We start from the raw sequence: 113,939 nt of genomic DNA, 5'->3' as shown, positions 1-113,939 counted from the left end.
TGCAGCGGGGCGTACCGCTGACGCCAGACCCCTACGGTGACCTGGCCCAGGAGCTTGGCATCACCTCTCGGCAACTGCTTGACAGCCTGCGCGACTTGCTCGAACGCGGCGTGCTCAGTCGTTTCGGGCCGATGTTTCAGGCTGAACGCATGGGCGGCGCGCTGAGCTTGGCCGCCATGGCGGTGCCCGAGCACGATGTCGAGCGGGTGGCAGCGATCGTCAATGCCTGCCCTGAGGTGGCGCACAACTACCAGCGCGAACACCGCTTCAACCTGTGGTTCGTGATCGCCAGTGACGAGCCTGGGCGTACCGCCGAGGTGATCACGGGAATCGAAGGTGCCAGCGGTTACGAGGTCATTCATCTGCCCAAGGAGGAGGAGTTCCATGTCCATCTCCATCTACCGGTCTGAGGATCGCACGGCGGCCAGCGCAGGCCGGCGTCTGGACGATGCTGACCTTGCCTTGATCGAGGCGACCCAGGACGGCTTGCCCCTGGTGGCCGACCCCTGGACCGCAGTCGGCGAGCGTATCGGCATGTGTGGCGAGGAAGTGCTGGCGCGCTTTCAGCGACTGCTGCTCACGGGAGTGCTGCGGCGCATGGCGGCGGTGCCCAACCACTACCGGCTGGGCTACCTGGCCAACGGCATGACGGTGTGGGACATCGATGACGCGCGGATAGCTGATATCGGTCGTCGTCTGGCGGAATGGCCCGGCGTCAGCCACTGCTACCGTCGACCCCGCCGCGGCCCCGACTGGCCCTACAACCTGTTCGTGATGCTGCATGGCCATCAGCGTGACGAGGTCGAGCGCCAGGCCGAGCAACTGCGCGAGCTGATGGGAGACGCCTGCCGTGACCATCAGATCCTGTTCAGCACCCGCATTCTCAAGAAGACGGGACTGAGGCTGACGCGTCGGCAACGGGAGGCATCATGTTCCGAGTAACCCGCTACATCGACAGCCTGCTGCATCCGGCACCGTTGCCTCCCGCGCACCAGCCGCCGGGGCCGGTGGTGATCTGGAATCTGATTCGCCGCTGCAACCTGACATGTCGTCACTGCTACACCGTATCGGCGGATATCGACTTCGCCGGCGAGCTGACCACCAACGAGGCGCTGGGGGTGCTCGATGACCTCAAGGCGTTCCATGTGCCCGCGCTGATTCTGTCCGGGGGCGAGCCGTTGATGCGGCCGGACATCTTCACCCTGTCCCGCCATGCCAAGGCGCTGGGGCTCTATATTGGGCTATCCACCAACGGCACCCTGATCACTGAAGACAATATCGACGCCATCCAGGACGCCGGCTACGACTACGTCGGCATCAGCATTGATGGGCTTGAGGCGACCCACGACCAGATTCGCCAGCGCAAGGGCGCCTTCCGCGATTCCCTGGCCGCGGTGCGGCTGTGCAAGGATCGCGGCATCAAGGTGGGGCTGCGCTTCACCCTGACCCGGGACAACCATGCCCAGTTCGATGACATTCTGGCGCTGACCGCCGATCACGATGTGGACAAGTTCTACCTGTCCCACCTCAACTACGGGGGCCGCGGGCATCGTCATCGCAAGCACGATGCCTGGCACGACATGACCCGGGATGCCATGACGCGGCTGCTCGAGCGCTGCCGGGATGAGCTGGTCGCCGGTATCACCCGCGAGTACGTCACTGGCAACAACGATGCCGATGGGCCCTTCCTGCTGCGCTGGGCCAGCCAGCACTACCCGGATCGAGTGGTCGATCTCGAGGCGCGCCTGCGCGCCTGGGGCGGCAACGCCAGCGGTGAACACATCGCCAATATCGACAACCTCGGCAACGTTCATCCTGACTCCTTCTGGTGGGATCACCACCTCGGCAATGTCCGCAGCCGTCCCTTCTCCGAGATATGGCGCCAGGCCGATGACCCCTTGATGCTGGGGTTCCGCACCCGACCACGCCCGCTCAAGGGGCGATGCGGCGCTTGCCGTTATCTGGCCATCTGCAATGGCAACACGCGGGTACGTGCCTTCAAGACTCAGGGGGATGCCTGGGCCGAGGATCCGGGCTGCTACCTCAGTAACGAAGAGATCGGCGTGGCTGACGCCTCTTCCTCGATGATTCTGACGTCCGCCTGAACGGGAGACCACCATGTTTATCCAAGCCCTCAAGGAGCAACTCGGTGAAGCGCCACTCTCCCCGGGAGAAGTCGCTATCGTGGGCGCAGGCCCCGGCGACCCTGGGCTTCTCACCCTGCGAGCTCTTTGCCTGCTCAACCAGGCCGACTGCCTGGTCTACGACCGCCTGGTGTCACCCGACATCATGACCTTGGCGCCGCAGGCGGCCCAGCGCTTCTATGTCGGCAAGGCGTCGCGCTGTCATGCCCTGACCCAGGACGAGACCAACCAGCTGCTGGTACGCCTGGCGGTGACCGGCAAGCGCGTGGTGCGTCTCAAGGGTGGCGACCCCTTCATCTTCGGTCGCGGCGGTGAAGAGGCCGAGATGCTGGTGGACAACGGTATTCCGTTTCGCGTCGTGCCGGGCATCACTTCGGCCCAGGGCTGCAGTGCCTACGCGGGCTTTCCATTGACCCATCGCGACTACGCGCAGGGTGTGACCTTTGTCACTGGGCATGCCCGTGCCGATGGCAGCCTGCACCTGGACTGGCCCGCGCTGGCCAGGCGTCGGCATACCCTGGTGTTCTATATGGGGCTGACCAATGCCGAGCTGATTCGCCAAGAGCTGCTGGCCAACGGCATGCCGTCACGGCTCCCGGTGGCGTTGATCGAACGCGGCACCACGCCCCAGCAGCGACGGATCATCACGACCCTGGACCGCCTGCCGGATACTATCCGCGACGAGTCGCTGACGCCGCCTACGCTGATCGTGGTGGGTGAAGTGGTGTCACTGGCTGCACGCCTCGACGCAGGCTGTCTGACGGAGGCGGTGGCATGAAGCTCGCAGGGTTGCTCGGTGTGGCGCTCATGGGTGTGATGCCTGGGCTGGCCATGGCGGCGACCACCGCCGGCAGTGTGGCACCGTCGCCGCTCTATCAGGAACACTGTGCCAGTTGCCATGGGGCCGACCGCCTGGGTGCCATGGGGCCGGCGCTATTGCCTCAGAACCTGGGGCGGATCAAGCCCGAGGAAGTGCGGCAGGTGATTGCCGAGGGACGCCCGGCCACCCAGATGCCGGGGTTTGCCGATGTTCTGGACGCCGCACAGGTCGATACCCTGAGCGACTGGGTACTCAGTGATCCGCCGGTAACGCCGGACTGGACGCTGGACGACATCCGTGCCAGTCAGGTGGTGACGCAGCCCTTGGGGAGCCTCGACGACAGCCCCGAGTTCGACGCTGATCCCCTGAATCTGTTTGTGGTGGTGGAGACCGGCGATCACCATGCCAGCGTGCTGGACGGTGACACCTTCGAGCGCTTGGCCCGCTTTCCTACCCGCTTTGCCCTGCACGGCGGTCCCAAGTACAGCCCCGATGGTCGCTATGTCTATTTCGGCTCCCGCGATGGCTGGATCACCAAGTTCGACCTCTACCACTTTGAGGTAGTGGCAGAAGTGCGCGCAGGCATCAATATGCGCAATATCGCGGTGTCTGCCGACGGCCTTTATGTGATGGCCGCCAACACCCTGCCGGGCAATCTGGTGCTGTTCGATGCCCACGAGCTTGACCCGTTGCGGGTCTATCCCGCCGTCGATAGCGAGGGTCATGGCTCCCGGGTCAGCGCCGTCTATGCCGCGCCTCCTCGTCATAGTTTCATCGCCGCGCTCAAGGATGTGAAGGAAGCCTGGGAAATCCCCTGGCCGGTCGCTCCGGAGCCGGTGGTGGCTACCGGCCATATGGCCGAACCGCTCAGTGATGCTGGCCTGCCCGAGACGGACAGCTTCGAGGTGCGCCGGATTCCCGTGCCGGACTACCTGGACGACTTCTTCTTTGACCCCGAGTACCGGCGCTTGATTGGTGCCTCCCGGGGCGGCAGCGGCGCCATGGTCATCGATCTGAACAGCGGTGCCAAGCTCGCCGACCTGCCGCTGTCAGGGATGCCGCACCTGGGCTCCGGGATTACCTGGGAGACCGGCGGTCGCCGGGTGATGGCGATTCCCCACCTGGCCAAGGCAGAAGTGTCGATCATCGATATGGACGACTACTCCCTGGTGAAGACGCTGCATACCGACGGCCCCGGCTTTTTCATGCGCAGTCACGCCAACTCCCGCTACGCCTGGACCGATGTCTTCTTTGGCCCGAACCGGGACCGCGTCCACGTGATCGACAAGGACCGCCTCGAGATCGTCGAGACGCTGATCCCTGAGCCCGGCAAGACCTCTGCCCACGTGGAATTCGACCGCAACGGCGAGACGCTGCTGCTGAGCCTGTGGGAGCGCGATGGCGCGGTGATCGCCTACGACGCCGACTCCCTGGAGGAAATCACCCGCATTCCCATGGACAAGCCATCGGGCAAGTACAACGTGTGGAACAAGACCCACTACGAAGAGGGCACCTCGCATTGACTGGCCAGGCCCTCCGCCGGCGCCAGGCGGCGCCGCTGGGCCGGCGATCGGATGGCTGACAGGCTTGGCCGAAAGGTGCCTGCTTCAATCCAACGTTTAAAACAATCGTCGCAGTCAGGATTGACCCGCCAGGGTCGGGCTCGGATAGTGGAAAGGTGCATTACGCCCACACGGAGACCCCGCGTGACCAGTGCATCGGCTCACGCCGGGCTTCCATACACCTCTGGAGCTGAATCCATGCGACACAATAACAAGACGTTGCTGAACCTCTCTCTTGCTGCAGCTGCTGCCATGGCGCTTGGCGCTGCCAGCAGTGCCTCTGCGGCCACCCTGGACGACGTGTCCTCTCGCGGTGAGCTGCACTGTGGCGTCAACGTGGGCCTGTCGGGCTTTTCCTCGCCGGATGAAAACGGCAAGTGGCAGGGTCTCGACGTAGAAACCTGCCGAGCGATTTCCGCTGCGGTATTCGGTGACGCCGACAAGGTGGTCTACACCCCGCTGACCGCCAAGGAGCGCTTTACCGCGCTGCAGTCCGGCGAAATCGATGTGCTCTCGCGCAATACCACCTGGACCGCGACCCGTGACAACTCGCTGGGACTCAATTTCACCACCACCACCTTCTATGACGGTCAGGGCTTCATGGTGGCCAAGGATCTGGGCATCGGCAGCCTCGAGGACCTGAACGGCGCCTCTATCTGCATCCAGTCCGGCACCACCCACGAGCTCAACCTGGCGGATTACTTCCCGGCCAAGGGCATCGACATCAACACCGTGACCTTCGATACCCCAGACCAGACCGCGTCGGGCTTCGCCAGCGGCCGCTGTGACGTGCTCACCTCGGACACCTCTCAGCTCAGCGCCCTGCGCCTGCAGCTGCCGGAGCCTGACAGCGTCGAAATCCTGACCGAGCTGATTTCCAAGGAACCGCTGGGCCCGGTTGTCGCCCAGGGTGACGACCAGTGGTTCGATATCGTCAAGTGGACGGTCTTCGCCATGGTCAATGCCGAGGAGCTGGGGATCACCCGCGACAACGTCGAGCAAATGAAAAATGATCCGCCCAACCCCCAGGTGGCGCGTCTGCTCGGCGTTGATGGCACCTACGGTGAGCAGCTTGGCCTGTCCAATGACTGGGCCTACAACATCGTGTCTCAGGTCGGGAACTACGGTGAAGTGTTTGCCGATACCGTCGGCGAGAACTCTCCGTTGGGCATCAGCCGTGGCATGAATGCGCTGTGGAACGAGGGTGGCATCCTCTACGCGCCGCCGATCCGCTGAGACCAGGGCGGGCCTGACCAGGCCCGTCTTGACCCTGCGGGGTTGCTAGCGCCCTGAGCGAGGGCGGTGAACGGCCTCGCTCAGCCCCCCGTACGACGCGGCCCTGGCGAGTGCCGGGGCCGTCCGAGTTCCTGCGGATCGAGTGATGCCACCATGTCCACCCCCCCTATTGAACGGACGCCGCTGTGGCGGCGCCCCGCCTTTCGTGCGCTGATCATTCAGGCGCTGCTGCTGGCAGGCCTTGTGGCACTGATCGCGATGATGATTGGCAACGCCCTGACCAACCTGGAGGCCAGGGGTATCACCACTGGCTTTGCGTTTCTTGGCGAGCGCTCCGGCTTCTCGATTCCCCAGACGCTGATCGACTATTCCGGCGACAGCAGCTATGCCCGTACCTTCGTGGTGGGGCTTTTGAATACGCTGCTGGTGTCGGCGCTCGGGATCATTGCGGCCACCCTTATCGGCTTTGCTGTGGGCATCGCCAGGCTGTCGCCCAATTGGCTTTTGGCCCGTCTGGCCGCTGCCTTTGTCGAGATCTTTCGTAACATCCCCCTGTTGGTACAGATCCTGTTCTGGTACTTCGCGGTACTTCAGGCCTTGCCCAGCCCACGTCAAAGCCTGTCGCTGTTCGAGGCCTTCTTTCTCAACGTGAGAGGGCTGATCGTACCGGCACCGGTGCCGGAGCCGGGCTTTGGACTGACTCAGCTGGCGGTGCTGGTGGCAGTGGTTGCGGTCGTGGTGCTGGGACGCTACGCCAAACGCCTGCAGCAGCGCACCGGCAAGGCCTTGCCCGTCTACTGGCTCGGTGCCGGGCTGATCATCGGCTTGCCACTGGTGGTATTTGTCGCCAGCGGTATGCCGCTCGGCTGGGAGACGCCTGCCCTCAAGGGTTTCAACTTCGCCGGTGGTGTCACCATCATTCCTGAGTTGATGGCGCTGTGGCTGGCACTATCGATCTACACCGCATCGTTCATCGCGGAAATCGTGCGTTCCGGCATCCAGTCGGTACCCAAGGGGCAGGTCGAGGCGTCCCGGGCCATCGGCCTGCCAGGCAATATCACCCTGCGCAAGGTGGTGATTCCCCAAGCCATGCGGGTGATCGTGCCGCAGTTGACCAGTCAGTACCTGAACCTGATCAAGAATTCGTCGCTGGCCACCGCCATCGGCTATCCCGACCTGGTGGCGGTGTTCGCCGGGACCAGCCTGAACCAGACCGGCCAGGCCATCGAGATCATTGCCATGACCATGGCGGTCTACCTGACCATCAGCCTGGTGGTGTCGGCGTTGATGAACGTCTACAACGCCCGCACCCTGTTGAAGGAGCGCTAAGATGACTGACCACCCCAAGCCTCCTTCCCAGTCGCCGATCCATCCGCCGAGCGACGATTCGCTCGTGCCGGGAGCGCTCTCCACCGAGCACACCATGATCGCGGCCCGGCCAGCTCCCGTGTCGCGGCACGGTGTCAGCGGTTGGCTGCGCAGCCGGCTGTTCTCCACCCCGCTGAATTCCGTCGTCTCGCTGATCACCCTGGTGGTGATGCTGTGGGCGCTGGCGCCGCTGGTGCAGTGGGCCATCATCGACGCCGACTGGATCGGCACTACCCGCGACGCCTGTACCGGTGAGGGCGCCTGCTGGGTCTTCATCAGCGCTCGCTTCGAGACCATCGTCTATGGGTTCTATCCCGTGGCGGAACGTTATCGGGTGGATATCACCCTGGCGCTGCTGGTGGCGACCATTGCTTGGCTGGTGATCCCGCGGATGCCGGCCAAGCGCTGGGTCGTGATCTTTGCCCTGGTCGGCTTTCCTTTGATCGCCTGGGTGCTGCTGCTGGGCGGCAGCTTCGGTTTGCCTGCCGTCCCTACCCGGCAGTGGGGCGGCCTGATGCTGACCCTGACGGTGGCCATCGTGGGGATTGTCGGCTCCTTGCCCCTGGGCGTGATCCTGGCGCTTGGGCGTCGCTCGCAGATGCCTCTGGTGCGCAGCCTGTCGGTGGTGTTCATCGAGTTCTGGCGAGGCGTGCCGTTGATCACCGTGCTGTTCATGGCCTCGGTGATGTTGCCGCTGTTCGTGCCCAGCGAGGTGGAGTTCGACAAGCTGCTGCGGGCGCTGATCGGCATCATGTTCTTCTGGAGCGCCTACATGGCCGAGGTGGTGCGAGGTGGTCTGCAGGCCATTCCACGCGGCCAGGAAGAGGCGGCCAAGGCGCTGGGGCTTGGCTACTGGCGGCGGATGGGGCTGATCATCCTGCCCCAGGCGCTGAAGCTGGTGATTCCCGGCATCGTCAACACCTTCATCGCCCTGTTCAAGGACACGTCCCTGGTGTTGATCATCGGTTTGTTCGACCTGCTCGCGATCATTCGCGCCGGGCTCACCGATACCAACTGGCTGGGTTTTGCCACCGAGGGCTATGTGTTCGCTGCGTTGATGTTCTGGATCTTCTGCTTCGGCATGTCCAGGTACAGCCAGTACATCGAACGTCGCCTGCATACCGGGCACTGACAACAGCGGGCCGGAGGCACCTATGGGGTGTCTCCTGGCCGATACCAAGACAAGTGACAGGGGGACGCCGCCATGACGGCCCAAGCGACCAGTGCAGCCACCAATGATGCGCCGATGATCGAGATCAGCGGACTCAACAAGTGGTATGGAGATTTTCACGTGCTCAGGGATATCGACCTGAGCGTCAAACCGGGTGAGCGCATCGTGATCTGCGGCCCTTCCGGGTCCGGCAAGTCAACGTTGATTCGCTGTATCAACCATCTGGAGGAGCACCAGCAGGGCAGCATCACGGTGGGTGGGGTTCACATGACCCAGGACGTCAAGCGTATCGAACAGATTCGCCGTCACGTGGGTATGGTGTTCCAGCACTTCAACCTGTTTCCCCATCTATCGGTGCTCGACAACTGCTGCATCGCTCAGACCTGGGTACAGAAGAAGCCCCGGCGCGAGGCCGAGGCGACCGCGATGGAGTTTCTCGAACGGGTGCAGATCGCCAACCAGGCCCACAAGTATCCCGGCCAGCTGTCCGGCGGTCAGCAGCAGCGCGTTGCCATCGCCCGTGCCCTGTGCCTGCGCCCGGAGGTGATGCTGTTTGATGAGCCCACTTCGGCGCTGGACCCGGAGATGATCAAGGAAGTGCTGGATGTGATGATCGAGCTGGCGCGGGAGGGCATGACCATGCTCTGCGTGACCCACGAGATGGGATTCGCCAAGACCGTGGCGGATCGGGTCATCTTCATGGATCAGGGGCAGATCATCGAACAGGCACCTCCCGAGGAGTTCTTCAACAACCCCCGGTCGGATCGCACCCAGCTGTTTCTCAGCCAGATTCTGGGTCACTGACGGGGTCGCCCACCGCGTGGTCCTGGCGGCCGCCGGCGGCGGTCGTCAGGTGCTCGATGAAGCACCGAACGCGGGCCAGTTCGCCCAGTGGTTCCGGCGTCACCAGGTAGTAGGCGTCGGCACTGCTCATGACCCGTGGCGAGGCGAGGGCGAGGCGTCCATCGGCGAGCTCCGGCTCGATCAGCAGGCGTGGAATCAGCGCCAGGCCAGCGCCCTCGATGGCCAACCGAATCAAGGTATGAAAGGTGTCGACCCGTACGCCGTGGTAGCTGCGCTGACGATGGATGCCCTGGTTGGCGAACCAGCGATGCCAGGCGTCAGGCCGCGTCGTCAGATGCAACAGCCGAACCTGATCCAGCTCCGGGGTACGTGGCAAGCGCGATGGTGCCCCAACCGCTACCACCTCCTCATCGCATAGCCAGTGGCAGTCCAGCCCCGGCCAGCGCCCGTGGCCGTGAAACACGGCCACATCGATACCGTCGCCGGTCAGGTCGAAGGCTTCGCTACGGTCGCTCAGATGCAGGGTGATGTCGGGATGAGCCTGCAGAAAGTCAGGTAATCTCGGCGCCAGCCAGCGACTTCCGAAGGTGGGCAGGGTTGCGACTTTCAGCACGTCACCGGCACCGTGGTAGGTCAGGATGGTGTTGGTCGACATTTCCATCTGCGCCAGGATCTTGCGCACCTCTGAGAGGTACAGCGAGCCCTCCGGTGTCAGCACCAGCTGACGGCGCAGACGGCGGAACAGGGCGTGCTGCAACAGGGTTTCCAGCTGGGCGACCTGTTTGCTCACGGCGCTCTGGGTCATCGCCAGTTCCTGGGCTGCCCGGGTAAAGCTCAGATGGCGGGCCGCCGCTTCAAAGCACAGCAGGGTCGTGGTAGAGGGAAGGTGTCTGGGTTTCATAAGTTTCTGGACTGACAAGGCCGAGCATGACGATTGCCGGGATCGATATGGCCCGCCAACCGCCCTATCGGGGGGTCGGTGCGGTGTTATGTATTCCTTTTTTTCATGCTAGCAGCGTTTTTTTTCGTTTGTGGCGGCTATTTGTCTCTGGTCTCATCGCAGGGTCCATCGCTCTAGTCAGGAGACTTGCCGGAATGTCAGCCGATATCGTGACCGCCAACGAGATTCGCCAGCGCTTTGCCAGCGCCATGTCGGACATGTATCAGGCAGAGGTACCACAGTATGGCGCCCTGCTGACCCTGGTGGCCGAGGTGAACCGGGACACCCTGGCCGCCGACCCGGCACTGGCCGCAAGACTTGAGGCCAGCGGTGAGCTGTCGCGTCTGGACGTGGAGCGGCATGGCGCCATTCGGGTGGGTACCGCCGAAGAACTGGCAACGTTGAGGCGGCTTTTCGCGGTAATGGGCATGTTCCCGGTGGGCTACTACGACCTGTCCGAGGCCGGGGTGCCGGTACATTCCACCGCTTTCCGGCCGATTGACGAGTCCGCCCTGAGCCACAACCCGTTTCGCTTGTTCACCTCGCTGCTGCGCCTGGATCTGATCGAAGACGCCGAACTGAGGGACTTGGCCAGCGATATCCTCAGCCAGCGAGATATCTTCACCCCTGGCGTGCGTGAGCTGATCGCCATCCACGAGGCCGAGGGCGGGCTGACCGATGCCCAGGCCGACCGCTTCGTGGCTGAGGCGTTGGAGACGTTTCGTTGGCATCATGACGCGACGGTGGATCGCGCTACCTATGATCGCCTGCACGCGGCACACCGTCTGATCGCAGACGTGGTGTGTTTCCGCGGCCCGCACATCAACCATCTGACGCCCCGCACCCTGGATATCGATGAGGCGCAGCGGCGGATGCCCGCCCATGGCATGACACCCAAGGCGGTGATCGAGGGACCGCCTCGGCGCCAGGTGCCGATCCTGCTGCGCCAGACCAGTTTCAAGGCGCTGGAGGAAACCACGCACTTTCTCGGCGCTGATCAAGGGGCGCATACGGCGCGGTTTGGCGAGATCGAGCAGCGAGGCATTGCCCTGACGCCAAAGGGCAGGGCACTCTACGACCGGCTGTTGGCCGAGTCTCGCGAGGCCACAAAGGGATTGGACAACGAGGCCCACCAGCGTCGCCTTGCCGAGGTGTTTGCGGACTTCCCCGACGATGACAGCGTGCTGCGCCGGGAGGGGCTGGCCTACTTTCACTACCGTGCCGTGGCGGAGCTTGACGACGGAGCCGGTCTCGAGCAGTGGATCGCTGCCGGCAAGGTCGTGGCCGACCCCTTGACCTACGAGGACTTCCTGCCGGTGTCGGCGGCCGGCATCTTCCAGTCCAACCTGGGCGGTGAAGCTAGCGCCGTGACCCAGGGCAATGCCAACCGCGAGGCGTTCGAGCTGGCGCTGGGGGCACCGGTCATCGATGAGCTTGACCACTATGCTTGCCGGGAGCGTGCGTCCTTGGCTGCCCTGGGTATTGATGCTTGAACGGTCGATCTCTGGCAGTTCCATGTCTGAGCATGCCGTGAGCTGACTCGCGAGGCTTACGCCACGACCCTGCGATCTAAGGTAGGCTAAGGGACCTCGCCTCATCTTGCTGGAGTCCCTTGCCATGGATTGGCTTGCCGTCCTGTCGCCCTTGCCGCCGCTCGTCAGCCTGGGGCTGATTCTGCTGTCAGGGTTCACTTCGCTGATCAGCGCCTCCCTCGGGGTAGGCGGAGGCACGCTGCTGATCGTGACCATGGCTCAGGTGATGCCGGCAGCTGCGCTGATTCCCGTCCACGGCATGGTCCAGCTCGGTTCCAATGGGGGGCGCCTGGTCATGAGCTGGCGTCACCTCCACTGGCCGCTGCTGCTGGCGTTTCTCCCGGGTGCGGTGGTGGGGGCCCTGGTCGCGAGCTGGCTGCTGATTCGCTTGCCGACAGGCCTGCTGGAACTGACCATCGCCGCCTTCGTCCTTTACACCCTGTGGGGTCCCGGCCTGCCCAAGCGGGCGCTAGGGCGCTGGGGTACCGGCATCGCTGGCGCTGTCACGACCTTGTTGTCCAGCTTTGTCGGCGCCAGCGGACCCATGGTGGCGGCCTTCATCAAGCAGCATGGCAATCCTCGCCAGACCACCGTGGCCACCTTTGCGGCCTGCATGACCTTCCAGCATCTCACCAAGGCATTCGTCTTCGGGGCGGCCGGCTTTCTGTTTGCCGATTGGCTGGCGTTGATCGTCGCGATGGTTGCCATGGGCGTGGTCGGCACCTGGCTGGGACTGCGCCTGCTCAACCGGCTCTCTGAGCATCGCTTCGATCATGGCTTTCGACTGGTGCTGACGGCGCTGTCTCTGCGCCTGGTGTGGTTAGGTCTGTCACGCCTGCTGGCGTGAGCCATGAAGGCGCCCCGGGGGCCCTTGGGGCGCTCTGTCCCAGTGCCTGCAAGGACAAAAGAAGCGAGCGATATACCGCCGAGTAGGTAGTCTCTCCAGGCCCCCAGGACGGCGAATTGGCATAGAGTGATAGATTCCTGTCACCCAGCCACAGCCTCTTTCGAGTCGTCTTGATGCGCCTGCCTTTCCATCGAGAACAGCCCATACAGCTACTGATCGCTGCCTCCATCGTCGGCATGATGCTGGTGCTGGCGGGGCTGTTGCTGTGGCAGTCGTGGTACCAGGCGAGAGCCTCGCTGGTGCAGTCGCTGGAGCGGACCAGTCAGCAGCTGTCGACGATGGTGGAAGTGCGAACCCAGGCTCTGCTGGAGCCCGCTCGCGCCATGCTCGGGGTGCTGGTCAGCGAAGCGGATGTGGACAAGTTCCACAGCACCAGCGGCGCCAATATGCTGCAGCTGCTGGCGGCCGCGGTAGGGGCCCAGGAGGTACTCGGCAGCGCCTACATCGGCAGCGACACCGGCGACTTCCTGATGGTACGGCTGATCGAGCGTATTTCTCCCACGGCCATTCCTGCCGAGGTTGACCTGACCGGCGGTATCTACCTGACACTGGTCCTGCACGGCGACTCCGCGACGCCGCAGGGCTTGGCCAGTCGCCGGCAGGAGGAAGGGTACTGGCAGGTGCTGGATGGCCAACTGCGCGAGATGCGTCGGTATCCGGTGGTCGACTACGGCTTCGACCCGAGGACGCGCCCCTGGTATCGCGACGCGGAAACCGATTTTCTGCCGCACCTGTCGGACCCTTATACCTTCTTCACCAATGGCGAGCAGGGAGTCACCCTGTCGCAACGTTCTCACAGCGGCCGGGCCGTGCTGGGTATCGACATGACCTCAGAGGACCTGGGCCGCGAGATTCAGCGATTCTCCACCGAGCCCGGGTCTCGTCTGGCCATCACCACGCCGGATGGGCTCTTGTTGGCGCATGACATCGACCAGGGCCAGGCGCCGCTGCCGGGTACCACGCTCAGCGATCTTGGCGATACCCCGCTGGTGACGCTGAGATCGCTGAATGTCATTGAGCGGCCAGTGCGCTTTGCTCACGGCGACCAGCAGTGGTGGGGGCTGGCGCTGTCATTCGACATGCTGGGCAGTCGCCTGGCCTGGCTGCTGGTGGCCACTCCAGAGGCCCAGCTGATGGCCAGCATGCGGGAATCACTGTGGCATCGCCTGTTGCTGTCTCTCGGTCTGGTCACGCTGATGGTACCGTTGGGCATCCTGTTGGCCCATCGCCTGGGACGACCGCTACGGGCCCTGGCCCAGCAGGTGCGCACTATCTCGGATTTCAACCTGGAGGCCTATCGTGGCGTGGAGTCATGGGTGAGTGAGGTATCGCACCTGTCCCGGGCTCTGGACACCCTGGTGCACCGAGCGGGCAAGTTTCAGCAGATCAACCGGATACTGGGGCGCGAGCAGGGCCTTGATGCCATGCTCGAGGCGATACTCGGGGAGCTGCTCAGCGTGACCGGTAGCCACCATGGCATGATCTATCTGGCCGACGAGGTTCGGGCTGATCGCTTCGTGGCCACCGCCGAAGCAGGATGCGCTGACGCATCGGAGCCGCTGCCCGAGACCCTCGAGATTGCCACTGCCAGTGGCCCACTGGCCGAGGTGCGCGAACAGCTGGAGGCGAGAGGGTATCTGGTGCAGTCGCTGCGTGATCGTGCCGACAAGCGCCTGGGCGTGCTGTTGCTGGCTCGCCCACGGCGCGATCACAACGATGGTCGCTGGCGCAACTTTGTCGCCGAAGTCTCCTCGGTAGCGGCGGTGGCGATCGATATGCGGCGCCTGCTGGAAGCCGAGGCTCGCCTGTTGGATGCGATGATCCAGCTGGTGGCCAAGGCCACGGATGCCAAGTCTCCCCATACGGGAGGCCACTGCTCACGAGTGCCGCAGCTGGCCGAGATGCTGATCGACGAGGTGGACAAGGCCACCCAGGGGCCTTTCGCCGCCATCAGCCTGAGCGATGACCAGCGGGCGACCTTTCATCTGGCCGCCTGGCTGCATGATTGTGGCAAGCTGACCACCCCTGACCACATCATGGAAAAAGCCACCAAGCTAGAGACCCGCTATAACCGGATTCATGAAGTGCGGACCCGCTTTGAAGTGCTGTGGCGGGACGCTGATGTGGACTATTGGCGGGGGCTGGCCGAGGGCCGTGATGCGACAACCCTGGCAGAGACGCGTCTACAGCGCCGCCAGGAGCTTAGCGATGCCTTCGCCTGTGTCGCCAGGGCCAACCAGGGCGGCGAGACGATGGGAGAAGCGTTGCAGCAGCGCCTGGTGGAGATCGGCAGCTGGTGCTGGCAGCGGCATTTCGATGATCGGCTGGGGCTGTCCAAGGCCGAGCTGGCCCAGCTGGTCGATGAGCCGGTGCACCCGCTGCCAGCCCAGGAGCAGCTGCTCGCTGATCAGCCCCGTCATCGCCTGGCCTGGCAGCGCGCCTGTCCGCCGGTGCACCCGGAAGATCCCCTCAACCGCTGGGGCTTTGCCATGCAGCCCCCAGCCCTGGCCGAGCACCAGGGCGAGCTGTACAACCTGAGCGTGCCTCGCGGCACCCTCAATGATGTCGAACGCTTTCGTATGCAGGAGCATGTGATCCAGACCATCATCATGCTCGAGTCGCTGCCGTGGCCGGCCCACCTGCGGCGGGTGCCGGAAATCGCCGGCAATCATCATGAGCGCATGGACGGCCGCGGCTACCCGCGCCAGGTCAAGCTCAGCGAGGCCAGCATTGAAGAGCGCGTCATGGCGCTGGCCGACGTGTTCGAGGCGCTGACCGCCTCTGATCGTCCCTACAAGGTCGGGCTTTCCCTGTCTCGTGCGCTGGAGATCCTGGCGGACATGGTCAGCGAGGGACACCTGGATGCCCAGCTCTTCCTGCTGCTGCTGGATAGCGGCGTATGGCGTCGCTACGCCGACAGCTTTGTCGCGAGCCGACAGCGCGATGATGTCGATCTGGCGGCGATCAAGGCGCGTGCCACACGGGCGGCGTCCTCCCACCTGGGGTGCTGACCCCCTAGCCTCCCCTTCATGGCGGTGTAAGCAGGCAAAAAGTATCGATGCTGCATATAGTTGTAGGAGCCCGTTGCGCCCTTGCGCGCGAGGATTCCCCCTAGGCAGCCGCCCCGGCGTACATACGAGGCTCGATCATGCACCGTCAGCGTTTCGTCGTCTCGATGCAGTGGCTGATCGGCGTCGTCATCGCGGCCGTCATGACGGTCATGGCGGTCGCGCTGCTGTGGTTTTCCTGGCATCAGTCCCAGCGCACCCTGGGCGCGACCCTGGAAGAAACGTCGCATCAGCTGGTCAGCACCCTGGAGGCACATACCCAGGCGCTGGTCAGGCCGTCCCAGGTCGCCATCGACATGCTGGCAAGTGGTACCACCGGTAGCGCCAGCGACTGGCTGGAGCAACGTCCGCTGATGGCGTCTGCGCTGGCCGCCCACCGCCTGATTGACGCCGTCTACATGGCCAATGGTGACGGCGATTTCGTGATGTTTCGGTCCGTGGAGCGGATGATGGAGAGCGTGCGGCCGGAGCTTGCCCATCACCCCGACGCCGCTTACCTGGCGTTGGTCGTGCCGGGGGATACCAGCGCCGCGGACGCCAGCGAATGGCGACTGTACGATCAGCGGCTGAGTCCGCTTGGGCGAGAGCCTCTGGCTCAGTACTTCTTTGATCCGCGTACACGTCCCTGGTTTCAGCGGGCCAGCAGGGAAGGAACGTCTTACCTGACGGCGCCCTACGCGTTCTACTACACAGGCGAGATCGGCATCAGCATGGCACGACGTCATGGCGAGGTGGTGGTGGGGCTCGATGTGGCCTCCCAGGACCTCGGCCTGGGAATGGACAGCCTGCGGCTGACTCCGGGCACCCGCATGGCGATCGTGACGGACACGGGGCAGGCGCTGGCGACCACCATCCACAGCGCTGAAGACGACACTCTCAGTGCCTCAGCCAGCACCCCTGTCAGCAACCCAGCCAACTCCTCCTCCAGCGCATCCACGACCTCCAGCTCGCCCTTGAACGCGACGCCTGGCATTGCCCCGCTCGATCAGCCAGGGTCGAGCAGGGCGGTCACGGATGGCCGCCTGGCATCGATCGACGAGCTGAATTTTCCCGTGCTACGAAAGTTGAGAGCGCTGGAACACACGCGAGAGCACCTACCCTCGGGCGAGCAAAGCCCTGTGCGACTAGAGCACGAAGGGCGTCATTGGTGGGGGCTGGTGCTGCCGTTTGCACGTCTGGGGGACCAGCCCACCCAGCTATTGGCGGTGGTGCCTGAGGAGGAGCTGTCCGCCGGTGCGGGGCAGATGATCATCGAAAGCTCGGTACTGGCCGGCATGGTGACGCTAGCGCTACTGCCGCTGGGGCTGGTCCTGGGACGGCGTCTTGGCCGGCCGCTGCAGCGGTTGTCCGAGCAGGTGGAAGCGCTGGGCCGCTACGACTTCGCCGGTTGTCACGGAGTGAGCTCGCGAGTGTCGGAGGTCAGGGGGCTGAGTCTGGCCCTGGGGCGCTTGTCCCGGGGAGTGGAAGGGTTTGGGCGCATCACCCGCGTACTCAACAGCGAGCCGCAGCTGGCACCGATGCTGACCAGTATCCTCGAAGACTTGCTGCAGGGTGCTGGCAGCCGCTCCGGCGCCATCTATCTGGCCGATGAACACAACGAGAGGCGCTTTGAGCGCGTGGCGCAGTCGGGTGAGGCCCGTGACCGGGACAGCGATCCCAGGGCACCGGAGCTGGTACTTGAAGGGTCCCCCGAAGGTGCCCTGGCGCGGCTTGCGGCTGACTTTGATCGGCACGGCTATCTGCTGCAGCCGCTGTGCAATCGAGAGGGGGCGATTCTGGGACTGCTGGCGGTGGCCTTGCGTTCGACCGACGACGATGACCTGCACTGGCGTGCCTTTGTGAAGGAGGTGTCGTCCGCGGCGGCGGTGGCCATTGACCTGCGCAGGTTGCTCCAGGGCGAGGCGCGTCTGCTGGACGGCATCGTCAAGCTGGTGGCCCGTGCCATCGATGCCAAGTCACCGCATACCGGCAGTCATTGCTCGCGGGTCCCCGCCTTGGCGGAGTTGATCGTCAATGCCATAGAGCGAGCGGATTCGGGGGCCTTTGCCGAGGTCCACTTTGATCAGCGCCAGCGCAGTGCCTTTCATCTGGCCGCATGGCTGCATGATTGCGGCAAGCTGGCCATTCCCGACGAGGTGATGGAAAAGGCCACCAAGCTGGAAGCCCGACATGATCGCATTCATGAAATCCGCACTCGCTTCGACGTGTTGTGGCGAGATGCCGACGTGGCCTATTGGCAGGGCCGGGCTCACGGTGGTGATCCAGTCATTCTCGAACGGCGGCGGCATGCCCGCCAGCAAGAGCTTACCGCCGCTTTCGAGTGCGTGGCAGAGGCCAATCGTGGCGGCGAAGCCATCAGTGACGCCTTGCTCGAGCGACTGGCCACGATCGCCGAGTGGCGCTGGTGGCGCCACTTTGACGATCGCCTGGGGCTGTCTCGGGATGAGCTGGCACGCATGGCGCGGGAGCCGGTACGTCGTCTGCCCGCTGAGGAGCGCCTGCTTGCTGATCTGCCGCGCCACGAGATTCCCTGGCATCGCTCGCGGCCCGCGGTGGAACGCGGCGATCCGGACAATCGTTGGCAGTTTGACATGTCACCCTGTCCGCTGGCGGGTCATCACGGCGAGCTTTACAACCTGTCGGTTCGCCGCGGTACGCTCAATGATGTCGAACGCTTTCGCATTCAGGAGCATGTGATCCAGACGATCATGATGCTCGAGGCGCTGCCGTGGCCGGCGCATCTGCGCCAGGTGCCCTCGATTGCCGGCAATCATCATGAGCGCATGGATGGTACGGGGTATCCTCGGCGCCTGAAGCTGAAGGAAGCGAGCCTCGAGGAAAAAGTGATGGTGATGGCCGATGTGTTCGAGGCGCTGACCGCAGCAGACCGTCCCTACAAGGCCGCCATGACGCTGTCGCGGGCGTTGGCGCTGCTGGCGGACATGGTGCGCGATGGCCATCTGGACCCCGACCTGTACCGGCTGCTGCTGGAGCAGCGAGTCTATCGGGATTTTGCCAAGCGTTTCCTCAAGCCGGGGCAGTGGGACAAGGTGGATCCACAGGCGCTGCTGGTGCGCGCGGGCCTCGAGGGAGACGCTGCGGATTGAGGGCTGGCGAAGGCGCCTGCACAAAATAGGCAATGTCATACCGCTATTGATGGCAAAGCCACGTTAATTGGGCCTGTACAGTCGGTGTAAGTGGGTCATAATGCCGTCAGTGCAGTCGGATAAATCGCAGGGGTTTTGGATAATGGTGACCACAAGGTATTCCGTGTGGCGGTCGCTGACCATGCTGATAGCGCTGGTGGTGACGTGCCTGATGGTACAGTCGGCTCACGCCGGCAATCCGCGCTACGCCGGTATCGTGGTAGACGCCGAGACGCATGAGATCCTCTATGCAGAACATGCCGACGAGTCGCGTTACCCCGCCTCGCTGACCAAGATGATGACGCTCTACATGCTGTTCGAGTCGCTCGAGGGGCGGTCCATGAGTCTGGGGCAACCGCTGCCCGTGTCGTCCCATGCGGCGTCGATGCCAGCGACCAAGCTATGGCTCAAGCCCGGGGATACCATTCCCGTGGAAAAGGCCATCCAGGCGCTGATCGTGCGCTCGGCCAATGACGTGGCCGTGGTGGTGGCGGAGTCGCTGGGCGGCACCGAGTCCCACTTTGCGGAAATGATGACGCGCAAGGCGCGTAGTCTCGGGATGAACAACACCACCTTCCGCAACGCCTCGGGCCTGCCGGATTCAGGGCAGGTGACTACCGCCCGGGACATGGTGATCCTGGCCCGGCGCTTGATGCTGGACTTCCCCCAGTACTACCCCTACTTCTCGCTGACGGAATTTACCTGGCGCGGCACACGGCATACCGGCCATAACCGGCTGTTGACCAAGTACCCCGGAACCGATGGCCTGAAGACCGGTTTCATCCGTGCGTCAGGCTTCAATGTGGCGACGTCGGCGACCCGCAACGGACGCCGCATGGTGGCCGTGGTCATGGGGGGGTATACCGCCGCGTCCCGGGATGAACAGATGATGAGCGTGCTGGATCGTGGCTTTCTGCGTGCTTCCCTGTCGGATGGCCGCGGCTTTCTTGCCAGCACCGATGTATCTGGCGGCGAGTTGATGGCACCACGTCAGCGCGGATTGATCTCAGCCCCTGTGCCAACGTCATCACGCCTGGCCCAGACCTCGTCCAATGCGGTGCAGCCGTCGCGGGTCGAAACCATCGTGCCGCCTGCCCAGGTTGCCAGTCGCCAGAGTGCAGGGACGCCCGTGCGCTTCGAGTCGTCGACGCCGGTGATCTCTGGCACCCGGCCCCAGACGGACCCACTGCGTCGACTGATGGATGATGCCCCTAGCTCGGCTCCTGCGGTGGCGTCCATTCCTGTCGCCGCCTCGGTGCCGACCGCGACTCGCCCAGAGCCCAGGGCAACGGCGTCGTCGGCACCCAGCGTTGCGCAGACCGGCGACTGGGGGGTTCAGGTGGGCGCGTTCAGCGACATGGACAGCGCCCGCAGCCAGGCCAGCCAGGCGGCCAATCGCCTGGCAAGCGAGATGTCTCATGCTCGCGTGGCTGTCGCCAGGGCGGATAACGCCAACATCTATCGTGCTCAGGTCCTGGACCTTCAGGAGGGGCAGGCGCGTTCGGCCTGCCGTCGCCTGATGGAGCAGGGCATGGACTGCATGGTGGTGCAGGCGAGTCTATAAGCACCTTGGTGCAAGCCCCGCCTGTCCAGTGAGGCCCGCTTCGGCGGGCCTTTTGCATGGCGCGTGACCCCGGTGTCTACGCACTTGCACAGTCATGGTGCAAGATGCTTGCCTCAAAAGCGTTATCCCCCTAACGTTATTGAGCACTGCCTGAACGGCGTTACGTAGTGTTGTCCGTTCTTCTACCCGTTCTTCCATAAGCACTCCGCCGGCCACCGGGTCGGGGGCCGCCGTAGTAACAAAACGTCAGCACCGGAAAGCTAGTACCGGAAAGCTAGTACCGGAAAGTCAGCACCGGAAAGCCAGTACCGGAAAGTGAGCACCGGACAGTTGGTGACGGACAGCGAGTGACTGGCGATGACTGACCGGCGGCTTGTGACGAGTGACGGGTGCTATCCAGGCGGGTATCCAAGCGTCGCATTTTCAGTCCAGCAGGGAGGTCGAATGGCATCGTCAGTGAAGGGAATCGGGTTTATGTGCCTGGGGGTATTGTGCCTGGCATTGGGGGATGCCATCTCGAAGTGGTTGGGAGAGGTGCATTCGCCGGTCCAGATCATCTTCTTCCGAACCCTGGTATCGCTGCCGATGATCATGCTGCTGGCGTGGAGGGGAAGCGGACTTCGCACGCTGGCCACCCGTCGCCCTGGTGTGCACCTGGTGCGAGGGCTGATCTATACCGGCACGATGGGTTGCTTTGTGCTGGGGCTGACCCTGATGCCGCTGGCGGAAGGTACCGCCATTGCCTTCGCGGCTCCGCTGTTCGTGAGTCTACTGTCGGTGCCGCTGCTGGGTGAGAAGGTCAGCATGCCCGTATTGTGTGCCTCTCTGGTGGGTTTTGTCGGCGTTCTGGTGGTGGTCCGGCCAGGTAGCGACGGCATCTCTCTGGGCGCGCTGGCCATGTTGGGGGCAGCGGTGTTCTACGCCCTGATGATGATCACCGCACGTCGCTACGGCGCTCGCGAGCATCTCTGGGCGATGGTGTTCTACATGACCCTGGTGCCTTTTGTGATCACCGGGCTCGCATTGCCGTTGGTTTGGCAGGCGCCGGAAGCGGCGCACTGGCCGGCCTTTCTGATGGCGGGTGTGCTTGGGGTGGGTGCCACGGCGTTCATCACGCTGGCATTTCGTCACGCCCCTGCGGCCATCGCCGCGCCCTTCGACTATACCGCCATGCTATGGGCGGTGCTGCTGGGCTGGCTGTTCTGGGGAGAGCTGCCGGATTGGGGCGTATGGGTCGGCGGCACCTTGATCATCGCCAGCGGCCTGGCGATTGCCTACCAGGAAGGGCGCACCAGCCTCAAGCGCCGCCCAACGGCATAAAACGATCGGTAGCGACTCGTCTGCTCCCACTCGCGCGAGGGCGTCTCGCGTAAGCGAGGCTTAAGGGTTGAATGCCAGCCTACTTCCGCGCGATGTCGCGTACCTTCGACGGGAGTAGCGAGATGACAACGGCAGCAAGGACCCCGACCCCACAGCGCATCATGGTGTGGGATCCGCTGGTGCGAGTCTTTCATTGGGCGCTGGTGCTCGGATTTGCGCTCAACTACGCAGAGATAGGCCCTCACCGCTATATCGGCTATACCCTGGTGGGGTTGATTGGCCTTCGTATCCTGTGGGGCCTGGTGGGCCCCTGGTCAGTGCGCTGGACGAGTTTCTGGCCGACGCCAGCGCGACTCAAGGCAGCGATTCGCGGTCACGCGGCAGAAGGCGGTCGCATCACCCACACGCCGCTGGGGGCGCTGATGATGATCAGCCTGCTCGCCTTGCTGCTGGGGCTAGGAACGACGGGCATGCTGATGGTGCACACCGAACGCTTCCACGACCTGCATTGGATGGAGGAGCTGCATGAAGGGCTGGCGACCGCCGTTCTCTGCCTGGTGCCCGTGCATGTGCTTGGTGCGGTGCTGGAAGGCCGCAAACAAGGCGATAACCTGGTCGCGGCGATGGTCCATGGGCGTCGGCGACCGCAACCTTAGTGGTTGCGGCGTGCCGGATCCCTGGGCGACTTACCCTTCCCAGGCCGCCAGCAGGTCCTGGGCGGCCTGGCTCGGGTCGGGTTGGCCGCAGATGGCGGAGACCACGGCCATGCCATCGGCACCGCTTGCCCGTATGGCGGCGGCATGTTCTCGCTTCAGCCCGCCAATCGCCACGCTGGGCAGCGGGCTGGCCGCCACCAGCGAGGACAGGCCAGCAACGCCTAGCGGGGTCGCGTGGTCGCGCTTTGTGGAGGTAGCGAATACCGGGCCCAGGCCGAGATAGTCCAGCGCCCGCACGTCCAGCTGTGTCAGCTGTTCGGGACGCTGAACCGACAGCCCAATGATCGCCTCGTCGCCCAGCAGGCGGCGAGCCTCGCTCACGTCGCCATCGTCCTGGCCAAGGTGTACGCCGTCGACCTTGGCGGCCACGGCGACCTGAACCCGATCATTGATGACCAGGGGGATGCGGTGCTCGGCAAGCAGCGGTTTCAAGCGCAGTGCCAGGGCTACCAGTTCCTCATTGCTGGCCCCCTTGTCGCGAAGCTGGACCAGGGTCACGCCGCCGTTGACAGCCTGGCTCACGGTGTCCTCGATTCCCCTCTCAGCGCACAGCTCGGGGTCTGTCACCAGATAGAGGCGCAGGGCCTGTCGGTCGAATCGGCGGGGAGATCGCGTCACGTGCAGCATCCTTGAAAAGAGTGAAGTGGCAGGCGGGAACAGCGGGTCATGGGGGAGTGCTGATCTCCAGGGGCGTGCGGTTGGCCAGTGCATTGGCAGACAGCTGGTGCAGCGCGTCAATGAAGGCTACCGCAAAACTACCAGGCCCCGGCGCCGTCTGCCCGGCCTGAGCTCCCGCCTCAGCGTAGCAGGTGAGGGCGCAGGCCGTAGCCAATAGTGGGTCCTCCTCACAGGCCGCGAAGGCCGCTACCACTCCGGAAAGAGCGCAGCCAAGGGCCGTGACTCGCGGCATCAGGGCATGACCTCCCGCAATGCGGACACATCGCTGGCCATCCGTGACCAGGTCGACCTCGCCGGTGACGGCGACCACTGCCTGCTGACGTCTGGCCAGGGCCACCGCCGCCGTGAGCGCCTCGTCACTGGCTGCGGTGGAATCGACGCCTCGCCCGCCCAGGGCGTCGCCGGCGAGGGCGATGATCTCTGAGGCGTTGCCGCGGATGATAGTCGGAGAAAACTCGAGCAGGCGGGCACAGGCGTCACGTCGAAAGCGTGTAGCGCCAATCGCCACAGGATCCAGCACCCAGGGGGTCTGTTGTTGTTGAGCGGACTCGGCAGCGCTCAACATGGCATCGACCCAGGGGGCAGAAAGGGTACCGATGTTGATGACCAGAGCATCGGCGAGCGCCGCGAACTCGGCCGCCTCTTCGGCGGCGTGCACCATGGCGGGCGATGCGCCCAGGGCCAGCAGCACATTGGCGGCGGGGTTCATGGCCACGTAGTTGTTAATGCTATGTACCAGTGGCGTGGACTGGCGCAGTCGCGTCAGCGTGGCGCCAATATCGGCGCCGGCAAGGGCGGATGTCATGTGAGGCCTTTGTTTCGGCTGCGCAGCGGATGCAGGGCACGCTGCGGCAATCAGATAACCAGGGCCTCATGATCCGGGCATGGCGCGCAGCTGTAAAGCCACGATGTTCTTACGCCGCTGGATGGAGTGTCATCAGGCCAGCAGTTGCAGGGCGACCAGTACACCCACCGCCGCGAGGGCCAGGTGCGTCAGCGAGAATGTCGTCTTGGCGTGGGCTGTCTCGGCAACGTGAGCCTCACGATCCAGGTCTGCCTCTGTGTGGGCGGCGCTGGAACGCGGCCACAGCGCCATGCTGCCCAGAATCAGACTGAGCGTGCCAAGCGACAGGCTGATCGGCGACCAGAATGCCATCAGGGCCATGCCGCCGAGTATGGCAACGCTGACCGACAGCCATCCGCGCAGAGAGAGGCGGGCGTGGGATCTGCTGACCTGTTGCAGGAAAGGCATAAAGACGGTTCCTTATCGTTGCTGGGTAAAGGATCGATGCCATCGTAGCGGCGCCACCTTAACGAGTGCTTAAGCTTTGTTGACGACTATGTGACATCTTCTGATGCTCGAAACAGCATAGCGTTCATTCGTCTTGATGCGACCTTGGTCGATAAAGTCGGACGGTGGCGCATGCAACAGAGCGGCGGACGGCGCAGAACGGGAGAACGCGAGAAGGAGAGGAAGAGAGAGGTCAGCGCAGCGCCCCGTTCAAGGCGCGGCGGCGGCGGCGCCGACGAAACGCTCTTGCCAGTAGTCGAGGGTCAGCGATGTCGTGGTGACCTGGCGGCCCCGGCCCGGCGCATGAATCATGACGTCGTTACCGGCGAAGATGCCGACATGGCTGACCTCGGAGCCCTTGCCGGTGGCGAAGAACAGCAGGTCGCCCGGGCGTGGCTGGTCAATCGCCGGCAATTGGTGATATTGCTCCCGTGAGGACCGGGGGACACTGATGCCGGCCCGGGAGTAAGCCATCTGCACCAGGCCGGAACAGTCGAGTCCGCGAGGGTCATTGCCGCCAAAGCGATAGGGAGTGCCCAGGGAGCCCCTGGCTTCCGACAGGATCAGGGCACGCTCCATGGACAGCCCCTTGCTGCCGCCGCTGGTATCCAGCTGGGGCGACGCACAGCCGGCCAGTATCAACAGCAGCGTACACATCAGGGACCATCTGGCCAGGTAAGGCGTCAATGCGCTCATTGCGGCGTGCTCTGCACAGACATGATGAGGCTTACGGTACTCTGTCATGACGTGCAGGCCAATAGCCCAGGGCTGGTCTGAACAGGGCCTGCGCCTGGTGATACGGCGTTTAACATCGGCTTAACGTGCTCGTTCACCTCGCGAAAGCTGCGATTTCTCACCGATCTTTTCCTTGCCCAACCGTCGCTCTTCGACGTTTCGGACAACGCCTCGCCTCAGCGGAAGGCAATACGAGTGCCGTTGGCCAGCATCTCATCCGGTGTCATGGCCTTGCCTTCCACCCCGATCATTTCATCGCCGCATTGATCCGACCAGGTCAGCACGCCGTGGGTAAGGCCGACGCCGCCCAGCAGCTCACGAATTTCTCCGGTGCCGAGGAAGGTGCGTGTGCGGCCCTTGTCGTCGGCCAGCTCCGATGCTCCGTTGGCATGGTGGAAGCGCACCGTGTAGATGCCATCCATGGACTCGACTTCGACGATCGGAGAAAAACCGTGGGCCAGCGCCCTGGCTAGCGCCTTGATGGTGATCTGGCGCTCGAGAGTGTAGTCGATATCAGCCATCTACTTGCCTCCTCCCACGGGGGGGTATAGGGGACCGGCGGGGCTCTTGGTGAGGGGCGTTTCACCAGTGTGCCGTTTCCTCTTAAGACTGGATCAGCCCGGCATTCTTGGCAAACTCCAGCAAAGGAGCCGTTGAAGGCGCCGCCTTGAGGCACAGCGCTGAGAGGGTATGGTAGAGACCTCTATCGCAATCTACAGGTGCTTCATGCCGTATTACACGATGTCTGCTGCTGTGCTGGCTGCCTTGATGGCCGCTACACCATTGGCCGCCCAGGCGGAAGCAGAGCGCTCGACTCAGGAAGATGCCCAGGTTCGTTTTTCCGTTCCCGCCTGGCCGGGAGTGACGGTCAAGACGGCCCTGGCATCCACCCTGCTGGAGACGCTCGGCTATCAACCCGTACAGGAAGAGCTTGGCTCCACCATTACCTACCAGGCCCTGCGCCAAGGCGAGCTGGATGCCTTTCTGGCGGCCTGGCTGCCTGCCCAGCAGGGGATGTACGACGCCAGCTTCGAGGGCGACGAGCCCACCCTTGAGGATCTCGGCAACAACGTTGATGGCGCCCGGCTGGGGTTCGCCGTTCCTGCGTATGTGTACGACGCGGGTCTGACATCGGCAGAAGACCTGGACAAGGAAGAGTTTGCCGAGCGTCTGGATCGCACGATCTACTCCATCGAGGTCGGCTCCGGCATGAGCGACTCGCTGAATGCCGCAGTGGACGACGACAGCTATGGTCTGGGCGACTGGGAGCTGTCGGAAACCTCCACCCCTGGCATGCTCAGTGCCGTGGATGCGGCCATCGATCGTGAAGAGTGGATTGTGTTCGCGGGCTGGACGCCGCACTGGATGAACATTGAGTTCGACGTTCGCTACCTCGATGATCCGAACGACATGTGGGGGCCGGAGGGCGGTCGCAGCGACGTGCGGACACTGGTCCGTCGCGAGTTCGCGCAGAGCCATCCCAATGCCACACGCCTGCTGGACCAACTGGTCTTCAGCGCCGATGACCAGAGCGCGATGATTCGTGGATTCAGCTACGAAGAGCGTGAGCCGGAGCAGGTGGCGCTGGAGTGGCTACAGCAACATCCCGAGCAGACCCGGTCGTTCGTCGAGGGAGTGACCACGCGAGATGGCGAAGAAGCCTGGCCGGTGATTCAGCAGGCGCTGGAGATTCCTGACGCCTGATAGCGCTGGCTGGACTGCGGGCGCCTGGCGTCTCGGCAAGCCCGGCTGATGTGTTCAGCGCTTCGCTGATGCGTTCAGTGCCTCGCTAAAGGACCGCCCCCGGGCGGTCCTTTGCATGCTGGCGGATGCGCAAGAGTGATCAGTGCTGGTGGTCGTCATGCGCTGCATGGTCATGATCATGATCGTGGTCATGGTCATGGTCTGATGATTCGGAGGCATCCTGGTGCAGCAGGCCTTGGTGCAGCACCTCGGCGTTGTGCAGGATCATCCCCACGTAGTGGGAGGTCATGCCGTCTTCCGACAGCGCTCCGTTATACAGCGTACCGGCGATGGGCACCCCTGTTTCCTCGGACAGCTGTTCCATCAGCGCCGGGCTGGACATGTTTTCAATGAACAGCGCGGGGATCTGGCGCTCGCGAATGATGTCCACCATCTGGGCGATATCGGCGGCTGATGGTTCCGCTTCGGTGGAAAGGCCCACCGGCGACAGGAAGTCGATCCCGTAGGCACGCGAAAAGTGACCGAAGGCGTCGTGGCCGACAATGACCTGAGCATGGTCTGGCAGGTCGTCCAGCAGCGTCAGCACCTGTTGGTGAGCCGCCTTGATGTCCGCCATGTAGCTATCGGCCCTGGCGGTGTAGTGGGCGCTGTTGTCGGGATCTACGGCGATCAGGCCATCGCGGATATTGGCGACGTAGATCAGCCCTGCCGACAAGTCGAGCCAGGCGTGGGGATCATACTGTCCATGGTCATGGCCAGCGTGGCCGTCATGATCCGCGTGGTCATGCTCGTCGTGGCTGTCATGGCCAGCGTGGTCGTCGTGATCCGCGTGGTCATGCTCGTCGTGGCCGTCATGGCCAGCGTGCTCTGCGTGCTCTGCGTGGTCATGCTCGTCATGGCCGTCATGGCCAGCGTGCTCTGCGTGGTCATGCTCGTCATGGCCTGCATGCTCAGCGTGGTCGTCATGACCCTGGTGTTCGCCGTGGTCGCTCTGTTGATGCAGCGACTGGCCGCCATAGGCCAGCACTGGTACGCCCTCAGTGGCGACAACGGTTGTGCCTTGGTAGCCACTGGCGTCCAGCAGGCGTGTCATCCAACCCTCGAACTGCAGGCCGTTGAGCACCACAAGGTCGGCCTCTGCCAGGGCTCTGGCATCGGTGGGGCGAGGAGAGTAGACGTGGGGGTCGCTATCTGTCCCGACCAGGGAGGTGACCTCAACCCTGTCACCACCGACGTTGCGAACCATATCGGCCAGTACACTGAAGCTGGTGACCACCTGCGTAGGTTCGGCCGCCAAGGCCTGGGGGCCGAGGGCGAGTCCCGCCAACGCCATCCAGGCGTGGCGTTTGATGAGAGCGTGAGGCAGTGACAGGGGCATGAGTGTCGTTCTCCGGTGGCGGTTGGATGGGCGTGGTCAGGTCAGGCGCGTTCGTCGGCACCCAGCGGCATGGCGCGGCGTCGCAGTCGCGCGGCAAGGCTGTGCTGGCGTCCAAACACCGCAGACAGCAGGTAGGCGACCCCCGCCAGCAGTATGATGGCAGGGCCTGAAGGTAGGCTGAGGTGGTACGACAGCAGCAATCCACCAAGGCTTGCAGCCAGTGCAATGATCACCGACAGGCCCATCAGGCCTTCCAGGCGAGTGCTCCAGAAGCGCGCCGTGGTGGCCGGCAGCATCATCAGGCCAACCGCCATCAGAGTGCCCAGGGTCTGGAACCCGGCGGTGAGATTGAGCACCACCAGGCCCAGGAAGATCCCGTGCACCAGGCCGCCCTTGACTCCCTGGCTGCGAAGAAACAGCGGGTCGAGGCATTCCACCACCAGCGCACGAAAGATGACGGCCAGGGTGATCACGATCAGGCTACTGATACTGGCGATCAGCACCAGAGCGGTGGTGTCCACCGCCAGGATGGAGCCGAACAGGACATGGGTGAGGTCGACGCTGCTGCCGCCCATGGCGACCAGCATGACCCCTGCTGCCAGGGAGATAAGGAAGAAGCTGGCCATGGCCGAGTCTTCGCGATGGCCGGTCAATTGAGACACGCTGCCCGCCAGCAGTGCTATCAACAATCCTGACAGCATGCCGCCAAGGCTCATGATCGGCAGCGAGAAACCCGCCATGAGAAAGCCCAGGGCAACGCCGGGAAGAATGGCGTGGGACATGGCGTCGCCGATCAGGCTCATGCCCCGCAGCATCAGGAAGACCCCCAGTGGCGGTGCGGCCAGCGACAGGGCCAGGCTGGCGACCAAGGCGCGGCCCATGAAGGCATAGTCAAACGGCGCAATCAGCCAGGTGTGTAGGGTCGATACAAGTGCGTCAAACATTCAGACAGATCCAGGAAACGTCAGGGGCAGGCGCGGTGGGCGCGTCAGCTGGCCGGTGTGGCGCTCGACCAGAGCGTCGGGGGTGGCCCAGCGGCCATGTCCCTCGGTCAGCACCAGCACGTCATCGGCCAGGCGCGATAGCTGCGTCATGTCGTGCAGGACGATGACTAGCGTGGCTCCCGCATCGGCCATTTCGCGAAGCACCGTCATCAGCATTTCCACGGTGTCGACGTCGACGTTGGCAAACGGCTCGTCGAGCAGCAGCAGCTCGGCTTCCTGCATCAGCGTGCGCCCGATCAAGGCGCGCTGGCGCTGACCGCCGGATAGCTCGCCGAGGGGACGGTGTGCGAGGTGAGAGATGCCCAGTCGCTCCATGATGTCCCGGCCCCTGCGGTAGTGCGCACCACAGTAGCCCTTGAAGGCCCCGTGGCTCGGCCAGGTGCCGGTCATGATCAGTTCTTCGACACTCATCGGGAAGCTGAGATCCAGTGCCAGCTGCTGGGGCAGCCAGGCGCGCCGGGCGGCGGGCACGTCACATTCCACTCGTCCGGCGACCGGCGTCAGTGTGCCCATGATGGCCTGAATCAGGGTGCTCTTGCCGGCACCGTTGGCGCCTATCAGCGCGGTGATGGCACCGTCTTGGAAGCGGCCTTCCAGGTGCTCGAGCACCGTTCGGCCGCCGCGTGCCAGCTGCAGGTCATGGAGGGTCAGGCGCGACATCAGTGCCACCACCCTGCTGACCAGCTAACGGCCAGCCACAGCGGCAGCAAGGGGATGGCGACTAGGCCGAGGCGACGCTTCATGGACAGCGACATCAATGAGAAATGGCAAGGCCCCTCGGGACGATGGCGATGGGACATGCGGAACTCCGGAGTGGTGACGGGCGTGCGGAATCGGCTGGAGGGTATAACATAACACTACCGCGGTTTCCATGACTTCACCGCGTTGGATCGCCGGATGCCGGCACCTCGGCGACACCCGCGCAGGGAACTTTCCCTGAATCGATACTGCAAAGAATGTCGTCTCACGATAAACTTGTACAAGGTGTCATGTGCGAGAGACCTCGCACAAAGGACGCACTGCAGACCTGGTCGAGCACGCACGCGCTGTGCTCCTGGGGTGGCGAGGGTTCCAGGGAGTGTATGACATGTCACGGATCATGCGGCGAATGACGCTGGCAGGGGTGGTCATGGGACTGGCACTGATGGCATCGACTCACTGTGTAGCGGGCGGCAGTACAGGCCTCTACGTGGGGATAGGTGCAGGCCAGATTCAGGGCGACGATGATTTTGACGATGAAGCGTCAGCGGCAAAGGTATTTGCGGGCTACAACTTTGGCTGGCTGCCTTTCCTGGACCTTGGTGCGGAGCTGTCGTACCTGAACGGCAGCGAGCTCGACGGCGATGTCGATGGCACCTCCGCCACGTTGGACATCGAAAGCCTGCAAGCCATGGGTATCGCAGGCTTCAGCTTTGGCCCCTTCGGCGTCTACGGCAAGGCAGGCATGGCCGACTGGGATGCCGACCGTAATGGCCGCGGGGTGAGCAAGGATTACTCCGGTACTGACCCTGTGTATGGGTTTGGCGCCAGGGTTCAACTGTTCGATGTGACCGGTCGACTCGAGGTGGAACGCATCGACGCGGATCGTATTGGGCATGTGGATACGCTGACCGGAAGCGTGGTCTACACGTTCTGACAGACACATCTTGTCTGCCTGGCGAGCGGTAAATTGACGAAGGGCCGGCGCGAAAGCGTCGGCCCTTCGCCGTAGTTGGTCGTCACTGCGGGCCTTGTACGGCGCAGCGAGAGCGTTGGGGAAGCAGCGAGCAGCAAAAAACCTTGATCTGGATCAAGCTGACGGCCGCGTAGGTGATCGCGCACAAATGTCTAAGTCAAAAGGGGTAGGTAGCGTTCAGTATACAGTGTGTATCTCGTCACACTTGGTGTTCTTATGGCTAGCCTGCTCCTTATCTCACCTTCCTCCTTTGTCGGGGCGCCTCGGTTGCGCGCCGTCTGTGTGCGGGTGGCTCTCGGCGCTCTCTTGCTGCTGGCGATCATCGGCCTGATCCCCCATGGAGAGATCGTCGATGTGGCGATCTGGGCAGGGATGTGCAATGCCATGCTGCTGTTCGGCATGGATGCGGTGCTGGGGCTGTTGCTGGAGAGCCTGGGTATCTCGTCGGCGGTGACAGAACGGTCATGGCCACGGACCTTGCTGGCGGTGATGGTAGCCGTGGTCATGTGGGTATTTGCCATCTTCCTGCTGCCACTGGCGCTGGCCTGCCGCCACTTGCGCGGTCAGTCCTGCCACAAGGGCTACTGAGATCGGCACATCGTCGTTACCATAGGGCAATGTCGTGACGTCACCCGAGGTAGCCCATGAGCCCTGCACCCTTTGACCTAGCCTGTTCCAGACTCGATGCCATGCATGCCGATGATCCTCGCCGCATCGAGGTCGACGGTCAGCAGCAGCCGCAGGAGCTGTGGCACGCCGGTCGCATGTCGGCGTGGCTCGAGCGCCTCGATCCCAAAGCCCCCGAGCTGGTCCGGCTAGCGGTTCGCAACCAGCACCTCAAACGCTGGGAAGTCCCGCGCAGCGACTACGAAGAAGGTCGTATCGGCTACCTGACCTGGCGCCGCGACCAGGGCAAGCGTGCAGGTCTGCTGGCGGCCGAGGTTATGCGCAGCAGCGGTTACAGCGACGCCGATGCCGACGAAGTGGCGCGGATGATCCGCAAGCAGGGGCTGGGACGTGATCCTGGTACCCAGGCAGTAGAGGACTGCGCCTGCCTGGTCTTTCTCGAGAATTACTTCGCAGACTTTTCCCGCCAGGTCGACCACGACCACCTGATCCGCATCGTCCAGATGACCTGGAAGAAGATGTCCCCCGCCGCCCATCAGCTGGCGCTGGGCCTGCCCATGAGCGACGAAGCCCGCGCCATCGTCGAGGAAGCGCTGGGCTAGGAGGCGGATGACTCGTGCCGACGTGCGGCAGCGGTGACAGGCCCCGGGAGCGCATCTACACGCCCAGGGCTGTTGCTTCGCGTCCCCCTCAAAACCCCTTGGCCTGGCCTCTGGGTCGCGCCGGGGTGGGAGTGTCGCAGCGCAGGAACTCGCCGCCATCCGGTGGGCCACAGGGTTTGCCATCGCGGGCCACGATCCGGCCTCGGCTCAATGTCATGACGACCTTGCCGGTGAGTTCGAGCCCCTCGTAAGGGGTGTAGTCCACGGCGTGGTGCAGGTCGGCGTTGCGAACGGTGACGCGGGCATCGGGATCCCACAGGGTCAGGTCGGCGTCACTGCCCACGGCGATGGTGCCCTTGCGCGGATACAGTCCATAGATCTTGGCCGGGTTGGTGGCGGTCAGCGCGACGAAGCGGGTGGCGTCGATGCGCTGCTTGATGACGCCCTCGGAAAACAGGATCGACAGGCGCGTCTCGAGCCCGGGAATACCGTTGGGAATGCAGGAAAAGCTGGCATCCTCGCCGTTCAGCTTCTTGCCCTTGTCGTCCTCGTAGCGGAAGGGCGCGTGGTCCGAGGAAAAAACCTGAAAGACCCCGCTTTCCAGCGCCTCCCATACCGCCTGCTGTGCGGCTGGGTCGCGCGGTGGTGGGCTGCACACGCACTTGGCGCCCTCGAAGCCATCCTGGTCCAGGTCGTCGGCGGTCAACATCAGATACTGGGGGCAGGTCTCGCCATAGACCCTGAGGCCTCGGCTCTGGGCCCAGCGGATCTGCTCGATGGCCTGGGGGCCGGAGACGTGCACGATCAGCACCGGGACGTCGATCAGCTCCGCCAGGGAAATCGCGCGGTGGGTGGCCTCACGCTCGGCAATGGAAGAGTGGGCCTCGGCATGATAGCGCGGGGCGGTATGGCCCTGGGCCTCCAGCAGCTCGGTCAAATAGGCGATGCAGTCGGCATTCTCGGCATGCACCATCACCATGGCGCCCTCGCGACGGGCCAGCGCCAGCACTTCCAGCACTTCGCGGTCGTTGAGCTTCAGATCATCGTAGGTCAGGTAGATCTTGAAGGAGCTGTAGCCTTCCTTGATCAGCGCCGGCAGCTCGTCGCGCAGTACCGTCTCGCTGGGGTCGGTGACGATCATGTGAAAGGCGTAGTCGATCATCGCCTGGCCATCGCTCTCTCGGTGATAGTCGTCCACCGCGGCACGCAGCGACTGGCCCTTGAACTGGGCGGCGAAGGGAATCACCGTGGTGGTCCCGCCCGCCGCGGCCGAGCGAGTTCCCGACGCGAAGCCATCGGCCATTACCGCGCCGTCGCCCAGGGGCTGGGCCAGGTGGCAGTGGGCGTCGATGCCGCCAGGCATGACCCACAGCCCGGCAGCATCGATGGTGTCACCGGTCACCTCAGCGGTGGCGGCGAGCCCTTCGCCCAGGGCGACGATGCGTCCGTCGCGAATGCCGATATCGGCGCTGAAACGGTCGGCGGCGGTGATCACGTTGGCATTGGTGATCAAGGTATCGAGGCGTTGCATCTTGCGTTCTCCCGAGGCCGACGGGGTCGGCAAAGGTCATTGTTGTTGGTGTAAAACGCTACCCCATCACCCCTGGCAACCACAGCACGATGGCCGGCCAGGCGGTGATCAGGGCAACAAAGCCGAGCATGACGGCCAGGAAGGGCAGGCTGCCCAGCATCACGTCGACGATGGAGCCGCGCCCGCGCACTCCCTGCACCACGTAGAGGTTCATGCCGATGGGCGGAGTGATCAGCGAGATTTCCATCATGATCACCAGAAAGACGCCAAACCACACCGGGTCGATCCCGAACTGCACCACCATGGGCACCACGATGGGCACGGTGGCGATCATCATCGATAGCGTCTCGAGGAAGCAGCCCAGTACCAGGTAGAACACCACCAGGGCCAGGATCAGCCCAAGCGAGGTCAGACCTAGCTCAGACACCCATTGGGTCAGGGCGAAGGGAATGCCCAGGATGCCGACGATGTAGTTGAGAAAGAAGGCCGCAGCGATGATCAGCATGATCATGGCGGTGGTACGGGCCATCGAGAGAAAGCACTCGTGCAGCATGGTGAGCGATAGCTTGCGATTGATCGCTGCCAGTACGAGGGCCGCGATGACCCCCAGGGCGGCCGCCTCGGTGGGGGTCGCCCAGCCGCTGTAGATGCTGCCGATGACGATGGCAAAGACGAAGGCCGGCGGCAGTAGATCGACCAGCGAGCGTAGCCGCTGGGCCAGCGGCACCCGTTCCTCGCGGCTGCCTGCCACGCCAGGACGCAGCAGGCTGATGCCCATGATCACCAGCATGAAGGCGGCGGCCAGGGCGAGTCCCGGCACGATACCGGCAATGAACAGGGCGCCGATGGAGGTATTGGTGATGGCCCCGTAGATGATCATGTTGATGCTGGGAGGAATCAGGATGCCCAGCGTTGCCCCGGCCGCCAGGGTGCCCAGCGCTAGTCGCTCGCTGTAGCCGCGCTCATTGAAGGCCGGTAGCGCCACGGTGCCGATGGTGGCTGCGGTCGCCACCGACGAGCCGGACATCGCGGCAAACACGGAAGAGGCGCCGATATTGGTGTGGAGCAGGCCTCCGGGCAGACGGTTGAGCCATACCGACAAGGCCGAGTACATGCGTTCGGTAATGCCCGCACGCAACAACAGTTCTCCCAGCAGGATGAACAGCGGAATCGCGGTAAGAATAAAGTCGTTGAGGGTGCCCCAGAGCAGATCGCCGAAGGAATAGAGGAGCGGGGTGCCCAGGTAGAGCAGGGCACCGAGGGCAGCGGTGACAAAGATGGCCACGGCGACATGGATACCTACTGCCATCATGGTGATCATCAGGGCAAAGCCCAGCAGCACTTCGGTGATGGATATCATGACGGTGTCCCCCGGTCATGGATCTGGGGGGAATGCCCTTTGTGCCGAGCCTGTCCTGCTGCGGCGACACTGCGTGCGGACCCAGCGTCCACGTAGTGGCGCTTCGCCTGGTCGAGCTCGTCATCGGCGCTGGGCGGGTCGCAGTCCGCATTCAGCTGAGAGAAGCGTCCGCGACACAGCTGGGACAGCGCCTTTCCGGCGGCGCGCAGCGTGACCAGGGCGAAGATCGAGAGCCCGATGAGCCACAGCGACTGCGGAATCCACAGCGGCGTCTGCAGCGGTGTACTGGCGAGGCTCGAGAACTCGATGGTTTCGCCCAGGGTAGCGGCCCCGCGCCACAGCATGAACAGCGAAAAGCCACATAACAGCAGCTGCGCGACGGCGTTGAGCAGCGCCCGCATGCCCTGGGGCAGCCGGGTCAACAGCACGTCGACCCGGGTGTGAGCACGCTGGGTCAGGGCAAAGGCGAAACTGGCGGCGACGCCGATGGCCAGCACATAGCCGCCTATCTCATCGACCCCTTGTAGCGAGAAGGCGAAGAACTTACGGGCCAGCACCTCGAAGGTGATCAGTCCGGATAACACCAAGGCACCGTATCCGGCCGCCAGGGCGGCACCACGAGACAGGCGGGCAAGGCGTGCATCGAGGCCCTGGGACCTGTCCGACGCTGGCGCATCAGCATGACGAAGGTGAGGCATGGGAGCTCCTTGGGGGCCGCCAGGCGGCCCCACCACCAGGAAAGGACAATGACGAGACGGCGTCAGGGGGCTTCAGCGGTCAGTCCGGTGACCTCGCCAACGCTTGCGTTCCAGAGCGCAGTACATTCGGGGTAGCGCGCATCACAGGTGTCCGCCCACACCGGCAGTACCGCCTCGGTGGTGATCTGCTCGATACGCGTGCGGGAGTCCTCGTCGATCTCCACCAGGGTCATGTCGTAGGCGGTGTGATTTTCGCAGCTCGGCTGGCCGGTGTTGCAGGCGATGGCATCGTCATTGACGCTATAGGCCAGCTCCCACATCTGGTCCTCCAGGCGGGCGAAGGCCTCGGTCAGGGAAGCCTGCTGCTCGGCGTCGAAGCCGTTCCAGGTATCCAGGTTCATGAAATGCCCCTGGACCGAGTAGGACAGCGGCAGCGGCACGAAGTGGTCGGTCACCTCTGGCCATTTGCCGTTGCTCCCGGCGGAGGGTGCGGTGACGCCACAGTCGGCCACGCCGCGCTGGAGGGCCAGGTAGACCTCGCTGAATTGCAGCGTCACCGGCACCGCGCCGAGCCCTTCCACCAGGCGTGACATCGACGGGGTGAATACCCGCACCTTCTTGCCAGCCAGGTCGTCGGCGCTGTCGATGTCGCCATTGCAGAACATCATTTGCGGGCCGAATGGCCACAATGTCATCAGCTTGGCGTTGAAGCGTTCCTGCAGGCGGGCGTCGAAGTCGGCACGGAAGGCGTCCACCGCCTCGCGTTGCTGGTCCAGATCGGCGGTGACGCCGGCCAGGTCGATACCTTCGAAGAACGGCTCGTCTCGTGAGGCCATGCCGATCTGCACCGACATCACGTCAAAGGCGCCTGAGCGGATGTTGCGCAGGGCGTCGGCGGCCTCCACTCCGATGGCATCCATCGGGTTGTAGCTGACCGTCAGGTCGTCACGCGCGTCCAGCTCGGCGAAGAAGGGGCGTTCCACGCTGTCGACGTGAAGCTTGTTGCCGGAAAAGTTGCCGGCGACACGCAGCAGGGTGTCGGCCTGAGCCTGACTGGTGGCGATCCATAGGGGGGCGGCGACGAGCGCACCAAGCGCCAACCGGCCGGTTCGTGTTGCCAGGGGAAACGTCATCATCGGAGCACCTCAATGTTGTTGTTGGATAGGGTGTTGGGTGGTTCGCAGGACGGGCGTCAGCGCAGTCGAGGGTCGTGGAACAGCTGGCCCCAGCCGCGGATGTCGGCGGGGTTGCGGCCAGCCAGCGCCAGGCATTTCCATACCGTGACGCTGACCGAGTCATAGATCGGAATGCCGATCTCGGCCTCCAGCGCTTCGACAATGCCGGCACCACGCAGATTGGTGCAGAGAATGGTGATGGCATCGGGCTTGGCCCTGGCGACGTCGCGCACCATGTCGGCAAGGGTGTCTTCGCTGTACTCGGAAAACGAGAAGTTGCCGCGATCGTTCAAGTGGCGTTCGGCGACCACCTCGATGCCTTCCTGCCGATAGTTGGCGACGATCGCCGCCTGGATATCGTCCAGGTAGGGGGTGACGAGGCCTAGCCGCGTGACGCCGGTGCGCTGGAGCACCTCGTTGAGTGCCAGCACGCTGCTCGTTGCCGCAACGCCGGTGGCATGGGTGATGGCCTCGCATAGCCGACGATCGGCGTCGAAGCCCAGCCAGCTTGATGACGTGCCGTTCCAGGCGATGACGTCCATGTGGGCGTCATGCAGAAGGCGGGCGGCGTCCAGCTGCGGCTGTGGGTCGAACTGAGCGAGAGCCGCTTCGCTCAGCGAGATTTCCTTGACCGTGAAGCGCTGAAAGTGCGCGCTGACATGGGGCATCAGGTCGTGAAGAATCGCGCTGGTATAGGGTTCCAGTACGGTATTCGACGACGGGGTCAGCATCCCCAGGAGTGTGCGGTGCATGGGCGGTGGTTCCTTGCCGGGAGTGGCGATTGCCAGGTGTTGTTATTGTCGTGCAGCAGCGGATGCGGTCTGGCATCTGGCGTTGCGCTCCCGTCAGGACGCGACATGCTACACTCAGAGTCATTAAGGAATTCGGAATTCCAAATTTCTACGACCTTTTCAGCATTGCACAACGCCAAGTTTTTGCAAGTACACTGCGATGTCCTGGCGTAAGTGATGTGTGACGTCGACCGCTGTCAATGCAAGGAGCAAGCATGAACGAGCCCGCGAAAAAGGAGGTGCTGTCGGCGCCAAGAGCCGCACCACTCAAGCGTTCCAGCCTGTACGAGGCCGTTGCAGAGCGCCTGCGTGACATGGTCATGGAAGGCGAGCTGGCGCCGGGCAGTCGCATTGCCGAGAAGTCCTTGTGCGAGGCGTTCGGGGTGTCACCAACCCCACTGCGACAGGCGCTCAAGGTGCTGGCAAGTGAAGGACTGGTCGAGATGCTGCCCCATCGAGGCGCCCGGGTGACCACGGTGGACAGGGAGGAAGTGAGGGACCTGTTCGAAGTGATGGCGGCGCTGGAATCCCTGGCGGGCAACCTGCTGGTGGTGCGCGCCAGCGATACGGACATCGCACAGGTGCGTGCGCTGCATGATGAGATGATGGAACACTTCAACGCCAACCGTCGTCCGCAGTACTTTGCCCTGAACCAGCAGATCCACGCTCGCCTGGCCGAGCTGTCGGGTAACCGCGTGCTGAAGGATCTTGAGCAGTCGCTGACGCTGCGCATCACCCGCGCACGCTACGTGGCCAATCTGGATTCGGCCCGCTGGGAAGAATCCGCCAGGGAGCACACCTACTTTGTCGAGGCCCTTGAAGCGCGGGACGCCCAGGCACTGTCGGAGGCGCTGAGCCTGCATATGCGCAAGACAGGCCAGGCCATCCTGCAAGGCCTGCCCGCCAGCCCCTGAGCGCGGTCGTCGCGCGTCCGCTGTTTTCTTGTCTCTTTCTGCTCCTATTTCCTGGTTCCTCTCCTGGTTCCTCACGGCCAGCTCCTCACGGCCAGCTCCGTTCGCCCCCTCCGTTCGCCCTGCCTCCTGCAGACGGTCTCTTCGGTCTGCGGGATGGCGGCCCTTTGGCGTCCGTGAACCGGGTCGTTCTGTGCGGTCGTTAATTTTTTAAAACAGTAATTAATTGAAAAATATAGAAATATAAAAAAATAGTATTCAAGATTTGGAATTTTCAAAAACATTCGACTAAGGTCAAAGCATGGTCGCTCGGGAGGCTCCATGGTGGGCCTGCCTGGTGGCTCTGCTTCGCTAGCGTGCTTGTGCATGACGCCAATAACGCCAATAAAAAGGATTGCCTGATGTCGATGATCTTCCGCTCCCCCCTGATGACCGCTGGCGCACTCGCGCTGGGACTGTGCACACCCTTGCTGGCCCAGGCCGACAACCTGCGTTTCGGCGGTAACTTTGCCACCGACCACTCCAGTAGCCGCGCCATGGAGCGCTTTGCCGAAAACCTGGCTGAGCAGAGCGATGGCGAATTGACGGCCCAGCTGTTTCCCAACATGCAGCTAGGGGGTGCCGGAGAGAACCTTGATCAGGTCAGCTCCGGCGCCATCATGGGCAGCTGGATCGGTATCTCGTATCTGTCGCGGACTGTGCCGGAACTTGAGGCCCTGAGCCTGCCCTTTGCCTTCGACAGCCGCGAGGATGCCTTTGCCCTGATCGACGGTGAGGTCGGAGACCTGCTCAACGAGAAGTTGGCTGAGGCGGGTTTCGTGGCGCTGGGTTACATGGAGCTTGGTTTTCGCCATGTCACCAACAACGCGCACCCACTGACCTCCATCGATGACTTTGCCGAGCTGAAGATTCGCCTGCAGCCCAATCAGACGCATCTGGATACCTTCCGTGCTATCGGGGCCAACCCGGTGTCGATGGACATCAAGGAAGTCTACGGTGCCCTGCAGCAGGGCGTGCTCGACGGTCAGGAAAACCCCTACAGCATTATCGAGACCAAGCGTCTGGACGAGGTCCAGTCCTACCTGTCCGACACCGGACACTTCTATGACTACATCGTGGTGGTCGCCAACCGTGACAAGGTCGAGGGCCTCAGCGACGACCAGCGCGAGATGCTGATGAGCGCCATGGACGAGGCGGTCGCCTGGCAGCGTGAAACCGCCGCGGCAGAAGACGACCAGGCCCGTGAGACCTTGATCGAGCGGGGCATGCAGTTCACTCCCATCAGCGACGAGACCCGTGAGCAATTGCGCGAAGCGAGCCAGGGCGTAGTCGACGAGTTGAGAGACAAGATCGGCGCCGAGCTGGTCGACAAGGTCATCGAGGAGCTGGGGGCATGACACGGGCCTGGCAACGTCCGGAGGCCCACGCCCATGCATCCGGCCGTCGCCACTTGCTGCAACTGCTGGCCTGGATGGATCGGGGCTCCTACTACGCCATCCTGTTGACCATGGGGCTGATGACGATCCTGGTGTGTGCCCAGGTGGTGGCACGCTACCTGCTGGGCACCAGTATCGACTCCGCCGATGAACTGTCGCGACTGTGTTTTGTCTGGGCGATCTTTCTGGCCATACCCCATGGAATCCCGCGCGGCGTGCATGTCGGCATCGACGCCCTGGTCAGCCACCTCCCCACCGGCGCACAGCGCCGGCTGGGCCGGCTGATGGCCGCCCTCGGCGTGCTGCTGATGGTGGTGCTAGGGGTGGTCAGTCTGGGAGCCGTGATCGACAAGTGGCCTCAGCTGATGCCCACCATGCCGGTCACGGCAGCCGTGTTCTACGTCGCGGTGCTGGTCTCGGCGATCCACTGTGCCTTGCACCTGCTGGCTCAGGTACTGGAACTGACGCCCCTGCAGGCGCTGCCAGGGGCGTCGCCGGAGCAGCCCTCGCAGGTGATCGATGGGCAGCGCTCATCGGCTGATCCGAATCAGGAGACGCGCCCATGACGACCGCGATTCTGGTGAGTTTTGCGCTGCTCGCGCTACTGCGGATGCCGCTGGCCTTTGCCCTGGGGCTGGCCTCGTTGGTGGGACTGCTGGTGGGCGGCATGGACCTGGCGGTGCTGCCCCAGCGCATGATGCATTCGGTGGACAGCTTTCCGCTGATGGCGATTCCGCTGTTCATGCTGGCAGGGGAGCTGATGGTTGCTGCAGGCATCCTCCAGCGCCTGGTCGATTTCGCCAACTCACTGATTGGCCGGGTGCACGGCGGTCTGGCCCATGTGGCCATCGTGGCCGGTATGGTACTGGCAGCGGTCAGTGGCGCCGCGGTCGCCAGTGCCAGCGCCCTGGGCAGCTCGCTGGTGCCGTCCATGCGCCAGCAGTACGACACGGGTTACAGCAGTGCGGTGGTCGCCTCGGCGGCCAATCTCGGCGCCATCATTCCCCCCAGCAACGCGATGATCGTCTACGCCTTGATGGCGGGCTCCAGCGTCTCGGTGGGCGGGCTGTTCATGGCCGGTATCGTGCCTGGCGTCGTGCTGGCGCTGGGATTCATGGGCCTGGCCAGCTGGCTGTCGATGCGTCGGGGCTATCCGCTGGCGGGGGGAGTCATCGGCCTGCGACATGTGCTGGTGCAGACCTGGCGGGCGCTGCCCATCCTGTTGATGCCGATCGTGGTGGTGGGCGGCATCGTGGCCGGCGCCTTCACTCCCACCGAAGGAGCCGGCATTGCGGTGCTCTACGCCCTGCTCATCGGCTTCTTCGTCACCCGACAGCTACGCCTGTCGCATCTGCCCAAGGCCATGTTCAACGCCGCGGTAACGGCAGCCATGGTGGGAGCGCTGATCGCCTTTGCCTCGACCATGACCTTCGCCTTCACCATTGATCTGGTGCCGATGCGCCTGACCAGCGCGCTGCAGGGGCTGACCAGCGACCCGCTGATGTTCCTGCTGCTGGTGATGGGGCTATTGATCCTGGTCGGCATGTTCGTCGAGTCCAACGCCGCCTACATCATGCTGGTACCGCTGCTGGCGCCCATCGCCCTGTCCTACGGTATCGACCCGCTGCTGTTCGGCTTTCTGTTCGTGATGAACCTGGTGGTAGGCATGATGACGCCACCGGTGGGCGTGCTGCTGTTCGTGATGTGCGGCATTTCCAAGATCAGTCTGCACGAGCTGATGAAGAGCGCCTGGCCTTTCATCGTCTTTCAATACGTCGTCCTGGTGGCCTGCATCGCCTTCCCCTCCCTGGTGACCTGGCTGCCGCGAACGCTGGGCTATTGACCGGCCTAGGGCCACGCTGGGTCACCCTTGCCGGTGATCGCTGTGGCCATGGCCATGCGTGACAACAACAAGAGACTGCTATGAAACTGCTGGTCATCAACCCCAACATCTCCGAGAGCGTCACGACGCTGATCGAGCGAGAAGCACGCCTCAGCCTGCGGGCTGGCGCCCAGCTCAGCATGGCCACCGCGCCCTTCGGCGTGGCCTATATCGAAACCCGTGCAGAGGCCTTGATTGGCGGCTATGCGACCCTGGGAGTTGCCGCCGAGCGCTACCCTGGCCACGACGCCGTGGTGGTGGCGGCCTTTGGTGATCCGGGGCTTGCCGCCTTGCGTGAAGCGCTGCCAGTGCCCGTGGTGGGATTGACCGAGGCGGCATTGATGAGCGCCTGCCAGCTGGGGGGGCGCTTCTCCATCATCGCCATTTCCCAGCGCATTCAGGCCTGGTATCGCGAGACCGTGGAGAGCCACGGCCTGTCTTCGCGGCTGGCCAGCATCCGCGCTCTGGACCAGCCGCTGCCGGATATCGGCAACGTGCAGCTGGATCAGGGCACGCGCCTGATCGAGCTGGCGGAACGGGCGGTCAGGGACGACGGTGCCGATGTCCTGATACTGGCGGGCGCCCCGCTGGCCGGACTGGCCCGCGACGTCGCCGACCGACTGCCTGTGCCGGCCCTGGATGGAGTGAGCTGTGCCATCGTCCAGGCCCAGGCGCTGGTCGAGCTTGGTCGGGGCAAGGGTGGTGTCGCCAAGGCAGGTAGCTATGCCCCGCCGCCGAGCAAGGCCAGCCTCGGGCTCGGTGACGCGATGACGGCTCTGATCGGACGGCAGCCGACGTGACAGCCTGACTGGGCGCGCAGCACTGCGGCTGCCTTCCAGCAGCCCCTCGGGCGCCCTGACGTCATTCGCCTTGGCGTCGGGTCGCTCGCTATACTCCTCGCTCGGCCAATCTCTCCACCTGCTTCGGACATCGGTCAATGGATGCGACCCAGGATGACAGCTCCACCGCGCCAGCACGCTCAAGCGCGCTTCACCGGCGCAGGATACAGGCGCCATCGTTGGCGGATGAAGCCTACGAACTGCTCAAGGGGCTGATTGTTCAGGGCGAGCTGGCGCCGGGTGAGCGCCTGCTGGAGCCTGCGCTGTGCCGTCGCCTGGGTATCTCGCGCACGCCGCTGCGCGATGCCTTGAACCAGCTGGCCGGTGAGGGACTGGTGACCTTGCGGCGTAATCGTAATGCGCTGGTGACCCGGCTGGACGGCGCCGAGTTACGTCATCTGTTCGAGGTCGAAGCCGGGCTTGAAGCCATGGCCGTCGAGCTGGCCGCCCTGCGCATGACGGCGACCGAGCTCAAGCGCCTGACCAACCTGCAGGAGCGTCTAGAGAAGCAGCATGCCAAGGGGGACCGGGACGGCTACTTCGCGACCAACACCCGCATCCATGCACTGCTGGTCGCGGCGGCGCGTAACCCGGTGCTGGTGGAGACCCATCAGCGCCTGCTCGGTCGCCTGGAGCGGGCGCGCTACCTCGCCCTGGATAAGCTTGGCCGCTGGCAGGAATCCACCGACGAGCACCGCGCGATCCTCGACGCGCTTCACGCACGTGATCCGGATCTTGCGCGACGGCGCATGCACGATCACGTGATGCATACCGGGGTGGCCATCAGCGGCCTGTTGGCTCCCTGAGTGCCCGGTGCAACGTCAGTGCTTGAGCGCCAGCCAGTGGCCCCCACTATGGTCCAGTTCATCCAGCTCGGCGCGGTAGAGCTCTGACAGGGCGTCTGCCCGCAACACCTCCGACGGTGTGCCACTGGCAATGCGAGTGCCCCTGTCCATCAGCCACACCCGGTCGGCGTAGGCATTGGCCAGGTTGAGGTCGTGCAGCACGCAGATCACCGCCAGGTCCTGCTGTTGCGTCAGCCGCTCCAGGCAGCGCATCAGCGCCTGGCTCTGGCCAATGTCCAATGCGCTGGTGGGTTCATCCAGCAGCAGGTAGCGAGTGCCCTGACTGGGGCCCGCCAACTGGCACAGGGCGCGGGCAATCATCACTCTCTGCCGCTCCCCGCCAGACAGCGTCTGCACATTGCGCTGTGCCAGGTCGCTCAGCTCGAGTCGTTCGAGCCATCGCGCGACCTCATCTTCGTCACATTGGGCGCCAAGGGCGGCCAGCTGATCCACCCGCCAGGCAAACACCGGGCTTTCCTGCTGGGCCACCAGGGCGCGACGCTGGGCCAAGTCGTGGGGGTGCCAGTCATCCAGCGGGCGCTGATCCAGTGTCACGCTGCCCTGGGCAGGCTTGCGAAAACCGCTTAACAGCCCCAGCAGGGTGCTCTTGCCCGCGCCATTGGGCCCAAGAATGGCCAGAAAGTCACCGCTGGCGACGCTGTCACTGATGCGTTCCACCAGTGGCGGTGTGGTCAGGCTGGCAGCATGCAGTGTCAGCATGAGGGGCGCTCCCGGATCAGTAGCCAGAGAAAGTAAGGGCCGCCGATCAGGCTGGTCAGCAGGCCTACCGGAATTTCGGCCGGATTGGCCAGTCCCCGCGCGAGTCCGTCGGACACGATAAGCAGCAGCGCGCCCCCCAGCATCGAGGCCGGAATCAACAGCCGGTGGCCTGGGCCCAGCCACAGCCGCAGGCAGTGGGGGATCAACAGGCCGATGAAGCCGATGATGCCGGCCAGCGCCACGCTGGCTCCGACGCCCAGCGCGGTGGCCACCACCACCCGCCGACGCAGGCGCGAACTGTCGAGTCCAGCGGCGTGAGCGGTGATATCCCCCAGCTGCAACAGGTCCAGATCACGGGCGCTTCTGAGAAGGATGATGATGACGACCGGCGCCACCAGCCACAGGCCAATGACCGCTGGCCACAAGGCATTGGCCAGACTGCCCATGCCCCACAGGCTCAACTGCCGAAGCTGTTCATCGTTGGCGATAAAGGCCAGCACGCCGCCTCCGGCGGCGGCCAGGGTGTTGATCGCCAGGCCCGCCAGCAGCAGGGTGAACAGGGCACTGCTGGAGGCCGCGCCCATCAACCCACGCTGACTGATGGCGAAGACCAGAAGGCCGACGGTGAAGGCACCGACAAAGCCCGCGATGCAATGGCCATAGAGGCCAAAGGGCGAGCCGTCAGCCTCCAGCAACACGATCCATAGCGACACCGCCAGCCCCGCGCCGCTGGCCATGCCGAGCAATGTCGGATCTGCCAAGGGGTTGCGAAACAGGCCCTGCATCGCCGCGCCGCTTCCCGCCAGCAGCATGCCCACCCCCAGCCCGAGCAGCAGCCGGGGTAGCCGTAGCTGCCACCAGATGGTCAGGGCCTGCTGATCGACGGCAGGTATCAGCTGGTCCAGTGACAGCCCCAGTGGGCCGGTACAGGAGAAGATCACCAAGGCCAGCAGCACGGCCAGGGCCAGGCCGGTGATGGCCCGGTGCGGGTTTCTATGGGGTCCTGGTTGAGGCGCGCTGGCGGCCGGGGCCGGGGTGACGGCAGCGGTGCTCCTGGCCGATGTCACCGCTGACTTGCGATGACCACCGGTGACGGTACGCCAGGGTATGGATCTCATGGCTGGTGGTCTGGCGTGAGTGACTCAAGCGCGCCGTGCAGTTGCACTAGCGCCGCAGGGGTGCGCGGCCCCATCGACAGCAGCGCACTGCTGTCGATGGCGACGAGGTGGTGCTGACGCCCGGCCGGTGTCTGTGCGAGCCCCGGCAGTTCCCATAGTCCTTCGTCGCCGCCCAGCGCATCGAGCCCCGCCTGGGGCACGATGACCACATCCGGCGCGGCAGGGATAATGCCTTCCGCCGAGACCGGCTTGTAGCCGGACATGGCGGCGAAGGCATTGGTGGCGCCGAGCGCCTCGATCAGTGTCTGGGCCAGGGTATCGTGGCCACCGACCATGGGTGTCATGCCGCCGTGATGCAGTAGAAACATCACCTTGAGACCACTTAATGGCGGCAGCGCCGCCAGTTGTTCAAGGTCCTTGTCGAGTTGCTGGGTCAGCTGTTGACCCTGCTCCTCCCGGGACAGCGCCGTGGCGATGGTGTCTACCTTGTGGGCGATACCGGCAAGTCCCTGCTCGCCGGGTACGCGGATCAGTTCGACACCGCTGGCGTCGAGCTGAGCCAGGGCCTGCTCGGGGCCGGCGGCATGTGCCGCGATGATGCGCTGGGCGCCAAGACCGAGCACGCTCTCCGCCGATAGCCTGCGCAGGTAGCCCACCGATGGCAGGTCGGCGAGGGCGGGTGGGTAGCTGACAGTGTCGTCCCGAGCGATGATCGACGCCCCGGCACCCAGCGCCGCCACGATTTCCGCCACATCACCTCCCAGCACCAAGGTGGCGGGGGCCTCCGCCTTGGCCTGGCTGAAGGCGCCAAGCCAACACACCAGGGCTGCGCTTAGCAGGGTGCAGAATCGCCGGGGCAGGACAAGCGTCAACATGATGCGCTCCTTCAGGCGGCCTGGTGATGGACAAGTCGATCGAGCAGGGTGCGCCACAGGCGAGATTCGGGCTCACCTTCACTGCGCTCGGCGTAGATCTGCAGGGCCAGTTCACCGTGCTGGTCAAAGGCTTCGAGACTCGTCACACCGCCGTCCCGGTTGGGCTTGTGCACCGTCCAGACCTGGTCGATGCAGGTGTCGTTCAGGTGCAGGGTGGCGTCATCCATGAACAGGTTCAGCCAGCCTCGCATGCGTTGGGGGGGCACAATATCCCCGGTGCGAATCTGCACACAGCCACGGCTACTGACGAACAGCATGAGCGGCAGCGCTTCAGCCGCTGCCAGGTCGAGCAGGCTAGCGACGCTGGATGTTGGCAGCGCCTGGGTAAATTCCCCTTCCATCAGGCGGTTGGCATCAAGGCGGCTGAGGTGGTGACGACGCAACAAGGCAAAGAACTGGTGCACATCGGTCATGCTGCCCCAGTCCTGCTTGAGGCCCTCGCGCGCGGCCGCCGGGATCTCGCTCGCGCTGGGTGTCGCTTCGTCGACGAAGCAGGGAGCGTCGCTGGTGCCTTCTTCCCATATCTCCTGCCAGCGCGAGAGATGACGTTCGCTGACCGAGAAGGCCTTGTGCACGGCGTGGCCGGATTGGTCGAATACCTGCAGGCTCCAGCGCTCACCCTCCGGCAGTTCATCACGAATCAGGCAGGCCCAGTGCCAGCGGGAGAAGATCAAGCGCAGGTCGAGGCCACGCGGCGCCAACAGCAGTCCCGCATGGGGGCCGCCCTGCAAGCGGGGGTACTCGCCGGTCTGTTCCAGTACCGCGAGACGGGAGCGGGTCAACGCCTTGACCGGGCCCAGGGTGTGCAGCATTCCGGCGACGGTGGTCGCAGCGTAGGGCAGGGTCATGACGTCCTCGCCCAGACGCGAGGCTTGCAGGGCGCCTTCGCTGACGCCGATACACTCCGCCATACTGATCGCCGGGGTGCGTGGGTTGGTCTCTCGCAGTGCGCGGAAGGCATCGAGAATGGCGTTGCGTTGATCATCACTCATGGCGCATCTCCTACCACTGATAGCTGATATTGGCGAGCAGGCTGCGGCCGTCGCCGAGACTGCCGTCGGGGCGATACCACTGCTGGTCGGCGACGTTGGCCAGACGCAGCGAGGTCGATATCGCGTGACTTGGCTGCCAGGCCAGCTGCAGGTCGTTGAGCCCATAGCCAGGCAGGCGACTGCCGTCTCCGGTGTCATCGAAGTCACGGGCAAAGCGGCCTCGCCAGCCGACCGTCAGGTCAGCATCGGAAAAGTGCCAGTCGGCGCCGAGGGTGGCCTCCAGCGGCGTCTGGCGCTCCAGGTCTTCGCCGCTATCACGGTCCTTGCCCGAAACGCGTGATACCGACACAAAGGTGTCCAGGGGCGGCAGGGCGCTGGGCTGATAGCCCAGTCTCAGGTCGTAGCCCCACAGGTGCGCGCGGGAGACGTTGACGGCCTGGGTAGTCCCGGCGAACAGGTCGACGCTGGTATCGATGAAGTCGTCGGCCTTGATATCGAAATAGCTACCGCGCACCGACCAGTCTCCCTGCTGCCAGCCAAAGCCGGTCTCCCAGGTATCGCTGGTCTCAGGGTCCAGGTCGGGATTGGGAATCCAGAAATTGTCGGGTACGCAGAAGAAAGGACCACCGCAAAAGCCCGCGAAGTGGCGATCGTTGGCATACAGCTCATTGAGTGTCGGGGCGCGGAAGGCCTCGGCATAGCCGGTATAGATCACCCAGGCGTCGGTCGGGCGCCAGGACAGACGAACCTTGGGGGAAAGCTCGTCTTCGTCGCTATCTCGGCCAGCATTATCCTCGGCGTCATAGCTGTCGTAGCGCAGGCCCAGGCCCAGATCGAACTGTCCTATGCCGCCGTCGTGCACATAGCGTCCGACCGTCAAGGTATCGTCGAGATAGACCGACGACGTATCGATATCGGCATCGGGGAAGCCCGTCGCACCGCCTGACGGGTCCTGTTCGGCGCGCTCGAACTCGATGCCAAAGGCCAGGGTTTGATCGAGCCATCCATGGCTCAGGTGGTGCACGCCATCGCTCTGGATGCCATAGCGCTCAAGGGTACGATCACTTTCGTCATCGATGTCCTGGCGGCTGAGGCTGAGGCGTGTTTCGAGGAAGCTTGTCTCGCTGGGTGTCCAGCGGTGGGCCAGCTGGGCGTTGTCACTGGTGACCTCACGGTCGATCAGTGGATTGCTGGGGTCAGGATCGATGACCTGCGGATTCGATGGCTGGCGGCTGTCCTCGTCGTAATGCTGCCAGCTGGCGGACAGCTCCTGGTGGTCGGCAAACTGCCAACTGCCCTTGGCCAACAGGCTGGTCAAGTCGGCATCTTCTTCTGCCTGCTGGCCGCCGGCACGGCGAATGTCGCCAGAGTCGGAATAGCCGATGGCTACCAGCCCCTGACGCGCTCCTGTACCACTACCCTGCCGTCCAAACAGGGTTAGCTGAGAGCCCAGCTCATGGGAGGCCGTGGCGCCGGAGACCGACAGCCGAGCGCCGCTGTCCTCCCCTGGTGCGAGCAGGTCCTCGGCGTCGACGGTGGTGACGCTGACCACACCCCCCATGGCGTTGCCCCCATACAGGCTGGACAGTGAGCCACGGGCAATCTGTACCTGCTGGATCAGCCCGGGATCGAGAAAGACGTTGCCAATATGGCCGGTATCGATGTCCTGGCGCACCCCATCCAGCCGGATCTGAACGCCGTTTTCATCGAAGCCTCGCATGGTCAGGAACTGGCCGTTGCGGCGGCCGCTCCCGGCAACATGAACGCCCGGCTGCTGTGCAATGACGTCTTCCCAGCGGGTTGCCGTCGACAGTGCCGGGTCATCGCGCTCGATCACGTCAATGATCATCGGCGCCCGGTGGACGTCGCCAGGCAGGCGCGTACCGGTGACTACCATGGGATCGAAGGCAGGGTGATCCTCCCCGTTGCCACTCGTTGGGGAAACGAGAGGCTGAGCCGATAGCGGTGATCGGGTCGGCGTGGGCGCGTCGGCGCTGTCGGCGAGGGCAAGCGTAGGTGCCAGCAAGAGCACGGGGAGCCAGCCAGCGCCCGTCGAGACAAGTTTCATGGGCTTTCCTGGTCAGTTTGCTGGCTTGGGCGATGGCCCTGGCTGGCAGATAGCGGATAGAGAAATGGGTGAGTCGATGTGTGAACGGTATTACGCCGCCTTGGCGGCTTCGGTCGTTACAAGGTCAGGATCAACTTGTTGTTACGTGTCCTGGTGAGCTGGTAGTGGCGCCCGTCCAGAACGATAAACAACCGACCATCAGCACCCAGCAGGCGCTCAGCCGAGACATAGTCGTCGGTCACGGTCACCTGACGTGACGTGGCGGCAGACTCCCGGGCGGGGCTGGGCGTGGTACTGGGTCTCAAGGGGTGTTTCATCATCTCATACGTTGTAAATGATAATTCTTCGCATAAGATATCAATGCTCATTCCCTTGCACAAGCCTATCTCCCTTGCCTGTTAGCTGGCAGTGGGTTCAGCACAGCTGGAGTGGGCGATGGCAGAGCCGGGGGAGAGACCCAGGATGGCGGCGTTAGATGACGTTGTCCTTGGATGGCGTTGACTTTGGATGGCGGGGCCATCAGCAGCGAGGGGGTTGTGATCGCTCACTGCTGGCGGTGGGCAGGACGGAGATCAGGGCTTTCTTGACAGTCTTTGAGAACACGACCATATTGCAAACAGTAATGATTCTCATTGTTTTGAGTTGTCCGTCTGCAGGAGGTCGTCATGTCCTATCGCATCAAGACTGCACTTCACGGCGCCAATCCGACGCTGGAAATCTTCGACGTCAGCTCCGGCTCCATGCGTATGGCCTGGGAGTACCCCAAGGAGATGGCGAACGCAGACACCGATCCAGAGCTCGCCGCCATGCGCCGCGAAGAGGCCATTCACGAGCTATTTCGGCGACTGTTTCTGCTGACCACCGAACAGTATCTGAAGGGTGAGCTTGGCAAGGGGGCTTCTGGTAAGTGAGGCATCTGTTTCGTGAAGTGTCTGCCCGGCGCAGTATCGCAGCGGCTCAGTGCGAACGGGGTGCCAACTGCATGGACGCCAGCGGCTGACATGGCTTGCCATGACGAAGCCACAGCACCTTGTCGGTCAGGTCCATGACCACGCTGAACAGGGTTTCCATTCGCTCGGCCTCGGGCACGCTGGGGTCGAAGTGGCGACACAGGCTTTCTTCCCCCGGGGAGTGGTCGCCCAGCAGGTCAAACAGACGATCGGGATCGAGCCCTGGCGCATCGTCATCGGCAGACGGCTGCGCTGCTACCAGGTGGTCGATCTGCTGATCAAGGCGGGTCAAGCGGGACCAGGAGTCGGGCTTGGGAAAGTCCTCGACCCAGTGGGTCGCGGCATCGCTGACCAGGTGATTGGTGTGGGTGATGACACCGCGGCGAGGAGACAGCTGCCCCGGCGGGCCCGGATGAACTTCAAGCCCCAGGGCGCGACCATCGCCGTCGGCCAGCAGCAGGTGAGCCGGGGCGCAGACGCCGTCCTGGGCCACGGCCAGGGCATTGTCGAAGTCTTCGCTCTCGAGCATCTTGCGCAGCGCCAGGTGGATGGGCAGTCCCTCGCCACAGGTGGCTGAGCGAATGGCATTGAGGCCGACGCCGATGCCCTGAGTGTTGAGACCGATCTTGGCGACCATGCCAGCTTCACCAATGCTGATGAAGGCAGGTACCCCCGGCGCCTGAACATCCAGCACGACCAGGTGGTCGAGTTGGTCAGCGCGCCAGTCCCAGTTCTGGGCCAGCCATTGATGTCCCCCCCGGGCCAGGCTGAAGGCCGAACAGCCGCCGCTGGCACGGGTCAGCGAAATCTCGCTGCGACAGTTGAGGGTCAGGACATCTGTCAGCTCTCCCCCGATCCCCTGGGCAATGCCATCCATTTCCTCGAGGATCGCGGGAAAGCGTGACTCGATCATCGGCATGAAGCGCTCGGCATCGCGCCGGGCTTCATGCCATCTCAGTCCTGCCAGATCGTGGAACAGGCGATCATACACATCGATACTGGCGAGGATCGCCTCGCGATGCTGACGGCCATGTTCTCGCCCGATCTCGAGCCGACTGCCGGATAGTCGAGTGAGCTGCATCGTCCCTGTCCTGACGCTGTGTGGTTACTGTCAGCGTAGCAGGTTATGGCGACGCTCAGGTCTTGTTGGCGGCGTTGTAGACGTCCTCGTCGAGCTCGCCTTCGCTCTTGCCGACCAGGGTGGTGACCATCAGGTCCCCCGCCACATTGACGCTGGTACGGGCCATGTCGAGGATTCGGTCGACGCCTGCCACCACTGCCAGAGCCTCTAGGGGCAGGCCGATCTGGGCCATGACGATGGACAGCATGACCAGGCCAGCGCCAGGCACGCCGGCGGTGCCAATGGAGGCCAGGGTGCCGGTGACGATGATCATGCCGTAGTCTGCCAGGCTCAAGTCCACGCCGATCAGCTGAGCGATGAACACCGCGACCACCCCTTGATAGATGGCGGTACCGTCCATGTTGATGGTCGCGCCCACCGGCAGTACGAAGCCGGCAACCCCCTCCGAGACCCCCAGGTTCTTGGTCGCACAGCGCAGCGACACCGGCAGCGTGCCGGAAGAAGACGCCGAGGAATAGGCCACCACCAGGGCGTCGAGTATGCCCTGCAGATAGCGCATCGGGTTGAGACGGCCCAGCAGCGACAGCAGTCCCGAGTAGACCACCAGCACATGGACCACGCTGGCAAGGTAAGCCACGCCGATCACCTTGACCAGCGGCAGCAGGACCTCAGCGCCGTAGCTGCCGGCGACATGGGCGATCAGGCCGAACACGCCGAAGGGCGCCAGCGCCATCACCAGGCTGGTCAGCTTGACCATGGCCTCGGCGAAGCTTTCGAACACCTTGACCACCGGCTCGCCTTTTTCCCCTATCAGGGTCAGCGACACACCGAGGCCGATGGCAAATACGATGATCTGCAGAATATTGCCGCTGGCCAGGGCGTCAACGGGATTCTGGGGCACCAGACCGACCAGAATCTGGATCAGGCTGGGCGCTTCCTTGGCCGCTTCAGGGTTCGCCTCGAAGGACATGTCCAGGCCGACCCCAGGATCGAACAGCCAGGAGGCAGCCAGGCCGATGGCGATGGCAAAGGCCGTCGTCAGCAGATACAGGCCAATGGTCCGGGCGCCAATGCGTCCCATCTTCTGGGGATCACGCATGGCGGTGATCCCGACCACCAGGGTGGAGAACACCAGCGGAACGATCAGCATCTTGATGGCGCTGATGAAGATATCGCCGATGGGCTTGAACACGCTGGCACTTTCGCCCATCAGGGTGCCGACGAGGACGCCCAGGGCGAGACCAACAAGGATCTTCTGCCACAGCGGAATGCGCCGCCAGAGGCCGGGGGAGCTGCTGGTGTGGGACATGAAACGTCTCCAGGGAAGGGGGAGGCGACACCCGCCTGCCTCCTCAAGGTGAATCGAGCATCGGCGCCCGGAACGGCCTAGCAAGATAGTCTCGTTGGGCCGTTCCTATCAGGCGATCGACATGATGGATGCGGATTCTATCGAAAAAACGTCTGCCGCGTTTTCATCCCTGGGACCCCAAGCGCTCGGCGACGTGAATTGGGCAGCCCCGTTTTTCGCTGCTGAACCTTACCGTGTGCGCCTTACCCTTCGCTGTTGCCTTGGCCATTGCTCAATGTCCGCGAGAGCAGGTCGTGGAAGGCGGCCCAGGATGCCTCGTCAGCCCGCTGCTGGTAACGCTCGCTGTCGAACACGGTGAAGGCATGGGGTGCACCAGAATACACCTGAATCTCGTAGGGGGCGCCGGCGGCTTCCAGTTCCTGCGATAGGGCGGCCACCTGATCCATGCTGATGGAGGCATCGGCGCCGCCATGGGCGATCAGCAGCGGCGGGGTGTCGGCGGAGTAGCCCTGGCCCTCGGGGGTGTCGAGACCGCCATGAAAGCTGGCAAAACCGTGAATGGCGTCATCGGGATTAGCGCGGGCCATCTCGAGCACCACGGCACCACCGAAGCAGTAGCCCATGACCACGGTATCGGTTGCCGCACCTTCGTCCCGCGCCTTGGCCAGCCCCGCCAGGGTCAGGCCCCGCATGCGCTCGCGGTCGTCATACAGCGCTGCCATCTCGGCCTTGCGGGCGTCGATCTCGGCGGGACGGTTGCCCTTGCCGTAAAGGTCGATGGCGAAGGCGTCATAGCCGTCCTCGGCCAGCATGTCGGCGCGGCGCTTCTCATAGTCGGTCAGGCCATCCCAGTCGTGGATGATCAGCACGCTGCCCTTGGCGCTGGACGAGTCAGGGCTGGCGGGGGCGAAGTACCCCTGAAAGGACTCTCCGTCGACCTGATAGTCAACGTTTTCCCCCGCGACAACTGACGTCGCCGCCAGGAGCATGGAAACGCTGATCAAGGGTGGGGTGAGACGGGAAATTCGAGGCATGACGGACTCCTTGTGGTCGGAATAGCGCGCCTGGCTGCGTGCTTGGTGCCTGTCGAGCCTAGGGCGCACGACTCATGAGTATAGAAGTGATCGCCAAGATGCCAGTGTGGTGACGCTGGCTGGGTCGTCATCCATCCACAGCGTTGGCAAGGCAGACTTGAGTTTTTAATGCCTTCCTTCCAGATTGGAGGTATGAAGACTCTGGGGCCAGGCGTGCAATCCATGTCGCTGCGCTTCCAGCTTCATCTCAGGACAACCAGAGCGAGACCAACAATCATGAAAAAGCGCGTACTGGCGACCGCGGTGGCCGCTACCACCCTGGCGGTCGGTTCCATGGCCCACGCAGAGGTCAAGATCGGATTTCTCGGTGGTTTCACCGGCGGTATCGAGAGTCTGACGCCCCCCATCTATGACGGCGCCCAGCTCGCCGTGGACCACATCAACAACCAGGGCGGCATCCTCGATGGCCAGGAAGTGGTCATGCCGACCGGTGATACCACCTGTGGTGATGCATCGGCCGCCTCCAACGCAGCGGACCGCATGGTCAACACCGAACAGGTGACCGCCATTGTCGGTGCTCTGTGCACCGGGGCGACGATTGCCGCGGCCAATAATGCCGGTATCCCCGGCGGGGTGACCATGGTATCGCCGGCCTCCACGGCGCCAGCAGTCACCGACCTGGACGACAACGACCTGGTGTTCCGCACCGTGCCGTCCGATGCCTTCCAGGGAGAAATGCTGGCCAAGCTGCTGCTCGACAAGGGAATCGAGGAAGTAGCGGTCACCTACGTCAACAACGACTACGGTCGTGGTCTTTCCGATGCGTTCAGCTCCGCATTTGAAGGTGGCGGCGGCAGCGTGCTGGAAAACCTGGCCCATGAAGACAACCGGGCAGACTATCGCAGCGAACTGGGCACGCTGTCGGCGACAGGTGCACAGACTCTGGTCGTGCTGGCCTACGCCGATACGTCGGGTCAGACCGTGGTGCGTCAGGCCTACGAGAGCGGCATGTTCACACAGTACGTCGGGGCCGACGGCATGGTGGGCGACAGCCTGGTCGAGGCCATCGGTGCCGATGTACTCGACGGCATGATCGCGACGCGGCCAGGAAGTCCTGACCTGCCTGGCACCGAGATCTTCACCGAATTGGCCAATAACGCCGGCATTGACCCCACCGCGGTATTTGCCGCCCAGGCCTACGACGCCGCCTTCCTGCTGGGGCTTGCGATTCAGCAGAATGGCAGCGCCGAGCGCGAGGGCGTATCGGCCGCGCTGCGCAGCGTGTCGTCGCCTCCGGGCGAAGTCATCCTGCCGGGTGAGTGGGAGAAAGCGGTGGAGCTGATCGCCGCCGGCACCGAGATCAACTATGAAGGTGCTTCTGGCACCCAGGACTTTGACGATAACGGTGACGTGCCTGGCGTGGTCCAGGAAATGACCGTGGAAAACGGGACTTTCACCGGCAAGGGCTTTGTTCAGTAGCCGCCTTGACGTAAAGTAAGGCGAGTCGTCGACGGACGACGCTGCATCCGGGCGGTCGCCTCCGCCCTATGACCGCGCCAATGCTCGCAACTGAGGCGCTTAAGGAAAGCCCCCGGCCATCTGGTTGGGGGCTTTATCATTATGGGGATGCTTGTCACGATAGCGCCGGCTGGCTGAGCTTGCGTGAATGTCACGCGGATCTACGAAGAATCACTTTCTAGCCTCCTAGACCATCAAAGCGGCGATATGCCGCTCGAAAGGCGATTGCTACGATGCAGGCCGTGATCGCTACACCAACGGCCTGCCAGCCAAGCCAAAGATAGTCCCCGCGCGCCAAGATGGCAGCAGGTGCTGAGGCAGAGAGCAAAAGCGGCACCAGCAAGAGTACGTGACCGCCCATGCGGCGTGAGAAGACGCTGGGAGGAATTAGTGCAAAACGATATAGCTCCGAATAGATGAAGTCAGCATCGACCGAGCGCTGAATGATGAAAGTGATGAGGTGCAAGAGTGTCAGTACCAATAGATTGCCAATAACCGATAGTGTTGCAGCACAAAGCGTGGCGAGAATCTGTAGATGAGACAAGGTAGGAGGGTTGTTGAGAGACCAGTAACACAACGGAGTAAGCAGTAGCATTAAGACGAAGCCCGCTGGTTGCATCCAGCGCAATGCCATAAGACAAGGAATAGAGAGGGGGCGCATCAAGAACGGTTCGATTTCACCTTTTGCAACGAGCAGGAAGAAGCGGTTGATAGAGGCATAGAACGGAGCGGTCAGCAGTGAGATATCAATCGTCATTATCACAAGCGTGGTCATTTCCAGCTCGCTCCAGCCGCCAATCTGATGTGAGTGCTCGAACAGTGAATCGATGAACAAAAAACGGAAACCAAAGATAAATAGCGAAATGAGCACGAAGCCTACGATATTGGCAGGATAGCGAAGCTGTGATAGTGCGCTTAGCTTGAGCATGTCCTTTAGCACGATGGCGCTTTCTCTGGCATCGTCATTCATCCGCCAACTCCCTCGTATCTCCTCATGGCCCGTTGCCATAGCCAGATCACCAGAAGCGCGAACAGTAGCGTATAGAAGAGTCCTCCGCAGAGCAGCCAGGCGAGGACGTCCGACCTGTCCCGTGCCAGCAGCTCTGCAGGTGCGGCGATCATAAACCGAAAGGGGTTGTAGCTCAGGATGGGCTCGGCCCAGTCCGGCCAGAACTCTGGCGGGAGCAATGTTCCTCCAAGAAATGCCTGCAAGGCCAGCAGTAGTGTCAGCAGCATGTCAGACTTTACGACCCAGAAGCATGCTATGGCGAGCGACATCGCTACCAGGAAGGCAAGTATCACGCTGTTTGAAAGCACGACGAAGCAGGCGATCGTGTAGCCGGATCCGACGGACAGCAGGGGAGCCCCCGCCGTGCCAGCCGTAAATATTTGGATGGATAGGACGATCCCTAGTGGGATGATGTAGAGGGTCGTGGCACCGATCCAGTCGTAAAGACGTTGCAATGGATAGGGCGTTGGTTTGACCAGTGCCGGGTCCAGGCTCGAAGAGGTGACTCGCTCCGAGAGATCGAAGATGATGTCGTAGCCGTTATTGAGCCTTGATATGGCGATGGCAAACGCATAGTAAAAGAGTAGTTCGGTAAGTGAGTAACCAGCAATGAGATGGTGATCCGAGCCTCGATAGATAGATAGCCAGATTATCGCCTGAACGAGATAAGGCGCTAGCGTTGCTAGGATCAGATCGCTGAATATGAGTCCCCGGTCCCGGTAGCAGCTAAGCAACGCCATTCTCGCATAACCTGCGAAGGCGCTTGGCTGTTCATGAAGCCGGAGGCTCATGGCCGAGATCTTCTTTCAGGGGTTTCCGAAGAGAGGAAGTGCTGGAGTATCGCATCTTCCAAGGGAGCATCACTGACCTGTATCGAAGAGTTTGGATAGAAGGCATATACATCAGCGAGGATTCTCTGCTGGCTGTCATGGTCTGGGGCGACGATATGGAGGGCGCCCGATGTGGTCAGGGTGATGCTCCTCATGCTCTGTGGAGCATGTAGCTGACGGAGGCGATCACCGTCCTGTGAGGTAAAAGGCCTGTCAGGTAAAATGATCGAGATGGAACTACCGGTTCCCAGCGCTTTTTTCAGCGATGTAATGCTGCCTTGATGAAGTACTCGACCCCCATCGATGAGAACAACCTCCTGACAGCAGGTTTCGATATCATTCATATCATGGCTGGTGATGATTGAGGTGAGATGGCCGCTTTGAGTACGTTGTTTGAGATACTCACGAAGTTCGTAACGCGCTGCTACGTCAAGTCCAATGGTCGGCTCATCGAGAAAAACCAACGTGGGGCGGTGAATTAATGAGGCTACCAGTTCAGACTTGACCCGTTCTCCTAACGACAAAACTCTCACGGGCTTGTCGATGACATGTCCGATGTTGAGACACTCCACCAGCTGGGCTCGCTCTGACCGGTAGGCTGCGCGATCGAGACGATAGATTCTAGCGTAAGCGTCCAAACTATCAGCGACGGGCAGGTCCCACCATAGCGAGCTTTTGTGGCCGAAAACGACGCCAAGTCGACGCAGAAATGAATGGCTGCGCCGATTGGGCCTTTCGCCCAGCACGCTCAACGTTCCCGAAGTAGGGGTTTGGATACCACACATGAGCTTTACTAGCGTTGATTTTCCCGCACCGTTGGCGCCCAACAGGCCAACGCAACGTCCATACTCGATTGTCATATGGATGCCACGAAGTGCTTGAATATCTGAATAGCGGGGCACTACCAAGTCGCTTAATGTTTGCCTTATCCCCTTGCTAGGCTTTCGTGGGTGGAACGTTTTGGAAAGATCCTTGGCCTCAATTGCCAGTGTGCGTGCCATCGCTGAATATCTCCTATGCTATTTCTCCGCAAACGAGTTGCTCTCTTTCTAAAGGGGCTAAGGAGAACGTACCCTTCTCTAGGGGAATTGACGGCCAGGGGTGTTGAACCTGCGGGTGCCTTTTTTGTGAAGAAATGCGGCATGAGTTTAGATGGAAAAGGGAGCTGTTGGCACTTGTGATATCTTGATTTCCGTAATGACGTCGGTGTACGTGCGGAGTTTCGATGACTGTAACGACAAATTGCGTAAATTGGCGTAATGATCGTCATGTCGCTTTGTTTGACTCGGCTTTGGGCACGGCGATTGGCCCCCATGGCCTATACGCTTTGATATGACGTGAAATCGATGATTTGGAGGATGGATGTACTATGGTTGTCTGGAAGATGGGCATATCAAGATATGAAAAATACAATAAAGGGCGGCCCGCAGGCCGCCCTTGTCAGATGCTGTAACGCGAAGCTGTCGTCGTGGTGCTATCAGTCGTGGTGCTTGACCTTCTCGGGCAGCAGGCCTTTCGGGGCCACCCGCAGCACGATGGTGATAAGCAGCCCGATGACGAACACTCGTGCCTGCAGGGCGCGACTTTCGAGGCTACTGGGGACCTCCCAGCCGAAGCTGGCCTGACCGAAATGCGCGGCAAGCTCCATCACGTAGAGCGCCAGCGGCTCCGACATGATCCAGATGATGTAGACCGCCACCGCCCCAAACAGCGTGCCCAGGTTGTTGCCCGGCCCACCAAGAATGACCATGACCAGCACCAGGAAGGTGTGGTTGAGCGGCAGGTAGCCGTTGGGGTCAAAGATGCTGTTGAAGCTGCCCAGCGCCGCCCCCCCGATACCCATCAGCACACAGCCGAGCACGAAGATCTCGAGGCGGCGGCGGTTGATGTCCTTGCCCATGGCCGCAGACGATACCTCGTTGTCCCGGATGGCGCGGATCATGCGGCCCCAGGGGGCGTTGTAGGCGCGGTTGAGCAGAAAGAAGATGGCCAGGATCATCACCGCGGTGACCGACAGGTACATCGCCCTGGCCAGGGTGAAGCCGACCTCGCCTGGGGCTGGCACCGGCCAGGGCAGCGGCGACACAGTGGCGGTGCCTCGGGTCAGCCAGTCGGAGTTCTTCAGGAATGCCTTGATGATCTCGGCGATCCCTAGCGTCGCGATAGCCAGGTAGTCACTGCGCAGGCCGAGGCAGACGTGGCCAATGAAATAGCCCACCCCACCGGCCAGCGCGCCGCCGACGATCCAGCCGACCCAGACCGGCAGGCCCAGTCCGCCGACAAAGCCCATCTGGCTCTCGATGGCGTCGGTGACCTCGCGGAATTCGCTGATGACCACCATGTAGACGACCACACCGACCACCAGGGTGATCACGGTCCTGAGCCAGGAGGGCAAGCCCAGTCGGGTCAGGCGCGACAGGCCGAACACCAGGGCAATGCCAGCGACCACATAGGCCAGTACTCGCGCCAGTTCTCCCGGCAGGGAGCTGTCCCAGAAGGCGGGATTGACCGGCACGCTGAAGGTCATTGCGCAGAAGCCGCCAAGAGCCACGAAACCCATCACGCCAGCGTTGAACTGGCCCGCGTAGCCCCACTGAATGGTTAGCCCCAGGGCCAGGATGGCATAGCAGCTGGCCTCGACCAGCATGCGTGTCGAGTAAGCGGAGCCCATGACCATGAACACCGCGCTCACGGCAATGGCCAGCACCACCAGCAGGCTGAGCTCGCGTACCGGAAAGCGGCTCTGGGGCGCGCTATTGGTGTCATCACGATGATGAAAGTCGTTGGTCGTCATCAGATCACCTTGCCCTTGAAGATGCCGGTAGGACGCCATACCAGGATGGCAACGAGGATGAAGAAGGGCACCACGATCTTGTATTCAGTGCCGACGAAGGCCAGGTTGTTCGGCAACTCCAGCCACTCGGGAAGGCTGTCGCGGAAGGGTCTGAGCAGCACGTTCCAGTTGAATACCGCCAGGGTTTCGGCGAACCCCACCACGAAACCGCCTGCGATCGCGCCGAAGGGGTGGCCCACGCCGCCGACGATGGCTGCGGCAAAGATGGGCAGCAGCAGATGGAAACTCAGATCAGGCTTGAAGGTGACGTCCATCGACAAAAGCGTGCCGGCGATGGCCGCCAGACCACCGGCGATGACCCAGGTCACGGCCACGATGGTGTTGGTATTGATGCCAGAGGCGCGGGCCAGGTCGGGGTTGTCTGACATCGCGCGCATGGCCTTGCCCAGGCGAGTACGCGACAGAAACAGCTGCAGGCCAATGACCGCGACCAGGGTCAGCACAAACAGGTAGATCTGGGGTTCGGTGATCACCACCGGCACTCGCACGCCTTCTATTGGCAGGGCCAGGCGGAAGATTTCCTTGCGGTCATCGACGTAGAGGCTCTGTCCGCCGGTGCCGGAAAACAGGCGAATCAGCCCCTGCAGCATCAGCGTCACGCCCAGGGAGCCAATGACCATGACGATGGGTTTGACGCCATGGGCGCGCAGCGGCTTGTAAAAGACCTTGTCGATGCCGACCGCCAGGGCCGCGGTCAAGACCATGGCAAGCGGCAGCATGACGATGGCCGTCGGCACCCCCAGTGCCGCGCCGGCATTGGGGAACAGCGTTGCCAGCAACAGCACCATGAAGGCACCGAAGGTCATCATGTCGGCGTGGGCGAAGTGGGCAAAGCGCATGATGCTGAAGACCAGCGTCACCCCCACCGCGCCAATGGCGTAGATCGACCCGGTGACGCTGCCGGCGATCAGCACGTTGTTGATGAAGAACACGAATTCGTTCAAGGCGATATCTCCGCACTGGTGTCTGGCGTCAGCCGCCGAGGAAGCTCTTGGCCACGTCGGGATCGGCCAGCAAGGCCTGTCCCGAGTCGGTGAAGCGATTCTGGCCGGCGGCCAGCACGAAGCCCTTGTCGGCGATGGCAAGTGCCTGTTTGGCGTTCTGTTCCACCATCAGGATGCCGACGCCTGCCGCGTTGACCTCCTTTACCCTGTCGAAGATTTCGTACATGTACTTGGGCGAGAGGCCTGCCGTGGGTTCGTCCAGCAGCAGCAGTTCGGGTTCCGCCATCAGCGCCCGGCCCATGGCGACCATCTGGCGCTGTCCTCCTGACAGCTCGCCGGCGGGCTGGTGTCGCTTGTCATAGAGCGGGGGGAAGAACTCATAGGCCTTGGCCAGCATGCGCTTGATATTGCCAGGCTTGAGAAACGCGCCCATTTCGAGGTTTTCCTTGACCGTCAGGCTCGGGAAGACGTTGTGTTCCTGAGGTACAAAGCCCATGCCCAGCTCCACCAGACGATTGGTCGGCAGGTTGTGGATAGGTTCTCCGCGCAGCAGAATATCGCCCTGAGTCACGTTGAGCTGGCCGAAAATGGCCTTGAGCATGGTGGATTTTCCGGCGCCGTTGGGGCCGACGATGACGCCGATTTCATCGGCTTCGATGGTCATGTCCACCCCGTTGAGGATGTTCATCCCGCCGTAGCCACCGTGCACCTGGCGTGCGTCGAGTAGAGGCATAGTCCTGTTCTCTGCATGGGGCGCTCAGTGCGCCTCGGTCGTTGTTATTGCCCCCCTTGCGCGCAAGGAGGAGGAGGTCAGGCCGCGCCTGCACCGAAGTAGGCCTCGATGACCTCCGGATTGTTCTGAATCTCTTCGATCGACCCTTCCACCATCACCGAGCCCTGGGCCAGTACGATGACCGGGTCGCAAAGTCGGGCAATCATGTCCATGTCGTGTTCGATGACCAGGAAGGTGTAGCCGAACTCACGGTTCATGCGTTCGATATTGCCGATCAGGTCGCCCAGCAACGTTCGGTTGACCCCGGCGGCGATCTCATCGAGCAGCACCACGCGGGCGTCGGTCATCATGGTGCGGCCCAGTTCCAGCAGTTTCTTCTGGCCGCCAGACAGGTTGCCCGCCAGCTCGTTGCGCACGTGATTGAGCCCGATGAACTCGATGACTTCCTGAGCCCGACGCTTGATCTCGGCCTCATGCTCGCGCACCGCGCGCGGCGCGAACCAGGCCTTGGCCAGAGATTCGCCGGGCTGTGCGGGCGGAACCATCATCAGGTTCTCCAGCGCTGTCAGCTGGGAAAACTCGTGAGCGATCTGGAAGGTGCGCAAGAGCCCCTTGTGGAACAGTTCGTTGGCAGGCCGATTGGTGATGTCTTCACCGCTTAACAGGATCTGCCCCGAGTCCAGCGGCAGCGCGCCGGCAATGATATTGAACAGCGTCGACTTGCCGGCGCCGTTGGGGCCGATCAGGCCCGTGACCGAGCCTTCTTCGACCTGAATGGAGCAGTCGTTGATGACCCGCAGGCCGCCGAAGGCCTTGTTGACGTGACGCACATCGATGATGGCTGACATCCTGATACCTGCTGTGTTCGTTGTCGTTATTGTCGTGATGGGCGCCGCCCAGGCGGCGATCAACCGCCGTGATGTCCCTCGTGCTCGCCCAGCGTGCGGTAGGCGGCAAAGGCGCCTACCGTGACGATCGCGACGATGGCCGGTAGCCAGTAGCCCTCGACGTAAGGCAGAGCACGGAGGAACACGAAGGCCACCCCGGTGGGCGCGATGAAGCGCACCAGAAAGCGCCACAGGCTGAGCCAGCCAGCGCGCGTGTGCATCTCTTTCATGGATTCGGTCTGGGTCAGTGACCAACCGGCAAAGAGCGCAATCAGCAGGCCGCAGAAGGGCAGCGTGATATGCGTTGTCAGTTCCAGCACCTCGAAGGCGCTGCGACCGAAAAGATCATGGAAGGGGCTCTGTTCGGCCCAAAGATTGAAGCTGGCGACGGTCGCCAGTCCCAGCGCCCAGGCAACCCCCACGACGTCCAGGACCGCCGTCACCCGGCTCAGCGAAAAGCGTTCTACCAGATATGCCGCTACCGGCTCGATCAGCGATATGGCAGAGCTGACGGCAGCCCCCAGCACCAGCACGAAGAAGATGGCGCCGATCAGCGCGCCGGAAGGCATGGCCGTGAAGGCTAGCGGCAGCGACACAAACATGAGTCCAGGGCCTTCATCGGGAGACAGGCCTGCTCCGAAGACCAGCGCGAAGATGGCCAGCCCAGCCAGAATGGCGACCAGGGTATCGATCAGGGCCACGGTAAAGGCCGTGAGGGTCAACGACGTCTCACTTGGCATATAGGCGCCGTAGGCCATGATCGCCCCCATGCCGAGGCTCAGGGTGAAGAAGGACTGGCCCAGGGCAACCAGCCAGCCTTCCAGGCTCAGGTCGGAGAGCGAGAACGATAGCAGGAAGTCGCTGGCAGCGAGCATGTCGCCTGCGGCCGCTGCATAGAACAGCACGACCAGCAGGATCACCAGCAAGGTAGGCATCAGCAGGCGCAGGCCGCTTTCGAGGCCGCGGTGGACGCCGCGCGCCACGATGTACGCGCAGATCACCAGGAATAGCGTGTGATAGAGCGTCAGCTTGACCGGTGAGCTGATCAGGCTGGCAAAGTCACTGGCGAGGGTGGCTGCGTCGGCACCTCGTAGCGAGCCCGTCAGCATCTCTCCCAGGTAGTGGATCGCCCAGCCACTGATGACGGAGTAGAAGCTGAGGATCAGCAGCGCCGAGAGTCCCCCCAGCCAACCGATGATTTCCCAGGCCCTCGAGGTCTTGTGACAGCGTGTCAGGAAGCGCATACCCATGATCGGGCAGCGCCGGCTGTTGCGGCCCAGCATGATCTCGGCAATCAGAATCGGCACGCCGATGGCGAACACACACAGCGCGTACACCAACAGGAAGGCACCACCGCCATGCTCGCCCACCAGATAAGGAAAGCGCCAGAGGTTGCCAAGCCCCACTGCTGAGCCAACCGCGGCCAGCAGGAAGGTGCCTTTGTGGGTCCAGATGTTGTCGCTGCTCATGGGGCATCCGTCGACATGTCAGACTTGTCAGTCGGACTGACCGGGCGATGGCCCGGTCTCACATGCCAACTTTGCGATACAAACGTATGCCTGACTAGAGGGGGTGCGTTTAGCAGGCGTTGGTGGGGCGTGATAGTGGCGGGCTTTTCATCTTGTCGACGATAGCCGTCGGGGCCTTAGCTGCCGACTCGCGGCGCCAGCGAGCGGTGGTCGTCGCCCAGGCGTACCGTATCACCGACCGACAGGTCACCGATGGACTGAGTGCGCTCCCCGGTTCTGACCGAGATAAGTGCCACCACGTCGCCAATGCTCGCGGTATCGTCATCGACCCGAGCTTCCACTTTTACCCTGACCGAGTATCCGTGATAGCGGCCGGCAATGATGCTGCCGATGTGGGCGGTGGGGTACTCGTCAGGCTTGTCGGCAAAATAGCGTTGTACGCTGTCGGCGCCGGGATCATCCCATTCGACATGCTTGTGCATTCGCGTGGCTCCTCGTTCGCGAAAGATGATGTTCTGTCCTTAGCATAGACCTGTCGGGGCAGGGTCGCCGACGGACCCCTTACTCCGAAGCCATACTCCTGTGGCAGCTTATGGGCGGAGAAGTTCCTTTATCAAGCCCAGGCTGATAAATGCTCCATGGGGGGCGAGTCGGCCAATATGGCGGATGTCCCGCTACAAACGACGATGCCCGCCAGAAGGCGGGCATCGAGGCAACGGAAAGCGGCGCGATTACTTCTTGCTGGCGCGCTTGCGTTCGTTTTCTGTCAGGAACTTCTTGCGCAGACGGATATGGTTCGGGGTGATCTCGACCAGCTCGTCGTCATCGAGGAATTCGATGGCCTGTTCCAGGGTGAAGCGCACCGGCGGAGTCAGCACGATGTTCTCGTCGTTACCGGAGGCGCGCATGTTATCAAGCTTCTTGCCCTTGGTCGGGTTTACCACCATGTCGTTGGCACGGTTGTTGATGCCGACCAGCATGCCCTCATAGACCTCCGTGCCGTGGTCGATGATCAGCTTGCCGCGCTCCTGCAGCGCATACAGGGCGTAGGCGAGGGCCTTGCCCGGTACCATGGACACCAGCACGCCGTTGCGACGCTCGATGGAGGCGTCGGGCTTGAGCGGGCCGTAATGATCGAAGCGGCTGGTCAGGATGCCGGTGCCTGACGTCAGGGTCAGGAATTGACCGCGGAAACCGATCAAGCCGCGCGCCGGAATGATGAAGTCAAGGCGCACGCGGCCCTTGCCATCCGGATTCATGTTCTTGAGCTCGCCCTTGCGGTAGCCGAGCTCTTCCATGATGGCGCCCTGATGCTGCTCTTCGCAGTCGATGATGACTTCTTCGTAGGGCTCCTGCTTTTCGCCATCGATCTCGCGGATGATGACTTCAGGACGACCGACGGCCAGCTCGAAGCCTTCGCGACGCATGCTCTCGATCAGCACCGACAGGTGCAGCTCGCCGCGACCGGAAACGATGAACTTCTCCGGTGATTCACCCTGCTCGACGCGCAGCGCGACGTTGTGGATCAGCTCCTGGTCCAGGCGATCCTTGATGTTGCGGCTGGTGACGAACTTGCCGTCCTTGCCGGCAAACGGTGAGTCGTTGACCTGGAAGGTCATGGAGACCGTCGGCTCGTCGACCGTCAGGGCCGGCAGTGCCTCGACCGCAGCCGCGTCACAGATGGTGTCGGAGATGGCCAGTTCGTCGATACCGGTGATGCAGACGATGTCGCCGGCGGTGGCCTGCTCGGTCTGGACACGCTCAAGGCCCAGGTGAGTCATGACCTGGCCAATCTTGCCCTTGCGGGTCTGGCCTTCCTTGTTGATCACCACGACCTGCTGGTTCGGTGACATGGCGCCGCGAGTGATGCGACCAAGGCCGATGACGCCGACGTAGCTGGAGTAGTCGAGGGCCGAAATCTGCATCTGCAGCGGGCCATCGAGTTCAACCTTGGGCGGCTCGACGATGTTGACGATGGACTGGAACATCGGCGTCATGTCCTCGGCCAGCTGGTCCGGTTCCGGACCGGCAATGCCGTTGAGCGCCGAGCAGTAGATGATCGGGAAGTCGAGCTGCTCGTCGCTGGCACCCAGGTTGTCGAACAGATCGAAGATCTGATCGATGACCCAGTCAGGACGTGCGCCGGGGCGGTCGATCTTGTTGACGACAACGATCGGCTTCAGGCCCTGGTCGAAGGCTTTCTGGGTGACGAAGCGAGTCTGCGGCATCGGGCCGTCAACGGCATCGACCAGCAGCAGGACCGAGTCCACCATGGACATGACGCGCTCGACTTCGCCGCCGAAGTCAGCGTGTCCAGGGGTGTCCACGATGTTGATGTGGTAGTCCTGTCCCTCGGGAGAGCTCCAGCGGATCGCCGTGTTCTTGGCCAGGATCGTGATGCCACGTTCCTTTTCCTGGTCATTGGAGTCCATGATGCGCTCCTGCCCCTCGGCCTTGCGGTCCAGAGTGCCGGACTGGCTGAGCAGCTTGTCGACCAGGGTGGTTTTGCCGTGGTCGACGTGAGCGATGATGGCGATGTTGCGAAGATTCTCGATCACGACGGGATCCTGCTGGAAAAAGTGGGGCCGCATTATAGGGCCTGGGTGATGACAACGACCAGCATTGTTGCGGTCAATCTATCCGTGAATTCTCAAGATACTGAACTTTCAAGCACCTGCGTGACGCTGACTTGACGCGTTAGGCCCCATTTTCAGGCGTTTTTGCGCGAGAAGGCGACAAGAAAGGAGTGGCTTGAGGTGCCATCTCTTGTGTGTCCGCCTGTTTGAGACGGCGTTTTTCGACGCCACGGCATAACAACGTCTACACGACAACGTCTATATGACTACGTCTTTGTGACGCCTTGATGAGAGGGCTCTCCACGACGGTGTTCTATCAACATGAGTACCAGCGTCATCCAGCGGGTCGCTGAGGGGCCTGCCCCTGGCTGGCGTTTGGCAGGAGTGTACGGGGCTGCTGCATGGGAGCCGCTGCATCAGGGCCGCTGCATCAGGGCCGCTGCATCAGGGGCACGGCATGAGGGCCGCAGTACAGGCATGCTCAGGATGGCATGGGCCAACTACGACATAATAGCCGTTGCTCGGCGGCTGCTGAGTAGGCTACCCCTCAGGCGCGCTGCACCAGCGCATTGGCCCGACAGGCCTTGAGCCGCGTGGCCAGGTCTTCTACGGCGCTCAGGTCCAGCGATGGATCAAAGCCTCCCAGGCGCTCGAACCAGTTGCGCTCTACGCCAAGTGCCCGTGTGGGCGTCTGTCGCAGAAGTTGGAACAGGGCCAGCGGACAAGGCCGAGATGGCCTGACCATGGGGCGTGATTCGTCGGCAGCCGCGGCCATCATGCGTTCTACCCAGGCTGAGTCCAGTGGGCCCAGGCAGAAGCCGAGCATTCGCCCATTGCAGTGAGAGGCTGCCAGGTTGAAGCGTCTCCCCATCGGCGCCGGACGGACGCGCACCAGCCGATAGTCTTTCGCGTGCTCGCCGAGCTGTTCAGAGGTGATGCCACCATCGTCGATGACTATGATCTCGCTGCGCCCCTGGAACAGGGCAATCTGCTGGCGTGCCTGCGTCAGCCGACAGGACAAATCCTTGCCGGTCAGGCGGGCATCGATGATCAGGCTGATATTCACGACGACACTCCGAGGCGGGTGACGCCGACCCTGACGGGAGGGCCGGCGACAAACGTAAGGAAGTGTATCCGCGCGTTGCAGAAGGTTCCAGCGACCCCTTACCCCTAGCGATCGCCTCGGCAGACTTCAGCGTCGAGATGGTTGAGGGTTATCTTGGTGCATAAAAGTTTCTGGCGCTTCATTTTGGTGCACAAGTGGGTCTTTGACGCGATGGCCGTGAGCCAATGCGCTATGCTGGAGCAGCAGTGGCGAGAACTTAAAATCGATGAAAAACATTGGGTTGAGATTTTTTTGATCAATGCTGGTGCAATGATGGCACGCAACCTGCATTGTTTCTGACAGTGTCATCGTGTCGAGCACGTCACCATGGGAACTGTCCCGGGAGCGTGCTACAAAGGATCCCGGTACCCCTTTTGCTCCCTGGATCATCCCCCAATTCGAAGTCGGTGACATGGGATTGGTGCCGTCGCCCCAATGCTCGAGTCACGAACAAGTTTCACTCTGGAGGACCACATGTCAGACAAGACTCTCGCCCTGATCAACGAACATGACGTCAAGTGGGTTGACCTGCGTTTCACCGACACCCGCGGCAAGGAACAGCACGTCACTATTCCGGCCTCCGAGGTCGACGAGGAATTCTTCGAGAACGGCCAGATGTTCGATGGCTCCTCCATCAACGGCTGGAAGGGCATCAACGAGTCCGACATGATTCTGCGTCCGGAAGACGGCACCGGCTTCCTCGACCCCTTCACCGAAGACGCGACCCTGATTCTGCGTTGCGACATCATCGAGCCGGCTACCATGCAGGGCTACGAGCGCGACCCGCGTTCCATCGCCAAGCGCGCTGAGGCCTACCTGCAGTCTTCCGGCCTGGGTGATACTGCATTCTTCGGCCCCGAGCCCGAGTTCTTCATCTTTGATGAAGTGCATTGGAAGGCCGACATCGAAGGTGCGATGTACAAGATTTCCTCCGAAGAGGGTGCCTGGTCAACGGACCGCGCCGTCGAAGGCGGCAACCTGGGCCACCGTCCTCGGGTCAAGGGCGGCTACTTCCCGGTTCCCCCGGTGGACAGCTTCCATGACATGCGCGGCGCCATGTGTAACACCCTGGAAGCCATCGGCCAGAAGGTCGAGGTGCACCACCATGAGGTGTCCAACGCCGGCCAGAACGAAATTGGCGTAGCCTTCAACACCCTGGTCAAGAAGGCCGACGAAGTTCAGGAAATGAAGTACGTGATCCACAATGTGGCCCACGCCTACGGCAAGACCGCCACCTTCATGCCGAAGCCCCTGGTCGGCGATAACGGCAGCGGCATGCACGTGCACCAGTCCTTCTGGAAGGACGGTCAGAACCAGTTTGCTGGCGACCAGTACGCTGGCCTGTCTGAAATGGCGCTGTTCTACATCGGCGGCATCATCAAGCACGCACGTGCGCTGAACGCCTTCACCAACGCTTCTACCAACTCGTACAAGCGTCTGGTGCCGGGCTTCGAAGCACCGGTCATGCTGGCCTACAGTGCCCGTAACCGCTCTGCGTCGATCCGTATTCCGTACACCGCCAGCCCCAAGGGCAAGCGTGTTGAGGCGCGTTTCCCTGACCCGACCGCCAACCCCTACCTGTGCTTCGCGGCCATGCTGATGGCGGGTATCGATGGCATCAAGAACAAGATCCATCCTGGCGATGCCATGGACAAGAACCTCTACGACCTGCCGCCGGAAGAAGGCAAGTCCATTCCGACCGTGGCGGAAAGCCTCGACCAGGCGCTGGCGGCTCTCGACGAAGACCGCAGCTTCCTGACCGAAGGTGGTGTCTTCACCGACGACATGATCGATGCCTACATCGAGCTCAAGAACGAAGACGTGGAGCGCCTGCGCATGACCACGCACCCGATCGAGTTCGACATGTACTACAGCTGCTGATCCAGCGACGACGACACCGCGTCGTATATCGGCCCCGCCTTGAGCGGGGCCGATTTTTTTTGGCCTGGCCTTGCCCTCGAGCAAGCGATGCCCTTGGCCTGGCAGGACAGGCATCGCATGCTTGCCAGGACACCCCCATCAAGGAGCCACCGTGAAGCTACCACCGCGCTGCCGGCAGGCCATGTCGCCACAGCCGTCGGGCCGCCTGCCGGCTCGGCGATGCCGGTTGGAGCTGATGTGGCTGGGGTGGATATGGCGGGAGCGGATATGGCTTTGGCGAGTATCGAGAGGCCTGCTGCTGACGATACTGCTGCTGTATGGCTCCCAGGGGAGTGCCGCCGATGCCCTCTATCGTCGCGTCGAACGTCATGGCGGCGTCACCTATAGCGATCGGCCGCTGGAAGGTGGAGAGCGCTTCGTGCCAGGGGCGCTCTCCCATGTGCCGAGTGCTCCTCTGCCCCCGGCACTGTCCCAGCTGCCGGGGGATATCAGCGCTGCTGCGCCGGGCTACCTGGCACGGGAGGTGCTGGCCATTGCCCGTCCGGCATCTGGCAGCGTGCTGCCCAGCGGCGCTGGCGGCAGCCTCGAGGTCGCGGCGGCCGTCAGCCCGCCTCTTGACGCCGGTTATGTGCTGGGGCTTGAGGTCGATGGCGTGCTGGTGACGACGGGGGATTCTCCACTGACCCTGACTCAGCTCGAGCGGGGAGAGCACCGCATCGTCCTGGTCGTGATCGACCCTGATCGCAAGGTTCGCCAGCGCAGCGACGCTGTCGTGCTGCACGTGCAGCGAGCCCGCGTTGCGGTGCCCGCGACTTCCCGCCATGGGCCGTCATCGTAGATAGCGAATGCTCGCTGTCTCCCTTGTTCCCGTTCCCCCCGGTCCCCCTGTCCCCCTGGCAGCTCAGACATCTGGCCAGAGTCACGTCGGTCCCGGGTGGCGCGCTGGCGTGGCCCCAATCCCATTCGGCATAAGCCCTAAACCAGTGCAGTGCACCAGCTTGGTGCAGTAGCATGTCCATGGGGAGGAGTGTCCAGGCTCCCCCGTGGGACGACAGCGGGTACACGGCGCACCACGGTGGTCATCGTCTGGGTGAAAGCGAGTCTGGCCCGCTTCTTGCTTGCATTAAGGAAGTGCACTCGCTGACGACGCCTGCTTCGGGATGGCGCCTTCAGCGCCTCGCAGGGGGGTGCACCTCACGCTCGGCTGAACGACTTCATCTGCTCAGGATACGCTCATGGCGTCAGGCATCATCGAACACCTCACCACGGCGGTTGTACTGCTTGATGAGGACTTGCGTCCAACGTGGATGAATCCCGCAGCGGAAGCCCTGCTGGCTGTCAGCGCTGCCCGAGTGATCGGCGTACCGCTGGGAGATTGGGTCGGCGGAGAAGACGATATCGCCGACGTGCTGGCGCGTGCCAGAGACGGTTTGCACCCCTATACCCAGCGTGAGGCGCGGCTGACCCTCGGCGGTGGCGAACCCTTGACGGTGGACTACACGGTGACGCCGTTGGCCCGGGATAGCCTGCTGCTCGAGCTGGAGCCGCGGGACCGGCTGTTGCGGATCTCGCGAGAAGAGGCCCTGCAGTCGCGCCAGGAGACCATGAAGGTGCTGGCGCGAGGGTTGGCTCACGAGGTCAAGAACCCGCTGGGCGGCATACGTGGCGCCGCACAGTTGCTGGAGCGTGACCTCGAGCAGACACCCGCGCTCAAGGAATACACCCGCATCATCATTGAGGAAGTGGATCGACTCAGGGACCTGGTCGATTCCATGCTCGGGCCGAACCGCGTGAGCCGCCGGGAGCCTCTGAACATCCACCGGGTGCTGGAGCGTGTCCGGGCACTGCTGCTGGTAGAGCAGCCCCAGGTCCGCATCGAGCGAGACTACGATCCCAGCCTGCCCGAGCTGATCGGTGACGAAGCACAGCTTATCCAGGCCGTGCTCAACGTTGCGCGCAATGCAGTGCAGGCTCTGGTCGAGTCGGACACCCCAGACCCCTTGATCAGCCTGCGGACCCGGGCCAGACGCCAGTTCACTCTGGGGGCCCAGCGTCATCGACTGGTCTGCGATGTCAGTGTGATCGACAACGGGCCAGGTATTCCCGACACCCTGCGTGACACCCTGTTCTATCCAATGGTATCCGGACGGGCCGAGGGCAGCGGCCTGGGGCTGTCCATTGCCCAGTCGGTGCTGCATCAGCACGACGGGCTGATCGAATGCGAGTCCGCCCCCGGACACACAGAATTTCGCTTGCTGATTCCTCTGGAGATGAGTCATGACTGATGCCGCTCGTATAATGATCGTCGATGACGATCGCGCCATTCGCTGGGTGCTGGAGCGGGCGCTGGCTCAGCCTGACTTGCAGGTGGAAGCGGTCGAGCGTGCCGATACGATTCTGGATCGTCTGCTCTCCTCACCCCCGGATGTTCTGGTCACCGATATTCGTATGCCGGGCATCGATGGACTGGACCTGATGGCAAAGGTGCGTGAGGTGCACCCCGATCTTCCGGTTATCGTCATGACCGCTCACTCCGACCTGGACAGTGCGGTAGCCTCCTATCAGGGGGGCGCCTTCGAGTACCTGCCCAAGCCCTTCGATGTCGATGAAGCGCTTGCCCTGGTGCGCCGAGCGGTCGCCCACGTGCGAGAACGCCAACGGCCCGTCAGCGTTCCCGAAGGCCTGGATGCAGAGATCATTGGTGAAGCGCCGGCCATGCAGGAGGTCTTTCGTGCCATCGGCCGACTCGCCCACTCGCACATCACCGTGCTGATCAACGGCGAGTCAGGGACGGGCAAGGAGCGGGTGGCACGCGCCCTGCACCAGCATAGCCCGCGCGCGGGCAATCCCTTTATCGCCCTCAACATGGCCGCCATTCCTCGGGATCTGATCGAATCCGAGCTGTTTGGTCACGAAAAGGGAGCCTTTACTGGTGCCAGTGCCAGTCGTCAGGGGCGCTTCGAACAAGCCAACGGCGGCACCCTGTTTCTCGACGAGATCGGCGACATGCCGTCGGAAACCCAGACTCGGCTGCTGCGGGTGCTGGCCGACGGCGAGTTCTATCGGGTCGGGGGACACACGCCGGTCAAGGTGGATGTGCGGATCATCGCCGCCACCCACCAGGATCTGGAGACACTGGTGGCCGATGGGCGTTTCCGTGAGGACCTGTTTCACCGCTTGAACGTGATCCGCGTTCATCTACCGCGGCTGTCCCAGCGGCGTGAGGATATTCCGCGGCTGGCCAGGCACTTCCTGGCCGAGGCCGCCAAGGAGCTATCCACCGACGTCAAGGTACTGACCCAGGACGCCGAGGAGTTTCTGACCCGGGTGGACTGGCCTGGCAACGTGCGCCAGCTGGAGAACACCTGCCGCTGGCTGACCGTGATGGCCTCCGGGCGCGAGGTGCTGGTCGAAGACCTTCCGCCGGAGCTGCGTGGGGGGGATGACGTGGCTGCCGGAGGGGACTGGCGTGAGGCGTTTCGCGCCTGGGCTGACGGTGCCTTGGCCGCTGGCCATACCCACTTGCTGGAAGAGGCCGTGCCTGACTTCGAGCGCATTCTGATCGAGACAGCGCTCAAGCACACCGCGGGACGCAAGGGCGAAGCGGCAGAGCTGCTTGGCTGGGGTCGCAACACGCTGACGCGCAAGCTGAAGGTGCTGCTGCCTTCGCTGGCCGAGGACCACGATTGAGCGTGGTGGCCGTAGCAAGGGCATAACCTCTCTGTTGAAATTGACCTACCTCAAGGGGCGTATCACAAACGGCCAATGAGTGATCTAGAGTGATGGCGGAATAGCATATTCTCTCCAAACATTGTTTGAGCCGCCACGCTCTTGTCACCACGTTTGCAGCTTCAGCAGTGCTGCTGCGCTTCTGAGAGGGTCTTTCCCATGTCTTTTTCGCGTATTGGTAGGTTTAGCCTGCTGAGCTTGTGTTTCTGTGCCTTGGCGACGGGCGCTTACGCTCAGGATTCCGGCCGTCCGGTCACGGTCCCCGCTCACAGCGAGCAGACCCCAGCCGCTGGTGATGACCTCGCTGCCATTGCCAAGGAAACCACCAACCCGGTCGGCTCCGCCTGGATGCTGTGGATGCAGAACGACTACACCCATCTCGATGGTGATGACTTCGATGGGCGCTGGTCGAACTCCTTCAAGTTCCAGCCCGTCATGTCCTTCCCGTTCGAGCTGGCCGAGGATAACTGGAACCTGGTGGTGCGCCCCGTCTTCCAGTACAACTCCTCGCCCATGGACGAGAGCTTCGGGACCTTGGCTCGTGGTGGCAGTCCGCTGGATATCGACCCAGATGAATGGAGTCGCAATGCCCCCCATCGGGGCAGGACGCAGGGGCTCGGTGACACGGCGCTGGTCACCTTGGCCGGCCCCGCTCGCAGCGATGGCGTGATCTGGGGGCTGGGGATGACGCAGATTTTCCCGACCGCAGAGCACGATGTACTGGGGCAAGGGAAATTCCAGGCCGGTCCTGCGGCGCTGATTGCTCGCCTGGCGCCGAATCCTGGTGGCTGGAACATGGGCCTGCTGGCCCAGCATTGGTGGTCCTATGCCGGTGAAGATGATCGGGAGCACACCAGCCAGACCGACCTTCAGTACTTTCTCAACTATCGACTCAGTGGCACCGAATTGGTGGGCATGACTCCCAACGTGCGGATCAACTGGGAAGCGGACAGTGGAGAGAAGGTCAATTTCCCGATTGGCCTGGGGTACTCCAATGTGATCCGCATGGGCAATACGCCGGTTCGCCTGGCCGCCGAGATTCAGCACAGCGTGATTCGCGGTGACGAGTGGGACGCCGACTGGAATCTACGCTTCATGTTCATCCCGGTGGTCAAGAATCCCTTCCTGTAAGGACGTTGTGGCCTGCCATGAAACGACAGAAGGGCTCCGCCATGGCGGAGCCCTTCTTGGTTTGCTCTGACGCTAAGCGTGTCGGCGAGATCGCCGGCGAGGTCGCGATCAGGCCAGCGTCAGAGGCTCGGTGCGCGCCTCAAGCCAAGCCAGCGCCGGGCCATCGAGCAGAGGTGCCAGCCGGCGGCGTACCTCGGCATGATAGGCGTTGAGCCAGTCGAGCTCGGCCTGGTCAAGCATCAGCGGAGCCAGGCAGCGGCTATCAATGGGACACAGGGTCAGCGTCTCGAACTCCAGGAAGTGACCGAACTCACTCGCGGGAGCGGGGCGGTTGGCGACCAGGTTCTCGATCCGCACGCCCCACTGGCCAGGCCGATATACGCCAGGCTCGTTGGACGTGATCATGCCCGCACGCATGGCGGTATGCTCGGCGACGGACGCGCCGGAACTGATCACCTGAGGGCCCTCATGCACATTGAGGAAGTAGCCTACTCCATGGCCGGTGCCGTGACCGTAGTCACGCCCGGTGGCCCACAGCGGCGCCCGTGCCAGGGCGTCTAGCCGCGAGGCGGCGATACCCTCTGGAAAACGCGCTCGGGACAGCGCAATCATGCCCTTGAGCACCAGGGTGCAGTCTTCGCGCTGCGCCCGGGACACCTCGCCCACCGGTACCATGCGGGTGATGTCGGTCGTGCCGCCACGGTACTGGCCGCCGGAGTCGATCAGCAGTAGTCCGTCACCCTCTATCGTCGAGTAGGCCTCGGCGGTGGCGCGGTAGTGGGGCAGGGCACCGTTGGCATTGAAGGCGGCAATGGTGTTGAAGCTTTCGCAGACGAAGTCAGCGTGCTGGGCACGCTGTTCGCGCAGACGGGTCTCCACATCGAGCTCGCTGACCGGTTCCTGGCGGGACAGGCATTCCTCCAGCCAGGCAAAGAAACGGCACAGTGCTGCCCCATCTGCTTCCATGGCCTGGCGCACGAACGCCAGTTCATGATCCGTCTTGATGCCCTTGGCCAGGGTGCTGGGCTGAAACGCCTCGACCACGTTCATCTCCGCCGGCAACGCCTGACGGGTGCCGAGGGTCACGCGAGCCGGATCGATCAATGCCGTCTCGTCCCGAGGCAGAGCCGCGAGGCGCGGTGCCCAGTCAGCATAGTCGGCGACCTCGATACCGTCTTCGGCGAGTGCCTGAGTCTGTTCGGCGTCCAGCTTGCCGGGTGCGACAAACAGGGTGGCTGTCGCCCGGCCAACCAGCAGGTGGGCCAGAAACACGGGGTTGAAGCCCACGTCCGAGCCACGCAGGGTGGTCAGCCAGGCGATGTCGTCGAGGGTCGAGATCAAGTGCCAGTCGGCGGCGTGGTCGGCCATGGCCTCGCGCAGATGGGTCAGCCGTTCACCACGTGTCTGATCGAGATAGCGCGGGTCGTGGGGTTCGATGGGCTCCAGCGGCAGGCGTGGACGGTCGGCCCAGATCTCGTCGAGCAGGTCCTTATCGCCACGCAGGTTCACCCCCTGCTGGCCAAGCAGTTCGTCCAGCTGGCGGCCGTGTGCCAGCGATACTACCTGGGCGTCATAGCCGAGCGTATCGCCCTCGGCGAGCCGCTCACTGAGCCACTGCATCGGCGCGGCAGCCTGCCCCTGGGTCAGCTTCTGCATGGCAATGCCGCTGCCAGCGAGCTGGGCCTCGGCCTGTACAAAGTAGCGGCTATCGACCCACAGCCCCGCCTCGTCCTGGGTCACCACCAGGGTGCCGACAGAGCCATCGAAGCCGGAAAGCCACTCGCGCCCGGCCCAATGCTCGGGCAGGTATTCGCTGTTGTGGGGGTCGCTGGAGGGTAGCCACCAGGCGTCTACCTGATGGCGACGCATCGCGTCACGCAGTTCGCTGAGACGTTGGCGAGCGGTCTCGGCGCTGGTTGAGGACATGCTCAGACTCCTGTTTTGACGATAGCTTCAGCGTCCGCGCGATGAGCGGACGCCGGATCGATGAGGCGGTGGTGCTTCAGCATGCGCTTGAACACGGGTACGAGCAACAGCAGCACGGCGGCGAAGATGACCAGGGCGATGGCCGAGCGTCCGAACAGCTCGGGTAGCTGCTGGATTTCTTCAGCATTGACGTGGCCGCCGATCAGTCCTGCCACCAGATTGCCCAGCGCGGCGCCGGTGAACCACAGTCCCATCAGCTGGCCTTGGGTGCGTTGGGGAGAGAGCCCTGACATGGTCGACAGCCCCACCGGTGACAGGCACAGCTCGCCCAGGGTCAACAGCAGCATGCTGCCGACGATCCACAGGGGAGAGACCAGCCCAGGTCCACTGAGTACCTGCTGTGCAGCCAGCACCATCAGGCCGAAGCCCATGGCCGCCAGCAGCAATCCCAGGACGAACTTCATGGGGCTGCCGGGTTCAAGGTGACGGCGGCCGAGGGCCGGCCACAGCCAGCCGAACACCGGGCCCAGCAGCACGATGAAGACCGGGTTGAGGGACTGGAACCACAGGGTGGGGATGTCCCAGCCCAGCACATTGCGGTCGGTGTAGTTAGCGGCGAACAGGTTGTAAGAGGTGGGCTGCTGCTCGAAGGCCGCCCAGAAGAAGGCTGCGGCCACGATCAGCACGAAGCAGATGGTCACACGGATGCGCTCGTCACGGTTAAGGCCGGAGAACAGCATCAGGTATGCAAAGAACCCTACCGCAGCCACGATCAGGACGCTGGTCATGGCTTCTGCCACGGCGCGGGCATCGATGCTGATCACCCCAGTGGCGACCAGCGCGACCAGGGCGGCGAGGGCGGCCAGACACAGGCTGACGATGGCGCCCACATGCCGGCGTCGCTGGGCCGGAGCGTCCCAGGTGGAGGCCCGGCCACGCTCGGCATCGGCACGCTGCATGGCCGGCACCGCCCACAGGCGAAACAGCAGCAGGGCAATCAGCATGCCGACGCCCCCCATGGCAAAGCCCCAGTGCCAGCCCATGGAGTCCATCAGCAATCCGGTGAACAGCGGGGCAAACAGGCTGCCGATGTTGATGCCCATGTAGAAGATGGCAAAGCCTCCATCCCGGCGCACATCGCTCTCGTCATAGAGGCTGCCGACCATCACCGAGATGCAGGTCTTGAACAGGCCGGTCCCCAGCACGATGAAGATCAGCCCGACAAAGAAGGCAACCGCGCCGAACAGGGCGGACAGGGCGATGGACAGGTGGCCGAAGGCGATCAGGATGGAGCCGTACCATACGGCACGGCGCTGGCCGAGCCAGTTGTCCGCCAGCCAGCCGCCGGGCAGCGCGGCAAGATAGATGGCGCCACCATAGATGCCCACGATGGCGGCGGCGGTCTTGGCGTCGAAGCCTAGACCACCGTCAAACAGGGAGGCGGCGATGAACAGTACCAGCATCGGCCGGATGCCGTAGAACGAAAATCGCTCCCACATCTCGGTGAAAAACAGCGGGCCAAGGGCGCGTGGATGCCCAAAGAACCCCTTGTCGGCGTGGGAGCCGGGTGAGTGGGTGGATTGCATGAGACCAGACCTTTTCGGGGTGGGAAGGCGTGCTTACGCCTCTACTTCAAGCGCCTCGAGTCGAGAGGGCATTCGGGAAGATTGCGAGCAATAGACACAATAATGTGCCGATAGTCGTAAGAAATTGCTGTAGATCAGCATAAAGGCAGCGAATTTTAGGGAAATCGTCCTTCGAGGGAAATACCCCAGGCGGTCTGACTGGCCGCGTACCCCCTGTCATCTCAGCGAAAAGGCGTATGTCCAACATGCGGGGTCAGCCACTATATTGTCGAAATGTCGATGTTTCTCGGCAGAGCCCCTTCGCTGAACGGACAGGATGAGCGTCATGGAAGCACCCGTGCAGGACAGTACGCGATTGTCAGGGAGCCTGGCTGGCATCAGGGTCATCGACCTGACACGCGTGATCTCCGGCCCTTTTGCCAGCCAGATGCTGGGGGATCACGGGGCAGAGGTGATCAAGGTGGAAACACCGGGCGAAGGTGATGTGGTGCGCCAGCAGGGCAACATGGTCAACGGCTTCAGCGCCTACTTTGCCCAGTTCAACCGCAACAAGCGCTCCATGACCCTCAACCTGCGCACCGCTGAGGGGCGTCAGGTGCTTGACCGCCTGCTCGCGGATGCCGATGTCCTGGTGGAGAACTTCCGACCAGGGGTGCTGGCGAAGATGGGGCTTGATGATGACACCCTGAGGACACGTTTTCCTCGGCTGGTGGTCGGCCGTATCAATGGATTTGGTTCCACCGGACCCTACCGTGACCGGCCCGCCTATGACTTTGTGGCCCAGGCCATGAGTGGCTTCATGGGCGTCAATGGTGCCGAGGGCGGCGAGCCAATGCGAGCGGCGCCCCCCATCAGTGACATGGTCGCCAGTCTCAACTTGGCCTTCGGTGTCAGCGCCGCACTGGTAAGGCGTGAGCGAACCGGGCAAGGGGAGATTCTGGAAACGGCGCTGACCAATGGCCTGGTGGCAATGCTGGGGTATCTGGCGGCGGAGTTCTTTGCCACGGGCAAGGTCCCGACGCGGACCGGCAATGATCACCCGATGCTTTACCCCTACGGACTGTTCGAGGCTGCCGATGGCGAGGTGGCCATCGCCCCCAGCAGTGAAGTGATGGTGCGCAGGCTGCTGGAAGCCCTGGGACAGCATGCGCTGCTCGAGCAGCCCCGCTTTGCCGACAATCGCCAGCGCATGGCCAATCGCGACGCCCTTCGCGAGATACTCAATGGTGTCACGCGACAGCGCAGCGTGGCGGAGTGGATTGATCATCTCAATGCTGCAGGAGTGCCCTGCGGTCGCGTTCAAGATCTTCGCGAGACCTTCTCCGACCCTCAGATTCTGGACCAGCAGATGCGCCTGGAATTGAATCAGGGCGAGGCGGGAACGATCGCAACGACCGGCTTCCCGATCAAGATGCGTGAGGCTCCGGCCGCGCTGCAGCGCCCGGCCCCTAAACTTGGCGAGCATACTGCCGAGGTGCTGGCGGAGCTGGGTTTTGACGCAACACAGTGCGAAGACCTGCGTCGTCGGGGCGTTGTCTAGCCTGGCCACGGAGCGGCCTCTGCTCGGAGCCGTCGACAGGCGAGCGCGAAGACAGCCAGGCGAGACGGCGCAACGTAGAGGTATTGGCTAATCCGATAGAACACGCGCAAGTCAACACGCTGCCGTGTAGAAGATGCCGATCCGCTCGGTAGCGGTCATCCGCAACAGCTGTCCAGGTGATGGGAGGACAGCGGCGACCCAGGTACCTGTCGCTTCACCGCAAGCAACGCTGACACCGGTGGCGGTGGCCACCACAACACGACATACCCCAATAATCAACAAATGCTGCAAGGAGCCCTGCTCATGCCATTCTCGCTCAAGCCTCGTATTGGACTGCCGCTGCTCGCGCTGGGTCTTGGTCTGTCCTCGACCGTCAACGCCGTGCCCATCGATGAGTGCATTGCCCCGGCAGACCCCGGCGGTGGCTGGGACTTTACCTGTCGTAGTGTCGGCAAGTTGCTGACCGACCTCGAACTGACGGACGGCACGGTACAAGTCACCAACATGCCGGGCGGTGTCGGTGCCGTGGCCTTTTCGAATGTGGCGGCCAAGCGCGCCGATGACAGTGATTTGATGGTGGCGACCAGCACGGTGGGCATGACTCAGATTGCCCAGGGCCGCTATCCCGGCGGTGCCGAGACCATGCGCTGGCTGGCGATGCTGGGTACCGATGTCGGGGTCATCCTGGTCGATGACGAAAGCGAATACGAAAGCCTCGAACAACTGCTCGAGGCCATCGTGGCGGACCCCTCTTCTGTGGCGGTAGCCGGCTCCAGCGGTGCGGGTGGATGGGACCACATCCGGGCCTTGATGCTGGCCAAGGCAGCGGGGCTGCCTGGGGACCAGGTAGGCGCCCTGCGTTGGGTGCAGTTCGATGGTGGCGGTCCCGCGGTGACCCAGATGATGGGCAACCATGTGGATGTGGTGTCGACAGACCTGGGCGAAGTGGCAGGTTTCATCGAATCGGGTGACGTGCGTGTGCTGGGGGTGCTGTCAGAAGATCCGCTGCCGGCGCCCTTCGACCAGCTGCCCACCGCCGTCAGCCAGGGTTACGACGTGACCGGCTACAACTGGCGCGGTTTCTACACCGGTGGCGACGTCTCTGACGACGACTATGCCAGCATGGTAGAGGACCTCGAAACCCTGTACGCCAGCGACCAATGGAAAGAGGTCGCTGCCCAGAATGGCCTGGTTCCGCTGTGGCGCGGTGGCGATGAGTTCTCCTCCTTCGTGGTCGAGTCCATCGAGCGGGTCGAGGCGATCTCTCGGGAGATCGGGGTTATTCAATGAGTCACACCGATGACCTCGAGCTGAATCATGATCGCCGGCCGGCACCGGTCGGTGATCGTATCGCGGGGGCGGTGTTGCTGCTGCTGGCGCTGGGCGCCTGGTGGCATTCGCACAGCTTCGTCACTGGCTTCATGCAGCCGGTAGGGCCGGGGGCTTTCCCCCGGCTGGTCAGTCTGCCGCTAGGCCTATTGTCGGCGTATCTGCTGTTTCGGCCGGGCTTTAACGAGCGCTGGCCGGATCGTGCCGGGCTTGCACGTCAGCTGGCAGTGTTGCTGTTGCTGGCTGCCTATGCGGGCGTGCTGGAAGCGCTGGGCTTCCTGCCTGCCACGCTGGTCGGTGCCGTCCTGCTGACGCGGCTGTTTGGTGCCCGTTGGCAGCAGGCCATGGTGGCCGGGACCGGACTGGCGGTGGGGCTCTATGTGCTGTTCGAGTTTGGCCTCGGCATGCCGTTGCCGAACGTACCCTGGTGGGGAGCTGCCTGACATGGATACCTTAGCGTTTCTTGCCCAGGGCTTCGCGGTCGCGACTCAGCCGGAATTTCTGCTGCTGGCGCTGATCGGTTGTGCGGTGGGCACCCTGATCGGCGCCTTGCCGGGACTCGGGCCGGTCAACGGGGTGGCCCTGATGATCCCGCTGGCGTTCAACTTCGGACTGGAGCCCACGGCGGCCCTGATCCTGTTGGTCAGCGTCTACTACGGCTGCATGTACGGGGGGCGTATCAGCTCCATCGTGCTCAATATTCCCGGTGACGAGCCGGCCATGATGACGACCCTCGACGGCTACCCCATGGCGCTGAAAGGCCGCGGTGGTGAGGCCCTGGGGCTGTCGGCGGTGGCGTCCTTCGTGGGGGCAACCATCGCCACCATCGGCTTGACCCTGTTCGCCCCGCTGCTGGTCGATCTGGCCATCAAGTTTGGGCCAGCGGAATACTTCGCGCTGTTCCTGCTGGCGTTTGCCACCATCGGCGGCGTGACCAGCGGTAGCTTCACCAAGAGTTTCATTGCTGCGTGCCTGGGACTGTTGCTGGGCACCGTGGGCATCGATCCGGTGTCCAGCGTCGCCAGATATACCTTTGGTACCTTCGAACTGTATGACGGCATCGATTTCATCGTAGCGCTGGTCGGCCTGTTTGCGATCTCCGAGTGTCTGGTGTTTCTGGAAAAACGCCACGATGCCGACAAGCCTCACGTCCAGCTGGGTTCGGCCTGGCCGGGCATGACGTCGTCGCTGTCCTGCAAGGGCAGCATTGGACGCGGCTCGCTGATCGGCTTCGTGTCGGGGGTGTTGCCCGGAGCCGGTGCCTCCTTGGGTAGCTTTCTCTCCTATATGCTGGAAAAGCGCTGGCTGGGGGCGAAAGGCGATTTCGGCAACGGCGACCCTCGCGGCGTCGCTGCACCGGAAGCCGGCAACAATGCCGCTGCCGGTGGTGCGTTGATTCCGATGCTGTCGCTGGGGATTCCTGGAAGCGGCACCACGGCGATTCTGCTGGCGCTGCTGCTGTCGATGAACATCACCCCGGGGCCGCTGCTGTTCGCGCAGCAGCCGGAGATGGTGTGGGGGCTGGTGGCGGCGCTGTTTATCGGCAACATCATGCTGCTGATCCTCAATGTGCCGCTGGTCGGACTGTTTGCTCGTGTGCTGCAGGCGCCCAGCTGGCTGCTGATGCCGATGGTGGTGCTGATCGCCTTCGTGGGCGTCTATTCGCTCAACAATAGTCCCTTCGATCTGTACATGATGCTGGCGTTCGGGGTGCTCGGCTATGTCCTGCGCAAGCTGGAGATACCGACCGTGCCGGTGGTGCTGGGCTTGCTGCTGGGCGGTCAGATGGAGTTCAACCTGCGGCGTGCCATGTCGATCAGCGGTGGCGACTGGAGCATCCTGGTGAACAGCGGGATTTCCATCGGCATCTATGTCTTCGCGGTGACGTTGATCATCGCCGGGGCTGTCTACGCCATGTTACTCCGGCGCCGCCTCAAGTAAGCCAGGAAGGCGCCAGGGCTGATGAGCGGCGGTATGCCCTGGGAAATTGGCTGAGCTCTCGGTGAGCGTGGCCTTGATGAGGGTGCTGGTGTCAGAATGGCGGTTCACAAGGAGGGAGCCGCCATGAAAACCATGAACTGGGAACGCCTGCTGGATCCGGTCCGATTGCACGATCCACGTGGCAGCACCCACGATGAAGTGGGGCGCAGTCCCTTTCACAAGGACCATGACCGGATTGTCTTTGCGGGTTCCTTCCGTCGCCTGGGGCGCAAGACCCAGGTGCACCCGTTGACCGACAATGATCATATCCACACCCGCCTGACGCATTCGCTGGAGGTTGGCTGTGTAGGCCGCTCGCTGGGCATGAGCGTGGGCGAGCTGCTGCGTGATCGCCTGCCTGCTTGGATCACCCCAGCGGATCTCGGCGTCATCATCCAGGCGGCGTGTCTGGGCCATGACATCGGCAACCCGCCCTTCGGTCACGCCGGCGAGTATGCCATCCGTGACTGGTTCAAGTGTGCCGAGAACAATGGTAGCGGCTTGCTCGACGGGCTGACGCCGCTGGAGCGTGAAGACCTGCTGACCTACGAAGGCAATGCTCAGGGCTTTCGCATCGTGACCCAGATCGAATACAACCAGTTTCGTGGCGGCATGCGCCTCACCGCGGCGACCCTGGGCACGCTGTTGAAGTATCCATGGACAGTGACCCACGGTGGCCAGGCCGGCAAGTTCGGCTGCTATCAGAGCGAGCTTCCCGCGCTGGCACAGGTGGCGGAGCACCTGGGCCTGATCCCCCAGGGCGAGCATCGCTGGTGCCGTCATCCCCTGGCCTGGCTGGTAGAGGCGGCAGACGACATCTGCTACGCCTTGCTGGATCTCGAGGACGGGGTGGAGATGGACATCCTGGACTTTGACGAGGTGGCGGAAATTCTCACCCAGATTGCCGGGGGAGAGCCAGCGGACTATGCCGAGATGTGTCGCAATGGCGTGTCTCAGCGACGCCGTATCGCGGCGCTGCGGGGGGCGGCCATGGAGCGGGCCGTCACCGATGTTGGCAAGGTCTTCGTCGAACACGAGCAGGAACTGCTGTCAGGCACGCTGCAGCAAGACCTGTTGGAGCTATGCCACCCGGACCTTGATTGGGGGGTGAAGCTGGCCAAGCAGCTGGCGCGCAAGCGGATCTTCCAGAACACGCGCAAGGCCAAGCTGGAAATCGGCGCCTACACGACGTTGGGCATCCTGCTGGAGGCCTTTATCGGTGCGGCGCATGAGCTGCATCACACCGGGCATTCGAGCTTCAAGCATCAGCGGGTATTGGCGTTGATCGGCGAGAATACGCCGCTGCCGTCCTGGTCCTTGTATGACAGCTACCGTCGTATGCTGGACTTTATCGGCGGCATGACCGATCACTACGCGGTAGACCTGGCCCAGGAGATGGGCGGCAAGCTGCGCGGGGATTAGGCAGGCCTGCTCAGCGGCTTGCTGTCGGTGCAGGGCACCGCGGCGTTGACGCAAGCGCAGGTAGCGTGGGCCACCGGAGGTGCCGGCACGGTGGCGCCACGCGGTTTTCTCGTATACTGAGGGGGAAAAACATAACAAGGGATTGATTTGTGAAAACGCAGACGCCCCCCCAGAGCGATCATGGCTTTGACGTGATCGACAAACCGACCTTCTTCGGTTCGCTGTTCCTTCTTCTTGCCGTCACTGTGCCCCTGGTGATCTTTCCCGAACAGGGCGCCACCTGGGTGCTGGCAGCCAAGAACTTCATCACCAATGAACTTGGCGTGCTCTATCTGGCGCTCGGGCTGGGCGCGAGCGGCTTCATGCTGTTTATCGTGTTCAGCGATATTGGGCAGATCAAGCTCGGGGACCCTGAAGAACAACCCGAGTTCTCGACGGTATCCTGGGCAGCGATGCTGTTCTGTGCAGGGATCGGAGCCTCGATCCTGTACTGGTCGATGATCGAGTGGATCTACTACTACCAGGCGCCACCGTTTCACGCCGAGCCTCTGTCGCCGGATGCCGCTCGATGGGCGGCGGCCTACGGCATTTTTCACTGGGGCCCGGTGGCGTGGTCAATCTATCTGATTCCGGCCATCCCGATCGCCTACTTCTACTATGTGCGCAATCACAGCGTGCTCAAGATCAGCGAGGCCCTGATGCCCGTGCTGGGTGAGAGTCGCGCCCATCGCTGGCCAGGCAAACTGATCGATGTGCTGTTCGTGTTTGGCATGCTCGGCGGCGGGGCCACCACGCTGGGCTTGGCGGCCCCGCTGATCAATGAAGGGCTGTATGAGCTGTTTGGTGTGCCCAAGACCCTGGCCGCGCGAATCTTCGTGCTGATGCTGTGCACCGCGATCTTTGGCTACAGTGCCTTTGTGGGGCTCAAGAAGGGGATCAAGGTGCTCTCCGACATCAACTTCTGGTTGGCCACCGGGCTGCTGGTCTTCGTCTTCGTCGTGGGGCCCACCGAGTTCATGGCCAGCACCGGATTGGACGCCTTGGGGCGGGTTCTCAGCAACCTGGTGCACATGGGCACCTGGACCGAGCCCTTTGCGCGATTCGAGAATTTCCAGTCCACTCACTTCCCCCAGGACTGGACCATCTTCTACTGGGCCTGGTGGCTGGTGTTTGCGCCCAGCGTGGGGCTGTTCATTGCGCGCATCTCGCGTGGGCGGACCATTCGCTCCATGGTGGCGGGATCGATCTTCTTCGGCTCCCTCGGCTGTGCCCTGTTCTTTATCGTGCTGGGCAACTACGGCCTCTACCTGCACCTGTCCGGCACCCTGGACCTGGTCACCATCCTCAACGAAGAGAGCGCCACGGCGGCCATCTTTGCCACCCTGTCGACCCTGCCGCTGAGCTATCTGGTGATTTTCGCCTTCACCTTGCTGGCCCTGATCTTCACGGCCACCACCTTCGACTCGATTTCCTACATCCTGGCAGCAGTGGTGCAGAAGGAGGTCGATGAAGAGCCGATGCGATGGAATCGACTGTTCTGGGCCTTCGCGCTGTCGTTCATGCCGGCGGTACTGATGTTCATCGGAGGCCTGGAGACCCTGCAGACAGCATCCGTCGTGGGTGGGGTGCCGTTGCTGCTGGTGGCGCTGCTGCTGTGTATCTCGACGGTGCGAGCGGCGCACTACGACCTGCGCTATCAGCCTGACTATACCGACAAGGAAATCTATATCGAGGAGTTCCCGGAGGATGACCCCTGGACCGAGGAAGGCACCTGGGAGCTTCCGGAAGGTGAACATCATGGCGTCAGCCATGATGATCGTCCCCATGTGGAGGGTGACCCCGGCAGTCATCCTTCTCGCCTGTAGTGGACGCGGCGCGGCGGCCCTTGTTGCGAGGGTCGTCGTCAGGCTGCCTGCGGCAGTGAGGGGGCGCCCAGATGCTCGAGAATGGCGGTTGGGACGGTGGTTTCAGGCGCGTCGATGCCCTGATTTCCGAACAGTCGGTTGAATTCGAGTACCATGGGGCGCCCCTCGACCATGGCAATGTCGAAGCCCGCGTGGTCGATGCCCAGCCGTGACGACAGGCGCTTTACCAGCGCTAGCGCCGCATCGGGCACTGGGTCGTGGCGGATTTCTCCACCTCGCGCCACATTGGTGCGAAAGTCATCCAGCGGACTCTGGCGCCAGTAGGCGGCTAGGATACGCTTCCCTACTACCACGATACGCAGGTCTCGGTCGATCGGCAGATAGCGTTGGGCGTAGAGCAGGTTCTCACTGGACAGATAGTCGATCAGCGCTTGCCGAGAGCGAATCAGGCTCACACCCTGCCCCATGGCACTGCGCACCCGCTTGGCCACAAAGGGGTAGCCAAAGCGTGCCTCCACGTCGTGTATCGCCTGGGAATTGACGCCCAGGATGGCAGTGTCTGGCGTCGCTTCCGGACAGCAGGCGCGGAAAGCGCGCGTCTGCTCTATCTTGTCATGGCCCAGGTGATAGGTTGCCAGGCTAGGGAAGACTCGTTGGCCAAGGCCATAGGCCAGGGCGTTGATCTGCCAGTACTCGGGGAACAGCAGGGCGTCAGCTTCCGCCAATTCCTGGCGGTGCTCGTCCATGTGGTCAGGCTTGATATAGCGCGCCTGCGAGATCCCCAGGCTCCGTAACGGATCAAAGGTGATCAGCTTCATGAAACAGTTATCCAGAAAGACAACAGAGTGGAAATATCGAGGGCGCGCACCTTGCCAACTGTGGCGCGCCTTTGCAAGTCGCCTGCGGGGAGCTCGGATGACCTACGCGACGGTGGTGGCCGACAAGCCAGGTCAGCGTTGGGTTCTGTCCCTGTCCCTGTCCCTGGCCCTGGCGCTGGCCTTGGCCCTGGCAATGTTGGGGAGCACGGTCGAGGCCCACGACGCGGAGGAGCAGCGCGCAGCGCTGCTGGATCTGGAGCAACCGCATTTTGACCATTATGTCCTGGCCTTGACCTGGCATCCCGGCTTTTGCGGCAGCCGTCGTCAGCCGCCGCGGGAATGTCGTGACCCCGCGTTGCTGGCGGGTACCGATGAGGGCTTTGTCTTGCACGGGCTATGGCCATCTCGCCCAGATCGCTGGATCGCCCAGGGACTGAGTACGCAGGAATGGCAGCGGCAAGGGTGTTTCATCGAGCGTCCGAGACCGGCGGGAGACTTCTGTCAGGCGGGCCCCGCGATTGCACTGTCCGACAGTGCCCTGGAGCAGGAGCTGACGGCCGCCATGCCTGGTAGTGCCAGCTGTCTGGATCGCTACGAATACGCCAAGCACGGGGCCTGCATGGGGATGACGGATGACCAGTACTTTGATGGCTCGCTGGCCCTGGTGGAGATCGTCAACGACAGTGCGCTGGGAGCATTCGTGCGAGCACAGCGAGGCCGTACCGTGGCACGCCGCGATCTGATCGCTGCCTTCGAGGAAAGCTTTGGTCGGGGGAGCGGCCGTGCACTGGCGCTGGTGTGTGGTGGGCCAGGCAATCGCCTGCTGACGGAAATACGCGTCGGCATCGAGGCCGAGCACGTCGACGACTTCCCTGCCCGGCACAGCCTCGCGTCGGTGGCCTTCGGGCGTTGCCCGGCCCGCATCGAGCTGCGCCGCAACAGCTAGCGTTGCTCCGGTTAGACAGAGGGGCCTTCCAGATGGCTCAGCTCTCGCGTCAGGGCACGTTTCTGGAGGGCATCGATCACCCGGTCGTGGAGGACGGGGTCCATGGCCGTGTTAGCGGGGCGGGCGTCGGTCAGATGGGCTGCCAGGCCTTCGCCGCTGACGACCTGGAGATCATCTGCGCTCACTTCACGCTCGATCTTCCAGCCTGGCAGCGCCAGGATCCCCTGTACCGGCACGGGCTGTCCCAGCTCACGGCACAGCCAGGATGCCACCCAGCGCGTGGCTTGCCGAGCCTTGCGCTGCGGACGGCGCTCTAGCCAGCCGGGGAAGCGCAGGCGCTCGTGCTCTACCACGACGGTATCCTGAACGTCGCCCGATGGACTGATACCCGGCGTACGTGCGCGCGTCTCGACCACGAAGACGCCGTAGGGAGTGATCGCGATATGGTCGATCAGAAAGGTGTCGGCCGGCACATCATGGAAGACGAAAAAGGGGTGAGCTTCAGGCCGGATAAGGCGTTCCAGCTCCTGCCCGACCGCCAGCTCACACGCCAGACCGAGCTTGATCCGGCGAATGCGTTGATAGTCACGCATCAGACGGAAACTGAATACGATGGCAAGCAGGGTGCACAGCACGCCGTAGAAGGCCCATTCCAGCCAGTTCTGGTGGCGTGAAAACAGCATGCGGCCCATGCCGTAGACGAGCGGAGTCAGCACCAGCACCGGTCCCAGTGCCGCATTCAAGAATAGACTGGCGAAGGCTCTGTCGAGGCGATCGCGCAGCAGCTGCCCTGGCTCTCGCAGGGGGTGTGCATCAAACGGGGAATGCACGCGCGGATCGTGCAAGCTGCGCAGCGCCACCACCACCGTCGCGGCGGCCGCCAGTGGAAACAGAAAGAACAGTGGCAGCAGGTAATCCAGCCAGGCCATCGGCACTCCTTGCCCGTAGCAGAATGTTGTCCATTGTAGACAATGAAGGGGCATCCGGGCCATGCGACCCTTGGACATGTAAACTGGTGGCGCCGGATAGCCAGGCAGATCCGGCCTTTGTTGTCTCTGATGAGGAGCCATCATGCCGGACGCTATCCGCCCGACATTGCTGCCAGCAGCTTTATCACCCAGCGCCCTGGTCGACTTCTGTCACCGTCATCGGCGCATTGCCGTGCTCAGTGGTGCGGGTATCAGCACGCCCAGCGGGATCCCCGACTATCGCGATGCCAAGGGGGACTGGAAACGCTCCCCGCCGATCGATCATCGTGACTTCATGGCCCACCATGGCGCAAGGCAGCGGTACTGGGCGCGGGCGTTGATCGGTTTTCGCGTGCTCAACGACGCCAAGCCTAACCTCGCCCATCGTGCCCTGGCCGAACTGGAGCGGCTCGGCAAGGTGTCCGGCATCATTACCCAAAACGTCGATGGACTGCATCAGCGCAGTGGCTCCCGGCGTGTGATCGACCTGCATGGCCGCGCCGATCAGGTAGTCTGCATGCAGTGTGGTGCCCGCCAGATGCGGCATGCACTGCATACTGAGCTGGCGCGCCGCAACCCTGACTGGACCTTCGACCACTCCGGGATCGCGGCCGCCCCTGACGGAGATGCGGATCTGGAAGCCGACTTTTCACGCTTCGATGTGCCTGCCTGTGGGCGCTGCGGTGACGGTATCTGGAAGCCAGACGTCGTGTTCTTCGGTGACAATGTGCCTGCGGCTGTTGTGGCTGACGCCCGTGCCCTGCTCGATGATAGCGACGCCTTGCTGGTGGTGGGGTCGTCGCTGATGGTGTTTTCTGGTTTTCGCTTCGTGCGCGAGAGCGTCAAGGCCGGAAAGCCCGTCGCCTGCATCAACCTGGGCAAGACCCGTGCCGATGACCTGTTTACCCTGAAGCTTGATGGGGCCGTCGATCAGGTATTGCCGGCATTGGCAAGCCAGCTGGGTTCTGGCTAGCCGCGGTCTGGTTTTCAGGACTGTGGTCACCAGGGCTTAGGCTATCAGGGCTTAGGCTATCAGGGCTGTCGCCAGCAGCGCGGTGTATCGTCAGAGGGGCGCCTAGGCTGCCACCTCTTTCTGCCTCTGCTCGCGGCTACCTCTCGTCGCGTACCAGGGATGATTAGCCACCGGCCAGCTTGACCTTGAAGCCTTTTTTCTCGAGGGCTTCCTTCAGCACCTGACGATGATCGCCCTGGATCTCGATGATGCCATCCTTCAGGGCGCCTCCGGTACCGCAGCGCTTCTTCAGCTCCTTGGCCAGTGCCTTCAGTTCCTTTTCGGCCAGCGGCACACCGCTGATGGTGGTGACGCCCTTGCCCTTGCGACCGCTGGTTTCCCGGCGGATGCGCACGATCCCGTCCAGCTCTTCAAGGCGTGCCTGGTCAGCGATCTCATCACAGCGGCAAGCCTCCTTGGGCGCTCGACACTGCGGACAGATATCACCGTGCTCGGTGGAATAGACGAGCGATCCAAGTTGGTCCTTGAGCGATGGCATACGGACTCCTAGCGCGGCAGTGTCACAAACAGGTTGTCGATCAAGCGTGTGGCGCCGAGCCGAGCGGCCACCAGGAGAACGGCCTCGCGGGTATCGGCAGCCACGTGACCCAGATCACGACGGCGTAGCTCCAGATAGTCGGGCCTGAAACCCAGTGACTCAAGGCGTGTCTTGCCGTTTTGCAGGGTGCGAGCGACGTCTTCGCCCTGCTGCAGCGCCTGTTTCAGCTGCACCAGAGTGCCCTGCAGCTCAGCCGCGGTGGCGTGCTCGGCAGCGCTGAGATAACCATTTCGCGAAGACATCGCGAGGCCCGACGCCTCGCGTACGGTGGGGACGGCGACAATCTCGATGGGCAGGTGGAGATCGCTAACCATGCGCTGGATCACCGCGAGCTGCTGATAATCCTTTTCGCCGAAGCAGGCGACATCGGGCTGGACGATGTGAAACAGCATGCTGACCACGGTCGATACGCCGTCGAAGTGCCCGGGGCGGGAACCTCCGCACAGACCTTCGCTGACCCCGGGTACGCGAACCAGCGTCTGGCCTTCGAGTCCCTCGGGATACATGATCGCCGGCGTCGGGGTGAACACCATATCGCAGCCCGCGGCTTCCAGCTTGGCCAGATCGGCTTCCATGGTGCGCGGGTAGTTGTCCAGGTCCTCACTCGGGCCGAACTGCAGCGGGTTGACGAAGATCGAGGCGACGACCAGGTCACAGCGCTCTCGCGCTGCCTCGACCAGGGCCAGGTGGCCTTGATGCAGGTTGCCCATGGTCGGTACCAGGCCGATTCTGGCTCCGGCCAAGCGATGAGGTCGCAGCGCCTCGCGCAGGTCCGCGATGGCGGGGTGGACGTGCATGCTACTCTCCTAGAAACAGTGCTCTGCAGCGGGGAATTCGCGGCTGAGCACCGCTTCGTGGTAGCGCCGGAAGGCACCCTCGATATCTTCAGCCTCGGCCAGGAAGTTCTTCACGAAGCGCGGCGTGCGCCCGTGAGTGACCCCGAGGATATCGTGCATCACCAGGATCTGGCCGTCGGTGTCTGGGCCCGCGCCTATACCGATAACCGGGACCTCCAGGGCCTCGCTGACCGCGCGGCCCAGGCTGGCAGGCACGCATTCGAGCAGAATGACGGAAGCGCCGGCGTCGACCAACAGACGCGCGTCTTCCAGAATACGGGTGGCGGCTTCTGCTTCGCGGCCTTGAACCTTGTACCCGCCCAGTTGGTGCACGGTTTGCGGAGTGAGGCCGAGATGGGCGCATACCGGCACGCCACGTCGGGTCAGCTCGCGGATATCGTCCGCCATCCAACCCTCGCCCTCGACCTTGACCAGCTCTGCACCGGCGCGCATCAGCGCGGCGGCATTGTCGAGCAGGCGCTCGCGGCTAGGATTGCCCATGAACGGCAGGTCGACCATCAGCAGGCTGTCACCCTTGCCGCGTGCGACGCAGCGAGTGTGGTAGAGGATGTCGTCCATGGTGACGGGCAGGGTACTGTCGTGTCCCTGCAGTACCATGCCCAGGGAATCCCCGACCAGCAGAACGTCGATACCGGCGCGGCCGGCGCTGGCGGCGAAGGACGCATCGTAGGCGGTCAGGCAGCTGAAGGGTTCACCGGCGCGCTTGCGAGCCTTCAGCGAGCTCAGGGTGACAGAAGTCATGGCGTGTTCTCGTGTTGGCAACAGGGCGTGCATCGTGGCCGCCCCTGAGTGATTACCGCGGATTGTTACCGATGGGTGAATCTGTGTCGATAGGTAACATTGACCAAGCGGGGGAGAGTCTTCAACTGTGTCTTTGTGAACCGGCTTCACCTGTGTCTTGGTGAACCGGCGTCAACCGTCTACCGGGGAAGCCGTCAGCAGTTGCAGGTCGCCGCGGTGCAGTGCCTCCTCCATCTGCTGAGCAAGGCTGTCGAGGGTCCGCCCATCTGCCAGGGTCAGTGCGGGATCGAGTTCGGCCAGAGGCAGGACGACAAAGGCACGGTGGGCGAGCTCTGGATGGGGCAATGTCAGCCGCGGGAGGGCAAGCGTGATGTTCGCCATCCACAAGAGATCCAGGTCCAGCGTGCGAGGACCCCAGTGGCGCTCTCTTCTGCGTCGATGGCGCTGTTCCAGCGCTTGCAGTTGATCCAGCAGTGCCAGCGGCGACAGCGCGGTCTCAAGCGTAGCAACGGCGTTGACGAAATCCGGCTGATCCTGGGGACCGACAGGCCGGCTGGCGTACAGGCGCGAGGCCGCCACGCGCCGGGTAAGCGGCAGGCCGTCGAGTTCAGCCAGTGCTGTCTCAACCTGCCTGCGCGGGTTTTCCAGGTTGCTGCCGAGGCCGATATGAGCGATGAAGCGTGCTGCCATCGGGCTCACTCATCCGAAGAAGGCGGGGTGCTGCGCGGCTTGCGACGGCGACGTCTGCGCTTGCGCGGTGCTGCGGTGCCAGCAGGGTCGGCTCCCACCTTGCCAAGCAGTCGGCGTTGTTCGTGCTCGTCGGCCTCCTGAAAGGCCGTCCACCAGTCACCCAGGCCCGGTGCGATCTCACCCGCGGCCTCGCGCAGCAGCAGGAAGTCGTAGGCCGCACGGAAGCGTGGGTGGTCGCGGGTCTGAAAGGCACGCTTGCCGCGACGCATGGGCAGCCGTTGCTGCAGATCCCAGATGTCTCGCATGGGCATGCTGAAGCGCTTGGGCAGGGACACATGCTGAAGCTCGCGGCTGATGACTTGCTGGGCAGCGGCCTGCAAGGCGGGCACGGGCGGCATGCCTTCGGCTTCAAGGTCCCGCTGGCGGCAGTATACCGGCCCCCACATAAAGGCAGCGAGCAGGAAGGCGGGCGTGACGGGACGATCATCGCGAATGCGGCGGTCGGTACTTTCCAGTGCCTGTTCGATCAGCGCCTCAGCCCAAGGCAGCTCTTCCATGCACTCATCGGCCTCGGGGAACAGCATGGCGAACAGGCCGTAATCTCGAAGTAGCCGGAAGGTAGCGAGCCCCTCTCCTGAGAGGAACAGCTTCAAGATCTCGTCGAACAGGCGCGCGGGCGGAATCTGCAGCAACAGCGGTGCCATCTCGGCGATGGGCGCTTCGGTGTCCGGCGCGATATCGAAGTCGAGCTTTGCCGCGAAGCGAATGGCGCGCAGCATGCGCACCGGATCTTCACGGTAGCGTGTTTCGGGGTCGCCAATCAGGCGCAGCGTGCGCGAGGCGATGTCATCGACGCCGCCGGCAAAGTCATGCAGCGTGAAGTCGGCAATGTTGTAGTACAGCGCGTTCACGGTGAAGTCGCGGCGCAGGGCGTCTTCCTCGATATTGCCCCACACATTGTCGCGCAACAGCAGACCATCATCGGATTGTGAGGCGAGGTGGTCGCCATGGTCATCACGCGGCTTGCCACGGAACGTGGTGACTTCGATGACCTCACGGCCAAAGCGCACATGCACGATGCGAAAGCGGCGTCCGATGATGCGTGAGTTGCGAAACAGCTGCTTCACCTGCTCGGGAGTGGCATCGGTGGCGACGTCGAAGTCCTTGGGGTCGATGCCCAACAAGGAGTCACGCAGACAGCCACCTACCAGGTAGGCTTCATAGCCTGCGTTGTGCAACCGGTACAGTACCTTGAGGGAGGCTTCGCTGAACTGGCGACGGGACACGGGGTGTTCGTCACGAGTGAGTACGCGTGGCATCGGCGGTCCTGCGACGGCTTCCTGAGCTCCAAACAGGGACTTCAAGTGTTCTCCTGGGCTCTGCAGAAAGCGGGTAAATCCTTTGATCATGCGGCGATATGGACTCGCGGGGGTCTGAAAGGTGTTGAGTGTAGCGGACGCTTTCTACCTTGCAAAGCGCGGTCGCCTCAACGTCATGAGTCAGCCATAAGGGGCTGGCGCCGAAGTGGGCTGCCCAGCAGGCATGACGGTGGTGATTGCCGGATAGCAGAAGGGGAGGCCAAGGGCCTCCCCATCAAAGCAGGATGCAGCGTCCGTGCTGCTGATTCTTCTTCGTGATGGCGCATCGCCTTGAATACGCACCACAGTCACCAAGGAGGTTCAGGCAAGCAATGATATTGTTGTTATTGGCGCTCCTGACGGCGACCGCCTCGTATTCAAAACAATAATCCAACCACGACGGCATATGATGCCTCCCCTCGGCTTATTGTCATTGTTGCCGAGAGTGCGCTCTGACGACCTTGTTGCTTTTGTTGGTCGGTCGTCTGTGGCGCGTCGCGTCCTGGTACTCCGGGCTTCGTCGTATTGTTGTTGTTCGACGAATGTGCGCTGCGCTGGTCCCGTGTTGTTCTTGTTGTGGGGCCGCGTCGCCTAGTGCCCAATCCGCCTGCTTCATCATGAAGCGTTGTTGTTGTTGGGGCGGCGGATCTGATCGTGTTCTGACAGATTATTGTTGTTGGCTGTCCACGATCGCCGGAATTTGTTGTTCTTGCCCAGACTTACTGCAGTTGTCGTGCCTACTTTGATTTTTTTCTTTTTAAACAGCGACTTGTCTCTTTGTAGTTGGTTCGAGGCAAGCCGCCGGGTTGTTTGTGTTACCTCGGGCTACCCATTTTGGCGCACTCTTTTGGGTTGGATGGTAACAACCGGTGCATCAAGAGGTAGCTGGCGTGCAGGGCCTACAATGCCTGTATTGATCGCTACAGACACTTGCACCATGGTCGAATGAACCAAAGCAGGGGGCACGACATGAGATCAGCGACATGCTGGCAGTGGGGAGTCTGGCGTCGATGAAAGCCCATTAGGCGCGGCATCGCGCGCCGGGTAGAGAGCGCCACGGCGTTGCCTCCAGCGCTGAAGGAAGACGTCACCTGGAGCGTACGCTGGTCATCACTGGCGTCGAGCAGGGCGCTTTCGAGGTATACCGAGCCGTTGACGCCTTTCCCACAGGCATTTGCGAGAGATGCCCAGCTTGTTGGCGAGCTCGGTCTCGTTCATCTGGTCCTGGTGCTCCAGCACAAAGTGCTGAAAGTAGTTTTCCAGCGACAGGTCGTCGGCGTCACTGCGCGCGACGTCATGCTCCGCCAGGTTGGCCGCCGTCGGCAGGGGATCGGCAAGCGAGCGGGGTGTGACGGGCATGGCAAGGCCCAGATCATCTGGGTGGATGAGCTGGCCCTCGGCCAAGATGACACCTCTTTCCAGGGCGTTTTCCAGTTCCCTGACATTGCCTGGCCAGGGGTAGTCCGCGATATCCCGGCGTGCGGCACGCGATAATCTCAGCTCCTCCCTCGCATGACGCTTGCAGGTCTTCGCCAGCAGAGCATCGGCGATCTCGAGGATATCGTCCTCGCGCTCCCTCAGCGGAGGAAGGTCGATCTGCATCACATTGAGGCGGTAGAACAGGTCGAGCCGGAAGTCACCGCTTCGCGACAGCGCCCGCAGGTCGCGATGGGTCGCTGCGACAAGCCGCACGTCCACGTGCCGGGTCTCCACCGAACCGATGCGGCGAATCTCTCCTTCTTGCAGCACCCTGAGCAGGCGCGCCTGGGCATCCAGGGGCAGCTCGCCAATCTCGTCCAGAAACAGGGTGCCGCCATGGGCGGCTTCAACCAGGCCGGTGCGGGCTGCGCTGGCGCCGGTAAAGGCCCCTTTTTCGTGGCCAAACAGCTCCGACTCGATCAGCGTTTCAGGAATCGCTGCGCAGTTGACGCAGATGAGCGGCGCGTTGGCACGCCGGCTTTGCTGATGCAGTGCCCGGGCGACCAATTCCTTGCCGGTCCCGGATTCGCCCAGGATCAGTACCGTGACATCCGCTGGTGCGGTCTTGCGGATACGGGTGTAGACCGTCTGCATGGCAGGGCAGTTGCCGATCATGGTGCGCCGCTGGCCCGCCTCGTCGGCAACCGCGGGCGGGCTGCTGCGCTGGCTGGACTGGCGGTGGAGGATGCGGGCAACGGTTTCCAGCAGCTCATCATGATCGAACGGCTTGGCCACGTAGTCGACAGCGCCTTGTTTTAGGGACTCCACGGCGGAGCGCATGCTGGCGTAGCTGGTCATGATCAGCACCGGGCATGGCGAGGCCAGGGCAATCAGCTCGGTGCCGGGGGCTCCAGGCAGGCGCAGGTCGCTGATGATCAGGTCATAGGCCTGCAAGTCGCGCTGCTGGGCCTGTTCGACCGAGTCGGACTCCTCTACGTGGTGGTCATGTCGCTCCAGCAGGCGATGCAGCGCGGAGCGGATGATGGCTTCGTCTTCAACGATCAGGATTCGGCTCATGGGGTGCGGCGTCCTGGGCGGATCGATGGACAACGGGTGAACACAACCATACCTGAATTCGGGTCCCTCTGGCCTGCCCCGGCAGAGGCGATATGACCTCTACCTTGCCGTCATGTTCGGCGACGATGCTGACGACCAGCGCAAGCCCCAGGCCGGTTCCCTGGCCGGGAGGCTTGGTGGTGGCGAACGGTTCGAACAGTCGTTCGCGGATCTTCGGGTCGATCCCTGGTCCGGCGTCGGTCACGCTCAGCCATGGACCTTCTTCACCCTGGCCTGCATCGATGAAGATGCTGTCGGTGGTGGGGCAGGCATCGCAGGCATTGGTGAGCAGGTTGACCAATACCTGTAACAGGCGTTGCTGGTCGCCATACACCTCGACGTGCGGGGCGCAACGATTGGCGTGCGCCAGGGTGGCGTCGGGGCGGGACAGGCGAAGCAGGTGCAGCGCCTGGTCGGCCAGCTCTCTGGCTGACACCGTAGTGAATGCGTTGCCGCCGACATGTCTGCCGCCGTGGGCAAACCCCACCAGCGAGCCGACGATTCGCGAGACGCGTTCGGTCAGCACCTGGATCTGCTGGGCCGTCTCCAGCACGTGAGGGTCCGAGGTGTCGTAGCGCAAATTCTGAGCCAGTGAGGAAATTCCGGTGATCGGATTGCCGATCTCGTGGGCGACCCCCGCGGACATCTGCCCGATGGACGCCAGGCGGGCGGCATGGATCAGCTCGTTTTCCAGCCATTTCATCTCGCTGTGGTCTTCTACCAGAATGACGGTGCCACCGGCGCTATCCGCGGGAGCCTCGGTATCCAGACGGGCCCGAAGCAGGCTGATGTAGCGTTCGCCCTGGGGCAGCGTCATGGCGTGGTGATAGACCCGTTCGCGCTGTCCTGCCAGCACGTCCCCAAGCAGCGTGTTCCAGGGTGTCGGCAGGGCTGCCCGGTGCGCCCCGATCACCTCTTCTCCTGCAATGCCGGTGAGCTCGCTGAGGGCGTCGTTCCACATCAGGATCTCGTCATCGTCGCCGAAGGCGCACAGACCAACCGGAAGTCGGGCCAGCATGTGGCGGTGATGACGACGCAGCTCGTCCAGCTCACGGGCCATGCCGGTAAGGCGCGAACGGTAGGCCTCCAGCCGGTGTTCGACGAAGTGGATATCCTCCCGGGCCGGGGGGCCATCATGGCGGTAGGGAAGGTAGTGATCGACGATATCCTGGGCAATCGATGGCCCCATCAGGCCCGAGAGATTGGCCTGGATCCGCTCGCGCAGTCGTCTCAGGGCGTAGGGCCTGGCGTCATTGGCCGACAGACGCAGGCTGGCCAGGGCCTGGTTGACCTCGCGCTCGGCGACGTCTTCACCCAGGGCGCTAGCCAGGCGCTTCTTGGCGTCATCACCATCGGCGATGGACAGCGGCAGCCGCTTGTGGCGAATGACCGCATCGACCGAGCAGGCTTCGGCAGCGGCACGCTCCTGTGGGGACGTGGACGAGGCCAGGGACACCAGAATCAGGCTCAGGGCATTGAGCCCCAGCGAGGTCAGCGATACCTGATACCAATCGGGTAGAGGGGCAAGGCTGTCGCTACCCAGCAGACTCAGCAGGAGGTCAAGCGGTGCCAGCAAGGGGGGCAGGGGGGTAATCAAGGGCAGCCATAGCCCCAGGCACCATACCAGGGTACCCAGCCCGAGCCCCGTCATCACACCCTTGCGGTTGGCTCCCGGCCAGTACAGCAGCGCCAGCAGACCAGGCAGGCATTGGGCCATACCAATCACCGAGACCAGGCCCAGGCGTGTCAGTTCGGTGGAGGCATCGACCGCCTGAGAGAAGCCCCACCCTGCGAGAATCACGGTGGCAATCAGGGCGCGTCTTAACCATCGCAGGCGACGGTAGAGATCGGGCTGTTCCACCGGGGGGTGGGCGATCAAGGCCAGATGGTTGAGCATCATTCCGGCCAGGGCCAGTGCGGTGAGAATCAGCGTGCCGCAGGTAGCGGCCAGCAATGCAATGAACGCTATCGCCTGCACGCTCGGTGATGTGGACAGTGCGAAGATGGCGTAGGTGGCGGTCTGAGCGCTATCGGCGACTCCCAGCCGCTGTGCGCCCCACAGGATCAGTGGCACCGGCAGGGCCAGCAGCAGTAGCAGCAGTGGCACTCCCCAGCCTGCCGCCAGCAGAGTGCGGCGACTCAGCGGCCGAGCGAAGCTGATATGGAACATGTGGGGCATCAACAGGGCGGAGCCAAAGAACAGCAGCAGCAGGGTTCGCCACTGGGCAGCATCCAGCTGGTGCGCCTGCTGCAGGTCGGCAGCCGGGCCTGATAGCCACTGTTCCAGCTCCCCTGGACCGGAAAAAATGGCATACAGCGCATAGGCCCCGAGCGCGAGGAAGGCGGCCAGCTTGATCAGCGATTCGACCGCCATGGCAGCGGTGAGACCATCGTATCTGCGGTGCGCGTGGGTGTGACGGGCACCGAAAAGAATCGCGAACAGCGTGATAATCGCGCAAAAGCACAGTGAGAGTAGCCAGGCGGGGGCCGCTGCGGTGACATGCTGGATGGCTTGTCCCATGGCCTGCGCCTGCATGGCCACCAACGGCATGGCGGCGGTCAGGCTTAATAGCGTGACGCTGGTACCGACCCAGCGTGAGCGAAAGCGAAAGGCAAACAGGTCGGCCAGGGACGACAACTGATGGGTGCGTGCCAGGCGCTGCAGCGGGACCAGCAGCACAGGGGCGAGCAGAAAGCTGCCGGCGGCCCCAAGCGAATATGCCAGATAGCCGTAGCCCCACTGCCAGGCGACACCGATGCTTCCCGCCAAGGCCCAGGCATTGGCGTAGACCCCCAGGGCGAGAATGCCGACGAGGGGGCTTCGACTCCAGCCGGCGGGAACCCAGTGGCGTTCTACTGCGGTGGCGACGGCAAACAGCACCACCAGATAGCCGAGACCCAGTAGCGTGACGGCGGCAGCTTCAGCGTTCATCCAGGGCCCGTTTCTGCTCTAGCCACAGGGTCAAGGCGATCAGCACACCCCAGATGATAAACGGGCGGTACCAGGCACTGCCCTGTTGGCCCCAGCCGGTCATTAACAAAGGGGACAGCAAATAGCCACAAAACACCAGCAACAGCATGACGCGATAGACGTACACGTTAGTCTCTCCGTCCCGGCAGTGGGCGATGCGCTGCACGGATCAGGCCCATAGCGCCGAGCCCTGAACCCTGAGCACTCTCCTCTGGGCACTCTTCTCTGAGCACTCACCTTCAGGTCCAGGGTGTACCCGTTCCCTTCCCCTTCCCGTCCACGCGCGTGGCCACCGTTACTCGGACGCTGTCACACCCAGCAGATCAGCAGATATGGCATGCGTCACCATGGCGTCAGGGCGCCATGCCCTGCAGGCGTTGAGGAGCTGTTCGGCCACCGGCGCTGAGCGTGAGGCCGGGTCAGGGCGTTGGCCCAGGCAGGTCAGGGTGGCGTACAGCAGCTGGCGAATCTCGCGCTCAGTATCAGGTAGCGGCTTGGCCAGGTTCTGTTTGGACAGCTTCTGCCCATCCTGCCCCATTACCAGCGGCAGGTGAAGATAGCTCGGCGGCTCAACCCCCAGAGCATGATAGAGCTGGAGCTGCCATGGGGTGTTGTCCAGCAGGTCCAGGCCGCGCACCACGTCGCTGATGCCTTGGTCGATATCATCCACTACCACCGCGAGCTGGTAGGCCCACAGGCCATCCTTGCGCTTGAGCACCACATCGCCCAGCGCTGCGGGGTCGAAGCGCTGATAGCCCTGAACACGGTCCTGCCAGCTGACAGGGCGCGCGCCCAGATCACTGCGCAGCCGCCAGGCACAGGCGATGTCGGGGCGTCGAGTGCCTTGGCGGCACCAGCCTGGGTAGATCCCGTAATCTCGCCATTGGCGACGCGAACAGCTGCAGCGGTAGGCCATGCCCTGCTGGGTAAGTCTGGCAAGCGCGGCCTCATAGGCGTGATCACGCTGGCTCTGATAGCGAACCTCGCCGTCCCACTCGAGGCCAAAGGCTTCCAGCTGCCTGAGGATGGTGTCGGCAGCGCCAGCCGGACAGCGCGGTGGGTCAACGTCCTCGATCCGCAGACTCCAGCGCCCTGCCTGATGACGTGCATCCAGGTAGCTGGCGACGGCTGCGACGAGTGAGCCCGCATGCAGTGGGCCTGAAGGTGTGGGGGCAAAGCGACCGTGGACGTGGGGCATGGAGCATCAACCCTGGTCGAGTGAAGGGCGAGAGGGATAGCGTGAGCGCGGCACGTCGCGTTCGGCAGATACGCAAGCGGGCACCCGCAGGTGCCCGCTTGGCGAAGGGACCGGCCCGGTTGGGGTCAGCCGCCGAGCTGTTTTTCCTTGAGCTCGGCCAGTGTCTTGCAGTCGACGCACAGGGTGGCGGTCGGACGGGCCTCGAGGCGGCGGATGCCGATTTCGACGCCGCAGGCCTCACAGAAGCCGTAGTCGTCCTCGTCGATCGCTTCGAGGGTTTCGTTGATTTTCTTCAGCAGCTTGCGCTCGCGGTCGCGGGTACGGAGTTCAAGGCTGAAGCCTTCCTCCTGGGTAGCCCGGTCGGCAGGATCGGCGTAATTGTTGGCTTCTTCCTGCAGATGACGAACGGTGCGATCAACCTCTTCCATCAGCTCCTGCTTCCAGCCCAGCAGGATCTGTCGGAAGTGCTCGAGCTGCTTCTCGTTCATGTACTCTTCGCCCGCGGCCGGCTCGTACGGGATGAACTTCTTGGGCGCTTCCGGCTTCTTCTGTGCAACTGGCATGGGATTGCCTCATTACTTTAGTGACTGCTGATCAATACCCCACGCAAGGCTAAGGTATCTCACGCCAAAGGGAAGGTTGTTTAGCTGATATTTAGCCTGAGTGCAACACTTTTGAGCGCTGTCCGCCGGTTTTGTGCCCAAAGTCTTAGGGGTTTCTCGATCAGGACAAGGAAGCCCTGTTTTTTGGCGGTGGGGAGGTGGCGACGGACGGCGCCGTGATTCCATGTTTCAATATGTGAGTTGGACCATGGGAAGTTGCCCAGGTTCGCCAGCAACCCCCTTGTTGGAGACGTCATAATGAGCTGGAATGCCCGGGTCGAGGGTGTAGCGCCGTTTCGCGTGATGCGTTTGCTTGAGTTGGCACAGCAGCGTGAAGCCGCCGGAGAGGATGTGATTCACCTTGAGGTCGGTGAGCCGGATTTCGAGACGCCTGCGCCGATACGCGAGGCCGGCGCCCGAGCGCTCGAGCAAGGCCATACCCGCTACACCCCTGCCACCGGCATTCCCGCCCTGCGGGAGGCGATCGCCCAGCACTATGCCGAGCAGTTTGCGGCCGAGGTCTCACCGCAGCGCATCATTGTGACCCCGGGGGCTTCCGGGGCTCTGCTGCTGGCCAGTCAGCTGCTGGCGGGGGCTGGAGATCGGGTGTTAATGGCAGACCCTAACTATCCCTGCAACCGGCACTTCATGGCGTTGGCTGGCGCAGAGGTCGATGCGGTGCCTGTAGGCCCCGATAGCGCGTGGCAGCTGAATGCCGCTCTGGTGGAGCGCCATTGGCAGACGTCGACGCGGCTGGCCATGCTGGCATCCCCCTCCAATCCTACTGGCCACGTGCTTGATCGGCAGGCGCTGGCGGACGTGGTGAGCTGCGTTGCCGAGCGGGGCGGTGAGCTGTTGGTCGATGAGATCTACCAGGGGCTCAACTATGGCGTAGCGCCGCAATCGGTGACCTCGCTGACGGATCGAGCCTTCGTGGTCAACAGCTTCTCCAAGTACTTCGGCATGACCGGCTGGCGCCTGGGGTGGTTGGTCGCGCCTGAGTCGGCCGTGGAGCCGCTGACACGATTGGCGCAGAATGTCTTTCTGGCGGCGTCTACGCCGGCACAACATGCTGCGCTGGCGGCCTTCACACCGTCCTGTCTGGCATTGCTCGAGGAGCGTCGGCGCGAGCTTGGCGAACGGCGTGATGCCTTGCTCAAGGGACTGGCGACGCTTGGGCTGGCACCCTCTTTGCCTCCCCAGGGGGCGTTTTATCTGTGGCTGGATATTTCCGCCTACAGTCACGACAGTGAAGCCTTCTGCCGGCGTCTGCTGGAGGAGGAAAATGTCGCCATTACCCCAGGCACCGACTTTGCCCTGAGCGGGGGGGAGCATCATGTCAGAATCGCTTTCACCACGGGGATTCCGCGCCTGCATGAGGCGGTCGAGAGGCTGTCGCGCTTTCTGGCGAGGCACGGCTGATGGACTATCCGCCGCTGGTGGGGGGCACCCTGCTTCGACGCTACAAGCGTTTTCTGGCCGATGTGCGTCTCGATGATGGCCGAGAGGTGGTGGCGCATTGTCCCAACACCGGGTCGATGCGCGCCGTGAACGTTCCTGGGGCTCGGGTGTGGCTGTCGGCCAGCGACAATCCGGCGCGCAAGCTGGCCTGGACCTGGGAGCTGATCGAGCTGCCTGATGGTGACGGCGGCTCAGGAGTGTCACTGGCCTCGGTCCATACCGGGCGCGCCAACCGGATCGTCGAGGAGGCATTGGTCGAGGAGAAGGTGGTCGAGCTGAGGGGCTATGCCCAGTTGAAGCGTGAGGCCAAGATCGAGGATGCCCGCCTGGATTTCAGGCTGGATGACCCGGCTCGCCCACGCTGCTACGTCGAGGTCAAGCAGGTCACGCTGCGCGAGGATGATGGGCATGGTTACTTTCCCGACGCCGTCAGCGAGCGCGGACGCAAGCACCTTGAGACCCTGGCGCGGCTGGCCTCCCAGGGAGAACGGGCGGTGCTGCTGTTCCTGGTGGCCCATGAGGGCATCGATGACGTGGCGCCGGCACAACACCTGGACCCAGGCTACGCCAGCACCCTGCAACGGGTGACAGGCACTGGCGTCGAAGTGCTGGCCTATCGGATCTGTGCCTCACGGGATGAGCAGGGGAGGCCTCTGGCGCTGTCGCTGGACACGTCGTTGCCGGTGCGTGTCGACGGTCGCTACCCGCAATCCCGTTAGGCGACGCTGGGGCGTCTCGCTGGCGTCATGGTGACGGAGCCGGCTGGCACTCTGGCAGGGCCGCCAGAAAGCGTTCTATCGCAGAGGACCCGCGGGCATCGCCTGTGACCTGCTGCCACCAGTGACGGTGAACGCCCCTGATTCTGACCTGTACCTCAGGTATGCCGATGACCTGCGCCATGGCCATGCGATGCAGGCCCTTGTTGATCTTGACCAGATGCCCGTGGCGGTTGATGGCCGCCCCCAGCCGGTCTTTTCCCAGCCCCGCGTCAAAGCCAAAGCAGGCCATGGCCTCCATATACAGCAGGTAGCGGCGCAGGTAGGCCAGAATTCTCTCCGGGCGATCCAGCACCATGCCATCCGAGTGAGAGGCGACCGGTTTGCCGCGTGCCAGGCGCTCGGCCAATTGGTGGTAGCTGCGGCTGCCGCTGGGGGCGCGGCGGTGTTCCCAGATATCGGCGATAAAGTGCATGCGTCGGCTCGACAACGCATGGGTGGTGGGAATATCCCAGTCCCCATCCCATAGCAGCTGGTCGCTGATGCGATGGCGTTGACGTCGGTCGGGGAAGGACCGCGGATAGTGCACGTGCTGCAGCAGCCGGCGAGGATCCACGTTGACATCCAGGGCATCGGCGTAGCGAGCTTCGATGCCGCGACGGGGCAAGCCCCGCTGCTCTATACGTTGGCTGCCGGGTGCCTGGTTGAGCCAGGCGCTCAGCGCTAGCTGCTCCATCGGCAGCGTCAGCGAGCGGTTGACGACAACCTTGGCACGTTGCGCCAGCCTGGACAGACTCATGCGTGGGCCGAGGCTGGGGTCGAACAGGCTGGGGTCTGCCGGTTCGCCGCTGGGTGTAAGAGGCATGTCCCGCCCCGCATTCAGCAGGCTGATGGCCGTGCAAAGCCGCGCTTTCAGTGCGCTATCCACCGCTACCGGGGGAAGCTGCTGATACAGCGCCAGCAGGCTCTCAGGCGACGGCGATGGCGGCCGGCTCAGGGCCACCGGCAGGCTCACTTGATCCACATCCAGCTGCCATTGGGTGAGCGTGGGTGGCGCCGCGATGGCTTGGCATTGACTGGCAAGGCGCGAGGCGAAAATCTTGAGCAGCCACTGGTGAGGCGACTCGAGAGAAGGCTCGAACCGCCAGACGTTATGCCAGGCAATGACCAGGGTGTCATGAATGACGTCTTCCACGTCCTGGGCGGTCTCGAGAAACTGCTGGGACACGGCGCTGAGGTGAGGAACGACCAGGCACGCCAGGGACTCGAGGCCCTGCGTAGCGCCTGCAGCGCACTCATTCAGGGCATCGCCTAACGCTGTTGTTACGGGCGGCGCAGGTTGCTTGTCAGTATCACTGGTCACGATAGAACCGTTGTACAAAGCTCAGGGTTTCAGGAGCGGCGTTGCGATCCAGCTGGAGCAGCAGGCGAAAACGCATGGGGGCGCTGGTGTCGATGCTGAAGGTGGCGTAGCGCGAGATACCGTTACCTTCGCGCAGGGTACGAAAGGCCAGAGGGGTGTCATGGCTGGTGCCGACCACCGAGACGCTACCTTCCGTCGCGACGTTCAGCGCCTCGCCATCAGCGTTTCTCACACTCAGGGTAATCAAGCCCTGGTGAGGAGAGCGCTGGATACCGAGACGCCGTGACACTTCCACGGGCAGGGCATTGCTGGCCATCACCCCGTAGTGAGCCTCGACATCGCCAAAACGCTCGAACTGCTGAGCGCTTGCCGTGGTGGTCAGGATCAACAACAGTGCCAGGGTTGCCGCGTAACGCCAGCCTCTGCCCTTCATGCTTGCCTCCTTATGTCGCAGTGGCTCCGTGTCGCACTAGCTCAGTGCCACAGTAGCCCAGCACCGCGATGGCTCAGTCGTTGCGAGTCACGCGGAAAATGGCAATCTCTCCGAACAGGTTGGGCCACAGCCGCGACAGGCGTCTACCCTCGTGATCCTTGATGCCGACCGCGCGATCGATAATGGTTAGTCCCTTGTCCCGGCACAGCGCTTCGAAGTCGTTGAAGGTGGACAGGTGAATGTTGGGCGTGTCGTACCAGGCGTGGGGCAGTGACTTCGATACCGGCATGTAGCCGCGAAGCCCCAGGTGCACGCGATGACGCCAGTAGGCGAAGTTGGGGAAGGTAATGATGCACTCTCGAGCCACACGCATCATCTCATCCAGCATCAGGTCAGGCCGCCGCAGGGCCTGCAGTGCCTGGGTCATGATGACCAGGTCGCAGGCATCATCTTCGAAGTTGGCCAAGCCATCGTCCAGGTTCTGTTCGATGACGTTGACGCCCTTCTCGACGCAGGAGGTGATGCCGTCCGGGTCAATCTCCAGGCCGTAGCCGGAGACGCCTTTGTCGCGCGCCAGGGCGTGGAGCAGCGTGCCATCACCGCAAGCCAGGTCGAGCACATGAGCCCCTTCGGGGACCCAGCCGTGGATCAAGGTCAGGTCAGAGCGCATGGTCGTTCTCCTGGCGGGAGGTCAGTCCAAGGTCGTTGGCGACACGCTGCATGAACCCGGCGAAGACCGCCTGATAGCGGGGTTCCGGCATCAGGAAGGCATCGTGACCGTGGGGTGAGTCGATATTGGCAAAGCTGACCGATTTGCCGGCCCGAATCAGGGCGTTGACCAGCTCCTTCGACCGCGACGGCGGGAAGCGCCAGTCGGTGGTGAAGCTGACCACCAGAAAGGGACATTGAGCCGGGGCCAGCGCCTTGGCCAATTCGCCCTGGTGGGGGGCGGCGGGATCAAAGTAATCCAGGGCCTTGGTCATCAGCAGGTAGGTGTTGGCGTCAAACGAGGTGGAAAAGGCGTCGCCCTGATAGCGCAGGTAGGACTCCACCTGAAACTCGACGTCGAAGCCGAAATTGAGATCATCGCTGCGCAGGTCTCGACCGAACTTCGAGCCCATGGCGTCTTCCGACAGGTAGGTGATATGTCCCACCATGCGCGCCAGCTTCAAGCCGCGGCGTGGCAGCGTGTCATGATCAGCGTAGTGGCCGTCATGAAAGTCCGGGTCAGAGCGGATGGCCTGCCGGGCCACCTCGTTGAAGGCGATATTCTGTGCCGACAGTTTCGGTGTAGCGGCGATGACGACCGCATTGGCGATACGCTCTGGATAGGCGAGCGACCATTGCAGTACCTGCATGCCTCCCAGGCTACCCCCTACCACGGCTGCGAAGCGGGTGATACCGAGGCGGTCGGCAAGGCGTGCCTGGCTGTCGACCCAGTCGCATACCGTGACCATGGGAAAGTCGGGGCCCCAGCGTTGACCGGTTTCCGGATTGATGCTGGAAGGACCGGTGGAGCCATGGCAGCCGCCGAGATTGTTCAGCGAAATCACGAAGAAACGGTCGGTATCGATGGACTTGCCGGGGCCAATGTGGGCATCCCACCATCCTGGCTTGCGGTCGCTGTCGTCGTGGTATCCCGCTGCGTGGTGGTGACCTGACAGGGCATGGCAGATGAGGACCGCATTGCTGCGGTCTTCATTGAGCGTGCCGTAGGTCTCGTAGACCAGATCATAGGTCGTGAGCGTCTTGCCGCAGACCAGCGGCAGTGGGTCGTCGAAGTGCGCCATTTGCGGCGTCACCAGTCCGACCGAATCGCGAGTAGGCTCGGGCATCAGTCGTATGTGTCCAGTGCAAGTTGGTGTTGTCGTGGGCCTGACGTCTGCGCTACTACAGACCGACCAGCATGCCGGAAATACCGGCAGCGCGAACCAGCGAGCCCACCACGATCCCATCGATCAGATTGATGCCGATGAAGACCACAATGGGTGACAGGTCCAGCATTCCCAGTGGCGGAATGACGCGACGGACCGGTGACATGATCGGCTCGACCAGTTGCATCACCAGTAGCGCGCCGGGGTGGCTGGCGTTAGGCGCGACCCAGCTTAGAATGATCATCACGATCAGCGCGAAGAAATAGATCTTCAGAATGGCGCTGGCCAAGGCGGCAACGCCGGCAATGGCAAGTCCGTCCAGGTTGGGCATGCCCACGCCAGCCAACTGCAGCAGAATGACGATACTGATCACCTTGACCAGAAAGCCTGCCGCCAGCGTCGCCAGGTCAAAGCGCCCCATCACCGGCCCAAGAACGCTTTGAAAGGGGCGGACGACGGGCTGGGTGATCTTGACCACCGACTGGCTCAGCGGGTTGTAGTAGTCGGCCCGTGATGCCTGCAGCAGAAAGCGCAGCATCAGCAGGAACATGAAGATGTTGATCAGGGTGTTGACCAGCAGCAGGCCGGCATTTCCCAGTTGACTGCCCATGTGGGCTCCTCCGTCTTGGTTTAACTCTTGCCGAGTTCGGCGGACATTTCCTTGGCACGCTGGGCGCAGGCCTGCATGGCGCCATCGACCGCTTGCCGCAGTCCTGCCTGTTCGAGATGCTCTATGGCCTTTTCTGTGGTGCCGCCCGGCGACATCACGTTGCGCTTGAGCTCACCCGGGGGCTTGTCACTGCTCATGCCCATCGCGGCAGCACCGTAGGCGGTCTGCATGGCGAGTCGGCGTGCAGCATCGGCATTGAGCCCCAGCTTGATGGCCGCTTCTTCCATCGCCTCGAACATCAGGAAGAAGTAGGCAGGAGCGCTGCCAGATACCGCCGTGACGGCTTCCAGTAGCGACTCCTCATCGACCCACTCGACGATACCAACAGCGCTCATCAAGTCACTGACCGCGTCGCGTTGTTCGTCGGTGACGCGCGAGTTGGCATAAAGACCCGAGGCGCCCTTGCCGACCAGCGACGGAGTGTTGGGCATGCAGCGCACAACAGGCAGGTCGCCACCCAGCCATTGTTCCAAGGTCTCGGCGCTGAGGCCAGCGGCGACCGACATGATCAGCGGTTTTTTCGCTTGAATGCCGTCTTTCAGAGTCTCGCATACCTGTCGCATGATCTGTGGCTTGACCGACAGCACCACCACATCGGCATCCGCGATGGCGGCCATGTTATCGGTGGTGGTGCGAATGCCCAGGGTATCGGCGAGGGGGGCAAGCGTACTCTCTCGTGTGGCGGTGGCGGTGATGGCGTCGGCGGGATAGCCGCTGTGGACCATTCCGCCGAAGATCGCGCTTGCCATGTTGCCGGCGCCGATGAAGGTCACGTTACGGGCCATGCGGTGCTCCTTGGATGTTGAGCCGATGTTTGTGCCGGTGTTGAAACCGGTGTGGGAACCGCTGTCGACATCTCGAGCGATGCAGATGCCGTGCCGCAGTCCAGGGGCTGAGCCTGTGCTGCTGTTCGCTACTGGCGCGAGCCAAAGATGGCCGTGCCCAGCCTGACCATGGTGGCGCCTTCTGCGATGGCGGCCTCCAGGTCTGCGCTCATTCCCATGGACAAGGTATCAAGTGGCGCTTGCGGCAGCTGTTCGCGCAACCTAGCGAGTGCCGATGCCAGCTGTCGAAAGGGCTGGCGCTGGGCCATGGTGTCGTCACAGGGGGCCGGTATGGTCATCAGCCCGCGTAGCTGTAGGCCGGGCAGGGCGGCGACCTGCGCCGCCAGCTCGGGAAGATCCTCAAGGCCTACGCCGGACTTGGACGGCTCGTTGCTGACGTTGACCTGCAAGCAGACGTTCAGGGGCGGCAGGTGTGCAGGGCGCTGCTCGCTCAAGCGTCTGGCGATCTTGACGCGGTCAACGCTGTGAACCCATGCAAAGTGCTCGGCAACGTCACGTGTCTTGTTGGACTGCAGCGGCCCGATGAAATGCCAGCAGATAGCGTCACAGTCTTCCAGCGCCTTCTGCTTCTCCAGCGCTTCCTGCAGATAGTTCTCGCCGAAATCGCGCTGTCCCTGCTCATAGGCCTCGCGGATCATGCTGGCGGGCTTGGTCTTGCTGACAGCCAGCAACAGGGCATCGTCAGGCCCGCGCTGAGCCGCTTCAAGCGCCCGCAACATGCGTGTTTGGGCTGAGATCAAGGATTCAGTGATCGTCGTGGTCATCGGCCTGGGTCTGTCCTATGGTGGGGCTCCCTGCCCTGGATCAGGGCGTAAAGCCTGGTAAGCCCATGGATATTACCGAACTGCTGGCACTCTCGGCAAAGCAGGGCGCCTCGGATCTGCACCTGTCCGCGGGGTTGCCGCCCATGATGCGGGTCCATGGTGTCCTGAGTCGTTTGCCTGGCCCGCCTCTTGACGATGCGCTGGTCAGGTCCCTGTTGGATGCGGTCATGGCAAGCGACGTGCGTGACCAGTTCGCACGCACCCAGGAGGCGGACTTCTCTCATCATATTCCGGGCCTGTCGCGCTATCGTGTTAACGCTTTTGTGCATCAGCGAGGGGCTGCTGCGGTACTGAGGGCGATTCCTGATCGAGTTCCCTGCTTGAGTGACCTGGGCATGGGGGAGGTCTTCGAGCGATTGGCCGCACTGCCACGAGGCCTGGTACTGGTGACAGGTCCCACCGGCTCCGGCAAGAGCACGACCCTGGCGGCCATGATTGATCACATCAATCGACATCGCCACGACCACATCCTGACCATCGAAGACCCTATCGAGTTTATCCACCAGAGCCAGCTGTCGTTGGTGTCACAGCGGGAAGTGCACCGTCATACCCAGAGCTTTGCGGTGGCGCTGCGCAGTGCTCTCAGAGAAGACCCCGATGTGATTCTGGTGGGAGAAATTCGCGACCGAGAAACAGCACATCTGGCGCTGACCGCTGCCGAGACGGGCCACTTGGTATTTGCCACCTTGCATACGGCGTCGGCGGTGAAGACGATCGACCGTCTTATCGACACCTTTCCAGGCGACGAAAAGGATGCCGTACGTGCCATGCTGTCGGAGTCATTGCAGGCCGTCATTTCCCAAGCCCTGTTGCCAGGCACCCAGGGAGGGCGAGTCGCCGCACGAGAGATCCTGCTGGTCAACCAGGCCATCCGCCATTTGATTCGTGAAGGCAAGCTGGCACAGGTGTATTCGGCCATGCAGACCGGCGGTCAGGCCGGCATGCAAACCCTGGATGCCGACCTGGCGACACTGGTGGCGAAGGGCAACGTGTCTCGGGAGGTGGCGCAGCGTTTGTCGCGTGAGTCGCTGGCACCCCAGGGTGACTCAGCTGGCAGTTGGGGTGAGCCGCGGGGCGGATGGTCCTGAGTCTGCCTGAGGGGCGGGACGAGGCATCCCTTGTGCCAGCGGGAACGCCCTCGTCCTCGGAGCGGTATGGCGTCAGCGTGAGTAGATGCCGCCCAGCACCCGCGCTCCGCTGGCGCCGGTGACAGAGGGCAAGTTACCGGCCAGGTGTTCAATCCTGGCATAGGCTAGCCAAGCGAAGGCTGCGGCCTCGAGCCAGTCGGCGGGCCAGCCCAGGGCTTCGCTGTCGAGGACCCTGGCCTGCGGTAGACGCCGTTCAATTCTGGTCATCAGGTCGGTGTTGCGCGCGCCACCTCCGCAGGGGATGAGGTCGATATCACGAGGAGCATTCAGCTGCTGGCATGCCATTTTGATGCCCATAGCCACACTGGCGGCGGTCAGCTCAGCCAGCGTGGCTTGAACGTCCTGGGCAGTTTCACGGCCGCTGAGACGAGACTCGGCCCAGTCCAGATGGAACAGCTCACGACCGGTGCTTCTGGGAGGCGCCAGATGGAAGTAAGGCTCCGCCAGCCAGCGCTCCAGCAGCTCTGTGTCTACCGTCCCACCAGCCGCCCAGCATCCTTGGGCGTCGAACGGCTGCTGGTGGTGGCGTTCGTGCCAGGCATCGAGCAAGGCGTTGGCGGGACCTGTGTCAAAGCCCAAGGGGGCGTCCTGCAACGTCAGCGGGGGAAGCAGGGTCAGGTTGGCGATGCCGCCAAGGTTCAGCACCAGGCGCCAGCGCTCGTCATGGCGAAAGACCTGCTGGTGAAAGATGGGCGCAAGGGGAGCGGCCTGACCGCCAGCGGCAAGGTCGCGGCGACGAAAATCGGCGACAACACTACATTGGGTCAGCTCGGCCAGGCGGCTGGGATTGTCGAGCTGCAGCGTGTAGGGCGGGGCGCCGCTAACGTGGCCGTAGGGTGCGTGTTCGATCGTCTGGCCGTGGCTGCCTATTGCGGTAATATCGGCGGCGACCAAGCCTTGCTGCTTGAGCAGCGCGCTGACGGCGGCGGCCTGACACTGGCAGAACGCTTCCTCGGCAGCGGCCAGGTCGGCGAAGGCGACGCAGTCGGCATGGGCCAATTGCCATAGTTGACGGCGTAAAGCGTCTGGCATGGGGTGGCCCAGGCTTCCTTCCAGAGAAGGCACGCCTTGGTCATCTATGTGCACCATGGCGGCATCTATACCGTCCATGCTGGTACCTGACATCAGTCCGATGAAGCGTTGCATGGTGTCGTCGTCTCAACCGCTGGAAAGGTTCATGGTAACATCGCCGCCACTATTGAAACCTGGTGCTGGCGCAACCTGCTGTTGGCGTCGCGCCGCTGTTTGGTCATGAATGAAGGGCCCCGCTGACACAAGGGGGTGGCCGACATAGCTGAAGTGAGGAGTGGAGTGGATACCATGAGCGAAGTGGACGAGGCCCTGGCGCTGATACAGCGCGGCACCCACGAGATTCTTCTGGAAGACGAGCTGAAGAAAAAGCTCGCCTCCGGTCGCAAGTTGCGGATCAAGGCGGGCTTCGATCCTACTGCGCCTGACCTTCACCTTGGTCATAGCGTGCTGCTGACCAAGATGCGCCAATTCCAGGACCTGGGCCACGAGGTCATTTTCCTGATTGGTGACTTCACTGGACGCATCGGTGATCCGACCGGCAAGAACGTGACGCGCAAGCCTCTCACTGAAGATGAGGTCAAGGCTAACGCTCAGACCTATAAAGAGCAGGTCTTCAAGATTCTCGACCCCGAGAAGACGGAAGTGCGCTTCAATGCCGAGTGGTTCTCCCAGATGAGTGCAGCCGACATGATCGAGCTGGCCGGGCAGACCACGGTGGCGCGTATGCTCGAGCGAGACGACTTCGAGAAGCGCTACAAGGGTGGGCAGGCGATTTCCGTGCACGAGTTTCTGTATCCGCTGGTACAGGGCTACGACTCGGTCGCGCTGAAGGCGGATATCGAGCTCGGTGGGACAGACCAGAAGTTCAACCTGCTGATGGGGCGCGAGGTCCAGAAGCATTTTGGACTTGAGCCTCAAGTCGTGATCACCATGCCGCTGCTGGAAGGGCTGGATGGTGTGCAGAAGATGTCCAAGTCACTGGGTAACTATGTTGGCGTGGATGAGGCTCCCGGGGCGATGTTCAACAAGCTGGTGTCGATGCCTGACAGCTTGATGTGGCGCTATTTCGAGCTACTGTCGCTCAAGGACAACGCTGCGATTGAAGACTTGCGTCAGCGTATCGAGCGCGGAGACAACCCTCGTGACATCAAGATGGAGCTGGCTCGCGAACTGATCGCTCGCTATCACGGCGAAGAAGCCGCTGCCAACGCGCACAGAAGTGCCGGCAATCAGTTGGCAGAAGGTGAGCTGCCTGAAGACCTGCCTGAAGTCGAGGTGAGCTTCGAGGACAGCGAGCAGGCGCCTATCGCCGCGGTACTGAACCGTTCAGGTCTGGCCAACAACAGTGCCCAGGCGAAGGACATGCTGGGCAATGGCCGCGTCAAAGTCGACGGTGACGTGGTGGCCAAGGACACCATGCTGGCGGTCGGCAAGAGCTATGTCATTCAGGCTGGCAAGAAGCGTTACGCCAAGGTGAACTTGACGCGCTGAACACACACTGTGTGACTGTGGATGTACACGACGCTCGCCGATGGCGAGCGTCGTGCGTTGGTAGCTTTTGCAGAGTACGCCTTGCGCCACCGACGCTATGGACCTGCCTGATATGGCCAGATGTCATTTCGGCCTGCCGGCCGGAGTGCGAAGCGCCGGGGCCACCGCTCCGAAGGTCTCGTAAGGCAGAGTGAAGACGTTCGACCAACACTCCTGTAGCGGTAGATAGTGTCTGGTGGTTCTTCCGCTTCGGCTGTTCTTCCGCCTGGGTAGTTCGTCCACAGGGGGTGAGCGAGACATGGGTGTGGATAAGTTGCCAGGGAGGGCTGTTCACTTTTTTTACGTCAGGCTATTGCCAAGCTGCCTCGAGATCCGTAAAGTACGCATCCGCTGCCGGCGACGAGCAAACGTCACAGGCGGTGAAGAGTGGTGAAAGTAGTTGATTTGAAAAGGCTTTTTGAAGCTTCTCGGAAAAATCACTGCTTGACGAGCAACGAGAAATCGGTAAAATGCTCGCCACTTGATCGGAGTCGCCGACAGGGCATCAAAGGATGCGCTGAGGCACGCTTCGCTCTCTTTTGAAGTATGCAAGCATCGCTTGCAGGACGCAAAAGAAAGCGCTTGACGAAACGCTTCGATTCTGTAGAATACGCCTTCCTCGCAGGGCGCTGAGCAAAGCGCTCGGCAACAGCGAGGCGCTCATTGAGCTCACTAGAGTCAAGAGCACGCTCTTTAAAAATTGATCAGGTAATTCATGTGGGCGCTTGCCGATGAGTCAGTGACAATGTCACTGAAATATCAAGGCAAGCGACTCGTCAAACGAGACGTTTGAACCTTGAGCCAAGT

The 113,939-nt window shown here is 62.9% G+C and carries 102 protein-coding genes (1 of these 102 running past the window's edge); 45 read left to right on the top strand and 57 right to left on the bottom strand.

Annotation, left to right across the window (positions count from 1 at the left end; genetic code table 11):
* The 9 genes from KUW18_RS04145 to KUW18_RS04105 form a co-directional block, all read left to right on the top strand.
* Window positions 1–410 carry the 3' portion of an Lrp/AsnC family transcriptional regulator gene (locus KUW18_RS04145; RefSeq protein ID WP_222484850.1) on the top strand. Its footprint begins 100 nt before the window's first position, so 410 of the gene's 510 nt are visible here — the last part of the coding sequence; the start codon falls outside the window, past its left edge; the stop codon is at window positions 408–410.
* Window positions 385–942: an Lrp/AsnC family transcriptional regulator gene (locus tag KUW18_RS04140; RefSeq protein WP_222560860.1), complete on the top strand. Its 558-nt coding sequence runs from the start codon at window positions 385–387 to the stop codon at window positions 940–942. Before KUW18_RS04145 ends, KUW18_RS04140 begins: the two co-directional genes overlap by 26 nt.
* Window positions 930–2,105: a heme d1 biosynthesis radical SAM protein NirJ gene (nirJ, locus tag KUW18_RS04135; RefSeq protein ID WP_222560859.1), complete on the top strand. Its 1,176-nt coding sequence runs from the start codon at window positions 930–932 to the stop codon at window positions 2,103–2,105. Before KUW18_RS04140 ends, nirJ begins: the two co-directional genes overlap by 13 nt.
* A 13-nt stretch (window positions 2,106–2,118) precedes the next feature.
* On the top strand, window positions 2,119–2,922 hold the full coding sequence (gene cobA / locus KUW18_RS04130) for a uroporphyrinogen-III C-methyltransferase (RefSeq protein ID WP_222484692.1): 804 nt from the start codon (window positions 2,119–2,121) through the stop codon (window positions 2,920–2,922).
* The gene (locus KUW18_RS04125; RefSeq protein WP_261396414.1) at window positions 2,919–4,487 is read left to right on the top strand and encodes a nitrite reductase; all 1,569 of its coding nucleotides are present in this window, start codon (window positions 2,919–2,921) and stop codon (window positions 4,485–4,487) included. The genes cobA and KUW18_RS04125 overlap by 4 nt, the downstream gene beginning before the upstream one ends.
* 237 nt (window positions 4,488–4,724) lie before the next feature.
* A complete protein-coding gene (locus tag KUW18_RS04120) occupies window positions 4,725–5,762 on the top strand; it encodes an amino acid ABC transporter substrate-binding protein (RefSeq protein WP_206943790.1) in 1,038 nt (345 codons plus the stop codon).
* Between the two features lie 153 nt (window positions 5,763–5,915).
* Window positions 5,916–7,091 carry an amino acid ABC transporter permease gene (locus KUW18_RS04115; RefSeq protein WP_206943792.1) on the top strand — a complete coding sequence of 392 codons (1,176 nt, stop codon included), beginning with the start codon at window positions 5,916–5,918 and terminating at the stop codon, window positions 7,089–7,091.
* A gap of 94 nt (window positions 7,092–7,185) precedes the next feature.
* Entirely contained in the window at window positions 7,186–8,262 is a 1,077-nt protein-coding gene (locus tag KUW18_RS04110) for an amino acid ABC transporter permease (protein WP_206943951.1), read from the top strand.
* A 114-nt stretch (window positions 8,263–8,376) separates the two neighbouring features.
* On the top strand, window positions 8,377–9,105 hold the full coding sequence (locus KUW18_RS04105) for an amino acid ABC transporter ATP-binding protein (RefSeq protein ID WP_222561037.1): 729 nt from the start codon (window positions 8,377–8,379) through the stop codon (window positions 9,103–9,105).
* Here KUW18_RS04105 and KUW18_RS04100 read toward each other — a convergent pair.
* On the bottom strand, window positions 9,083–10,006 hold the full coding sequence (locus KUW18_RS04100) for a LysR substrate-binding domain-containing protein (protein ID WP_222560858.1): 924 nt from the start codon (window positions 10,004–10,006) through the stop codon (window positions 9,083–9,085). The two genes, KUW18_RS04105 and KUW18_RS04100, sit on opposite strands and share 23 nt — an antisense overlap.
* 194 nt (window positions 10,007–10,200) lie before the next feature.
* On the opposite strand from KUW18_RS04100, the gene KUW18_RS04095 reads away from it, so the two are divergent.
* The 7 genes from KUW18_RS04095 to KUW18_RS04065 all read left to right on the top strand — a co-directional run bounded on the left by KUW18_RS04095 (window position 10,201) and on the right by KUW18_RS04065 (window position 22,238).
* Window positions 10,201–11,538 carry a VOC family protein gene (locus KUW18_RS04095; RefSeq protein ID WP_222560857.1) on the top strand — a complete coding sequence of 446 codons (1,338 nt, stop codon included), beginning with the start codon at window positions 10,201–10,203 and terminating at the stop codon, window positions 11,536–11,538.
* Between the two features lie 124 nt (window positions 11,539–11,662).
* A complete protein-coding gene (locus KUW18_RS04090) occupies window positions 11,663–12,424 on the top strand; it encodes a sulfite exporter TauE/SafE family protein (RefSeq protein WP_222484688.1) in 762 nt (253 codons plus the stop codon).
* A 173-nt stretch (window positions 12,425–12,597) separates the two neighbouring features.
* Entirely contained in the window at window positions 12,598–15,495 is a 2,898-nt protein-coding gene (locus KUW18_RS04085) for an HD domain-containing phosphohydrolase (RefSeq protein ID WP_222560856.1), read from the top strand.
* 137 nt (window positions 15,496–15,632) lie between these two features.
* The gene (locus tag KUW18_RS19685) at window positions 15,633–18,659 is read left to right on the top strand and encodes an HD domain-containing phosphohydrolase (protein WP_261396412.1); all 3,027 of its coding nucleotides are present in this window, start codon (window positions 15,633–15,635) and stop codon (window positions 18,657–18,659) included.
* A 181-nt stretch (window positions 18,660–18,840) separates the two neighbouring features.
* The gene (locus KUW18_RS04075; RefSeq protein ID WP_261396444.1) at window positions 18,841–20,262 is read left to right on the top strand and encodes a serine hydrolase; all 1,422 of its coding nucleotides are present in this window, start codon (window positions 18,841–18,843) and stop codon (window positions 20,260–20,262) included.
* Between the two features lie 444 nt (window positions 20,263–20,706).
* Window positions 20,707–21,582 carry a DMT family transporter gene (locus tag KUW18_RS04070; protein WP_206943799.1) on the top strand — a complete coding sequence of 292 codons (876 nt, stop codon included), beginning with the start codon at window positions 20,707–20,709 and terminating at the stop codon, window positions 21,580–21,582.
* Window positions 21,583–21,704: 122 nt separating this feature from the next.
* Complete coding sequence (locus KUW18_RS04065; protein ID WP_222560855.1) at window positions 21,705–22,238, top strand: cytochrome b/b6 domain-containing protein; 534 nt, start codon at window positions 21,705–21,707, stop codon at window positions 22,236–22,238.
* Window positions 22,239–22,268: 30 nt separating this feature from the next.
* On the opposite strand, the gene thiE is transcribed toward KUW18_RS04065, so the two are convergent.
* The 5 genes from thiE to KUW18_RS04040 all read right to left on the bottom strand — a co-directional run bounded on the left by thiE (window position 22,269) and on the right by KUW18_RS04040 (window position 25,523).
* Window positions 22,269–22,916 carry a thiamine phosphate synthase gene (gene thiE, locus KUW18_RS04060; protein WP_315900636.1) on the bottom strand — a complete coding sequence of 216 codons (648 nt, stop codon included), beginning with the start codon at window positions 22,914–22,916 and terminating at the stop codon, window positions 22,269–22,271.
* 46 nt (window positions 22,917–22,962) lie between these two features.
* Window positions 22,963–23,781 (bottom strand): hydroxyethylthiazole kinase, encoded by an 819-nt coding sequence (gene thiM / locus KUW18_RS04055; RefSeq protein ID WP_222560853.1) that lies wholly within the window; start codon window positions 23,779–23,781, stop codon window positions 22,963–22,965.
* 132 nt (window positions 23,782–23,913) lie between these two features.
* The gene (locus KUW18_RS04050) at window positions 23,914–24,228 is read right to left on the bottom strand and encodes a hypothetical protein (protein WP_206943804.1); all 315 of its coding nucleotides are present in this window, start codon (window positions 24,226–24,228) and stop codon (window positions 23,914–23,916) included.
* Window positions 24,229–24,477: 249 nt separating this feature from the next.
* Window positions 24,478–24,963 carry a C40 family peptidase gene (locus tag KUW18_RS04045; protein ID WP_222560852.1) on the bottom strand — a complete coding sequence of 162 codons (486 nt, stop codon included), beginning with the start codon at window positions 24,961–24,963 and terminating at the stop codon, window positions 24,478–24,480.
* A 215-nt stretch (window positions 24,964–25,178) separates the two neighbouring features.
* A complete protein-coding gene (locus KUW18_RS04040; RefSeq protein WP_206943808.1) occupies window positions 25,179–25,523 on the bottom strand; it encodes a hypothetical protein in 345 nt (114 codons plus the stop codon).
* Window positions 25,524–25,728: 205 nt separating this feature from the next.
* Here KUW18_RS04040 and KUW18_RS04035 point away from each other — a divergent pair, with 205 nt between their 5' ends.
* Window positions 25,729–26,706 (top strand): ABC transporter substrate-binding protein, encoded by a 978-nt coding sequence (locus tag KUW18_RS04035; protein WP_206943810.1) that lies wholly within the window; start codon window positions 25,729–25,731, stop codon window positions 26,704–26,706.
* Window positions 26,707–26,845: 139 nt separating this feature from the next.
* Here the strand turns inward: KUW18_RS04035 and KUW18_RS04030 are convergent, their stop codons facing one another.
* The 4 genes from KUW18_RS04030 to KUW18_RS04015 are packed head-to-tail and all read right to left on the bottom strand — an operon-like array spanning window position 26,846 to window position 29,888.
* Window positions 26,846–28,084: a metal ABC transporter solute-binding protein, Zn/Mn family gene (locus tag KUW18_RS04030; RefSeq protein WP_222560851.1), complete on the bottom strand. Its 1,239-nt coding sequence runs from the start codon at window positions 28,082–28,084 to the stop codon at window positions 26,846–26,848.
* Window positions 28,085–28,125: 41 nt separating this feature from the next.
* On the bottom strand, window positions 28,126–29,028 hold the full coding sequence (locus KUW18_RS04025) for a metal ABC transporter permease (protein WP_206943814.1): 903 nt from the start codon (window positions 29,026–29,028) through the stop codon (window positions 28,126–28,128).
* Window positions 29,029–29,748, bottom strand: coding sequence for a metal ABC transporter ATP-binding protein (locus KUW18_RS04020; protein ID WP_206943816.1), 720 nt, complete (start codon window positions 29,746–29,748; stop codon window positions 29,029–29,031).
* Entirely contained in the window at window positions 29,748–29,888 is a 141-nt protein-coding gene (locus tag KUW18_RS04015; RefSeq protein WP_206943818.1) for a hypothetical protein, read from the bottom strand. The genes KUW18_RS04020 and KUW18_RS04015 overlap by 1 nt, the downstream gene beginning before the upstream one ends.
* A gap of 287 nt (window positions 29,889–30,175) precedes the next feature.
* Here KUW18_RS04015 and KUW18_RS04010 point away from each other — a divergent pair, with 287 nt between their 5' ends.
* From KUW18_RS04010 to KUW18_RS04000, 3 genes are all read left to right on the top strand, one after another.
* On the top strand, window positions 30,176–30,724 hold the full coding sequence (locus KUW18_RS04010) for a porin family protein (RefSeq protein WP_222560850.1): 549 nt from the start codon (window positions 30,176–30,178) through the stop codon (window positions 30,722–30,724).
* A 255-nt stretch (window positions 30,725–30,979) separates the two neighbouring features.
* On the top strand, window positions 30,980–31,351 hold the full coding sequence (locus tag KUW18_RS04005) for a hypothetical protein (protein ID WP_222560849.1): 372 nt from the start codon (window positions 30,980–30,982) through the stop codon (window positions 31,349–31,351).
* A gap of 56 nt (window positions 31,352–31,407) precedes the next feature.
* Window positions 31,408–31,992 (top strand): DUF4202 domain-containing protein, encoded by a 585-nt coding sequence (locus tag KUW18_RS04000; protein WP_222162449.1) that lies wholly within the window; start codon window positions 31,408–31,410, stop codon window positions 31,990–31,992.
* 88 nt (window positions 31,993–32,080) lie between these two features.
* On the opposite strand, the gene hydA is transcribed toward KUW18_RS04000, so the two are convergent.
* The 5 genes from hydA to KUW18_RS03975 all read right to left on the bottom strand — a co-directional run bounded on the left by hydA (window position 32,081) and on the right by KUW18_RS03975 (window position 37,508).
* On the bottom strand, window positions 32,081–33,523 hold the full coding sequence (gene hydA / locus KUW18_RS03995; RefSeq protein ID WP_222162450.1) for a dihydropyrimidinase: 1,443 nt from the start codon (window positions 33,521–33,523) through the stop codon (window positions 32,081–32,083).
* A gap of 58 nt (window positions 33,524–33,581) precedes the next feature.
* Window positions 33,582–34,883: a TRAP transporter large permease gene (locus tag KUW18_RS03990; RefSeq protein WP_222560848.1), complete on the bottom strand. Its 1,302-nt coding sequence runs from the start codon at window positions 34,881–34,883 to the stop codon at window positions 33,582–33,584.
* The gene (locus KUW18_RS03985) at window positions 34,880–35,581 is read right to left on the bottom strand and encodes a TRAP transporter small permease subunit (RefSeq protein WP_222560847.1); all 702 of its coding nucleotides are present in this window, start codon (window positions 35,579–35,581) and stop codon (window positions 34,880–34,882) included. The genes KUW18_RS03990 and KUW18_RS03985 overlap by 4 nt, the downstream gene beginning before the upstream one ends.
* Window positions 35,582–35,643: 62 nt before the next feature.
* Window positions 35,644–36,717 (bottom strand): TRAP transporter substrate-binding protein, encoded by a 1,074-nt coding sequence (locus tag KUW18_RS03980; protein WP_206943831.1) that lies wholly within the window; start codon window positions 36,715–36,717, stop codon window positions 35,644–35,646.
* A 56-nt stretch (window positions 36,718–36,773) separates the two neighbouring features.
* Window positions 36,774–37,508 (bottom strand): aspartate/glutamate racemase family protein, encoded by a 735-nt coding sequence (locus KUW18_RS03975; protein WP_222162453.1) that lies wholly within the window; start codon window positions 37,506–37,508, stop codon window positions 36,774–36,776.
* Window positions 37,509–37,762: 254 nt separating this feature from the next.
* Here KUW18_RS03975 and KUW18_RS03970 point away from each other — a divergent pair, with 254 nt between their 5' ends.
* The 6 genes from KUW18_RS03970 (at window position 37,763) to KUW18_RS03945 (ending at window position 43,421) form a co-directional block, all read left to right on the top strand.
* A complete protein-coding gene (locus KUW18_RS03970) occupies window positions 37,763–38,461 on the top strand; it encodes a GntR family transcriptional regulator (protein ID WP_206943834.1) in 699 nt (232 codons plus the stop codon).
* A 398-nt stretch (window positions 38,462–38,859) separates the two neighbouring features.
* The gene (locus KUW18_RS03965) at window positions 38,860–39,855 is read left to right on the top strand and encodes a TRAP transporter substrate-binding protein (protein ID WP_206943835.1); all 996 of its coding nucleotides are present in this window, start codon (window positions 38,860–38,862) and stop codon (window positions 39,853–39,855) included.
* The gene (locus tag KUW18_RS03960; protein WP_222162454.1) at window positions 39,852–40,460 is read left to right on the top strand and encodes a TRAP transporter small permease; all 609 of its coding nucleotides are present in this window, start codon (window positions 39,852–39,854) and stop codon (window positions 40,458–40,460) included. The genes KUW18_RS03965 and KUW18_RS03960 overlap by 4 nt, the downstream gene beginning before the upstream one ends.
* The gene (locus KUW18_RS03955) at window positions 40,457–41,737 is read left to right on the top strand and encodes a TRAP transporter large permease (RefSeq protein WP_206943837.1); all 1,281 of its coding nucleotides are present in this window, start codon (window positions 40,457–40,459) and stop codon (window positions 41,735–41,737) included. The genes KUW18_RS03960 and KUW18_RS03955 overlap by 4 nt, the downstream gene beginning before the upstream one ends.
* An 80-nt stretch (window positions 41,738–41,817) precedes the next feature.
* Window positions 41,818–42,576, top strand: a complete 759-nt coding sequence (locus KUW18_RS03950; RefSeq protein ID WP_206943838.1) for an aspartate/glutamate racemase family protein — start codon at window positions 41,818–41,820, stop codon at window positions 42,574–42,576.
* Between the two features lie 137 nt (window positions 42,577–42,713).
* Window positions 42,714–43,421: a GntR family transcriptional regulator gene (locus KUW18_RS03945; RefSeq protein WP_222162456.1), complete on the top strand. Its 708-nt coding sequence runs from the start codon at window positions 42,714–42,716 to the stop codon at window positions 43,419–43,421.
* Between the two features lie 15 nt (window positions 43,422–43,436).
* Here KUW18_RS03945 and KUW18_RS03940 read toward each other — a convergent pair whose 3' ends face one another.
* From KUW18_RS03940 to hemP, 6 genes are all read right to left on the bottom strand, one after another.
* Entirely contained in the window at window positions 43,437–44,180 is a 744-nt protein-coding gene (locus KUW18_RS03940; RefSeq protein ID WP_222560846.1) for an ABC transporter ATP-binding protein, read from the bottom strand.
* The gene (locus KUW18_RS03935; protein WP_222560845.1) at window positions 44,174–45,298 is read right to left on the bottom strand and encodes a FecCD family ABC transporter permease; all 1,125 of its coding nucleotides are present in this window, start codon (window positions 45,296–45,298) and stop codon (window positions 44,174–44,176) included. Before KUW18_RS03935 ends, KUW18_RS03940 begins: the two co-directional genes overlap by 7 nt.
* A complete protein-coding gene (locus KUW18_RS03930; RefSeq protein WP_222560844.1) occupies window positions 45,295–46,173 on the bottom strand; it encodes a hemin ABC transporter substrate-binding protein in 879 nt (292 codons plus the stop codon). Before KUW18_RS03930 ends, KUW18_RS03935 begins: the two co-directional genes overlap by 4 nt.
* An 11-nt stretch (window positions 46,174–46,184) precedes the next feature.
* Complete coding sequence (locus KUW18_RS03925) at window positions 46,185–47,225, bottom strand: ChuX/HutX family heme-like substrate-binding protein (protein ID WP_206943844.1); 1,041 nt, start codon at window positions 47,223–47,225, stop codon at window positions 46,185–46,187.
* Between the two features lie 10 nt (window positions 47,226–47,235).
* Complete coding sequence (locus tag KUW18_RS03920; protein ID WP_261389595.1) at window positions 47,236–49,293, bottom strand: TonB-dependent receptor domain-containing protein; 2,058 nt, start codon at window positions 49,291–49,293, stop codon at window positions 47,236–47,238.
* Between the two features lie 116 nt (window positions 49,294–49,409).
* On the bottom strand, window positions 49,410–49,598 hold the full coding sequence (gene hemP / locus KUW18_RS03915; RefSeq protein WP_206943846.1) for a hemin uptake protein HemP: 189 nt from the start codon (window positions 49,596–49,598) through the stop codon (window positions 49,410–49,412).
* 360 nt (window positions 49,599–49,958) lie between these two features.
* On the opposite strand from hemP, the gene KUW18_RS03910 reads away from it, so the two are divergent.
* Window positions 49,959–50,204, top strand: coding sequence for a hypothetical protein (locus KUW18_RS03910; RefSeq protein WP_206943848.1), 246 nt, complete (start codon window positions 49,959–49,961; stop codon window positions 50,202–50,204).
* Window positions 50,205–50,250: 46 nt separating this feature from the next.
* Here KUW18_RS03910 and KUW18_RS03905 read toward each other — a convergent pair whose 3' ends face one another.
* The 3 genes from KUW18_RS03905 to KUW18_RS03895 all read right to left on the bottom strand — a co-directional run bounded on the left by KUW18_RS03905 (window position 50,251) and on the right by KUW18_RS03895 (window position 53,667).
* On the bottom strand, window positions 50,251–51,324 hold the full coding sequence (locus KUW18_RS03905) for a C45 family autoproteolytic acyltransferase/hydolase (protein WP_222560843.1): 1,074 nt from the start codon (window positions 51,322–51,324) through the stop codon (window positions 50,251–50,253).
* Window positions 51,325–51,379: 55 nt separating this feature from the next.
* Window positions 51,380–52,633: a dicarboxylate/amino acid:cation symporter gene (locus KUW18_RS03900; RefSeq protein WP_222560842.1), complete on the bottom strand. Its 1,254-nt coding sequence runs from the start codon at window positions 52,631–52,633 to the stop codon at window positions 51,380–51,382.
* A gap of 242 nt (window positions 52,634–52,875) precedes the next feature.
* Window positions 52,876–53,667, bottom strand: a complete 792-nt coding sequence (locus KUW18_RS03895) for a dienelactone hydrolase family protein (protein ID WP_206943853.1) — start codon at window positions 53,665–53,667, stop codon at window positions 52,876–52,878.
* 273 nt (window positions 53,668–53,940) lie between these two features.
* Between KUW18_RS03895 and KUW18_RS03890 the strand changes: the two genes are divergently transcribed.
* Window positions 53,941–55,146, top strand: a complete 1,206-nt coding sequence (locus KUW18_RS03890) for an ABC transporter substrate-binding protein (RefSeq protein ID WP_222561035.1) — start codon at window positions 53,941–53,943, stop codon at window positions 55,144–55,146.
* A gap of 217 nt (window positions 55,147–55,363) precedes the next feature.
* On the opposite strand, the gene KUW18_RS03885 is transcribed toward KUW18_RS03890, so the two are convergent.
* The 11 genes from KUW18_RS03885 to KUW18_RS03835 form a co-directional block, all read right to left on the bottom strand.
* Window positions 55,364–56,155, bottom strand: coding sequence for an ABC-2 family transporter protein (locus KUW18_RS03885; RefSeq protein WP_222560841.1), 792 nt, complete (start codon window positions 56,153–56,155; stop codon window positions 55,364–55,366).
* Complete coding sequence (locus KUW18_RS03880) at window positions 56,152–56,985, bottom strand: ABC-2 family transporter protein (RefSeq protein WP_222560840.1); 834 nt, start codon at window positions 56,983–56,985, stop codon at window positions 56,152–56,154. Before KUW18_RS03880 ends, KUW18_RS03885 begins: the two co-directional genes overlap by 4 nt.
* Complete coding sequence (locus KUW18_RS03875; protein ID WP_222560839.1) at window positions 56,982–58,025, bottom strand: ATP-binding cassette domain-containing protein; 1,044 nt, start codon at window positions 58,023–58,025, stop codon at window positions 56,982–56,984. The genes KUW18_RS03880 and KUW18_RS03875 overlap by 4 nt, the downstream gene beginning before the upstream one ends.
* Window positions 58,026–58,501: 476 nt before the next feature.
* Window positions 58,502–59,818 (bottom strand): branched-chain amino acid ABC transporter permease, encoded by a 1,317-nt coding sequence (locus tag KUW18_RS03870; protein WP_222162464.1) that lies wholly within the window; start codon window positions 59,816–59,818, stop codon window positions 58,502–58,504.
* A complete protein-coding gene (locus KUW18_RS03865; RefSeq protein WP_222560838.1) occupies window positions 59,818–60,822 on the bottom strand; it encodes a branched-chain amino acid ABC transporter permease in 1,005 nt (334 codons plus the stop codon). The genes KUW18_RS03870 and KUW18_RS03865 overlap by 1 nt, the downstream gene beginning before the upstream one ends.
* Before the next feature lie 28 nt (window positions 60,823–60,850).
* Window positions 60,851–61,555 (bottom strand): ABC transporter ATP-binding protein, encoded by a 705-nt coding sequence (locus tag KUW18_RS03860; protein WP_206943856.1) that lies wholly within the window; start codon window positions 61,553–61,555, stop codon window positions 60,851–60,853.
* 77 nt (window positions 61,556–61,632) lie between these two features.
* Complete coding sequence (locus KUW18_RS03855; RefSeq protein ID WP_206943857.1) at window positions 61,633–62,403, bottom strand: ABC transporter ATP-binding protein; 771 nt, start codon at window positions 62,401–62,403, stop codon at window positions 61,633–61,635.
* Window positions 62,404–62,462: 59 nt separating this feature from the next.
* Window positions 62,463–63,911, bottom strand: coding sequence for a sodium-dependent transporter (locus KUW18_RS03850; RefSeq protein WP_222560837.1), 1,449 nt, complete (start codon window positions 63,909–63,911; stop codon window positions 62,463–62,465).
* A gap of 176 nt (window positions 63,912–64,087) precedes the next feature.
* Window positions 64,088–64,393, bottom strand: a complete 306-nt coding sequence (locus KUW18_RS03845; RefSeq protein WP_206943859.1) for a hypothetical protein — start codon at window positions 64,391–64,393, stop codon at window positions 64,088–64,090.
* 249 nt (window positions 64,394–64,642) lie between these two features.
* Window positions 64,643–66,469 carry a translational GTPase TypA gene (gene typA, locus KUW18_RS03840; RefSeq protein ID WP_206943861.1) on the bottom strand — a complete coding sequence of 609 codons (1,827 nt, stop codon included), beginning with the start codon at window positions 66,467–66,469 and terminating at the stop codon, window positions 64,643–64,645.
* Between the two features lie 565 nt (window positions 66,470–67,034).
* The gene (locus KUW18_RS03835) at window positions 67,035–67,553 is read right to left on the bottom strand and encodes a glycosyltransferase family 2 protein (protein WP_206943862.1); all 519 of its coding nucleotides are present in this window, start codon (window positions 67,551–67,553) and stop codon (window positions 67,035–67,037) included.
* Window positions 67,554–68,066: 513 nt separating this feature from the next.
* On the opposite strand from KUW18_RS03835, the gene glnA reads away from it, so the two are divergent.
* From glnA to KUW18_RS03810, 5 genes are all read left to right on the top strand, one after another.
* Entirely contained in the window at window positions 68,067–69,473 is a 1,407-nt protein-coding gene (gene glnA / locus KUW18_RS03830; RefSeq protein ID WP_222162466.1) for a glutamate--ammonia ligase, read from the top strand.
* 151 nt (window positions 69,474–69,624) lie between these two features.
* Window positions 69,625–70,311 carry a hypothetical protein gene (locus KUW18_RS03825; RefSeq protein WP_222560836.1) on the top strand — a complete coding sequence of 229 codons (687 nt, stop codon included), beginning with the start codon at window positions 69,625–69,627 and terminating at the stop codon, window positions 70,309–70,311.
* Between the two features lie 397 nt (window positions 70,312–70,708).
* Entirely contained in the window at window positions 70,709–71,758 is a 1,050-nt protein-coding gene (glnL, locus tag KUW18_RS03820; RefSeq protein WP_222162468.1) for a nitrogen regulation protein NR(II), read from the top strand.
* Complete coding sequence (gene ntrC / locus KUW18_RS03815; protein WP_206943869.1) at window positions 71,751–73,163, top strand: nitrogen regulation protein NR(I); 1,413 nt, start codon at window positions 71,751–71,753, stop codon at window positions 73,161–73,163. Before glnL ends, ntrC begins: the two co-directional genes overlap by 8 nt.
* 198 nt (window positions 73,164–73,361) lie before the next feature.
* Window positions 73,362–74,333: a hypothetical protein gene (locus KUW18_RS03810; protein ID WP_222560835.1), complete on the top strand. Its 972-nt coding sequence runs from the start codon at window positions 73,362–73,364 to the stop codon at window positions 74,331–74,333.
* 108 nt (window positions 74,334–74,441) lie between these two features.
* Here KUW18_RS03810 and KUW18_RS03805 read toward each other — a convergent pair whose 3' ends face one another.
* Together KUW18_RS03805 and KUW18_RS03800 are read right to left on the bottom strand one after the other, a co-directional pair.
* Window positions 74,442–76,259 (bottom strand): aminopeptidase P family protein, encoded by a 1,818-nt coding sequence (locus KUW18_RS03805; protein ID WP_222560834.1) that lies wholly within the window; start codon window positions 76,257–76,259, stop codon window positions 74,442–74,444.
* Window positions 76,260–76,261: 2 nt separating this feature from the next.
* Complete coding sequence (locus KUW18_RS03800) at window positions 76,262–77,845, bottom strand: peptide MFS transporter (protein ID WP_222162471.1); 1,584 nt, start codon at window positions 77,843–77,845, stop codon at window positions 76,262–76,264.
* A gap of 325 nt (window positions 77,846–78,170) precedes the next feature.
* On the opposite strand from KUW18_RS03800, the gene KUW18_RS03795 reads away from it, so the two are divergent.
* The 6 genes from KUW18_RS03795 to KUW18_RS03770 all read left to right on the top strand — a co-directional run bounded on the left by KUW18_RS03795 (window position 78,171) and on the right by KUW18_RS03770 (window position 85,981).
* Window positions 78,171–79,385, top strand: coding sequence for a CaiB/BaiF CoA transferase family protein (locus tag KUW18_RS03795; RefSeq protein WP_222560833.1), 1,215 nt, complete (start codon window positions 78,171–78,173; stop codon window positions 79,383–79,385).
* A 303-nt stretch (window positions 79,386–79,688) separates the two neighbouring features.
* Window positions 79,689–80,675, top strand: a complete 987-nt coding sequence (locus tag KUW18_RS03790; RefSeq protein WP_206943879.1) for a Bug family tripartite tricarboxylate transporter substrate binding protein — start codon at window positions 79,689–79,691, stop codon at window positions 80,673–80,675.
* On the top strand, window positions 80,672–81,157 hold the full coding sequence (locus tag KUW18_RS03785) for a tripartite tricarboxylate transporter TctB family protein (protein WP_222483940.1): 486 nt from the start codon (window positions 80,672–80,674) through the stop codon (window positions 81,155–81,157). Before KUW18_RS03790 ends, KUW18_RS03785 begins: the two co-directional genes overlap by 4 nt.
* 1 nt (window position 81,158) lies before the next feature.
* Window positions 81,159–82,655: a tripartite tricarboxylate transporter permease gene (locus KUW18_RS03780; protein WP_206943883.1), complete on the top strand. Its 1,497-nt coding sequence runs from the start codon at window positions 81,159–81,161 to the stop codon at window positions 82,653–82,655.
* Window positions 82,656–82,778: 123 nt separating this feature from the next.
* Window positions 82,779–84,116 carry a deoxyguanosinetriphosphate triphosphohydrolase gene (locus KUW18_RS03775; RefSeq protein ID WP_222238945.1) on the top strand — a complete coding sequence of 446 codons (1,338 nt, stop codon included), beginning with the start codon at window positions 82,779–82,781 and terminating at the stop codon, window positions 84,114–84,116.
* Between the two features lie 149 nt (window positions 84,117–84,265).
* Entirely contained in the window at window positions 84,266–85,981 is a 1,716-nt protein-coding gene (locus KUW18_RS03770) for a BCCT family transporter (protein ID WP_222483939.1), read from the top strand.
* Window positions 85,982–86,019: 38 nt separating this feature from the next.
* On the opposite strand, the gene KUW18_RS03765 is transcribed toward KUW18_RS03770, so the two are convergent.
* The gene (locus tag KUW18_RS03765) at window positions 86,020–86,799 is read right to left on the bottom strand and encodes a RimK family alpha-L-glutamate ligase (RefSeq protein WP_222162475.1); all 780 of its coding nucleotides are present in this window, start codon (window positions 86,797–86,799) and stop codon (window positions 86,020–86,022) included.
* Between the two features lie 97 nt (window positions 86,800–86,896).
* On the opposite strand from KUW18_RS03765, the gene KUW18_RS03760 reads away from it, so the two are divergent.
* Window positions 86,897–87,745 carry a ribonuclease T2 family protein gene (locus KUW18_RS03760; protein WP_222560832.1) on the top strand — a complete coding sequence of 283 codons (849 nt, stop codon included), beginning with the start codon at window positions 86,897–86,899 and terminating at the stop codon, window positions 87,743–87,745.
* A gap of 11 nt (window positions 87,746–87,756) precedes the next feature.
* On the opposite strand, the gene KUW18_RS03755 is transcribed toward KUW18_RS03760, so the two are convergent.
* Window positions 87,757–88,674, bottom strand: coding sequence for a nuclease-related domain-containing protein (locus KUW18_RS03755; protein ID WP_206943893.1), 918 nt, complete (start codon window positions 88,672–88,674; stop codon window positions 87,757–87,759).
* Between the two features lie 142 nt (window positions 88,675–88,816).
* Here KUW18_RS03755 and KUW18_RS03750 point away from each other — a divergent pair, with 142 nt between their 5' ends.
* Entirely contained in the window at window positions 88,817–89,686 is an 870-nt protein-coding gene (locus KUW18_RS03750; protein ID WP_222162477.1) for an NAD-dependent protein deacetylase, read from the top strand.
* A gap of 163 nt (window positions 89,687–89,849) precedes the next feature.
* Here KUW18_RS03750 and KUW18_RS03745 read toward each other — a convergent pair whose 3' ends face one another.
* From KUW18_RS03745 to dksA, 10 genes are all read right to left on the bottom strand, one after another.
* A complete protein-coding gene (locus KUW18_RS03745; protein ID WP_222238941.1) occupies window positions 89,850–90,224 on the bottom strand; it encodes a translation initiation factor Sui1 in 375 nt (124 codons plus the stop codon).
* A gap of 8 nt (window positions 90,225–90,232) precedes the next feature.
* On the bottom strand, window positions 90,233–91,081 hold the full coding sequence (panC, locus tag KUW18_RS03740) for a pantoate--beta-alanine ligase (protein ID WP_222162479.1): 849 nt from the start codon (window positions 91,079–91,081) through the stop codon (window positions 90,233–90,235).
* Between the two features lie 9 nt (window positions 91,082–91,090).
* Window positions 91,091–91,882 carry a 3-methyl-2-oxobutanoate hydroxymethyltransferase gene (panB, locus tag KUW18_RS03735; protein WP_206943900.1) on the bottom strand — a complete coding sequence of 264 codons (792 nt, stop codon included), beginning with the start codon at window positions 91,880–91,882 and terminating at the stop codon, window positions 91,091–91,093.
* A gap of 171 nt (window positions 91,883–92,053) precedes the next feature.
* Window positions 92,054–92,572 carry a 2-amino-4-hydroxy-6-hydroxymethyldihydropteridine diphosphokinase gene (folK, locus tag KUW18_RS03730; protein ID WP_222560831.1) on the bottom strand — a complete coding sequence of 173 codons (519 nt, stop codon included), beginning with the start codon at window positions 92,570–92,572 and terminating at the stop codon, window positions 92,054–92,056.
* A 5-nt stretch (window positions 92,573–92,577) separates the two neighbouring features.
* Complete coding sequence (pcnB, locus tag KUW18_RS03725) at window positions 92,578–93,981, bottom strand: polynucleotide adenylyltransferase PcnB (protein ID WP_206943904.1); 1,404 nt, start codon at window positions 93,979–93,981, stop codon at window positions 92,578–92,580.
* A 1,059-nt stretch (window positions 93,982–95,040) separates the two neighbouring features.
* Entirely contained in the window at window positions 95,041–96,426 is a 1,386-nt protein-coding gene (locus tag KUW18_RS03720; RefSeq protein ID WP_222560830.1) for a sigma-54-dependent transcriptional regulator, read from the bottom strand.
* The gene (locus KUW18_RS03715) at window positions 96,404–99,397 is read right to left on the bottom strand and encodes an ATP-binding protein (RefSeq protein ID WP_222560829.1); all 2,994 of its coding nucleotides are present in this window, start codon (window positions 99,395–99,397) and stop codon (window positions 96,404–96,406) included. Before KUW18_RS03715 ends, KUW18_RS03720 begins: the two co-directional genes overlap by 23 nt.
* A complete protein-coding gene (locus KUW18_RS03710; protein ID WP_222560828.1) occupies window positions 99,387–99,563 on the bottom strand; it encodes a hypothetical protein in 177 nt (58 codons plus the stop codon). Before KUW18_RS03710 ends, KUW18_RS03715 begins: the two co-directional genes overlap by 11 nt.
* Before the next feature lie 168 nt (window positions 99,564–99,731).
* The gene (gluQRS, locus tag KUW18_RS03705; protein ID WP_222560827.1) at window positions 99,732–100,634 is read right to left on the bottom strand and encodes a tRNA glutamyl-Q(34) synthetase GluQRS; all 903 of its coding nucleotides are present in this window, start codon (window positions 100,632–100,634) and stop codon (window positions 99,732–99,734) included.
* Window positions 100,635–100,759: 125 nt separating this feature from the next.
* A complete protein-coding gene (gene dksA, locus KUW18_RS03700) occupies window positions 100,760–101,197 on the bottom strand; it encodes an RNA polymerase-binding protein DksA (RefSeq protein WP_206943914.1) in 438 nt (145 codons plus the stop codon).
* Between the two features lie 297 nt (window positions 101,198–101,494).
* Here dksA and KUW18_RS03695 point away from each other — a divergent pair, with 297 nt between their 5' ends.
* Both KUW18_RS03695 and sfsA read left to right on the top strand, forming a co-directional pair.
* Complete coding sequence (locus KUW18_RS03695; RefSeq protein WP_222162485.1) at window positions 101,495–102,658, top strand: pyridoxal phosphate-dependent aminotransferase; 1,164 nt, start codon at window positions 101,495–101,497, stop codon at window positions 102,656–102,658.
* Window positions 102,658–103,416, top strand: coding sequence for a DNA/RNA nuclease SfsA (gene sfsA / locus KUW18_RS03690; RefSeq protein ID WP_206943916.1), 759 nt, complete (start codon window positions 102,658–102,660; stop codon window positions 103,414–103,416). The genes KUW18_RS03695 and sfsA overlap by 1 nt, the downstream gene beginning before the upstream one ends.
* A 25-nt stretch (window positions 103,417–103,441) precedes the next feature.
* Here sfsA and KUW18_RS03685 read toward each other — a convergent pair whose 3' ends face one another.
* The 7 genes from KUW18_RS03685 to KUW18_RS03655 form a co-directional block, all read right to left on the bottom strand.
* Entirely contained in the window at window positions 103,442–104,776 is a 1,335-nt protein-coding gene (locus KUW18_RS03685; RefSeq protein ID WP_222483930.1) for a sigma factor, read from the bottom strand.
* The gene (locus KUW18_RS03680) at window positions 104,766–105,209 is read right to left on the bottom strand and encodes a DUF4426 domain-containing protein (protein WP_222560826.1); all 444 of its coding nucleotides are present in this window, start codon (window positions 105,207–105,209) and stop codon (window positions 104,766–104,768) included. Before KUW18_RS03680 ends, KUW18_RS03685 begins: the two co-directional genes overlap by 11 nt.
* A 73-nt stretch (window positions 105,210–105,282) precedes the next feature.
* Window positions 105,283–105,879, bottom strand: a complete 597-nt coding sequence (gene metW / locus KUW18_RS03675) for a methionine biosynthesis protein MetW (protein WP_206943922.1) — start codon at window positions 105,877–105,879, stop codon at window positions 105,283–105,285.
* A complete protein-coding gene (locus tag KUW18_RS03670) occupies window positions 105,869–107,044 on the bottom strand; it encodes a homoserine O-acetyltransferase (RefSeq protein WP_206943923.1) in 1,176 nt (391 codons plus the stop codon). Before KUW18_RS03670 ends, metW begins: the two co-directional genes overlap by 11 nt.
* Window positions 107,045–107,099: 55 nt before the next feature.
* On the bottom strand, window positions 107,100–107,693 hold the full coding sequence (locus KUW18_RS03665) for a YggT family protein (protein ID WP_206943924.1): 594 nt from the start codon (window positions 107,691–107,693) through the stop codon (window positions 107,100–107,102).
* Window positions 107,694–107,713: 20 nt separating this feature from the next.
* Window positions 107,714–108,538, bottom strand: a complete 825-nt coding sequence (gene proC, locus KUW18_RS03660) for a pyrroline-5-carboxylate reductase (protein WP_222483926.1) — start codon at window positions 108,536–108,538, stop codon at window positions 107,714–107,716.
* Between the two features lie 128 nt (window positions 108,539–108,666).
* On the bottom strand, window positions 108,667–109,362 hold the full coding sequence (locus KUW18_RS03655; protein ID WP_222560825.1) for a YggS family pyridoxal phosphate-dependent enzyme: 696 nt from the start codon (window positions 109,360–109,362) through the stop codon (window positions 108,667–108,669).
* 65 nt (window positions 109,363–109,427) lie between these two features.
* On the opposite strand from KUW18_RS03655, the gene KUW18_RS03650 reads away from it, so the two are divergent.
* Window positions 109,428–110,510 (top strand): type IV pilus twitching motility protein PilT, encoded by a 1,083-nt coding sequence (locus KUW18_RS03650; protein WP_206943927.1) that lies wholly within the window; start codon window positions 109,428–109,430, stop codon window positions 110,508–110,510.
* A gap of 72 nt (window positions 110,511–110,582) precedes the next feature.
* On the opposite strand, the gene KUW18_RS03645 is transcribed toward KUW18_RS03650, so the two are convergent.
* On the bottom strand, window positions 110,583–111,716 hold the full coding sequence (locus tag KUW18_RS03645) for an anhydro-N-acetylmuramic acid kinase (protein ID WP_222560824.1): 1,134 nt from the start codon (window positions 111,714–111,716) through the stop codon (window positions 110,583–110,585).
* 174 nt (window positions 111,717–111,890) lie between these two features.
* Between KUW18_RS03645 and tyrS the strand changes: the two genes are divergently transcribed.
* Entirely contained in the window at window positions 111,891–113,093 is a 1,203-nt protein-coding gene (gene tyrS, locus KUW18_RS03640) for a tyrosine--tRNA ligase (RefSeq protein ID WP_222162491.1), read from the top strand.
* Window positions 113,094–113,939: the final 846 nt, after the last annotated feature.

The sequence above is a fragment of the Halomonas sp. DP5Y7-2 genome, from assembly GCF_019802025.1.
In the GTDB taxonomy this organism is placed as follows: Bacteria; Pseudomonadota; Gammaproteobacteria; order Pseudomonadales; family Halomonadaceae; genus Halomonas; species Halomonas litopenaei_A.
This window is presented reverse-complemented; position numbering and strand designations above follow the sequence as displayed.

Bases quoted from the DNA above. Each gene is read 5' to 3' on its own strand.
- KUW18_RS03755 (WP_206943893.1), bottom strand. From the start codon at position 88,674: ATGGCCTGGCTGGATTACCTGCTGCCACTGTTCTTTCTGTTTCCACTG.
- KUW18_RS03985 (WP_222560847.1), bottom strand. From the start codon at position 35,581: ATGCCTCACCTTCGTCATGCTGATGCGCCAGCGTCGGACAGGTCCCAG.
- KUW18_RS03960 (WP_222162454.1), top strand. From the start codon at position 39,852: ATGACACGGGCCTGGCAACGTCCGGAGGCCCACGCCCATGCATCCGGC.
- KUW18_RS03880 (WP_222560840.1), bottom strand. From the start codon at position 56,985: ATGAGCCTCCGGCTTCATGAACAGCCAAGCGCCTTCGCAGGTTATGCG.
- KUW18_RS03955 (WP_206943837.1), top strand. From the start codon at position 40,457: ATGACGACCGCGATTCTGGTGAGTTTTGCGCTGCTCGCGCTACTGCGG.
- KUW18_RS04140 (WP_222560860.1), top strand. From the start codon at position 385: ATGTCCATCTCCATCTACCGGTCTGAGGATCGCACGGCGGCCAGCGCA.
- KUW18_RS03905 (WP_222560843.1), bottom strand. From the start codon at position 51,324: ATGCAGCTCACTCGACTATCCGGCAGTCGGCTCGAGATCGGGCGAGAA.
- gluQRS (WP_222560827.1), bottom strand. From the start codon at position 100,634: ATGCCCCACGTCCACGGTCGCTTTGCCCCCACACCTTCAGGCCCACTG.
- KUW18_RS03940 (WP_222560846.1), bottom strand. From the start codon at position 44,180: ATGCTGACACTGCATGCTGCCAGCCTGACCACACCGCCACTGGTGGAA.
- KUW18_RS03760 (WP_222560832.1), top strand. From the start codon at position 86,897: ATGACCTACGCGACGGTGGTGGCCGACAAGCCAGGTCAGCGTTGGGTT.
- KUW18_RS03845 (WP_206943859.1), bottom strand. From the start codon at position 64,393: ATGCACAAGCATGTCGAATGGGATGATCCCGGCGCCGACAGCGTACAA.
- KUW18_RS03900 (WP_222560842.1), bottom strand. From the start codon at position 52,633: ATGTCCCACACCAGCAGCTCCCCCGGCCTCTGGCGGCGCATTCCGCTG.
- KUW18_RS03680 (WP_222560826.1), bottom strand. From the start codon at position 105,209: ATGAAGGGCAGAGGCTGGCGTTACGCGGCAACCCTGGCACTGTTGTTG.
- KUW18_RS03780 (WP_206943883.1), top strand. From the start codon at position 81,159: ATGGATACCTTAGCGTTTCTTGCCCAGGGCTTCGCGGTCGCGACTCAG.
- KUW18_RS03645 (WP_222560824.1), bottom strand. From the start codon at position 111,716: ATGCAACGCTTCATCGGACTGATGTCAGGTACCAGCATGGACGGTATA.
- KUW18_RS03775 (WP_222238945.1), top strand. From the start codon at position 82,779: ATGAAAACCATGAACTGGGAACGCCTGCTGGATCCGGTCCGATTGCAC.
- KUW18_RS04065 (WP_222560855.1), top strand. From the start codon at position 21,705: ATGACAACGGCAGCAAGGACCCCGACCCCACAGCGCATCATGGTGTGG.
- KUW18_RS04015 (WP_206943818.1), bottom strand. From the start codon at position 29,888: ATGTCCCATCGCCATCGTCCCGAGGGGCCTTGCCATTTCTCATTGATG.
- metW (WP_206943922.1), bottom strand. From the start codon at position 105,879: ATGCGCTCTGACCTGACCTTGATCCACGGCTGGGTCCCCGAAGGGGCT.
- KUW18_RS03885 (WP_222560841.1), bottom strand. From the start codon at position 56,155: ATGAATGACGATGCCAGAGAAAGCGCCATCGTGCTAAAGGACATGCTC.
- KUW18_RS04005 (WP_222560849.1), top strand. From the start codon at position 30,980: ATGGCTAGCCTGCTCCTTATCTCACCTTCCTCCTTTGTCGGGGCGCCT.
- KUW18_RS03930 (WP_222560844.1), bottom strand. From the start codon at position 46,173: ATGTTGACGCTTGTCCTGCCCCGGCGATTCTGCACCCTGCTAAGCGCA.
- KUW18_RS03695 (WP_222162485.1), top strand. From the start codon at position 101,495: ATGAGCTGGAATGCCCGGGTCGAGGGTGTAGCGCCGTTTCGCGTGATG.
- KUW18_RS04010 (WP_222560850.1), top strand. From the start codon at position 30,176: ATGTCACGGATCATGCGGCGAATGACGCTGGCAGGGGTGGTCATGGGA.
- KUW18_RS04115 (WP_206943792.1), top strand. From the start codon at position 5,916: ATGTCCACCCCCCCTATTGAACGGACGCCGCTGTGGCGGCGCCCCGCC.
- panC (WP_222162479.1), bottom strand. From the start codon at position 91,081: ATGCACGTCCACCCCGCCATCGCGGACCTGCGCGAGGCGCTGCGACCT.
- nirJ (WP_222560859.1), top strand. From the start codon at position 930: ATGTTCCGAGTAACCCGCTACATCGACAGCCTGCTGCATCCGGCACCG.
- pcnB (WP_206943904.1), bottom strand. From the start codon at position 93,981: ATGATCAAAGGATTTACCCGCTTTCTGCAGAGCCCAGGAGAACACTTG.
- KUW18_RS03765 (WP_222162475.1), bottom strand. From the start codon at position 86,799: ATGAAGCTGATCACCTTTGATCCGTTACGGAGCCTGGGGATCTCGCAG.
- KUW18_RS03715 (WP_222560829.1), bottom strand. From the start codon at position 99,397: ATGAACGCTGAAGCTGCCGCCGTCACGCTACTGGGTCTCGGCTATCTG.
- KUW18_RS03935 (WP_222560845.1), bottom strand. From the start codon at position 45,298: ATGAGATCCATACCCTGGCGTACCGTCACCGGTGGTCATCGCAAGTCA.
- KUW18_RS03970 (WP_206943834.1), top strand. From the start codon at position 37,763: ATGAACGAGCCCGCGAAAAAGGAGGTGCTGTCGGCGCCAAGAGCCGCA.
- tyrS (WP_222162491.1), top strand. From the start codon at position 111,891: ATGAGCGAAGTGGACGAGGCCCTGGCGCTGATACAGCGCGGCACCCAC.
- KUW18_RS03655 (WP_222560825.1), bottom strand. From the start codon at position 109,362: ATGACCACGACGATCACTGAATCCTTGATCTCAGCCCAAACACGCATG.
- KUW18_RS04085 (WP_222560856.1), top strand. From the start codon at position 12,598: ATGCGCCTGCCTTTCCATCGAGAACAGCCCATACAGCTACTGATCGCT.
- KUW18_RS04050 (WP_206943804.1), bottom strand. From the start codon at position 24,228: ATGCCTTTCCTGCAACAGGTCAGCAGATCCCACGCCCGCCTCTCTCTG.
- KUW18_RS03895 (WP_206943853.1), bottom strand. From the start codon at position 53,667: ATGCCTCGAATTTCCCGTCTCACCCCACCCTTGATCAGCGTTTCCATG.
- KUW18_RS04035 (WP_206943810.1), top strand. From the start codon at position 25,729: ATGCCGTATTACACGATGTCTGCTGCTGTGCTGGCTGCCTTGATGGCC.
- KUW18_RS03670 (WP_206943923.1), bottom strand. From the start codon at position 107,044: ATGCCCGAGCCTACTCGCGATTCGGTCGGACTGGTGACGCCGCAAATG.
- KUW18_RS03980 (WP_206943831.1), bottom strand. From the start codon at position 36,717: ATGATGACGTTTCCCCTGGCAACACGAACCGGCCGGTTGGCGCTTGGT.
- KUW18_RS04120 (WP_206943790.1), top strand. From the start codon at position 4,725: ATGCGACACAATAACAAGACGTTGCTGAACCTCTCTCTTGCTGCAGCT.
- KUW18_RS19685 (WP_261396412.1), top strand. From the start codon at position 15,633: ATGCACCGTCAGCGTTTCGTCGTCTCGATGCAGTGGCTGATCGGCGTC.
- KUW18_RS04125 (WP_261396414.1), top strand. From the start codon at position 2,919: ATGAAGCTCGCAGGGTTGCTCGGTGTGGCGCTCATGGGTGTGATGCCT.
- KUW18_RS04075 (WP_261396444.1), top strand. From the start codon at position 18,841: ATGCTGATAGCGCTGGTGGTGACGTGCCTGATGGTACAGTCGGCTCAC.
- KUW18_RS03720 (WP_222560830.1), bottom strand. From the start codon at position 96,426: ATGAGCCGAATCCTGATCGTTGAAGACGAAGCCATCATCCGCTCCGCG.
- KUW18_RS04110 (WP_206943951.1), top strand. From the start codon at position 7,186: ATGATCGCGGCCCGGCCAGCTCCCGTGTCGCGGCACGGTGTCAGCGGT.
- KUW18_RS03925 (WP_206943844.1), bottom strand. From the start codon at position 47,225: ATGAGTGATGATCAACGCAACGCCATTCTCGATGCCTTCCGCGCACTG.
- glnA (WP_222162466.1), top strand. From the start codon at position 68,067: ATGTCAGACAAGACTCTCGCCCTGATCAACGAACATGACGTCAAGTGG.
- KUW18_RS04095 (WP_222560857.1), top strand. From the start codon at position 10,201: ATGTCAGCCGATATCGTGACCGCCAACGAGATTCGCCAGCGCTTTGCC.
- KUW18_RS04025 (WP_206943814.1), bottom strand. From the start codon at position 29,028: ATGTTTGACGCACTTGTATCGACCCTACACACCTGGCTGATTGCGCCG.
- thiM (WP_222560853.1), bottom strand. From the start codon at position 23,781: ATGACATCCGCCCTTGCCGGCGCCGATATTGGCGCCACGCTGACGCGA.
- KUW18_RS03950 (WP_206943838.1), top strand. From the start codon at position 41,818: ATGAAACTGCTGGTCATCAACCCCAACATCTCCGAGAGCGTCACGACG.
- KUW18_RS03785 (WP_222483940.1), top strand. From the start codon at position 80,672: ATGAGTCACACCGATGACCTCGAGCTGAATCATGATCGCCGGCCGGCA.
- KUW18_RS03975 (WP_222162453.1), bottom strand. From the start codon at position 37,508: ATGCACCGCACACTCCTGGGGATGCTGACCCCGTCGTCGAATACCGTA.
- KUW18_RS03800 (WP_222162471.1), bottom strand. From the start codon at position 77,845: ATGCAATCCACCCACTCACCCGGCTCCCACGCCGACAAGGGGTTCTTT.
- KUW18_RS03920 (WP_261389595.1), bottom strand. From the start codon at position 49,293: ATGAAACTTGTCTCGACGGGCGCTGGCTGGCTCCCCGTGCTCTTGCTG.
- KUW18_RS03875 (WP_222560839.1), bottom strand. From the start codon at position 58,025: ATGGCACGCACACTGGCAATTGAGGCCAAGGATCTTTCCAAAACGTTC.
- KUW18_RS04020 (WP_206943816.1), bottom strand. From the start codon at position 29,748: ATGTCGCGCCTGACCCTCCATGACCTGCAGCTGGCACGCGGCGGCCGA.
- KUW18_RS04045 (WP_222560852.1), bottom strand. From the start codon at position 24,963: ATGAGCGCATTGACGCCTTACCTGGCCAGATGGTCCCTGATGTGTACG.
- KUW18_RS03790 (WP_206943879.1), top strand. From the start codon at position 79,689: ATGCCATTCTCGCTCAAGCCTCGTATTGGACTGCCGCTGCTCGCGCTG.
- KUW18_RS03810 (WP_222560835.1), top strand. From the start codon at position 73,362: ATGTCTTTTTCGCGTATTGGTAGGTTTAGCCTGCTGAGCTTGTGTTTC.
- KUW18_RS04040 (WP_206943808.1), bottom strand. From the start codon at position 25,523: ATGGCTGATATCGACTACACTCTCGAGCGCCAGATCACCATCAAGGCG.
- cobA (WP_222484692.1), top strand. From the start codon at position 2,119: ATGTTTATCCAAGCCCTCAAGGAGCAACTCGGTGAAGCGCCACTCTCC.
- KUW18_RS03860 (WP_206943856.1), bottom strand. From the start codon at position 61,555: ATGCCTCTACTCGACGCACGCCAGGTGCACGGTGGCTACGGCGGGATG.
- proC (WP_222483926.1), bottom strand. From the start codon at position 108,538: ATGGCCCGTAACGTGACCTTCATCGGCGCCGGCAACATGGCAAGCGCG.
- KUW18_RS03805 (WP_222560834.1), bottom strand. From the start codon at position 76,259: ATGTCCTCAACCAGCGCCGAGACCGCTCGCCAACGTCTCAGCGAACTG.
- KUW18_RS04070 (WP_206943799.1), top strand. From the start codon at position 20,707: ATGGCATCGTCAGTGAAGGGAATCGGGTTTATGTGCCTGGGGGTATTG.
- KUW18_RS03855 (WP_206943857.1), bottom strand. From the start codon at position 62,403: ATGTCAGCCATCATCGATGTGCGTCACGTCAACAAGGCCTTCGGCGGC.
- ntrC (WP_206943869.1), top strand. From the start codon at position 71,751: ATGACTGATGCCGCTCGTATAATGATCGTCGATGACGATCGCGCCATT.
- KUW18_RS03990 (WP_222560848.1), bottom strand. From the start codon at position 34,883: ATGATATCCATCACCGAAGTGCTGCTGGGCTTTGCCCTGATGATCACC.
- KUW18_RS03750 (WP_222162477.1), top strand. From the start codon at position 88,817: ATGCCGGACGCTATCCGCCCGACATTGCTGCCAGCAGCTTTATCACCC.
- KUW18_RS04100 (WP_222560858.1), bottom strand. From the start codon at position 10,006: ATGAAACCCAGACACCTTCCCTCTACCACGACCCTGCTGTGCTTTGAA.
- KUW18_RS04090 (WP_222484688.1), top strand. From the start codon at position 11,663: ATGGATTGGCTTGCCGTCCTGTCGCCCTTGCCGCCGCTCGTCAGCCTG.
- hydA (WP_222162450.1), bottom strand. From the start codon at position 33,523: ATGCAACGCCTCGATACCTTGATCACCAATGCCAACGTGATCACCGCC.
- KUW18_RS03850 (WP_222560837.1), bottom strand. From the start codon at position 63,911: ATGAGCAGCGACAACATCTGGACCCACAAAGGCACCTTCCTGCTGGCC.
- sfsA (WP_206943916.1), top strand. From the start codon at position 102,658: ATGGACTATCCGCCGCTGGTGGGGGGCACCCTGCTTCGACGCTACAAG.
- KUW18_RS04030 (WP_222560851.1), bottom strand. From the start codon at position 28,084: ATGCCCCTGTCACTGCCTCACGCTCTCATCAAACGCCACGCCTGGATG.
- KUW18_RS03650 (WP_206943927.1), top strand. From the start codon at position 109,428: ATGGATATTACCGAACTGCTGGCACTCTCGGCAAAGCAGGGCGCCTCG.
- KUW18_RS03945 (WP_222162456.1), top strand. From the start codon at position 42,714: ATGGATGCGACCCAGGATGACAGCTCCACCGCGCCAGCACGCTCAAGC.
- KUW18_RS04105 (WP_222561037.1), top strand. From the start codon at position 8,377: ATGATCGAGATCAGCGGACTCAACAAGTGGTATGGAGATTTTCACGTG.
- KUW18_RS03665 (WP_206943924.1), bottom strand. From the start codon at position 107,693: ATGGGCAGTCAACTGGGAAATGCCGGCCTGCTGCTGGTCAACACCCTG.
- KUW18_RS03870 (WP_222162464.1), bottom strand. From the start codon at position 59,818: ATGACGACCAACGACTTTCATCATCGTGATGACACCAATAGCGCGCCC.
- panB (WP_206943900.1), bottom strand. From the start codon at position 91,882: ATGACTTCTGTCACCCTGAGCTCGCTGAAGGCTCGCAAGCGCGCCGGT.
- KUW18_RS03965 (WP_206943835.1), top strand. From the start codon at position 38,860: ATGTCGATGATCTTCCGCTCCCCCCTGATGACCGCTGGCGCACTCGCG.
- KUW18_RS03910 (WP_206943848.1), top strand. From the start codon at position 49,959: ATGTCCTATCGCATCAAGACTGCACTTCACGGCGCCAATCCGACGCTG.
- glnL (WP_222162468.1), top strand. From the start codon at position 70,709: ATGGCGTCAGGCATCATCGAACACCTCACCACGGCGGTTGTACTGCTT.
- folK (WP_222560831.1), bottom strand. From the start codon at position 92,572: ATGGCAGCACGCTTCATCGCTCATATCGGCCTCGGCAGCAACCTGGAA.
- KUW18_RS03795 (WP_222560833.1), top strand. From the start codon at position 78,171: ATGGAAGCACCCGTGCAGGACAGTACGCGATTGTCAGGGAGCCTGGCT.
- KUW18_RS03745 (WP_222238941.1), bottom strand. From the start codon at position 90,224: ATGCCATCGCTCAAGGACCAACTTGGATCGCTCGTCTATTCCACCGAG.
- dksA (WP_206943914.1), bottom strand. From the start codon at position 101,197: ATGCCAGTTGCACAGAAGAAGCCGGAAGCGCCCAAGAAGTTCATCCCG.
- KUW18_RS04000 (WP_222162449.1), top strand. From the start codon at position 31,408: ATGAGCCCTGCACCCTTTGACCTAGCCTGTTCCAGACTCGATGCCATG.